The following is a 115,343-nucleotide window of genomic DNA, read 5'->3' on the forward strand; positions in this document are numbered from 1 at the left end:
GCGCCGAGGTTGGCGCGAAGCGGGCGCTCGAGGCGGCGGCGAAGTCGCTCCTCTTCCTCGCCGTCGACGGGCAGCACGTCGCCACGCTCGCCTACCGCGACGCGATCCGGGCCGAGAGCCGCGCGACCATCCGGAGCCTGCGCGAGCGCGGGATCGACGACATCGTCATGCTGACGGGCGACAGCCGCGAGGTGGCGCGGCAGGTCTCGCTCGAGCTCGGCATCACGCGGTACTTCGCGGAGATGCTGCCCGAGGACAAGGCGGAGATCACGCGCCGGCTGACGCAGGAGGGCCGCACGGTCGCGGTCGTGGGGGACGGCATCAACGACTCTCCGGCGCTCTCGTACGCCGACATCGGCATCAGCGTGTCCGCGGGCGCGGAGATCGCCCGGGAGACGGCGGGCGTGGTGCTCGTGGAGGACGACCTGTCGAAGCTCGTCGAGGCGATCGACATCTCGCGCGCCGCCATGCGCATCATCCACCAGAACTTCTCGATGATCCTCGCCGTGAACGCGGTCGCGTACGCGCTGTCGATCCCCGGGTTCCTCAACCCGGTCGCGGCGACGCTCATGAACAACGGCTCCGCGGTCCTCGCCTGCGTGAACGGCCTCCGTCCGCTCATGGCGGCGCCGCGCAGGAAGGCCCGCGCCGGCGGCGAGCGGCGGTGAGCCGGCGCGGCGCGCGGGTCCGACGGCGGCGGACGCGTTCCGCCCCGCGCCGCGCCGCGGCCCGGTATGCGCGCTGCACGACGGATGGAATGGCCGGGAAGGAGAGCGAGATGCGCGCCGGATCGAGGTCCTCCGCCGCCGCGCGGGCGCGCGCGGCGCACGCGGCGCGCTGGGCTGTGCGCGGGCTGCCGGGCGCGGCGGTGGCGGCGGTGATCGGCTGTGCGGCCTGTGCTCAGCCGCCTGCCTCGCCGCACGTGACGGCGGTGAGCCCGGAGGAGGCGGGCCGATACCTGATCCTCGTGGGCGGGTGCAACGACTGCCACACCCCGGGCTGGGACAGATCGAGCGGCAGGCTCCCGGCCTCGGAGTGGCTGACGGGCAACGACATCGGCTACCGCGGTCCGTGGGGGACGAGCTACGCGTCGAACCTCCGGCTCTCCGTCCAGGACCTCAGCGAGGACGCCTGGGTGAGGATGTTCCGCGCAGCGGCGGGCCGCCCGCCGATGCCCTGGCTCAACTACGCCACCATGCACGAGAGCGACCTCGTGGCGATGTACCGCTTCATCCGGAGCCTCGGCGCGAAGGGCGCCCGCGCGCCGACGGCGGTGCCGCCGGGGCAGGAGCCGGAGACGCCGTACATCCTCATGGTCCCCCAGCAGCCGGGGCGCAGGCCGTAGCGGCCCCTCGGGCCGGCGCGCGTCAGGGGCGCAGGCCGTCGAGCGACGCCGGCGCCGTCCGGCTCGCGGCCGGCGGCTCGCAGGGCAGCTCCACCGTGAACCGCGCCCCCTCGCCCGGGCGGCTGTCCACGCGCGCCGCGCCGCCGAGCGCCTCCACGATGCTCTTCACGACGTGGAGCCCGAGCCCGAGCCCCCCGAAGTGGCGGCTCGACACAGCGCGCTCGAACCGCTCGAACACGTAGGGCAGTCGCCCGGCCGGGATCCCGATGCCCTGATCCTGCACCACGAGCTCCGCCGTGCCGTCTTTCCGCGCCACCGTGATCTCGATCGGCTTGCCCGCGCCGAACTTGAGGGCGTTGTCGAGCAGGTTCGACACCACCTGCTCGAGCCGGCTCCGGTCCCACGACCCCACGACGGAGGGCTCGGCGCGCACGCTCACGAGCGAGCCCGATTGCGCGACCCGCTCGCCGAGCCGCTCCACGACCTCATCCACGACCTCCCCGAGGTCGACCGGCTCGACGTGCAGCTCCAGCCGGCCGGTGTGGAGCTGCGAGACGTCCAGGAGATCGTCGATCAGCCGGGTGAGCCGCTGCACCTGCCGATCCATCCGGTGCAGGGCGCGCCCGAGGCGATCCTCGGGCGCGTGGCCGCTCCGGCGGAGCAGCGCCTGGAGGCCGAGGCGCAGGGAGGTGACGGGCGTCCGGAGCTCGTGCGACGCGACGCTGAGAAAGTCGTCGCGGACGCAGACCGCGTGCTGCGCCTCGCGGTAGAGGCGGGCGTTCTCGAGGGCGATCGCGATCTGGTCCGAGAGGAGCTCCAGCACGCGGACGCGATCGCGCGTGAAGGCGCGCGTTGTGAGGTTGTTCTCGAGGTAGACCACCCCGAGCTGCGCCTCCTTCCGGTGGATGGGCAGGACCAGGACCGACCTCGACCCGCCCTCGGCGAAGCGAGGATCGCGGTCGCGCTCCGGCTCGCAGGCCGCGTCGTCGAGCACGAGGAGCTCCCGCGCTCCGTGCGCGTGCTCGACGACCCGCCGCGGGACCTCGCACGACCGGGAAAGCGGCGTGCGCTCGATGGAGACCGGGGCCGCGACCGACCCCACGGCCCGCACGAAGAGCTCCCCCTCTTCCTCGAGCACGAGCGCCCCGCGCTGCGCGCCGGCGGCCTCCAGGCAGACGCCGAGGAGCTTCTCGAGCAGCCGATCGAGCACGATCTCTCCGGAGAGGGTCTCGGCGGCCTTGAGCAGGCTGAGCGCGTCGAGGGCGACCGCCGGCAGCCGCTGCTCGACGAGCTCGGGCTCCTCGCAGGGCCCGTAGAGCCTGAACTCGTCCGTGAGCGCGCGGGCCTTCTCCGAAGCCCCCCAGCGGGCGAACCCCTGCCGCGCGGCGTGCAGGTACAGGGCCGCGATCCGCGCCCGCCCGAGCCCGTGGTAGAAGCGCCCGGCCAGCTCGTTGCCGAGCGCCGAGAGATTGAGGGATCCCCCGCGCGTCGCCGCGACGACGGCCTCGTCGTATCGCGCGCCGGCGAGCTCGAACTTGCGCTCGACGCGGGCGATCTCTGCGTCGACGAGGAGGCGCCGCGGGAGGAAGTTCTCCGCGCAGCCCGACTCCCACCTTTGCAGGACGCGCTGCAGGTCGGCCACGCGCGCGAGCAGCGCGGCCCGCTCTCGCGCGTCGGCCTCGTCGCACCGCCACAGCAGCGTGAGCGCGGTATACAGCGCGTGCTGGCACTCGGGGATGTATCCGCCGAGGAAGTGCATGTACGGGACCGCCGCGTCGGCGTGCGCGGCGGCCTGGGCCAGGTTCCGGTACGTGTAAGAGGCCTGGAGGCGCACGATGTGATACACACACATCGTCGACCCTTCCCTCTGCGCCGCCTCGAGGAAGGCCCGCTCGTCGAACTCAGCGTCATCGGCCAGGCTCCGGCTCCTCGTCAGCCCCTTGAGGCACCGGATGGTCTGCCGGTAGGCGAGCTGGTGGAGGAGCGTCGACTTGTTGCCAGTCTGCCGGCTGAACGCGAGCGCGTCGTTCAGATCGACCAGCACGCGATCGAGCTCCACCCCTGCGGCGAACGAGTGCTCCACGAGCCCCGTGCGCGCGTACGAGGCGAAGCGGAGCTCGCCGGACGACAGGCCCAGGGCGATGATCTCGCGGAACGGCCCCGCGCTCGAGGCGAGCGGCGCGATCCACGGTTGAACGAACTCGTTGTACATGTACCGGGCGATCGTCTCCTGGGCGCGATCCTCGAACCTCCGCGCGAGCTCCACGGCGAGCCGGCCGAAGCCCTGGGCGCTCTGGAGCTCGCCCTCGGCCGCCAGGAGCAGCGCGTGCCCTGCGTAGGAGAGGATCGCCTCGCTCGAGTTGCCGTGCTCCAGCGCGAAGCGGACGCCGAGGGCGGTGAGGAGCACCAGCTGCTTCCGGTCCGCGAACCAGGCGGGGGCCACCATCTCGGCGAGGAGCTTCATGTGGGCCCGGGCTTCTGGCCTGGTCACGCGGGGGAGGTCGACGAGCGACTCGGGCGAGCGCGCCGCGACGTGCTCGGCGATGGCCCACCGCTGCGCCGCGATCGCCCCGTCGAGATCCGCCGCGGGCAGCTCGACCCCGAAGTCCACGCGCAGCGCGTCGCGTCCCCAGCCGAGCGCCAGATCGTGCTCGCCGGTGATCGTCGCGCTCATGATCCGGAGCGCTTCCAGATCGACCTTCTCGGGGATCGACGTCGCGTGGCGGAGCCCCTCCTCCACGAGCGCGCGGGCCATGGCGTGCTGATCGGTCAGCGCGGCGCACTCCGCCGCGTCGCGGTGGAGGGAGAACCAGAGCTCGTAGCACGAGCGGGGGTCGCCCTCCGGCAGCAAGCGGAGGCCGCTGCGGAAGTATGCGAGCGCCGGTCCGTAGGCCGCGGCGCGGCGCGCCTTGAGTCCGGCGCGGTGGTTCAGCCGCGCGAGGTGGCCCCGCGGCTCCGCGTCGAGCGGCGTCGGGCCGAGGTTCAGCTGGTCCACGGCGTGGAACAGCGCGCTCTCCACCTCGTCGCCGCAGGAGGCGCCGCAGGAGGCCTCGAGGAAGCGGCCGATCTCCAGGTGCAGCTGCCTCCGCCGCTCCTCTGGCGCGAGCTCGTAGGCGGCCTGCTGGACGCGATCGTGGGCGAACCGGACCGCGAGCTCCCGGCCGCGCTCGCGCGCGCTGTTCGGCAGGATGAGGCCCTCCCGGAGCGGCTGGCCGAGCGACGCGATCGTCTCGTCGATGGACCGGCCCGACACGGCCGCGATGATCCCGAGCTCCGAGCGCCTGCCGATGCACGCGGCGATCTGCAGGAGCTCCTGCGCCTCCGCGGGCAGCTTGCGGACGGACTCCGCCATCAGCTGGACCACGTTGTCGGTGGCCCCGACCCGCTCGATCCGGCCGAGGTCCCACGTCCACGTCGAGCGGCTCGCGTCGAAGAGGAGCAGCCGTTTCCCCTGGAGCGATCGGAGGAGCTGGCGGACGAAGAAGGGATTGCCGGCGGTCTTGGCGAGGAGGAGCTCCGCGAGCGGCCGCGCCCGCTCCGGCTCGCAGCGGAGCGCGTCGGCGAGCAGCGCGACCATCGCCTGCGCGTCGAGCGGGCCGAGCGGCAGACGGGTGATCGGGACCTCGGCTTGCCGGAGCTCCTCCAGGGTCCCGTGGAGCCGGTGCATGAGGCCGACTTCCGTCGGCCGGTACGCGGCGATCAGCAGCACGTGCCGGCTGCCTGGATCCGCGGCCAGGGCGCGCAGGACGCGGAGCGACGCGGCGTCCGTCCACTGGAGATCGTCGAGGAAGATCGCGAGCGGCGGCCGCTGGCCGGCCACCGCGCGCACGAAGTCCTGGATCGCGAGCAGCAAGCGGCCCTCCGCGCGCATCGGATCCACGGCGGGCAGATCGGGCGTCCCCGCGAAAAGGTCGGCGAGCTCCGGGCAGAGCGCGGCGAGCACGCGGCCTGGCGCGCTCGCCGCGTCCCTGAGCTGCGCGCGGCTGTCCTCCGGCTCGGCGTGGAGCGCGGCCGCAAGGGCGCGGAGCGCCTCCGTCAGGGGGGCGTAGGGCGCGTTGGCGGCGCGCAGATCGAATTTCCCCTCGATGAACCGCCCGCCCCGCTCGGCGACCGCGCTTTGCAGCGCCTCGACGAGGACGGTCTTTCCGATGCCCGCCTCTCCGGTCACCAGCACGAGCTCTGTCCGGCCCTCCGACGCGCGGGCGAGCGCGCCGTGCAGCGTGGCGAGCTCGCGCTCGCGCCCGAACAGGCGCTCGGGCAGCGGGAGCCACCGCGCGAGGTCGAGGCGGCCGAGCTCGAACGGCTCGATGTCGCCGGTGGAGAGCCATCGCCTCCGCGCCTCGCGCAGGTCCTGGGCGAGGCTCTCGGCGCTCTGGTACCGCAGCTCCGGCATCTTCGCGAGGAGCCGCTGCATGAGCTCGGACAGCGTCGCGGGGACGTAGGCGCTCACCTCGTGCGCGGGCACGGGGCTCCTCGCCAGCTGGGCGTGCACGAGCGCGAGCGGATCGAGGTCCTGGAACGGCGGCGCGCCGATGAGCATGGCGTAGAAGGTCGCGCCCAGCGCGTACAGGTCCGAGCGCGCGTCGATGAACCGGCCTGTGCGCCCGAGCTGCTCGGGGGACAGGAAGGGGAGCGCCTTCAGCTTCTCGATCTCCACGGCGCCGGGCGCGCTCGTGAGCTCGGCCGCGTCCACGAAGTGGACGAGGGTGACCTGCCCGTCCGCGCCGAGGACCACGCGGCTGGGGGCGATCGCGCGGTGGACGACGCCGCCCGCGTGGATGCGCGCGCAGATGTCGGCGAGCGCGACGGCGATGTTGAAGAACGCATCGAGCGCGAGCGGCCCTCGGGCGAGCCGCCGCTCGAGGTCCTCGGGGCCCGCGTCCTCGAGGAGGAGCGCGGGCGCGCTCTCCGGGCCCTCCAGCGCGAGCGGCCGCGCGACCCCCGGCACGTCGAGCCGGCGCAGGAAGGCGTGCTCGCGCAGCAGGAGAGCCGCCGCGCCCGGGGCCGGGGGGCTCCCGCGGACGGTCTTCTGCACGACCGTCCTGCCGGCGACCGTGAACCTGCGGAGCAGAAAGCGGCCGCAGCGGTGGACCTGGGTCGCTTCCGCCCGAGTCATACGCGTTCCCCCTCGCGCAGTTCACGGGAATGTAAAGCAAAGTGCGCGTGCACGCGAGCGGGGAAATCCTCGGCCTCATGGTACGGCGGAAACGTCGGATTGCTCTTTGGCCGGGTGGGACCCTCGCGGCCTGCGCGGCACGTTGATCTCGCGCGGCCTCGCGCGGCCTCGCGCGGCGCGTCCGGCGGGCTCAGCGCTCGAGCCCGCGCCGAGACGGCGCTCGCCTGGCTTCCGTCTGACAATGCGCAGCGCGCGAGATCTCTCGCGCACCCGGCGCCGTCGGAGCGAACCTCGTGGAGCGGGGGCTCGAGCCTCCCGTCCGGTCCTCGTGGCCCGCTCCTGCTCGCGCTGCTCCTCGATCAATCCAGCGAGCGAAGGTGATAGGATGAGGCTGCGCATGTCCGGCGGGTGGGCGGCTGCCGGCGCCGGCGCGCACACCGGGGAGCTTCGATGAACGCACCTGTCGTTGCAGGGGACGTGATCGCCGAGAAGTACCGGGTCGACCGGGTCCTGGCCAGGAGCGGGAGGGGGATGGTGCTCGGCGCCAGCCACCTCGTCCATCCCGAGCGGGTCGCGATCAAGCTCCTGGTCGGCGACTCCAGCCCTGCGCTCGTGGAGCGGTTCCTGCGTGAGGCGCGCGCGGCGGTGCGGCTCAAGGGCGAGCACGTGGTGCGGGGGCTCGACGTCGGTCAGCTCGACTCGGGCGTCCCGTACCTGGTCATGGAGCACCTCGACGGCCGCGACCTCGCCGAGCTGCTCCGCGACCGCGGCCAGCTCGAGATCTCGGAGGCCGTCGATTGCGTGCTGCAGGCCTGCGTGGGGATGGCCGAGGCGCACGCCGCGGGGATCGTGCACGGCAATCTCAAGCCGGCGAACCTGTTCCTCACGACGACCCCCGGCGGCGCGACGCTCCTCAAGGTGCTCGACGTCGGCATCTCGACGGAGCCGTCCTTCGCGAGCGGGGGCGACGGCGGCGTGCCGGCGCAGGAGGGGCTCGACTGTCCCTTCTACATGGCGCCGGAGCAGCTGCGGCCGTCGAGCGCTTTCGATGCGCGCGCCGACATCTGGTCGCTCGGCGCGATCCTCTACCGGCTCCTGACGGGGCAGCCTCCCTTCGAGGCGAGCTCGCCCGCCGATCTCGCCCTGCGCGTCGCGAGCGCCGAGCCGGCGCTCCCGAGCGCGCTCCGGCCCGACATTCCCCCCACCGTCGAGCGCGTGCTCCTCGGCTGCCTCGAGAAGGACCCGGCGCGGCGGCCGGCGAACGTGGCCGAGCTGGCGATCGCGCTCGCCCCGCACGCGCCGGTGGGCAGCCAGGAGTACGCGCAGCGCGCCGCGCGGGTCCTCGGCGCGACGCTGCCGCCGCGCCCCCGCGCCTCGCTCCCGACGATCGGGCTCGGGCTCAACGCGAAGCCGCGCGCCGCGCCGCGCCTGCAGCAGGCCGCCGAGCCGGGCGCGCCGGCGCTCTCGCCGCCCTTCCCGCACGACGCGCCACACAAGGGGAGCCACAAGGTGCGCCTCGCGCTCATCGCGGCCCTCGCGTCGCTGCTCGCGATCCTCGGCGTGGCCGCGGCGCAGCTCAAGTGAGCCGGCGCCGATCGCTCGCGCCCCGCCTCGGGCGAGGGCGCCTCCGGTCCTCGCCGAGGGGGCGCAGCCGCCTGGGAGCAGGGGCAGGCATGGAGAAGCCGGAAGGCCATCGCGATCGCTCACGGGCGCAGGCGCCTTCACGCGCGCAGGTCCTCGCAGCGGCGCCGAGAAAACGTGACATCGGCGTAGACCGGCTGTCGTAGTATCCGCCGCATGCCGCATTCTCTCCCACATCCCTGGGGCGGTTCCGCTCCTCCCGCGCGCATAGGCAAGGTCGCATTCCTCGGGTATGGCCGCTTCGGCGCGGCGCTCGGGTCGCTGCTGGGCGACGCGGGGATCGCGGTGCGCGCGTTCGACCCTGGCGCCGAGATCCACGGCGCCGTGCGGGCCGCCTCGCTTGCGGAGCTCGTGGACGGCGCGGACCTCGTCCTCGTTGCCGTCCCGGTGCCGGCGATGCGCGAGGCTCTCGTCTCGCTGCGGCCGCACCTCGCGCCGTGGCAGGCGGTGGCCGACGTGGGCAGCGTGAAGACCGTGCCGGCGCGCGCCATGGCCGAGGTGCTCGGCGCCGACCGGCCCTGGGTGGCGACGCACCCCCTCTTCGGTCCGGCGAGCCTCGCCCGCGGCGAGCGCCCGCTGCGCGCCGTCGTCTGCCCGAACCCGCTCCATCCGGACGCGGTGCGCCGCGTCGTCGCGCTGTTCGAGCGGATCGGGTGTCAGGTGCTGGAGCAGGCCCCGGACGAGCACGACCGGGTGATGGCCTTCACGCACGCGCTCGCGTTCTTCATCGCGAAGGGCATGCTGGACGCGGGCGTGCCCGCCGGCGCGCCGTACGCGCCGCCCTCGTTCCAGGGCATCGCGCACACGATCGAGACGGTGCGCGTCGACGCGGGGCACCTGTTCGCTGCGCTGCACCGCGAGAACCCCTTCGCGAGCGAGGCGCGCCGCCGCCTCATCAACGCGCTCGTCGCCGTCGATCGCAGCCTCGATGTCCCGACCGAGGACGCCGCGCCCGAGGACCTCGCCGCGCTCTCGATCCCCGATCTCGGCTCGCTCTCCCCCGATCTCCGCGAGACGCGGGAGCTCATCGACGAGCTGGATCTGGAGCTCGTCGACCTGCTCGCGCGCCGGTCCGAGCTCGTCCAGCGCGCCGCGCGCGCCAAGGCCACGATCGGCGCTGCGGTCCGGGATCCCGTGCGCGAGGCGCGGCTCATGGAGTCGCGCCGCCGCCGCGCCGTCGAGCTCGGCCTCGACGCCGACGGGATCGCCGAGGTCTTCGAGGTGATCCTCCGGCACTCGCGCTCCCTGCAGGAGCGGCGCTCCTCCACCTAGCGTGGCGACGGCGCGCGGAGCGCGGGAGAAACTCCTCACCACGGAAACGCGACGGACACGGAGAGCGCCAACAACAACCGCGCTGCTTTACGCGCCTGTCGCGTCGGTTCTCGCGTCCGCTTTTGCATCGGTTGTTCATCGCGTTTCGTGTTTCGCATCGCGTTTCGCATCGATTTCCTCCGTGGCCTCTCTCTCGATTCGCGATCTCCCTCACGGCCTCTCCATGAGGTGGCGCTCGCCCCATGGCGCCGCGAAATCCCTTTCCACGCCGGCGCGCTTCGGTGTACGGTCGACCTTTCGGGGATCATGGAGCAGCATCGGGAGCTCCCTTATTGGCACTGCAGGCGACCCCAGGGTCGCGGGTAGGACGGCGCCTAGATTACGATACGGGCTCGTCAGTGCAGTTCAGGGAGGGCTGGAATGGATCAACGGGGCGGCCATGCCGAGGAGGCCGAGCGTTCTGGGGCCGGCGGCAGGAGCGGGGTCCGCGCGCGCTCGACCGCCGTCGGGGGTGCCTCCCAGCGCGCGGGCGCCGCTCGGTCGGGACGCAGCGCGGGCCCGTTCCTCGCCGCGAGGCGGCGCTGCGCCCATCAGGCGACATTGTCGCCATGAACCTCTTCGAGCCGAACCCTGAAGCAGGCGCGGCATTCGCCGCCCGAAAGCGGTGGACACAGAAGAGTTCCTGAGGATGCTGCGAGGTTGGCCGCGGCGCTGACGCCGGGCAGGAGGGCAAGGAGACGCGGGATGAGGGCAGAAGTAGGCAGGGTCAACATCCTGGTCGTTGACGACAGGCCTGAGCAGCTCCTCTCCCTGGAGGCTGTTCTCGCTCCGCTCGGCGAGAACATCGTCAAGGCGGCGTCCGGCAGGGAGGCGCTCCGCAGCCTTCTGCAGGAGGAGTTCGCGGTCATCCTCCTCGACATCAACATGCCGGAGATAGACGGGTTCGAGACGGCGACGCTCATCCGCAAGCGGAGGAGCACGCTGCACACGCCGATCATCTTCCTGACGGCGCACAACGATCGCGCCTATGTCGAGCGCAGCTATTCGCTCGGGGCGGTCGACTACATCATGACCCCGTTCGCCCCCGAGGTCCTCCGCACCAAGGTGTCTGTCTTCGTCGATCTCTCCAAGAAGACACAGAAGATCAGGCTCCAGGCGGAGTCGCTGCGCGCGCACGCGGAGCAGCTCCAGCGGCTCAACCGCGCCGCGCTCACGATCAACTCGGCCATGTCGCTCGACGCCATGGTCGCGGCGATCACCGAGGCGGCGCGCGACGTCGGCTGCGCCCATCATGCGATGACGCTCGTGAAGCTGGAGAAGCCCGGAGAGCGGGCGCGGACTGCGGTGTCGCTCTCGGAGCGGTACGCCACGTTCCAGCAGGAGGCGCCGCCCCCCATCGCCGGCAGGCTGTGCGCGTACGTGTGCGGCAGGAACAGGCCCCTCCGGATGACGCAGCGCGAGCTCTCGCAGCACCCGGAGTGGCTGGACGACGCCGGGCAGAGGCCGCCGCCGCGGGGGTACCTCGCCGTGCCGCTCACCGCGGCCGACGGTCAGAACATCGGGACCATCCAGCTCTCGGACCGGCACGACGGCGAGTTCTCGGACGACGACGAGACGGTCCTCGTGCAGCTCGCGCAGCTCGCTTCCATCGCCATCCAGAACTGCGTGCACGCCGAGGCGCGCGAGGCGAACCGCCTGAAGGACGAGTTCCTCGCCACGCTCTCCCACGAGCTGCGCAGCCCGCTCAACGCGATCCTCGGCTGGACGCAGCTCCTGCGCGGCGAGCCGTTCGACGAGCAGCGGGTGTCGCATGGCCTCGAGGTGATCGAGCGCAACGTGGCCGCGCAGACGAAGCTCATCGAGGATCTCCTCGACGTCTCCCGGGTCGCGACGGGCAAGCTGCGCATCTGCGCGGCGCCGATGGCGCTCGCGCCCGTCGTGGAGATCGCCATCGACGCGATCCGTCCAGCCGCCGAGGCGAAGGGGCTCACGATCGACGTCTCGCTCGACCCTGTGATCGAGGTGAACGGCGACGTGGATCGGCTCCAGCAGGTGGTCTCGAACCTCACGTCCAACGCGCTCAAGTTCACGCGTCCTGGGGACCACATCCTCGTCTCGCTCCGGCGGGCCGGCGCCTACGCGGAGCTCACGGTGCGCGACTCGGGCGAAGGGATCGCGCCCGATTTCCTGCCCTTCGTCTTCGAGCGTTTCCGCCAGGCCGACAGCACGAGCCGCAGGACGCACGCGGGGCTCGGCATCGGGCTGTCGCTCGTGCGTCACATCGTCGAGGCCCACAGCGGCTCGGTCGTGGCCGAGAGCCCCGGGCTGCAGAAGGGGTCGATGTTCGTGGTCCGGCTCCCGCTCTGCGGGGTCGAGCGCAGCTCGCTGGCGGCGTCGATGAAGGAGGTGCGCTCGCGCTCGCTCGCGTCGTCGGAGGCCGCGTTCGATCTCGGCGGGCTCCACGTCCTGCTCGTCGAGGACGACGCGGACGCCCGGGAGCTCCTCCAGGAGGTGCTCTCGCAGCACCACGCCGAGGTGACGGCCGTGGCCTCGGCCAGCGAGGCGCTCGCCGCGTTCTGCGCGGCCCGCCCGCACGTGCTCGTGAGCGACATCGCCATGCCGGGCGAGGACGGCTACGAGCTCATCCGCACCATCCGGCAGCGCCCCGCGCACGCCGGCGGCGATCTGCCCGCGCTGGCGCTGACGGCCTATGCTCGCAAGGAGGATCAGAAGCGCGCGCTCGACGCCGGCTTCCACATGCACGCAACGAAGCCGATCGAGCCCGCCGCCCTCGTGGCCGCCGTGGCGAGCCTTGCGGCCAGAGCCCGCGCCGGCGAGCTCACCTGCGCCCGGGAGCGAGGCCCCGGCGACGAGATCAACCCGTGAGGGTCGAGGGAGCGGAGGGCGCTCGGGCGCTCTCCCCCCGTCGGCCGGCCAGCGAGCGGCGGGTGTCCGGTGAGCGAGCGCCGTTTGCCTGGGGCGCCCCCTCTCGCTCGCACACCCCATCTGATCTCGAACGCTGCGCCCGAGCGAGCCCGAGCGGGATATCGAGTCTTGTCCGGGCGTGCCCGCGCCCCTGAGCAGGACAAGGGCTCTCCTGGGTCAGCCCTGCAATCTCCTCCCCGCGACGTGCCGGCCCATCGACCCGAGCGGCCTCATGCGTGCGGTCTTCGAGGGGGCGGGGAGAGCGTCACGACCCCTGCCGGGTCGGGCGCCTCATCTCGTGGGCCTCCGCGGGCTCATCCAGAGGACAGCGACCCTGGTGCGGAGCGCCCGGGGCGCGACGGGCGGTAGGCCTGGGACTTGCACTGCATTCCGCGCAACATGTCCTCATGGGCCAGACGGGAAGCCAACCCCACACGGGGGAGCCGGACGAAGCGCGCCCGCGCCGCGGCCGGGCCGTGGTTGCGTGCTGCGCGGCCCCGGCGGTGCTCCTCCACGTCGATCACGCGAGCACGCTTTGGCTCAAGGGGCTTCACCTCTGGAGGTTTATCCGTTATAGCGGATGCCGGGTCAAGCAAAGTCGCTTTTCATGCCTCACGTGCGCCTGGGCGCACGTCGGCGAATGTGCTTGACCGGCAGGTGCTCGCGGTGGGCCACCCACATGCAACGATGATGCAGTGAGACAAAAAGCTTGCGTAATCCAGTATGGTGGCCTATCATCCACAATAACGGAATCACCAACGAACCGACACCGGAACCATCGCATGGTGGAGCGCTCGTGTAGCTCGCGGGCGCACAATTTGCGCGATTTTGGCGTGAGTTGAGTCGCCGTGGCGGTGTGGAGCGGTAAACGGTGCGGGTCTGTACCGGCAATTCTTTTGGGGGGGAACAACCCAACGGAGAGAACGATATATGAAAGCTTCGATGAGCATCTTTGCAAGCGCGCTGCTGCTTGGCGCGACCCTGATGATTGGCGCCGGATGCGGCGATGATGAGGGTACCACCTCCGGGACGACGACCAGCTCGTCGGCGAGCGGCACGGGCGGCGCCGGCGGCGAGGGCGGCGCTGGTGAGGGCGGCGAGGGCGGCGCTGGTGAGGGCGGCGCCGGTGAAGGCGGCGAGGGCGGCGCTGGTGAGGGCGGCGCCGGTGAAGGCGGCGAGGGCGGCGCCGGTGAAGGCGGCGCTGGCGAGGGCGGCGCCGGTGAAGGCGGCGCTGGCGAGGGCGGCGCTGGCGAGGGCGGCGCCTGAGGCGAGCCCGTCGTTGATGCGCTTCCCTCGCCCGACCCGCAATGCGGGGGGCGGGGGAGCGGCCCCGCTTTAGCTCGAAGGGGATCACGGAAAGGTTGGGAGACGGAAGATGCTTTGCGTCTTCCCTCCTTCCCGTGAGATCCGGAGCACCTTACATCTCAGATCATGTGCCTTCCGGCACCGGTTTATCCGGTCTGGGGCGCTCTGCGCCAGGCGCCATCCGCGCTGTTGCCGCGCGATGCTGCCGCGCTGTCACGCGCGTTTCGCGCAGAAGCACGCCTCTTTCGCGCTGCTGCGCGTCTCTTTCGCGTTGCGGCGCCCTCTTCACGCTTCGGCGCGTCTCGGGCGGAGCTCCGGCGCGCAGCTCCCGGACTACGCATCATTTGCGGCCGCCCTGATTCCCGCGTCATGGCTCCGTGATGAGATCTCCGCCGCGCGGACCCGGCGCTGTGTTGTCCAGCGCGTCCCAGGTTCCATGGAGATTCCAGGCCGGAGGAATCCAGTTCACCGCGCGACGAGCAGCGTCTCCTCGGGTCGGACAGCTCGGCACGACCAGGGGCTGACCGTGCGCCACGGATCTACCGTGCGTCGCTGCAGCGCCTCAGCTCGCTCCAGGGGCTCTCCGCCTCGCGATTGCTGGCGCGGAGCTCCTCGGTGAGGCGAGCGACCTCTGACGTGAGCGCCTCGTTGCAGCGCCGGAGATCGCTCACGGCGCGCTGCGCCTCGCCGTAGCGCACCGCGTTGTTCACGGCGACCGCCGCCTGCGACGCGAGCAGGCCGCAGAGCTCGAGCTGCGCCGCGCGGAACGCCCCGGTGCCCGCGTCGCTCTCCGCGTAGAGCACGCCCGTGAGGCGGCCCTGGTGCGTCATGGCGAGGCACAGGATCGAGCGCGGACCGGCCTCGATCAGGTAGGGGTCCTGCGCGAACCGCTCGTCCGCCGCTGCGCTCGCGAGCACGACCGGCTGCTGCGTCTGCGCGACGTGCTGAACGACGCTCGCGGCGAGATCGGCGATGCGCTCGAGCGGCGTCCCCGCTCCGAAACGGACCCCCTCGGCCTCGCCGGCGAGCTCGGCCTCGACGGTCAGCGCGCCGTCGCGGGCGAGGAGCAGCACGGCGCGCCGCGCCCCGGTGCTCTCGCGCAGCAGCCGGAGGAGCCGCTCGAAGAGCCGCTCGATGGCGAGCTCCCCGTGGAGAGCGCGCGAGGCGCGGAGGACGGCGAGCGCATCGATCGAGCCAGGGCGCTGCGCGCTCGGCGGGGGCGCGGCCTCCGGCGGCCGGCTCGCCTGCCCGAAGAGCGTGGTGCGCGCCACGAGGTGTGGGTACTTCCGAGACAGCTGTCGCACTTTGGCCGTCGCGCCCCACCGCAGATAACCCTCGTGGGCGTCGGTCATGTAGACGTGAGCGATCCGCTCCCTCCCGCTCGCCAGGTGAAACTTCGCGCAGAGCTCGCTGGCGAGCGCCTCGTCGCGCACGAACCCGTTCACCTTCGCCGCCTCGATCGCCTGATCGTAGAGCTTCATCGCCGCGAGCTCCTCGCCGGCGGCGCGCGCGGACTCCGCGCGGACGAGGAGGTGCTTGTGACGGTAGTTGTCCGGGCACCGCTCCGCCCACGCCGCGAGCCGGTCCCTGTAGCTCGGCACGGAGATGGGGGTCAGCTGCCGGCCGCGCGACAGCGCGGGCGAGAGCAGCGTGAGGCATGTGTAGAAGACGACCTCGGTCGCGAGGTGATCGTCGACGCCGCCCGGCATCTTCGCCTCGGCGAGCGACCCCATTCGCAAAGCTCCCTCGTAGTCCTCGGCCAGGAAGCAGACCTGCTGCCGCAGCGCGCAGTGGATGAACGCGACGGCGCCATAGGCCGGCGCCGAGAGCTTCTCCTCGTACGCCGCCTCGTCGACCACGGGCTCCGGCGCGCGCGACGCGCCGACAGGCGCCGCGCTCATCAGGTCGTCGAGCGCGCGGCGCACCCCGGTCAGCGCCGCGACGGCGAGCTCCTCCCGGCCGCGCTGCACCTGCGCGAGGAACCCATCGACCTCGGCCCGCACCGCCTCGCACTCGTCGCCGAGCCCGAAGCGAACGAGGGCGGTATGGACGCACGTCTGCGCCACGTACGTGAGATCGCCGGCCCTGAGCCCGGCCTCGTGGGCTTCCTTGAAGAGGTCGAGGCTCGAGAGCAGGTGCTTGGTGAAGACGCTGATGTGCGCCCCGAGCACGAGGCGCAGCCGGCACGAGAGCTCGTCCTGTCCGGACCTCTCGTTCAGCTCGAGCGCGAGCTCGCCGAGCTCGTAGGCCTCGTCGTAGCGGCGGAGCACCCGCGCGGCCATCCATGCGTGGGCCATGTAGCCGTACGGGGAAGCGCCGCTGTGCCCGCGCTCCAGCGACAGGTTGACCTGCCTGGCCGCGATGAAGGTGCAGAGCGGCGGGCAGATCAGCGCGGCGGGCATCGTCAGCGTCATGAGGAGCCGGAGCGCCGCGCGGGTCCTCGGGTCCGACGTCTCGGGCTCGTCGAGCAGGTCCCTGAGCCGGCGCGTGCCGAGCGCGGCGCGCGCCGCCGCGAGCTCGGCTTCCGCGGCCGCCTTCCGCGCCGGCCCCTCTTCGGGGAGGGGGACGCCGAGCATCGCGAGCGCCGTCTTCCCGAGCGCCAGCGCCTCGTCGAGCCGGCCCTGCGTTGTGTACAGCGCGATGCGCAGCTCGTACGCCCGGGCGCGCTCGAGATCCGAGCGCGCCTCCGCGGCGAGCACGTCGAGCAGCGACTCCGCGCGCTCGATGTGGCCGCCGAGGTACGCGCACTCGGCCGCCTCCGCGTGCAGCGAGAACGCGAGCTCGTGGTCCTGCTTGAAGCTCCCGTCCGGCAGCGCCGAGATCCCGGCCTCGAAGAAGTCGGCCGCCGCGGGGGGCGCGCCCCGCTCCTTCGCCCTGCGGCCCGCCGTGAGGTTCATCGCGGCGAGCTCCGCGCGCTGGCGCGGCTCGACGGTCAGGGGCGCGCCGAGGCTCAGGTGCTGCGCGGAGCGCTCGTCAGCCGATTTGCAGAGGAGCTTCATCGCCATCTCCGAGGCGATCGCGGGGGGCGCTCGCAGCGAGGTCGGCGCCGGCGCGGGTGTCCGCGCGGTGGCCCCTTCGTTCGCTGGGAGCTCCGTCGTGATCGTAGATGGATAAGGGATCATGGAGGGGCCGTCGCCCGCATCAACGGGCTCCTCCAGCGGCGCGATGTCCACCGGAGCCGTGCGTAGCATTCTACCCCAAGTGGGCAGGGGTGCGCTACTGTGGCAGTGTGCCGGCCTTCCTGGGCTGCGCGCGCCACGCCCGGAGGAGCTCGGCCTCGCGGTCCGGCGAGAGCCCCGTTCGTAGCTTGGCTAACCGCTCCGGCGGGAGCGTCTTCGCCACGGCACGAAGCGGTGCTGACCGATCGCGCCTCGCCGTCCCAGATGAGCTCGCATGCAACGAGAAAGACTGAGGTTTTTGTACTTCCAAGAAGTCTGAAATGGAAGGGTCATGGTCCACAACCTGCAGTGTTTCCAGTCTGCCCGCGTCGAGGCGGGAGAGGAGAATGCGGTATGCGGTCTGTCTTGGGGGCGCTGGGCGCGCTCTGTGGCGTCATCTGCTGCGGAGCTGGTTGTGTCTCGGGGGCTGCGGGCGGCGTGGCGGAGGGCGAGCCGGGGCGCGACGGCGCCGCGCCGGTGGGGGCGAACGCGGAGCACAGATCGCCCTCTGGAATGTGCGGGACGGGGGCAGCTGACCCCGACGGCGTGTGTCAGGACGCCGCGGTCGAACGCGGCCGCAGCGTGTCCGGCGCGGGGGAGCCGAGCGCGGGCGCGCGGGCCGAGCCGGGTTGCCGGCGGCGCCCGTTCAGCCGGCAGTTTCCTGTCACGAGCGCGACCTTGCGCGGCTTCGCCATCGAGCCGACGGGCGGTGCGTTGCTGGCCGGCTCCTTCGAGGGCGAGCTCCGCTTCGGCGACACCCGGCTGGAGAGCGCGGGCGCGGCGGACGCCTTCGTGGCGAAGCTCGATGCGTGCGGCAATCCGCTCTGGGGCAAGCGGTTCGGCGACGCCGTGGCGCAGGGGGCCGTCGACGTCGCCGCGGGCAAGGGGGGCCACGCGCTCGTGCTCGGCGAGTTCTCCGGCACCCTCGATCTCGGGACGCGCCGGCTCACGGCGGCGTCGCCCTCGGGCGCCGATCTGTTCGTCGCGAAGCTCGGCCCGAACGGCGCGACCCGCTGGGCGGCGCAGATCACCGCGGAGGAGGACGCCATCCTGAGCGGCACGGCGCTCGCGGCCGACGGCGACGGCGGCGCGCTCGTGCTCGGCAGGCTCGAGGGGGCGGCGAAGGTCGCCGGCGTGCGGATCGAGCGGCGAGCGATCGGCGCCTTCGTCGTCCGGCTCGACGCCTCCGGCAGCGTCGCGTGGGTCAGCCTCCCGCCGAGCGGATCGGACAGCGAGGAGATCGGCATCGAGGTCGACGAGGACCGCAACGTGTTCCTCGCGAGCCAGGACGGGCGCGGCTCGGCGACGTTCGTGACGAAGCTCGACGACGGCGGGGATCTCGAGTGGCACCAGCGGTTCCGCGGCTCGTCGGATCAGCTCGAGATGGCGTTCGACCTCGCGGTGGCTCCGGACGGCGCCGCGTTGCTCTCCGGCAGCGGCGTCTTCGGCGATCCCGAGCTGCCGGGCGGTCCGCGGCCGTTCGTGGCCAAGCTCGACGACAACGGCGACGTGCTCTGGGTGAAGCGCTTCGACGCGCAGAGCCCCCGCCAGGTCACGGCGAGCGAGGAGGGCGTGGTGCTGGCCGGCGATGCGCTGTGCGAGGCGGCCGAGGATCCGGCGTCGTGCAGCGCGTGGGCGGCCGGGCTCAGCGCGAGCGGGGAGGAGGAGTGGACCCAGCGCATCGGCGCGGACGTCCGTGTCTCCGGGCTGGAGATGGACCGGTGGGAGCGGCCGGTGCTGGCCGGGTGGTTCCGGGGCACGATCGCGCTGGGGGGCGACGAGCTCTCCAGCGAGCAGGGCGCGCTCTTCCTGTCCCGCCTGTCCGAATCGCGCTGACCCGTGCGCAGGCGCTGCGGTCCCGCGCGGGCGCTGCGCGGCGGGCAAGGCTCACAGGCCGAGCGCGCGGCGGATGTCGGCGGCGATCTCCTCGGGGGTGCCGCCGATGTCGACGCGGATCGCGTCCTCCGGTGGCTCCAGCGCGGCGAGCTGCGTCGTCAGGAGGCCGGGCGGCATGAAGTGCTCCGTCCGCGTCGCGAGGCGCGCGGCGATCAGCGCGGGATCGCCGGTCAGGTGCACGAGGCGCATCCGCGCAGGATCGACGAGCAGCTGCGCGCGGTAGGCCGCCTTGAGCGCCGAGCAGGCGAGCACGGCGTCGCGCCCCTCGTCGAGGAGCCGGCGGATGCACGCCGAGAGCGCGGCGAGCCACGGCGCGCGATCGCGGTCGTCGAGCGGCTTGCCGGAGCGCATCTTCTCGACGTTGGCGGCGGGGTGGAGGTCGTCGGCGTCGATGAACTCCCATCCGAGCTCGCGCGCGAGGCGCACCCCGACCGTCGTCTTTCCGGCGCCGCTCACGCCCATCACGATCGCGATCACGGGCGCCGCGCCCGTCCGAGGGCTGTCTCTCGGGCTCTCCGCATGGCCGGGTCGCATCCTATCATGCGCGGCTCCGTCCCATGCATCGCCTGCCGGCGCTCGCGCCACGGTGGGCCGGCACGCCCCCTGCTGAGCCGGGCGCATGCGTAGGCCTCCGATCTCTGTGGTCCTGTTGCCCTTCTCCCTGATCTTCGCCGGTTGCGTCTCTGACGGCACCGGGCCGGCGCCGCAGCCCTCGCCGTCCGGTTGCAGCGATCCGGACACAGCGGGGTGCGTCGTCACCTCGGACAAGCAGCGGATCCGCGAGCCCGACGTGCCGGAGGCCGATGCCAAGGAGCTCGCCTCCGGCAACACGGACTTTGCGCTCGAGCTCTACCGTCAGGTCGGCGCCGGGCCGGGCAACCTCTTCTATTCACCGTACAGCGTGTCGAGCGCGCTGGCGATGACGTATGCCGGCGCGCGCGGAGAGACCGCGGAGCAGATGGCGCGCGCGCTGCGCTTCACCCTTCCGCAGGAGCGGCTTCATCCGGCGTTCAACGCGCTCGATCTGGCGCTCGCGAGCCGCGGCGAGGGCGCCGAGGGGCAGGACGGCGAGGGGTTCCGGCTCAACGTGGCCAATGCGATCTGGGGGCAGGTCGGCTTCTCGTTCGCGCCGTCGTTCCTCGACGTGCTCGCGGAGAGCTACGGGGCCGGACTGCACGTGGTCGACTTCGTCCAGGCGCCCGGAGAGGCGCGGGGGATCATCAACGGCTGGGTGGCCGAGCGCACCGAGGACCGGATCAAGGACATCCTGCCCGAAGGCGCCATCCAGCCCGGGACCCGGCTCGTGCTGACGAACGCCATCTATTTCAACGCAGCATGGCAGTTTCCGTTCGAGGAGGAGGAGACGGCCCCCGGCGATTTCACGCTGGCGGACGGCTCCACGGTCTCCGTGCCGATGATGACCGGCAACGCGCAGGTCCGTTATGGCGAGGGCGACGGCTACGAGGCGCTGGAGATGCCCTATGACGGCGGCGAGCTGTCGATGGTGCTCGTGCTCCCGTCGGAGCTCGGGGGCTTCGAGGCGGGGCTCGACCGGGAGCGGCTCGATGGCGTCCTTGCCTCGCTCGGGTCGCGGAGCGTCACGATGACGCTGCCGAGGTTCGAGATCGAGTCGAGCCTCGATCTCGTCCCGCCGCTCACCGAGCTGGGGATGCCCATCGCCTTCTCCGGCCTCGCGGATTTCTCGGGGATCAACGGGCAAGGCGGGCTCTACATCAGCGACGTGCTCCACAAGGCGTTCGTCACCGTGAACGAGGCGGGCACCGAGGCGGCGGCGGCGACGGCGGTGGTCATCGGCGAGACGTCGGCGCCCGAGCCCGCCACCATCCATTTCGACCGTCCGTTCCTCTTCCTCATCCGGGACCACGCGACCGGCGCGATCCTGTTCGTCGGCCGCGTGGTCAACCCGTCCGGTTGAACCGCCTCGAGGGCCTCGATGCGGCGCCCTTGTGACAGCGTGGCGCTTTGTCGCGCGGCGCCGCCGGGGGTGAAGGGCCGCGCGAGCGCCTCGTCAGTAGACGCGGGGGATGAGCCGCGCAGAGGTCCGGCGCGCGTAGTCGTCGTATTCGGGGAAGGTGTCGCGCAGCACGCGCTCCTCGTACCCCATGCGGATGATCTGCAAGACCACCTCGACCGCGTAGATCAGGAGCGCGGCGATGGACGGATAGAGCAAGATCAGCCCGGCGCCCTGGATCACCGTCGCGAGGTAGACCGGATGGCGCACCAGCCGGTACGGGCCGCCCGTGACGAGGCGGCGCGCCTCGGGCATGAGGCTGAACGACTTGCCCAGCCATCCGATGCTGGCCACGGCGAGCGCCAGACCGGCGATCATGAGCAGCGTACCCACGACCTGACGGCCGGGCGTCGGCGGGACCCTGGGCAGCCACGCCAGGCTCGCCGGCAGCAGCCCGGCGGCGAGCGCGGTGATGCGAGGCACGATGCCGCTCAGCTTGCGTACCGGGCGGAGGCGAACCAGCGTGAGCGCCGCGACGAGCAGCAGGTACGCTTCCGTGACGAGGAGCGCGGCCAGCGTCGTCCCGTACGTGAGCCCCGCAGGCTCGCGCCAGAGAAACAGGTGAACGTAGATATCCCGCCCGACGAACAGGGCATTATAGAGCATCAGGACAGCGAGCGGCAGCCGCATCGCGAGGTCGTAAAGCACCGCGCTATTCATTGTGTTCCCCCTTGCGTTAGATGGTGAGAGGGGGTGCGGGTGCGGTCAAGCCATCAGGGCCTTGTGCCGTGTCGGATCCATCATCCATCCACCGCGGGCGCAGCATGCCTCGCGGCGGGGAGCCGGGGACATACGGGGTCTCGCGCGGTCGCCGGGCTGGCGGGAAAAGGGCGGTTCAGCCGTATCGGAGCTTGAGGGCGAACACGGTGCCCGAGAGGACGAACGTGATCGCGTTCGCGACGATGATCGGGATGTCCCCGGTGAGCAGGCCGTAAACGAGCCACAGGCCGACGCCGGTGACGAAGGCCGCGTACATGCCGACCGAGATCGAGCTCGTGTCGCGCGTGCGCAGCGTGCGCAGCACCTGCGGAAGAAAGGAGATCGTGGTGAGGGTCGCCGCGACGAACCCGAGGGCGGTCACTACGTCTGGATTCATCTGGTGGTTCGTGTTCCTTCGGTTCGCCCCCGCTGCATAGGGTAAGCTCGCCAGAAAGGAGAGACAGAGGTTTTGTCGACGTGCCGCCATCGCCCGAGGGTGGGAGCTGCCCTCTCGACCGCGGACAGACAGGCGGAATCTCCTGTCCCTCTGCCGCGTTCGCTGCTTCCACGCGCGGGGCCGTGGCGGCGCTCTGTCGGGTCGCCCGCCTGGCCGCTCACAGCGCCTCGACCCTCTTCTCCACCGCCTCGCGGATCTCTCGCTCGTCCAGCGCTGCGAACCCGAGCCGCAGGAAGGGGCGCTTCTTGCCGTCGAACGCGAACCGCCGCCCCGCCGAGAACGCCACCGCCCGGGGGCGAGGATCTTGGACAGGGGTCCGCTCTCCGGGAAGCGGTGGCCCAGACGACCTCCGAGGTTACGGGATCGTCGAACACCCAGCGCGCCACGCAGGATTCGAACCTGCGGCCTTCGGCTCCGGAGGCCGACGCTCTATCCAGCTGAGCTAGTGGCGCACTCTCGCGGGGTTCGCGAGGGCCCCGAACCTACCCGGGGTCGGGCTTCCGCGCAACCACTTCCAGCAATGTCGTGCACCGCCGCTGCGCGGCGGCGCTCCCGGCCGCTGCACGGCGGCATCGGCGACGGCCAAAATTTGGCCACCGGCCCGTCTGTCCGGCATTCCCGGGGCATGGACGCCCGACAGCGAAGCTCCGCGATCCCGGCCCCCGCGCGCGGTTTCTTCCCGCCCGCCCTGGCAGTCGCCGCCCTCGCCCTGCCGGTCCTGCCGGCCTGCACCGGCGGGGAGAACGCCACGCCCGAGGGCATCATCAGCCTCTCCGCGGGCGCCGACCAGACGTCCGCCGAGAACGACCCCGCCACCCTCCCGCGCGCCGACGGGCCCCGCATCGGGGCCGTGCAGATGGTCGCGCCCATCTACGAGAAGGCGGACCGCCGCTCCGCCAAGCTCGGTTACCTCCGCGCGGGCGGGACGGCGCCCCGCGGGGAAAAGCCCGTCTCGTTCGACGACTGCCAGGGCGGCTACTACCGCGTGCTGCCCGCCGGGTACATGTGCGCCGACAGCGACGCCACGATCGACATGCAGCACCCGATCCTCCGGGCGCTCACGCGGCGGCCCGACCTGTCCAAGCCGATGCCGTACCCGTACGCCTTCGTCAGGGCCATCGCGCCGAACTACTACCGGATGCCGGCGATGAAGGAGCAGCTCCAGTACGAGATGAGCCTCGAGCGGCACCTCCGCAGCTACAAGAAGCTCAAGAAGAAGTGGGACGAGGTCAAGATCGGCGCCAACGACGTGCCGCTCGACGCGCAGGGCAACGCGACCGGCGACCCGTCCGCCGAGCCGCCCGAGCTCGGCGACAGCGAGCTCTTCGGCGGCAACGGCAGCGACGAGATCCCCTGGTTCTTCAAGGGCGGGCGGCAGCTCCCGAACATCTCGTCGTTCAAGGTCCCGGGCTACGCGATCATCACCAACCGGATCGCGCGCAAGGGGGGGCTCGCCCTCATCGACACCTTCATGGGCGACGGCGGGCGGCGCTTCGCGATGACCACCGACGCGCGGCTCGTGCCCACGTCGAAGCTCAAGCCCGCCCGCGGCTCCACGTTCCACGGCGTGGACATGACCAAGGGATGGGAGCTGCCCCTCGCGTTCGTGCACCGGCAGAAGGCGAAGCGCTACGACATCTCGGGCGGCCAGATGGAAAAGGCGGGCGAGCTTCCCTGGCACACCGCCGTGCAGCTCACGGGGCGCTCGAGGAAGGTCGGCGGCGCGCGCCTCGTCGAGGCGAAGGACGGGACGTGGGTGCGCGACTCCGACGTCGCCATCGCGGTGAAGCCCTCGGAGCTGCCGTCGTTCGCGCAGGGGGACGTGAAGTGGATCGACATCTCGATCCTCAGCCAGACGCTCATCCTTTACGAGGGCAAGAGGCCCGTCTATGCGACCGCGGCGGCGACGGGCCGCGACGGGCTCGGCGACCCCAGGAAGACCTTCTCGACCGTGCGCGGGACGTTCCGGATCCGCGACAAGCACGTCACGACGACGATGGACGCGCACGAGGTCGACAACAAGTTCGAGCTCCGCGACGTGCCGTGGGTGCAGTACTTCGAGGCCGGCTACGCGATCCACGCGGCGCCGTGGCACGACGACTACGGCAATCCGCGCAGCCACGGGTGCATCAACCTGTCGCCGGTCGACGCGCGCCGGGTGTTCCTCTGGACCGATCCGCCGGTGCCCGACGGATGGCACGGGGCCAGCGCGGCGCGGGCCACGGGGGAGGGGACCATCGTTCATATCCATCCGTAGGTCCTGAGGGCCTGCGGTTGAACTACCGGGTGGGGACGCGCGAGGTGCGCGGTCAGTCCTCGTCGGCCTCGACCTTGAAGCCGCTCTCCTTGATCACCTTCTCTTGCACCGCGGGCGGGCAGACCTCCATGTGCTCGACGCTCATCGTGAAGGTGCCCTTGCCCTGGGTCATGCTCTTCAACTTCGATTCGTACTCGAGCACCTCGGCGAGCGGGACGAACGCGTTCACGATCGTCTGATCCTCGAACGCGTCCGTGCCGATGATCCTCCCGCGGCGGCTGTTGATGTCGCCGATGATGTCGCCCATCGCCGCGCTCGGCACCGTCACCGAGAGCCGCACGATGGGCTCGAGCAGCACCGGCGCGCACTGCGCGGCGGCGGCCTTGAACGCCTTGCTGCCCGCCATCTGGAAGGCCGCGTCCGAGGAGTCGACGTCGTGGTACTTGCCGTCGAAGAGCCGCACCTTGACGTCGACCATCGGGTAGCCGGCCAGGACGCCCTTCGACATCGACTTGACGATGCCCTTCTCGACCGAGGGGATGAACTGCCGCGGCACGGCGCCTCCCACGACCGCGTCCTCGAAGACGAAGCCGCCGCCGCGAGGTAGAGGCTCCATGTCGATGTAGCAGACGCCGAACTGGCCATGACCGCCGGTCTGCTTCTTGTGTTTGCCCTCGACGCTCGTGACCTTCCTCGAGATCGTCTCCTTGTAGGCGATGTGCGGCGGGCCGAGCCGGCAGTCGATCCCGACGCGCCGCCGGATGCGCTCCACCGTGATCTCCAGGTGCAGGGCGCCCAGGCCCGAGACGACGAGCTCGCGGGTCGACGCGTCCTGGTGCACGCTGAGCCCCGGGTCCTCCTCGGTCAGCCGGTGGAGCGCGTTGCCGACCTTGTCCTCGCCGCCCTTCGCGTCGAACCTCACGCCGCGCGAGAAGAGGGCCGGCGGCAGCTCCGGCGCGCTGAACAGGAACGCGTGCCTCTCGTCGCAGAGCGTGTGCCCGCTCAGCGTGGTCTTCAGCTTGTGCAGCGCGACGATGTCGCCGGCGCGCGCCTCCTCCATCTGCTTGTGATCCTTGCCGACGACGCTGTGGATCTTGCCGAGGCGCTCCGCGCTGCCCGTGTTCGCGTTGAGCAGCGCGGCGTCGGGCCGGAGCACGCCGGAGAGCACGCGCGCGAACGAGGTGCGGCCGGCGTGCGGATCGATCGACGTCTTGAAGACGAACGCCGCCGCCGGCGCGTCCGCCGACGGCGGCCGCTCGGCGGCCTGCGGCGCGGCGCCCGGCTTGCCGCTCGGGACGACGCCGGCCCACGCCGGGTGCTCGGCCGGCGGGGGCACGAGCTCGACGATGCCGTCGAGCAGCGCGGCGGCGCCGCTCGGGCGGACCCCGGAGGCGAAGTAGACAGGGACCAGCGCCCCCCGGCGAACCGCGGCGCGGAGCCCCTGATCGAGCTCCTGCTGCGTGAGGTCGCCCTCGGTCAGGTACCGCTCGGTGAGCTCGTCGTCGCTGCCGGCGACGTCGTCGACGAGCTTGGCCCGGGCCTTCTCGACGGCCCCCGCGGCGTCGGCCGGCACGGGAGAGCCCGCGGCAGCGGCGGGCGCCTCGGGCTTGTCGAGCCAGGCCTTCTTCGTCCGGGTCGCGACGACCCCCCGGTACTGGAGCCCTTCGCCGATGCGCTCCTCCATCACCGCGAGCGGCGCCTTGAGGCGCGCGCGGACCTCGGCGAGCACCTCGTCAGGCCGCGCGTTCTCGGCGTCGACCTTCGTGACGACGATCATGCACGGCAGCTTCGCCTCCTTCACCCAGCCGAAGACGCGCTCGGTGATCGGCTGCACGCCGTCCTTGCCGCTCACGACGACGATGGCCGCGTCGACCGCCGCGAGGGCGAGCCGCGTCTCGGCGAGGAAGCTCCCCTCTCCCGGCGTGTCGACGAGGTTGATCTTCTTCCCGCCCCAGGAGAGGTGCGCGACGCTCGCCTCGAACGAGCAAACGTGCTCTTTTTCCTCGGCGGTGTCGTCGAGGACACTCGACTTGTCGTCCACCTTGCCGAGCTTGGCCGTTGCCTTGGCGACGTACAGCATGGCCTCGGCGAGCGATGTCTTCCCAGCCCCCTTATGTCCGATGATTGCAACGTTCCTGATGTCCCCTGCCTCAGTCGTTGTCATTCCTCGTTCGTATCAACCCCCATCGGGATCGAGAAGGCCGGCACGCGATTTTTGCGGTGCTTTCCTCGACGCAGGAGGACGGCGAAGACGGGCACCGAGTCGCTCACCCGAGCTCTGCCGCGACGCGCCGCGGCGTGCTCGATCGAACAGCGCTTGTCCGGCGCTGCCTGAGCGGATGGCGCGCCCGGGCTCCCGGAGCGCGACATGAGCACTCTCCGCCTCGCAATCCAGATGGTGCTCGGCATCGCGCTGCCGCTCGCGCTGCAGCGGTGGGATCGACGGCGGCTCACGCCCGAGCAGCGCGCTGCTTGCTGGAACGGGGCGACCTGGGGCGCGGCGCTCTACGCGTTCGGCCCGCTGTCCATGCTCGGGTGGTGCTGGGTCACGCGCGGCGTCCAGCACGGGCGGCCGGACGTCCGCGGGCCGCGGCGCTGGCGCGGGCTGAAGGCGCTCGGGCTCGGCGCGGCGTCCGCCGCGGCGCTCGTCCTGGTCCTGAGCGGCGTCGACACCCTGGTTGCGCTCGCGCTGGGGCTCCCGCCGTGAGCCGCGTGGACGGCTGAGGGGCGGGGTGGCGCGGCGGGCAGGGCGCGCGTGGCATGGACGGCGCATCGCTGGGCTGCATGGCTGGGAATGTCTGGACGGCGAAGCACGGTGGAGCGGCTGCATCGGCTGCAGCGATGGATGGATGCGGGCCGGCCGGCCGGCCAGCTGGCCGGCCAGCCGACGGCGCACAGAACGGACAGCCCCCTGTCGTCGTGGTCGGTAGACGACACGTCATGGACGCCTTGCTGCACTCTGGATCTGCTATTCAGAGCACAGGTTCTGACGCTGTTCGCGGAGCACGCGAACCCCACCGAGGCAGTGCGTTGACGTCGCTGAAGCCCAGAGGAGAGGATCGCGCGGCCGCACAGGAGCGGACCGACGCCGAGCGTGTGTCGCGGACGGCCGAGGCGGGTCCGGGGCAGCAGGAGGTCGTCGCCGGCAGGTACGCGGTGGAGACCCGGATCGGCGCCGGCGGGGTGGGCATCGTCCAGCTCGCGATCGATCGCGCGTCGGGCCGGCGCGTCGCGCTCAAGCGCGTCGATCCGGTGCTCGCCGAGAACAGGCATGCCGTCGAGCGGCTGCTCCGGGGCGCGCGCGCCGCGCGCTCGCTCTCGGGCAGGTACGTCGCGCGGATCCTGGACGTCGGTGTCGAGGACGGCGTGCCGTTCGTCGCCAGCGAGTACCTGGAGGGCTCCGACTTCTCGAGCTACCTGCAGCGCCGCGGGCCGCTGCGGGTCAGGGAGGCGGTGAAGTACCTCCTGCAGATCTGCGAGGCCGTCGCCGAGGCGCACGGCCTCGGGATCCTCCACCGCGACCTCAAGCCCGAGAACCTGTTCCTCAGCTTCGGCGACGGCGCGCCCAGCGTGAAGGTGCTCGATTTCGGCGTGTCGGCCGTGGCGTGTGGCGTCGAGAGCGAGGGCCCGAACGCCGTCTCGGGCGCCATGCGGACGTCGCTGCTCTACATGGCGCCGGAGCAGATGCGGTCGGCGGGCGGCATCGACGAGCGCGCCGACCTCTGGTCGATCGGCGCTGTGGCCTACGCGCTCCTCTGCGGGGCGAGCCCGTTCGAGGGGCGGACCGAGATCGAGATCTGCAACAAGGTCCTGCACGATCCGCCCGCGCCCTTCCCGCCGCGGTTCGAGCCCGTCGAGCTCAAGGAGCTGCTGCTGCGCTGCCTCGACAAGGACCCGGGGGCGCGCCCCCCGGACGTCGCGAAGCTCGCGTTCGCGCTCGCGCGCTTCGGGGGCGAGGGCGCGGAGGACGCGGCCGAGCGCGTGTGGGAGGCGCTCCGGGCGGACGAGACGCTCCGCATGGCGACGCCGGCCCCCGCGCCCGTCGAGGACGAATGGGAGCCCGACACGCTGGCCGATCTGCCGAGGATGTCGCCCGACGACCTCATGGGCGACCTCGAGACGACGGCCAAGTGGGACGCGCCCGGGGGTGGCCGTCAGTCCGACGTCACGCTGGTGTCGCACGCGGGCGCGTCGTGGGACGGCGGCGAGCAGCTGCGGGCGAGCCGCACGCCGCCCCCGCGGGTCGTGATGGTGAGCCCGCCGGCGCGCCCCTCGGACCCGCAGGCGGGCGCGACAGGGCATCGCCCGGCAGGTGAGACGCCCATTCCGCTCGGCCGCCATTTCGCGCATCGCGTCAGCACCGACCCGGCGCCGCGCGTCACACCGGCGGAGGCGCGCGCGCCGGCCGAGACGGAGCGGCTCACGCTGGTGCGCCGCGGGCCATCGCCGTGGCCGCGCCGGCTCGCGATCGGGCTCGCGGTGTTCGGGATGGTCGCGGGGCTCGGCGGCGTGTGGCTTGTGCAGACGGGCACGCTCGACGCCGGCGGGAGCGCCCTGCCTGCATCGAAGGGGGTGGCGAAGCGCGCGCTCCAGGCGGCGCGCTCCTCCGCCGTGGCGAGGCGACCGGACGTGGTCGTGCCTGCCGCGTCCGATCTCGCGCCCGAGCCCCCGCCGGCCGAGCCGGACGCCGAGAGCGCCGCCGGCCCGGCCAGCGAAGCGCCGCGGGTCGCGCCGCCGGGGGGGCTCCGGTACCAGCCGCAGCGCCCCGAGGTGATCTACGACGAGGTCGAGCGCGAGCGGCAGCGGCTCGAGAAGAGCGAGCGCGAGCGGCGATGGCGCGAGGGGACCGAGCGCGCGCGGCAGCAGCGCGACGCGATCGGGCGCGCGCCGCAGCCGCCGGAGGAGGGAGCGCGCGCGCCGCAGCCGCCGGAGGAGGGAGCGCGCGCGCCGCAGCAGCCCGAGCAGGGCGACGGCGCGCGGCGGCTCGAGGGCACCGACGGCGGGTGACGTCCGCAATACCGCGAGCCGCCTGCCTGGTATAAGGCGTCCCGTGCCAGCGATGAGTCGAGAAGTATGCGCGCTCGCCGGCGCCGCGGGCGCCGCGCTCGCCGTGTCGGCGGCGGCTGTCAGCTGTCCTTCGCGGCCTGCGAGCGCCGCATCGCGGATCGCGCCGGAGGCACCCCGGATCGCGGTGGAGGCGCCGCGGGCGCCGCGGATCGCAACGGAGCCGCCGCGGATCTCGCCGGAGCGCCTGCCGCACGGCGCGACGGGGTGGGCCGAGTCGGGCTGGGGCGGCGTGCGCGGCGTGACGATCGGGCCGATCGAGAACCTCCGGCACCCGGGACGCGGCTACGGCACCGCGGCGAGCGGGCGGGCGATGGACGAGGCGGTGGCGATGGGCGCGACCTGGGTCAGCCTGACGCCGTTCGGCCGCGTGTGGGACGGCAAGGGCACCGGCGTCGACCTCGTCTTCGAGGCGCCGTTCGAGGAGAACCGGCGCAACGTGCTCGCGGCGATCGCGCAGGCGCACGCGCGCGGGCTCAAGGTCCTGCTCGTCCCGCACCTCTGGGTCGAGAGCGGCGAGTGGCGGGCGCTGATCGATCCGGGGGATGACGCCGGCTGGGCCCGCTGGGCCGAGTCGTACCGCCGGTTCCTGCTCACGTGGGCCGCGGTCGCGCGCGAGGGCGGCGCCGAGATGCTCAGCGTGGGCGTCGAGCTGCGGAGCTGGGTGACGACGCCGCGGGCGGCGAGCTTTCTGCCGATCATCGAGGCGGTGCGCCGGGTGTACCCGGGGCTGCTCACCTACTCGGCGAACTGGGACGACGTCGAGCACACGCTGATCTTCGACGCGCTGGACCTCATCGGCATCAACGCCTTCTACCCGCTGGCCGAGCGCGAGGGCGCGTCGTTCGAGGAGCTCCTGCGCGGCGGGCGCAAGGTGGCGGCCGGGGTGGACGCGGTGGCGCGCGCGTGGGGCAAGCCGGTCCTGCTCACCGAGATCGGCTACACAACGCGGCGCGATCCCGCCGTGCGCCCGTGGGAGTGGCCCGATCGCATGAAGGACGTGGTCATCGATCAGCGCTCGCAGGCCGAGGCCTACGCCGCGGTGATGGCGCCGTTCCTCGACGCGCGCACCTGCGCCGGCTTCTTCGTCTGGCGGCTCTACGCCGACCCGGACGACGTCTCGCAGGAGGCCGAGTGGGGCTTCTCGCCGAGGGGCAAGCTGGCGGAGCTCGTGCTGCGCGACGCCTTCACCACCCGCTGGGCCGCCGACGGCCCCTGGCTGCCCGGCGAGGTGCTCGGCAGGCACCGCGCGCGCACTCCCGGCGTCTTCGGCTGGGAGCTCGACCCGGACGAGCTCTAGAACGGCAGGCGCAGGGTGAACGTCGAGCCCTCGCCGGCGGCGCTCGTCACGTCGATGCGTCCGCCGTGCGCCTCGACGATGCGGCGCGCGGCCCACAGGCCGAGGCCGACGCCCGGGGCCACGCGGCTCGACGACGGCGCGCGCCAGTAGCGCTCGAACAGCCGCCGCTGGTCCTCGGCCGCGATGCCGACGCCCTGGTCAGCGACAGCGATCGCGACCTCGGCGCCCTCGCGCGCGACGGCGACCTGCACGGCGCCGCCCTCCGGCGAGTACTTGATGGCGTTCGCGACCAGGTTGTTGAGCACCTGCTCGATCCTGGTCGGGTCGCAGCGGAGCGGGACGGGCTCCTCGGGCAGCGACAGCCGGAGCTCGTGCGCGGTCGCCGTCGGCCGGTAGAGCTCCACGACCTCGCGGGCGAGCTCGCACGCGTCCCGGGTCTCGTGGTGCAGCTCGATCTCGCCGCCCTCGATCCGCGCGACGTCCATGAGGTCCGTGAGCATGCGATCGCAGCGCGCGGCCTCCTTTCCGATGCGGGCGAGCATCGGCCTGAGCCGCTCCTCGGGCGGCAGGGGCCGATCCGGCCGGAGGCGGTCGACGGTGAGCTTCAGCGCGGCGAGCGGGTTGCGCAGGTCGTGCGCGACGCTCGCGAGGATCCCGAGCTGCTTCCGGCGCTGCTCGGCCAGCGCGGCGGCCATCTCGTTGAACGCGACGGCGATCTCGCGCAGCTCGTCGAGCCCGCCCTGCGGTGCGCGGGCGTCGACCGCGCCGGCCCCGTAGCGATCGATCGCGGCGCGGATCGCGAGGAGAGGGCGATAGGCACGCTTGCTCAGCTGCCAGAGCGCGAGCAGGACGCCGGCGAGCAGCATCGCGACGGCCCCGAGGCTCACGGCCTCCGAGAGCCTGTTCATCTCGTCGACGCGCTCCCGGGCGATCCGCGCCTCGTCAAGCTTCGCGGCGAGCAGGTGCTCGAGCGCGGCGAATGCGCGATCGGCCTCCTCGGGGAGCCCAGCCTCCGCTCCGGCGACGGGGAGCGCCGTCCCGTTCGCCTGCGCGCGCGCGGCGAGGTAGCGCTTGACCTCCCGCTCGGTCGCCTTGAAGGCGTCGGCGTTGTCCGCGGTAACAGGGTTCTCGCGGACGTCCGCGAGCCACCGCTCCAGCTCGCGCCCGGCGGCGTCGCGCGCGTGGGCGTGCTCGGGGAGCTGGGTCAGCGCGGCGCGGGCGCCTTCGCGCTCGTGAGAGAGGAGGTGGACCTCCAGCTCCATGATGGACCGCACCTCTCGCACCAAGTTGAAGAGGCACGCGACCTCGCGGTCCAGGTGTGCGGTGCTGAGCGTGAGGCCGCTCGCCGTCAGCAGCGCGAGGGCGGCGAGCCATGCGGTGCTCGCGGCCGCGAGCGTCTTCAGCTTCATCGTTGTCCCCCGATTCCGGCCCTGAGCGCGCCGAGAACGCGCAGAGCGTAGCGCCTCGGAGGCCCACGAACCGTCCGGCTGGGCGATTCGGAGCTCCCGAGGCCGCTCCGGCGAGGCGGCCGCGCCAGGGCTCTCCAGGATCGATGCCGGCACCCGGCGAGAGCGGCGCGCCTGCGCGCCGTCGCCGCGGCGTCTCCGGGATCAGGCGGGCGTTTTCTCCACGCCCTTCGGGATCGACAGCGCCGCTCTGGCGATGGCCATCTGGCGCTCCAGCTCCTCTGGCGACGCCGGCGTCTCCAGGATCAGCGCCGCGTCGCCCGGGACGCGGGCGGCGACCCGCTGAAATGCGTGCGCCGCGCTCTGGCTCAGGGCGTCGTGGCGGCTGCCCGCGTTCACCTCGCTCACGTGCAGCTGCTTCAGCCGTGTCCGGTGCGCCTTCACCAGGAAATGGGCCTCCGTCATCGTGCGATCGACCTGGTGCGCATGGCCGATATCGAAGCAGAACGACGCGTCCGGCAGCGCGTCGAAGAACGGCCCGAGCTCCTCCACCGTGCGGCCCGTCCGCTTTCGCTTGTCCATGTTCTCGAGCGCGAGCAGGCCGCCGAGCTGCCGGAAGGCGCCGAGATCATGGATGGTGTCCGGATGGAGGACGACCAGCCAGCCCAGCGCGGCCACCTCCGCCATGGCGTCGGCGACGGCGCGCTCCTCCGCCGCGTCGAAGCGGCTCGGGGCGTGGAACGAGACGTAGCGATACCGCGACAGATCCAGGGATCCGAGGCGCCGGAGCAGCGGCTTGAGCTCCGAGATGCGCAGCGCGGAGAGCTCCACCGCGGTCGCGGAGCTCCTCTCCAGCATCGAGAGCGCTCGCTCGACGTCGCTGAGCGCGAGCGCCCCTGTCGAGTAGCCGATGGATCGCATCAGAACACCCCGTACGTCTGGATGAGCTTGCGGAGCTCCGGGTCCTCCTCGAAGAAGAGCCGGTTGAGCCCGCCCTGGAACTCGCGCCCGATGTCGCGCACCCGCCTGAACGTCGGGTCGCTGCCGAGCTCGTCGAGCGGCAGCTGCTTCAGCCGGTCCCGCTCCTCCTCGTTCGACAGGAGCGCGAGGAACGCGTTGTAGCTGTCGAACAGCATGCGCGCCGTCTCCGCGGAGATCGAGGGCCGGAGCAGCACCTCGGCCAGGCTCTCCAGCGGGGTCACCCGGATGCGCTCTCTCAGGAAGCGCACGAACTCCGGCGTCGAGATCCGATCGCCGTCGTCGGTCCACGTCGCCCGGTCCTTGCCGAACAGCTCGAAGCCGAAGCAGGTGATGAGCCCGCTCACGAAGATGAGCTTGCGCGACATCCTGAGCTTCGCGTTGCGGAGCGCCCAGCCCGAGCTGCGCTCCCGCTGCTTGTAGACGAAATCGACGGCGACGGTGCGCCAGTACCGGACGATGTCGTTCAGGAGGAACATCGGGATGATCTCGCGCTTGCTGCCGTAGAGCAGCCCGCGGTCGTCCTCCACGTAGCGCGAGAGCACGAGCCTGAGCACGCGCTCGTGGGCGTCCGGCGTGCCGATCGCGAGCGACTCCAGGAGCAGCAGGATGCGCTGGGTCGTGTTCTTGTTCGTGTCCTCCTGCCCGCCGATCTGGTGGAGGATCGGGTGGCTGAAGGCCACGTTGCCGAACACGCCCGTCGGGCCCGGCTCATGGAACTTCGCCTCCCTCAGGATCTTCGTGATGGCCTGGACCTGGCTGAAGTGCCCCTCGTCGGCCTGGCCGTCGATGAGCAGCGTCCAGTCGAGATCGCTGCCGGTCGTGTACTCGCCCCGCGCCAGCGAGCCGAAGACGACCGCGCTCGTGTCGCACGGGATCTGCTCGCGGAGCAGCGCCGCGAGCCGCGCCCGGGTCTCCGCCGAGAGCCGCGCGGCCGCCTCGATGCTCGGCCATGACCGCCCCGCCTTCTCCCCGATCCGCTCGATGGCGCTCCGCGGCGCCCCGCCTTTGTCTCGTGTCATCGATCGCACCCTCGAACGCGCCCGCCGCGCCTCACGCCCCGCTGTCGCCCGGGAGCGAGAGCCCGAACCACCGATTCACGAGATCATGGTGCTCGGCGAGCTGCTCGCGGTAGCGGGGGGTGCCGTCGAGCGCGGCCCGCTCGAAATCGACCCAGTACAGGGCGCCCGTCTTCTCGCCGATGAGCACGTTGCCGAGCTTGACGTCGAGCGGCGCGACGCCGCGCGCGTTCATCGCCCGGACGATCTCCTCGATGCGGTCGCGGTGGGCCTCGCCGCCGCCGCTCGTGAACGCCTCGATCTCGCGCCGATCGCGCTCCGGATCGAAGAGCTGCCCGAGCGGCGCGAGGTCGATGTCGAGGACCTTCTGTCCGCGCTCGGCGACCTGATGTTGCAGCGTCTGGCCGCGCACGTAGTCGACGAACAGGGTGCGCGTGGTGAGGTGGAGATCGCGAATCCTCGGGATGCTGGGGAGGTCGCGCAGGCGGAGGAGCGCGGCCGCTTCGTTGTAGAAGAAGAGCCCGAGCAGGGCGGAGAGGTGCGCGCCGACGGGCGCGTTCCGCGGCTGGCCGATAAAGCGCTTGCGCACGCACACGTACCCGCGGCGCAAGACGACGTGCAGCCGGTAGCGCAGGCGCGGCATCTTCTCGGTCCGCCGGTTGAAGAAGGGCACGTCGGCCGGGTGGATCGCGAAGGCGAAGCCGTCCTGATCGAGCTCGGCGAGCACCCTGTCCCCCGGGCCGAGCTCGGCGACCGACGGGATGTCGCTCGGGGTCACGGCGTCGGACACGGGGAGCGGGTTCTCGTCGAGCCGGCGCGCGAGGAGCGCCTTGACGGTCTCGATCCGCACGGCGAGCAGCTTCGTCGCGGTGTTCATGCCTGGCACGCGGCGCAGGCCCTGGTCCAGGGCGCGCCGAAGTTCAGGGTTCATGCCCGTCTAGTAGCCGCTTCCGCTCGCCAAATCAAAAGGCGCGGTGACGGCGAGGCGAGGTGGTAGGATGAGCGAGCGACCTGCGGCACCATCGATCCGCGACGAGCAACGACGAGCAGCGACGAGATGCCACGAGCACGACTCGGCGCGACGGAGCGCCAAACGTCACGATCGCCGGCGTCCAGGTGAGGCGTGTTGTCAGCGTGGGTGACGGTGCACGGCGCGGTTTGCGCTTCAACAGGAGACCCGATTCGGGTAGCAACCCTCCATGGGGACTTCGACGCTGCGGATCGTCCATGTCGTGAGCAGCCTCAATGGCGGAGGCATGGAGCATTTCGTGCTGCGCCTCGCCGAGGCGCAGCGGCGCCACGGCCACGAGGCTTCCATCCTCGCGCTGCGCGGCGGGCCGCTCGCGGAGCTGGCGCGCCAGCGGGCGCTGCCGGTCACCGTGCTGGGCGGGCGCCTGCCCGCGCGGGTGGCGCACGCGGCGCTGGCCTTCGCGCGCTCGCGGCCGCAGGTCATCCATGCGCACAACCCCACTGCGCTCCACTACGCCACCGTCGGCAAGGTCCTCACGCGGGCGCGGCTCGTCTTCACCGATCACGCCCAGACGCGCGGGATCATCCGCGTTCCTTCGCGCTTCGAGTGGCGCGCGACGGACGCCGTCGTCGGCTGCTCGCAGGACACTGCCGACAAGAGCGGCGCTGTGGGCGTGGCCGGCAACATCTCTGTCATTCACAACGGGATCGACATCACCCCGGCGCGTCGCACACGCGAGGAGGTGCGCGCCGAGCTCGGCTTCGGCGCCGGGCCAGCGGCCCAGTCCGAGCCTGCGAGCCCGTCCGGCGGCGCGTTCCTCGGGATCATGCCGGCCGCGTTTCATCCGGTGAAGGCCCACGACGTGCTGCTCCGGGCGCTTTCGCGGCTGCGGGATCGCGGCGTCGCGGTCACGGTCCTCATCGTGGGCGATGGGGACGAGCGCGACCGCATCCACGGGCTCGCGAGGGAGCTCGGGATCCACGGCAAGGAGGCGCGCTTCCTCGGATTCCGCAAGGACGTGCCCGATCTGCTCCTCGCCGCCGACTTCTTCGTGCTGCCCTCACGCGATGAGGGGCTGCCGCTCGCGGTGCTCGAGGCCATGGCGCGCAGCCTGCCTGTCGTGGTGACGCCGGTCGGCGGCGTCCCGGAGGTGGTGCGGAACGAGGAGCACGGCCTGCTCGTGCCGGTGGACGACCCAGGCGCGCTCGCGGTCGCGATCGAGCGGCTCGCGCGGGATCCGGCGCTCGCGCGGCGGCTCGGCGAGGCAGGGCACGCGCGGGTCCGCGACGACTTCTCCTTCGAGAAGATGACGCGCAAATACGAGCAGCTCTATCTCGGCCTCAGGTGACAGGCGAGCGCGCGATGAAGGTACTCGTCTTCACCCATCATTACCCTTCCATGCGGCTGCCGACGATGGCGCCGTACAGCTATCACACGTACCGGGCGCTCTCGCGCCGCTGCGAGCTCAGGCTCGTGGGCCCGACGCCCTGGTGGACGCGCGCGCGCGGGGCGTCCGGGGAGCTCCTCGGCGGCGCGCGCGAGTCGCACACCGGCATCGACGCGCTGTTTCCCACCTACTGGTCGATCCCGGGGCTGCCGCGCCTCCACGCGCGGGCGATCCACGCGTCGCTCCGGGGCACGATGGCCGGGCTGCGGCGCGAGTTCCCCTACGACGTGATCCTGGCCGCGTGGGCCTACCCCGACACGGTCGCCGCGGCGGCGTTCGCGCGGGAGGCGGGGGTGCCGCTCGTCACCACGGTGCTCGGCAGCGACATCAACGAGCAGCCGAGGAACGCCGTGCTGCGGGCGCAGATCGCGCCGGCGCTCCAGCGCTGCGCCCGGGTGGTGGCGGTGAGCGGGGCGCTCGGCGAGCGCCTGGTGGAGCTCGGGGTGCCGCGCGAGCGCGTCGTGGTGCAGCTCAACGCGGTCGACGGCGCGCGGTTCTCGATCCGGGACCGGGCCGCCCCGCGGCAGCGCCTCGGCCTGCCGGCCGACGCGAAGGTGGTGCTCTACGCCGGCTATCATGTGCCCGAGAAGGGCGTGGACGTCCTCGTGGAGGCGATGGGGCGCCTCGCCGAGGGGGGCCGCCGCGACGTTCACCTGATGATGGTGGGCGGCGGCGATCTGCTCGAGCCGCTGCGCGCGCGGGTGCGCGCGCTCGGCCTCGGGGATCGCGCGCGGCTGTTCGGCTGGGCGCTGCCCGCGGAGATCCCGGAGTACATGGCGGCGTGCGACGTGTTCTGTCTGCCGAGCCGCCGCGAGGGCTGCCCGAACGTCGTCCTGGAGGCGCTCGCCTCGGGCCGCCCCGTCGTCGCGACCCGGGTGGGCGGCGTGCCGGAGCTCGTGCGCGAGGGGCAAGGCGGGAACGGCATCCTCGTCCCTGCCGGCGACCCCGGAGCGCTCGGGAGCGCCCTGGTCCGGGCGCTGGACACAGCGTGGGATCCGGAGGCGCTGCGGGGGAGCGTGGGGGCGCTCTCGTGGGACGTCGTGGGGGATCGCTATCACGCGCTCCTGGAGGAGGTCCTCGGCGAGCGGCGCGGGGTAGGCTGAGGCGCAGCCAGGCTGCCCGGCCCCTGGGCTTGCGGTGCTGTTTGGCGGGGAGCCCGGCGCGTCAGCCCGCGCAGGGGGGCGGCTTCAGCCGGTAGTCTCGGTAGTCGCCGGGATTGCCCGTCTTGCCATCGAGCGCCGCGATCGCGATGTTGTACATCTCGCGCGCGGTCACGTAGTGGAGCACCCACTCCTTACGATCGTTGTACCGGGTGGTGAGCTCCCGGTGCAGCGTGTGGCTCCCCGCGCCGAGCAGCGACTCCGCCTGATCCTCGGGCGCGCCGTGCGTGTAGACCTTGACGAACACCCACTCGGGCCTCCCCTCGATGTGAATGTTCTGATCCACCCATGTCTTCACCCGGTCGGGCGTCGGCGGATCGATCGCCTGGAGCGCGCCGTACTCCATCCGCACCCGCACCCGGCTCCCTCGGCGCGTCAGCGCGAGCGCGAGCGGACCCTCGATCATCAGGAGCCGGTCCTCCAGCACCTCGCCGACCTTGGCCCGGGCGCCCACGGTGTGGGCCTTCCGGCGCGCCAGGTTGCCGGTCGGCCAGTAGATCTGGTTCACGATGCCGTGCTGCGACTCGTCAGGGGCCGACGGGAACGTGTAGTCGGCATAGCAGCCCGTCTCGAAGAGGAGCGGGAGCTCCGAGTCGACTCCGCAATTCCGGGAGTCCCGCCCGGAGTTCGCCAGACACCAGTTGCCGTGGATGAACCCGTATCGCATGCGCCCGTCCGCGTCGCGCGAGAAGTGCCCGTGCTTCCCGAGGATCTCCAGGTATCTGAGGATGTCCGCGCGCAGGTTCTCCTCCGTGTCGTTGTGGTGGTGCAGGTGCAGCTCCACCTCGCCGAAGCCGCCGCGCGTGAGATCCGCCAGCGCGTCGAGCCACCCGGGCGTGTACTGCTCCCCCGGGAAGAAGAAGCTGTGGCGCGGGTGCCGGCCGTCCGCGTCGCGGTAGGCGCCGGCCATCTCGGGATATCGCTCGGACCACGCTTTCACCCGCGCGTCGCCGACCTCCGGTGAGGCGTTCTCCCACCCTGGCTCCCAGTGATCGCAGACCGCAAAGAGGAGGTGCCGCGGGCCGATCGGACGTGGACTGCGGGCGTTCTCGATCCTCTGTCGGGCGTAGCCGCCGAGCCAGTTGTGGAGGTTCTTGTTCCTGAGATACTGGAGCTTCGCCTGGAGTGTTCCGATCATGAGCTTTCTCGACCGCGGCGCGTTGGACCGGCGGCCGCCGCGGCGGACCGGATACTAACCCGGGCCCCCCGGGCACTGCTATAGCGGCTTCGGGGTCGACGCCGCGATCGAGACGGCCTCTCCGGTTGCACGCGGCTTCACGCGGCCTGCCCTCCACGGAGGTGCGCGATCGGCTGCCCGCCCCGGTCTGCAGGGCGCGAGCGGCGCAGAGGACCGCGCGAGGCGCTTCGGGCGCCCGAGTCAAGACCAAAGAGCGCTGAAACGGCGACCGAGGTGGCCGGAAGGGATCTGGACGAGGCGCGCAGCGGCCCCTCGACGGCGATGCCGGCGCAGCGGCCGGCGCCGGCGGCGGTCGTCGTGAGCGCTCACAACACGCCCGCTCGCCCGTTCGACGCGGCCTCACCGCCGAGGTGTGCGCAGGCGGTCTGAAGCCCAACCGTGTCCCAGCAGAGGTGACAAGGCCGTCCAGGGCAGCCACTGGCGCACGCTTGCCCCAGCGATGCGCAATGTGCTTGCAATTTTGCTATCTGGCTGTCCAATGGGCCGATTGACAGCTCTTGTGGGCGACAATTTGCCCCACATGTGGCGATTTTGTTCGATCCGGCTTCACCGCGTGACCCGTGGCTGTTGTGTCCGCGGTGAGCACCCCTACCGGAACCGCGCTGGCATGATGTCTGCTTTTCGTGGTAGCCGATTGTAGGCACCACTGATATCGAAGGAGCCAGGCATGATTTCAACCCCGATGACGCCGACCGAAGATCTGGTTTCCCTCCCCCAGCGGAGGGCCTCCCTCGAATCATCAGCTTCCATGGCTGAGGCGTGCGAGCTAGCCCGGCGGCTCGCCGACATGATCGAACGCCTCAGGTTCTGCACCCCGGAAGGGGACCAGGCCCAGACCCTCCGCATCGCCGAGGGCATGGCCCGCAGCGTGGCGGATGCCGTGAGCGACGTCATGCGCAGCCGCCGCACGCACGTGGCCTAGCCCAGCGCTCACACAGTCCATCTCAACAAGGCCGAAGACGGGGGGGCCCACTCCCGGCCTGGAGACGTGCATGAATCAGAAGCGCAAGCGATTGCGACCCGGGGATCCGTACCCGCTCGGCGCAACGTGGGACGGCGCTGGGACGCAGTTCGCGCTGTTCTCGGAGAACGCTGAAGCGGTCGAGCTGTGCCTCGTCGACGACGAGGGGAACGAGCAACGCCTGCCGGTGCGTCACCGCACCTCGATGGTCTGGCACGTCTACGTGCCGGACGTCGGACCCGGGCAGAAGTACGGCTATCGCGTGCACGGCCCGTGGGCGCCGGAGCGCGGGTTGCGCTTCAACCCGCGGGCGCGCCTGCTCGATCCCTACGCGAAGGCGCTCGCGTCGCGGGTCCGATGGGAGGCCAACGCGTTCGCCCACCGCAGCGGCGAGCCCGACGGAGACCTCGTGATGGCCGAGGACGAGGCGCTCGGCCCCCCGCTCGGCGTCGTCATCGACCCCTCCTTCGACTGGACCGGAGAGCAGCGCCCGTGCGTCCCGTTCCACCGCAGCGTCATCTACGAGGCGCATGTCCGCGGCCTGACGATGCTGCACCCGGAGGTCCCGGAAGAGCTCCGCGGGACCTACCTGGGCATCGCCCACCCGGCCATCCTCGGGTACCTGCAGTATCTCGGCATCACGGCCATCGAGGTGCTGCCCGTGCACGCCTTCGTGCACGAGAAGTTCCTGCTCGACAAGGGGCTACGGAACTACTGGGGCTATCACTCGATAGGCTTCTTCGCGCCGGACGTCGGGTACCGCGCGGGCGCCGAGGTGGCGTCCGAGGTCCGGCAGTTCAAGGAGATGGTGAAGGCGCTCCACGCCGCCGGAATCGAGGTCATCCTCGACGTCGTCTACAACCACACGGCCGAGGGCAACCACCTCGGCCCGACGCTGAGCCTGCGCGGCATCGACAACCCGACCTACTACCGGCTCGTCCCCGGCAACGAGCGCTACTACTTCGATTACACCGGAACGGGCAACACCCTCAACGTGCGCCACCCGCAGACGCTCCAGCTGATCATGGACTCGCTGCGGTACTGGGTCCTCGACATGCACGTGGACGGGTTCCGGTTCGACCTGGCGGCGGCGCTGGCGCGCGGCCTCCACGACGTCGACCAGCTCTCGAGCTTCTTCACGATCATCCACCAGGACCCGGTGCTCAGCCAGGTGAAGCTCATCGCCGAGCCCTGGGACGTGGGGCCCGGCGGCTATCAGGTGGGCAATTTCCCGGTGCGCTGGGCGGAGTGGAACGGCCGGTATCGGGATACGCTGCGCGACTTCTGGCGCGGCTCGGGCGGCGTCGCCTCCGATCTCGGGTTCCGGATCACCGGGAGCAGCGACCTCTACGAGAACAGCGGGCGCAGGCCGTACACGAGCATCAACTTCGTCACGGCCCACGACGGCTTCACCCTGGCCGACCTCGTCTCGTACGAAGGCAAGCACAACGAGGCGAACGGGGAGGGCAACTGCGACGGCGCGGACGACAACCGCTCGTGGAACTGCGGCGCCGAGGGGCCGACCGATGATCCCGAGATCCTCCGGCTGCGAACGCGCCAGATGCGGAACATCATGGCGTCGCTCCTCTTCTCGCAGGGCACGCCGATGCTCCTCCACGGCGACGAGCGGGGGCGCACGCAGGAGGGGAACAACAACGGGTACTGCCAGGACAGCCCGCTCACGTGGCAGCCGTGGACCTGGGACGAGCCGTCGCGCGCGCTCCTCGAGTTCACGCGCAAGTGCATCCGCGTCCGGCACGAGCACCCGGCGCTCAGGCGCTCGACCTTCTTCAAGGGGCGCCCGATCCGCGGCGGCAAGACCTACGATATCCAGTGGTATCGCCCGGACGGGGAGCTGATGACCGACGAGGACTGGTCGAACCCATGCACGCAATCCCTGGGGGTGTTCCTGTCCGGAGAGGGCCTGGACGATGTGGACGAGTCCGGCGATCGGCTGGTCGACGACGACTTCTTCCTGCTGCTCAACGCGTCCGCCTGCGATCTGCCCTTCCTCCTCCCCTTCGCCGATGATCCCAGGCCGTGGCAGCTCGTCGTGGACACCCAGGACGACGCCGCGGCCGAGACGCGGAAGGGCGGGGAAGAGACGGCGCTGCTCTCGCGCTCCCTCAAGCTCTTCCTGCGGAACCGGCGCGGCGCCTGAGCGGCCGGGCGCGGCGCGCCTCAGAAGCCGTTGAAGGCGCCGAGGAACAGGGGGGGCCCGGCGAACGCCGCGTCGAGGAGCGCGGCCGCCTTGGCGCTGCCCACCACGAAGCCCTGGCTCAGGAGATCGCGCGCCGACGTGGCGCCGAAATAGATCTGCGTGAGCCGCTCGATCGATAACGAGAGGCGATCGCCCGCCGTGCTGCCGGGCGCCGTCTGGACGCCGCGCGCCGCGAAGGTGACGTCGAAGGCGCGCGGCGCGTCCGTGAACACGGGGTCCTCGACGTCGAGGCCGATGGCGCCGCGGACGCCGTGCTTCCTCGGCGAGGGGTGCAGCGCGAGCGCGGCGGCGACGTCGATGATGCGCCCCATCGCCCCCGCCGCCGTCAGGCCGAGGACGTTGCGGCGGTGCGCGACGTGCACGGGAGGGCACAGGCCGGGGTGCCGGGCCGCCGTCTCGTACGCGATCGGCTCGTCGCGGATGCCCGGCTCGTCGAGCAGCGGCGCGCCGTAGCCGCGCGGGAGCACCAGCTCCACGACCTCATACTGGTCGCCGAGCGCGCCGAGGAAGCCGATGAGCCCGCGGTAAGCGCCCGGCGTCGGCGCGCGGAGCTCGCGGACGAGCAGCTGCTGGACGCCGTAGGCGCCGCCCTCCGGGACGTCGAAGAGCAGGTAGCCGGCGATCGCCTTGGAGCCCGGATCGACGTAGACCGCGCCGCTCTGGGAGCGCTTGAACACGCGCACGTCCCACCAGTACTCGCTCCGCTTCAGCTGGCCCGTCGTCTCGGTCCGCGCGAGATCGTAGGCCTGCTTGATGAGCGGCTCGTCCCGCGGGCGGGAGAAGGCCCGCACGTGGCGGCGCAGCACCGAGTCCGGGAGCCGGTCGGGCGAGGTGCGCACGACGTCCCGGAGCTCGCAGACGCCGAAGCCGAACCTGCGGTAGAACGAGAGCCGGAAGGGGTGGAGCAGCGCGAGGGCCTCGCCCCGGCGGCGCATGCGGCGGAGGCTCTCGCGGACGAGCCGATCCGCGATGCCCCGGCGGCGGAACTCCGGGAGCACCGCGACGGACGCGAGGCCCTGGAACGGCACGTCCGCGCCCGCGAAGCTCATCGTCAGGTCGAGCGAGGTGACGTGCCCGACGAGCTGGCCGTCGGTCTCCGCGACGATCACGTTGTCGAGGGCGAGGTGCGCGTGCTCGGTGAAATACCGCAGCCACGCCTCCGGATCGCCCGCCTGGAACGCGCGGCAGGCGGCCGTGGCGAGCGTGCCCTCCTCGCCCTTGCGGGCGCTGCGAAACACGAGCTCGTGGTTGGAACGGCTCGGGGTGCGGGCGCGCGCCATGACGGCTAGGCTAGCCCGCCTTGGAAGGCGCGCCTACAGGGCTCGGCGGTCCGGCGCCGGCCGCCTGGTGCAGCGCGTCCGCCATCTCCTCGGCCGTGCCGAAGCGGCCGGTCGGCTCGCGCGAGAGCGCCTTGACGAACCACGCGTCGAGGGCAGGCGTGATGTCGGCAGAGCGCTCGCTCGGGAGCGGGAAGATGCCGATACGGATGGCGTCCAGCAGGGCCTCGAGCCCCTTCTGCTCGAACGGCGGAGCGCCGGTGAGCGCCTGGTACGCCATGACGGCCACCGACCAGAGGTCCGAGCGGCCATCGACCCGCTTCGGGTTGAAGAACTGCTCCGGGCTCATGTAAACGAGGTTGCCGACGACCGCGCCCGTGGCCGTCAGCGTCGTCCCGTCGGGGTCGACATCTCCCCTGGCCACCCCGAAATCGAGCAGCTTGACGCAGGTGCTCCCGTCGGCGTCGGCGAGGAAGACGTGCTCGGGCGTGATGTCGCGGTGAATGATCCCGAGCCTGTGCGCCGCGGTGAGCCCCTTGCAGAGCTGCGAGACGATGGAGACCGTCTCCTGCTGGGAGAGGCGCGCGGCGCGCGCGAGCCGGTCGGATAGCTTCTCACCACACAGCAGCTCCATCACGATGTACTGGAGGCCGTCCTCGGAGACGCCGTGCTCGTAGACCTCGGCCACGTGAGGGCTCTTGATCCTCGCCATGAGCGCGCCCTCGCGGTGGAACCGGGCAACCGCGGTCGAGTCGGTCGCGAGCGACGCAGAGATGAACTTGACGGCGACGTCCTTGCCGAGCCCGAGGTGATGCGCCGTCCAGATACTGCCGACACCCCCCATCCTGAGGAGGCTGACGAGCGTAAGGTGCGGCGCGACGTGGGACCCAGGCTCAAGCCGCATCGACGTCAGTATGCATGATGGGTCCTTGCCTGGCCACCTGACGGGGGGCAGCGGCGCGGTTCGTCGCGCCGCCGTCGCGCCGCCGCCGCCGCCGCAGCCGCAGCCGCCGCCTCGCCGCGCGAGGGCGTCCCCCTGTCTCGATGGTGGCGGCGCGTCGCGTGCCGGCGCGCGAAGGGCGGATGAGCGCAGGGCGGCTCGCCTCGGCGCGCGCAGGGCCTCGCGCGGCTCAGTACAGCCCCTCGGGGGGCCGACCATCGGACATGAACTTCTTCGCGACGGCCGCGATCCGCCGCACGCCGAGCTCCCGCCGGACGGGCACAAGGTAGGTGAGCAGCGCCTCGAGGTAGGCGCCGTCGGGCTGGGGATCGGACGCCTCGAGCCGCTGCAGCGCCTCGAGCGTCTTCACGGCATGCGCCGTGAAGATCGGCCTCACCGCGGCGTCGAACGCGGCGAACGGGGCGAGCTCGGCGAAGGCGCGCCGGCGGCCGCCGGCGTCGAGCTCCCGCGCGATCGCGAGCGCCCCGCCGACGTCGCGCGCCTCGACCGCCTGGCGCAGCGTGCCGCCGGACGCTCGCGCCGCGGGCGGGGGCGCGGGCGGCGCGGCGGCGTCGCCGTTGCGGAGCTTGCCGACGAAGCCGGCGGCGAGCACGGCGAGCTGCGCGGCCTCGCGCGGGAGGGCCTCGCGGCCGAGCGCGGCCGCCGCCTCCGCGAAGGTGACGGCGTGGGTGACGTCGAGCACCCCGACCTCGGCGTCGAGGCGCTGTTCCCAGGCCGAATCGAAGCGCGCGAGGCGGACGGCCGCTGCGTGGCCGATCGCGCCGAGCAGCGCGAGCGGGCCGGCGCCGCGCGCGAGCCAGCGCACGGTCGCCTCCACGGCCGGCCGCTCCCCGGCGAGCACCTCCGCCTCGAAGGCGGCGCGCTCCGCAGGGTCGAGCGGCGCGGCGCTTGCGGCGCCCGAGCCTGCGGCGCTCGAGCCTGCGGCGCTCGAGCCTGCGGCGCTCGAGCCTGCGGCGCTCGAGTCTGCGGCGCTCGAGTCTGCGGCGCTCGCCCCCGCGGACCGGGCGCCGGCCTCGGAGCCGGGCAGTGGCAGCTCGGCGAGGCGCGCGAGCGCGGCGCGCGTGGCGGTGAAGGGGGGCAGGCTCGTGTCGGCGGTGGCCCAGGCGAGCTGCACCGTCGAGGCGGCGAGGACCTCGTCGGCCGCGGAGGAGAACCGCTCGGCCAGCTCGAGCGCCTTCGCGAGGAAGATCGCGCCGTGCCCGTAGTCGTAGAGGTGCTGCGCGACGAAGGGCAGGAGCGCCTGGCGCGCGCCGGCGGTGCCGCGGATCTCGACGAGCTCGCGCATCCGCGCCTCGGCCTCGTCGCGCCGCTCCGCCGCGAGCGCCTCGCTGACCTTCGCCGGCTCGTCGAGCTCGAAGTCGGCGATGCGCACGAGCGGCGAGCGGCCCGTCGCCTTGCCGGCGCCCTTGCCGCGCGGGCCGAGCCGGGCCGACGCCTCGCCGATCGCGTGGGCGGCGACCACGAACGCCTCCTCGGCGGGGACCCAGCCGCGCTCGACCCAGGCGCAGAGATCCGAGAGCAGCGCGAGGCCGTGATCGAAGCCGTGCTCGGCGCGCTCGGCCCCATCCTTGGCGAGCACCTCGAACGCGAGGTGCAGGCTGCCGAGGCCGGTCTCCATGCGGTGGAGCCCGAGCGCGCCCAGCCGGAGGCCCTCGCGCAGGGCGCGCGCCGGATCGTCGCGCAGGACCGCCTCGCGCAGGCCGGCGACGAGGCGCCGCACCTCGGCCGCGGTGTCGACGGCCCGGTTGAGCAGCACGCGATCGCCATCGATGCGCGTCGCGTAGCGCCGCACCGGCTCGCCGCCGAACGCGCAGGCGCCCGAGGCGATGTCGAACTTCCAGTTGTGCCACGCGCACGTCAGCACGCCGCCGCGCAGCGCGCCCTCCGAGAGCGGATAACCCTGGTGGGGGCACCGATCGTCGAGCGCGTGGACCTCGCCGCCCCGGAGGACACAGGCGAAGCGCCGCCCGGCGCCGTCCTTGCGCAGCACCGGCTCGTCCGCCGGAAACTCGGAGAGAGGGCCCAGATCGATCCAGTCCGACTTCATGGCTTTCCCGCGCGGCGGCGCACGGCACATCCGATCACTGCGTGCGTCGCGCCAGCGACGCCCAGGGTAGCCGAGAGCAGGGCGGGGAGGGACCGCGAATCCCGGGCGCGCGCGGAAAAGGCCCCGCCCGACCCGCGCCGCTCGATCACCCCTTCACGCACAGGACCTGCCGGAGCTCCGCGACGATCTCCACGAGATCGCGCTGGTCCTCCATGACGCGCTCGATCGACTTGTAGGCGGCGGGGATCTCGTCGAGGACGCCGCCGTCCTTGCGGCACTCGACGCCGGCTGTCTGCGCGGCCAGGTCCTTCGTGGTGAAGCGCCGCTTCGCCTCGCCGCGGCTCATCTTGCGGCCCGCGCCGTGCGACGCGCTCTCGAACGCCTCGGGGTTGCCGAGGCCCCGGACGATGTACGAGCGCGTGCCCATCGAGCCGGGGATGATGCCGAGCTCGCCCTTGCCGGCGCGGATCGCGCCCTTGCGCGTCACAAGCACCTCCTCGCCGAAATGGACCTCCTCGGCCACGTAGTTGTGATGGCAGTAGATGGCTTGCTGGAGTTCGAGCTGCGGAAAGTGCCGCCGGAGGACGCCCTCGGCGAGGTGGAACATGGCCTCGCGGTTCGCGCGGGCGTACCGCTGCGCCCAGAAGAGGTCGTGCCGGTAGGCCTTCATCTCCGGGGTGCCGGCGAGGAACACAGCGAGCTCGCGATCGGGCAGGTCGCGGTTGTGGGCGAGCTTCTTCGCCCTGGCGATGTGGATCTCGGCGAGCTCCTTGCCGATGTTGCGAGAGCCGGAGTGGAGCATCAGCCACACGCCGCCGTCCGTGTCGAGGCAGAGCTCGATGAAGTGGTTGCCGCCGCCGAGCGTGCCGAGCTGACAGCGCGCCCTCGTGAACAGCCCCTGGACCTTCGGGGTCAGGCTCGCGAACTCCTCCCAGAGCGGCAGGCCCGCGAACCCCGCGAGCGGCGCGTCGTGGGCGGCGAAGCCCACGGGGATCGCCCGCTCGAGGTCGCTCCGGATGCGCTTGAGGTCGTCGGGCAGGTCGACCGCGGTGAGGTTCGTGCGGAGCGCGCCCATCCCGCAGCCGATGTCGACGCCGACGGCGGCCGGCGCGACCGCGTCCCGCATCGCGATGACCGAGCCGACGGTCGCGCCCTTGCCGAAATGGACGTCGGGCATCGCGGCGACGTGGTGGAACACCCAGGGCAGGGCGCTGATGTTGCGCAGCTGGTCGAGCGCGACCCGCTCGACCTCCTCCGGCCGGGTCCACAGCTTGATATCCACGTTCTTGCCCTTGATCTGCGCGGGTCCCATCCGGGCAGATATAGCGCGCGGCGCTCGGCGGTGTAAGGCATGAGCGTCATCCAGCCGTCGACGGGCGTCTCCGAGATCACGTCGAACCCGGCCGAAGACGTCGTGTCGCTGGCCCTCAGGACAGCGAAGCGGCCGGACTCGTAACCATAGCTCCACCGCCAGTACGTCGGCCAGCGCCGTTCGCCGTACGTCAGGAGGGGCGGGGGCGCGTACCCCGTTCGGCCTTGCAGGGCCCCGGGGTTGCTGATACGCGTCGATATCGCTGCTTCCGGGGTACTTGTCCATGCCGTCTGCACGCGCTCTCACCCTCGCTACCCTGGCGGCCGTGGCCGCCGTGTCCTCCGCGCTCACGATCGGTTGCGACAGCCGCAAGCCCGCCGATGTGGCCCCGGCCGGCAAGCCCGACGCCGCCGCGCCGGCCGCGGCGACCGGTACCCCGGAGGTCCAGAAGGCCGCCGCGCCCGCCAGCGACGATCGCTTCGCGGCCCAGATCGCGGCGAATCTGCCCCGGGTGCCCGACCCGGCCATCCAGGTCCCGGAGGGCGGCGGCGCGGGCGCCGAGCTCGACAATGCCACCTTCCGCGATCGCACCATCGCCTTTGTCCGCCAGGTGGCCGCGGGCGGCGACAAGGTGACGTGCGATCTGTCCCTGTCGTCCAAACGCCCCTTCCGCGCCGTCGTGATGGGGTTCCAGGAAGGGAAGCAGATCGCCCGCGCCGAGGCGTCGGACGCGGGGCTCTGCGTCGCGCTGAAGGAGGCGACGCGCCGGGCCGTGGCCGCGGCGGGCGGCGCGCGCGAGGCGCTCGCCGGCGCGCGGCTCGTCGTGGAGCTGCCGGATCATCATGAGTCGATGGTCGAGAGCGCCGAGCGGAAGGGGAAGGGCGTCGAGCTCACCCAGGGGATCGTGCCGGTCCGCGCCCTCGACAAGGCTCTTCTCGCGAAGCGCATCGAGGAAGGCAAAGGCTATCTGTTACGCGTCATCGATCCGCTGCACAAGGGGGTTCACAAGTACTATCACGCCCCTCAGGACCGGTTCGAGAACGAGCTCCACACGATCTACACCGCCTCCACGGCGCTGACCTTGCTGAAGCTGCACGCGCACAAGCCCGACGAGCGCCTGCTCCGCCAGGTGACCGAGGCCGCCGGCTTCATGATGGGCATGCAGAGCCGAGAGGTGCGCGATCGGACGGCCGGCGCCTTCTTCTACGCGTTCGATCTGGAGCGCAAGCGGCCCGAGCGCCGGCTGGTCGTCGGCACGGCGTCGAAGTCGATCTTCACGCTGATCGAGCTCCACGGCGTCACGAAGGACAAGAAGTACCTCGAGTCCGCCGTGATCGCGGCCGACTGGCTGATCTCGATGCAGCGGCCCGACGGCAGCGTGCGCTCGGCCCTGGCCGGGCAAGAGGGCGGCACATGGAAGGTCCAGGGCAAGGAGTCGACGCTCTACACGGGGCAGGTCCTGTCCGCGCTGTCGCGCACCTACCGGGCCACGAACAACAAGAAATACCTCGACGCCGCGGCCCAGACAGCGGACCTCCTGCTCGCCAGGATCGCCAAGCAGGGCTGCTTCCTCGGCGACGATTACAGGAAGCCCAACCCGATCTCGAGCTCGTGGGCGATCATGTCTTTGCTCGACTTCGTCAGGGCGAGCGGAGACCAGCGCATCGAGCAGACCGTCTTCCGCTGCGCCGACGACCTCGTGAAGCGGCAGTGGCGCAGGCCCGAGGACGCCTACCGCTACGGCCGCTGGCAGAGGTCGCTGTCGAGCAGCGGGAGCGGGTGGCTCGCCGAGGTGATGTCGGAGGTCTATCACCACTGCCGCCAGAAGGGCATGGCGGGCTGCGACCGGTACAAGGACGCGGTGGTCGCGGCGATCCGGCAGATCTTGCAATATACCTATGGCCCCGAGAACTCCTTCATGGTGAAGAACCCGCAGGCGGCCGCCGGCGGGGTGTTCTGGAGCGTCAGGGATCGCTACGTGCGCACCGACTCGGTGTGCCACGCGATGAACGCATACCTCAACATGATCGGCGAGCTCGGCGACGGCCCGCTGCTCACGCTGCCCGAGCGGCCCCTCGCCGAGCGGATGGCGCTCGCGGCGGAGTCGGCGAGCGCGGGCGCTGCGGACGCCGGCCTCGCCGAGGAGGACGGCGAGGAGAGCGACGAGGCCGCAGCAGGTCAGTTCGGGCCGAAGGATGAGGCGCCGGACGACTGACGAACGCGCGCGCCGGCAGGGCGCGTGGGGCTCTGGACCACGCGACCGCGATCCCGCGTGCCTCTCCGGGCCGAGCGCTGGAGATCCCATGGATGAGCTCGCGGAGAGCTCCACTCCTGCGGTCGAAACCGGACAGGGCCGGCGCGGGGTGGTGTATATGGATCCGGCGTGATCGACCCGACCGGGGGGCACGGCAGGAGGTCAAGATGCCGATGAGCAACAGCGACGTGGACAGTGGGACCAGCGCTCTTCTCGGGGCGAAAGAGGCCGGCGCGAAAGAGGCCGGCGCGAATGAGGCTCCGCGGGTGGGCCGCGCGGGCGCTGAAGGGGCGGCGGAGCGCATGAAGATGGCCACCGCGTCCTCCACGGCGGGCTCGACCGAAGTCGCTTTTGCCGAGGCCATGTCCGCGCTCCGCGCGAGCCTCGGCACAGAGCCGGACCACCTTTTTCTGAGCTACACCGAGGGCCACGATCTCGGCGAGCTCGCGCGCGCCACGGCGGCACTTCCGCCCTCGGTGCGCGTCCACGGATCGAGCTCCTGTCTCTCGGTGATGACCGCCGCCGGGGTCCACGGCGCGCCGGGCCCCGGCCTGGCGCTGTTCGGCATCGCGGACGCGCAAGGGGCCTACGGCGCCGCGGCCGAGCCGATCGGCGAGTCGCCGCGCGCCGCCGCCACCCGCGCGGCGCGCCGCGCGATGGAGGACGCCGGCCGGGCGGGCAAGCCGCCGGCGCTGTTCTGGCTGACCGCGCCGCTCGGGGTGGAGGAGCAGATCCTCTGCGGGATCGAGGACGCCGTCGGGGCCGATGTGCCGGTGTTCGGCGGCACGTCTGCGGCGGACTCGCTCGACGGGGCGCTGTCGCAGCTCGGGCGCGGGCAGGCGCATCGCGACGCGGTGCTGCTGTCGGCGTTGTACCCTTCCGGCGAGGTCGCCCATGCGTTCGGCTCCGGCTACGCGCCGACCGAGCACCGGGGCTGGGTCACGCGCTCGGAGGGGCGGCGGGTGCCCGAGATCGACGGGCAGCCGGCGGCGGAGGTCTACAACCGCTGGACCGGCGGCATGTTCGCCGCGCAGCTCGGCGGCGGATCGATCGCTGCGGAGAGCGCCCTCTGCCCGCTCGGACGGCCTTCCGGCTGGGCCGGCAAGGCCCCCCAGTTCCTGCTCATCCATCCGAACGCGGTGGACAAGGACAACGCGCTGACGTTCGGCGTGCACATCAACGAGGGGGACGAGCTCGCGCTCATGAGGGGGTCGAGAGAGGGCGTGCTCGATCGCATCCAGTCCGTGGCGGTCGCCGCGCTGGAGGCCGCGCGGCCCTCGTTCCAGCCGCAGGGCGCGCTGGTGATCTTCTGCGCCGGGTGCATGCTCGCGGTGCGCGACGACATCGGCCGCGTCGTCCAGGGGATGACCGCCGCGCTGGGGACGACGCCGTTCCTCGGCACGTTCACGTTCGGGGAACAGGGGTGCTTCGTCCGCGGCAAGAACCAGCACGCGAACCTGTCGATCGCCGTCGTCCTGTTCGGGCAATCGACGCAGAACGAGCAGTAAAGGGCGACGGCTGCCGCGCTCTCCAGGAGAACCCCGATGTCTCAGGTGAAGGTCTACGGTATCAAGGACAGGCTCAACCCGGTGAAGGAGACCCTGTCGCGGGTGATCCACGCCTGCGTCATGGAGGCGCTTCAGCTCCCGCAGGACAAGAGGGCGCACCGCTTCTTCCCGATGGATCGCGAGGACATGCTGGCGCCGGGCGGGCGCACCGACGCCTACACGATCATCGAGATCTCGATGATGACCGGGCGCAGCGTGGAGACGAAGAAGAAGCTCGTGCGGCTCCTGTTCGACAGGATCCGGGACGAGGTCGGCATCGACCATCAGGACATCGAGATCTGCATCTCGGAGTCGCCGCCCCACGACTGGGGGTTCCGCGGCATGCACGGCGACGAGGTCAAGCTGAACTACAAGGTCAACCTGTAGTGTCCCGTCCCTCGATGTCGCGCCCGAGCCACGCGCGCGAGAGCTCGCCCACCCGCGCGTTCGCCGGCACCTGCTCGATGTAGCGGAGCCGCGCCGCCGCGTCGGGGATCTTCCGGGCGCGCTCCTCGACCGCGCACCGCGCCTGCTCGATCGCGGCCCGCGCGAGCGCCACGTCCCCGCCGGCGAGGTGCGCCTCGGCGATCGCGAGGCGCAGCGGGATCTCGCTGTACCCCAGCGAGCCGCCGAGCGATTCGAGGCAGCGCAGCCCCTCCTCCGAGGCCAGCCGGGCGGCCTCCACGCGCCCCTCCCGGAGCAGCACCTGGAGGATCGTCCGGTGGACCAGCGGCCGGTAAAACCGGTCTCGCTGCAGGACCGCGAGCGCCTTCTCGGCCTCCTCGCGCGCCTCCGGGAGGCGGCCCCGCGCCATCAGGACCCGCGCGAGCGCGCCATGGGCCGGCCCCACGGTCGCCTCCATGGCGCCGATCTTGATAAGCTGGTTCGCGAGCTCCGTGATCTCCTCCAGGTGCTCCGGCGCGCAGCACTCCGAGAGGAGGATCATCAGCCAGACACGGACGCTGGAGAGCGTGAAAGCATCGTTGATGCGCAGCGTGCGCTCCAGACATTCGCGCAGCTTGCGCTCGGCCTCGGCGCGCTCCCCGAGCTCCGCCATCGAGAGCGCGGTCAAGCTCGCCGCGAACTCGCGCCAGCGCGAGGGGTTCGCCTGGGCGAACACCTCCTCCGCGCGCCGCGCGTCCTCGTACGCCTGCCAGGGATCGTCCCCGAGGAGCCGCAGGAACGTGGAACGGCTGTAGCGCAGCTGCGCGTGCGCGAGCTGCTCGCGCTCGGGGACGCGCGTCGCGAGCTGCTCCAGGCGCGCCAGGAGGCGCAGCGAGAGATCGCGCATGCCCCAGTGGCTGAGGGCCGTGATCGCCGTGGCGACAGGCATGCAGCACGCCGCCTCGGCCCCGGGCTCGGGCTCGCTGCTCATGATCGCGTCCACGAGCGCCGCCATGTCGTCCGCCAGGCCGAGATGGCCGGTCATCACGACCAGCCGGCCCACCGCCCTGTTCCACGGGACGCTGCCCCGCGGCAGCACCGACAGGGCCTCTTTTCCGACCTCCAGACCCACCTGCCAGTCCTCGCGCAGGAAGCACACGTCGAGCTTCATCCCGAGGAGCCGGCCCAGGATGTCGCCGCGCGGCCCGCAGGCCATGCCGCGCTCGACGCGCGAGAGCATCCCGTCGTAATCGTTGCTCCGGTACGATTGCTCGGCCGCGCGCAGGTAATTCAGGGCGGCGCGCTCGAGCTCCCCGCCGAGGTGCGCGTGCTCGGCCAGCACCATGGGGTCCGCCTCCCCCGCCTGCTCCAGGTGCGCCCCGGCGAGCCGGTGGCCGAGGATCCGGTCCTGCGCCGCCAGGAGGCCGTACGCGGCGTCGCGCACAAGGACGTGGCGAAACCGGTACTCCGTATCTCCGGGGAACCGGCTGCTCCACTGCACCTCCACCATCTCGGAGCGGACCAGGCTCTCCAGCCAGCGGTCCGCCCCGTCGCCGCCGTCCGACGCGCGCTCAGGCCCGAGCATGGCGAGCACGCCGCCGCGCCAGAACGTCTGTCCGAACACGCTCGCGCTGCAAAGCACCTTGCGCGCCTGCGGCTCTAGGCACGATAGCCTGGCCTGGAGCATCGCCAGCACCGTGGCGGGCTGCCCCTCGGTCTTGCCCTCGACCACCGCGCGGATCAGCTCCTCCAGGAACAGCGCATTGCCCGCGGCCTGCTCGACGATGCGCGCCATGAGGCCGGCCGAGACCTCGACGCCGAGCACGGCGGTCACGAGCCGCTCGGCCGCCTTCCTGGTCAGACCGGCGAGCGGGACCCGGTGCACGACCCGCCCCTGCCACAGCTTCGGAAAGACGTCGTGCACCTCGCGGCGCGCGAAGGCCAGCACGAAGAACGCCCGCTCTCGCAGATCGAGCAGGGCGGCGTCCACGAGCTTGACCGTGGCCGCGTCGCCCCAGTGCAGATCCTCCAGCACCAGGAGGCAAGGCCGCGCCGCGGCCTCCGCGCGCAGCAGATCCAGGAAGGCGCGGCGGATCTGCTCGCTCATGATCTTGGGGTCGCTGCGCGCGGCGCTCAGCGAGACGCTCGGCCGCTCGACGGCGATGCCGCACAGGGCCGCGATGAACTCGCTCACCCGCTCGGCGTCGGCCGGCGGAACGTGCTGGCCGACGCGCTTCCGGAGCTTGGCCTCCTGCTCCGCGGGAGGATCCCCGACCTGCACGTCGCACAGGCGGCGGAGCGCCTCGCCGAGCAGGCCGTAAGGCGAGCCGGCGCTCATCGGCGCGCCGCTCGCGAACAGCACCTCGACGCCGGACGATCGGGCGCGGAGGCGCCGGAGCAGCTCGTGCCGCAGGCGCGATTTGCCCATGCCGGGCGCCGCGATCACGAGCGCGCCGGACGGCGTCGCCTCCTCGATGCACCCCTCGATCGCGCCGAGCAGCATCGAGAGCTCCTGCTCGCGGCCGACGCAGGGCGTCGGGCGGCCGAGCAGCGGGCGCGACTCGTCGACGCTCGCGCGCTCGCCGGTCAGCATCAGCTGCCCGCCCAGCGTCGTGACAAGGAAGCGCGACTCGATCAGCCTCGAGCTCAGCTCGTCCAGCCAGATCCCCGGCTCGAGCGCCGCGCTCTGGGGGTCGGGGTCGACCGCCACCGTCGGCTCCGCGCCGACGCGCAGCAACGCCACCGCCCGGTCGATGGCCTCTCCGGCGGGGACCCCGCCCTGGAGCAGCCCGCGGCCGGTGGTCAGCGCGATGCGGGCATCGGGCCAGTGCTGCTGCACCTCGAGGGCGCAGCGGGCGGCCGTCGAGACCTGATCCAGCGCGCTGCTGGACGGCGACACGATCACGATCAGCGAGCCGTCCGCCAGCCACTCGGCGCGGCCGCCGAGGCGCGCGAGCCGGAAGCGCAGGGCGTCGCGCGTCGGACGGGACCAGGTCTGTACCGTGGTGGGCGGCAGCGTCTCGCTGGGGTCGCCGGCGGCCCGCATGGCGAGGACGACGCTGAGCAGCTGCATCGCCTCGCCGGTGAGCACCCGGGGCGTGGGCACCGCCACGAGCGACGGCGCCGGCGCCTCGTCGTCCCCGTCCGGCAGCGCCAGGGCGGCGAGCTGCTCGCGGAGCGCCGCGGCGTCCGGGGGGCGCCGGTGCGGGTCCTTGTCCAGCATCCGCGCGAGCAGATCCGCCAGCGCGGGCGGCGTGTCGGGGCGGACCGAGGTGACCGTGGGGACGTCATCGAACAGGATCTTCGCGAGCACGCCCACCAGATCCCGGCCGGCGAACAGGTGCTCCCCGGTCAGGCACTCGAACAGGACGCACCCCAGGGCGAAGATGTCGGTGCTCGGCCCGATGTCGCGCTCGCCCCGCGCCTGCTCCGGCGCCATGTAGCCGGGCGTACCGACGAAGCGCCCGGTCCGCGTGAGCGTCATGCCGGCCACCGCCCAGCGCGCGATGCCGAAATCGAGCACCGTGACCCCGTCGACGCGCTCATCGCGCAAGAACAGGTTGCTCGGCTTGATGTCGCGGTGCACCACGCCCCGGCCGTGGGCGACGGCGAGCGCGTCGGCGACCCGCGCCAGCAGCGTCACGCACTCCGAGATGCGCAGCGGCCCGCGATCGAGGCGCTCGCCGAGGTCCTTCCCCGAGAGCCACTCCATCGCGAGAAAGGGCCGGCCGTCCTGGGCTCTTCCGTGCGCCAGGTACGCGACGATGGCGGGGTGCTCGAGATCGGACAGGAACCGCGCCTCCCGCAGGAAACGCTCGGTCTCGTCCGAGTGCGCGGCGTCCGCGTGCAGGACCTTGAGCGCCACCGGCGCGCCGGTGGTCACGTCCCGGGCGCGAAATACCTCGCCCATGCCGCCCCTTCTGGCCAGCGTCTCGATCAGGAACCGACCCGCAACCAGAGAACCTTCGAGGAACGACACGGATCGAGCCCTCCACCACCACGGCCGCGCCGGGCGCGCAGCGTGACCGCCCGGTGCGCAGGCGAGGATACCCAACTGGACCGCTGGGCGGATCGGCCTTTGCTTTGTTGGCTGGAGCGGCGCCGCGCTCCGGCGCGGCTCGCGTGAGGCGAGCGCCGCGGCCCGCGCGGCTCAGCTCTCGCTCGCCTCCTCGTCCGGCCCGGCGATGCCGTGGCGCTTCATGAGCCGGTAGAGGGCGAAGCGGTTCTTCAGCCCCAGGAGGCGCGCCGCGGTCGTCACGCTGCCCTGCGCCTCCACGAGCGCGGCCTCGATCTCGGTGCGCCCGAGCGAGCCGGAGTCGGACGGATTGGGCGAGTTCGACCTGCCTGGATCCGTCTTGGGGCCGGTCCGAGGCTCCGTCCTGGCGTCGCCCGGCTCCGGGCGGAGCACGGCGCAGAGATCGGGCGTGAGGGCGAGGAAGTTGTCGGGGCTCGACCCGAGGGCGATCCACATGTGCCGCTCCAGCTCGCGGAGGTGGTGCGTGTAGGGGTGGCGGAGGAGCGCCTCGATGAGCGCCGGTGCGATCCGCGGCTCGGCGAGCCTGTCGTCGCGGCGCTCGAAGAAGCGCTCGGTCAGGTCCGGGCTCTCCCGCGTGGCGGCGGCGAGCAGGTGCCGCAGGAGCAACGGGATGTCCTCGCGGCGCTCCGGGAGCCCGGGGACGCTCACGGTGATCAGGAAGCGCGCCACGAAGTCGTGCTTCAGCGACTCGACGGGGCGGTTCGTCGCCGCGATGACGCGCAGATCCGAGCGGCGCACGCGCGGCTCGCCGAGCCGCTGGTACTCGCCGTCGCGGTCGAGCACCCGCAGCAGGTGGGCCTGCAGGTGCGGCGGGAGCTCGCCGATCTCGTCGAGGAAGAGGGTGCCGCCGTCCGCCTCGCCGATGAGCCCGGAGCGCTCCGGGCTGCCGACGTTGGGGTAGCCCCTGGCCGTCCCGAACAGCTCGGCGTCGACAAGCCCCTCGGGGAACGTCGCCGCGTTGCGCGCGACGAACTCGCCCGCGCGGCGGCGGGAGAGCGCGTGAATGGCGCGCGCGGCGAGCTCTTTTCCAGCGCCGCTCTCGCCGCGCACGAGCACGTGGTTCCCGGACTGCGCGGCGAACGCGAGGGCGCCGCGCAGCGCCCACACGGGCGGGCTCTCCCCGACGATCCCGTGGGCGTCGGCGTCGCCGAACGAGAACCGCGGCGCTTCCCTGAGCGACTGGATCACCTCGAGGCTCCACCTCCGCCGCACCACGAACAGCACCAGGGCGTTGTGCAGCGTGAGCGTGTCGCCGGCCTTCACGAGGCCCTGAGCCGCGGGCATGCCGTTGATGCTGAGGGGGCAGCGCCCGATCGAGCGGACCGCGAGCTGCCCTTCCTCGGTGGGCGTGAGCTCGAGCTGGAGGCGCGAGATCCGCGGCCCCTCCAGCGGCGGCATCATGGCCCAGCCCATCGGGCGCTGCCGGTGGAAGGCGAGGCGCGGCGCGCCGTCCTGCGACTGCGGCCCGCCGCGGCCGAGCACGCAGCGCTCGTCGACGAGCGCCGCCTCCCCCACGCGGTTCGGCTCCTCGCGCGACCAGGCGATGACCAGATGGAAGAACTCCGGGGGCGGCTCCAGGTCGTTCCGGCCCCACAGGAGGCTTCGATCGGTCAATGTCGTGGAGGACGTCACGGAGCAGATTCCGGAACGTTATTTTAACACGGCGTGCGGACACCGACATCGGTAACCTTCCGGGACCGCGCCGGGGCTCGCGGGCAGCGGCTACGGATCGCGCTCGCCCTGGAGGACCTCACCCGCACCCGAGCCGCGTCGGCTCTGCTCTCGACGGCGCGCGCTCGCGCCCGGCGCGGGGGACCGCCGGCTCCTCGCGGCGGGCTCCGTTCCTCTCGTGGCGGAGCTTCGATATCGTCTCGTAGACCGCGCGCCGGGCGCGGTTCAGCCCGCCGAGCGGCCGGTGCGCCGGCAGCGCATGCCAGGGCGTGAACGAGAGGTTCTCCTCGAGCTCGGCCTGTCCCGGGAGGTCGAGGCGCTGCGCCGGGATGATCATCGTCGCGACCTTGTAGAACGGCGACAGCTCCTCGCTCCAGCGGATCGTCGGGTCCTCGATGGGCGTCCTCGTCGGGTGGGCCTGGAGCTGCACGAGGAAGTCGAACCTCCAGTCCCCCCGATTGAGCTGCCGCGCCACGGCCTGCTTGAGCGCGTCGTCGCCCGGCTCGACCTCGACCCGGGGTGAGCCGCAGGGCCGGGGGGCCACGGAGAACTTCATCGCCCGCTCGCCGAGCCGGAACGGCGTCTGGCTGAAGTAGCGGGTGTCCAGGGGGCTCTTCACCGGCTTGAGCAGGACGGAGAGGAAGTTCATGAGCTCGCGCAGGCGGAGGCGGGGCGGGCTGAGCGAGCAGAAGTACGAGAGGGGCTTGCCCGCGCTCGTGGCGGACATGAGCTCGACGTAGTCGGCGACGTTCCGCGCGAAGAACACGTCCGTGTTCCCCATCAGGAAATCCTGCGTCGTCGCGTCCTTCTCGCCGTCGAGGAGCTTCTCCCCCTCGACGCCGAGCAGCTTGATCGCCATGCAGCGGGAGTCCCGCTTCATGTCCGACTGGGCGCGCGAGGAGGTCGACGAGAAGCGGACCCACGCCCGGTAGACGCGCGGCTCCCGGAAGACGCCGTGCCGGAGCTCGCCGGGCAAGCCGTCGTCGACGATGAAGTGGGCCTTCACGCAGCCGTGCGACTTCGGGTGCACGCCGCGGAGCGCCGGCGAGACGCCCGCGCGGTACGCTCGCTCGTAATTGCGCTTCATGATCTCGCTGATCTGTCGAATGCTGTCTTCCTCGCCGGGCGGCGGGTACTCCTCGTGGAGCTTGAGTGTCGTGTTCATGACCAAGATCCTCGACGTCGTTGGGTGTTTCACGAAGGCCTGGCGACCGCGCGCTCACGCGCGGGGAGCGGCAGGGCGCTGCCGAGGTTCGCCTCGTCGAGGAGGGTCGCCCGCGCTCACGAACAGGCTCGCAGTGAGCATGACCATGGCGAATGCCAGTGCGGTTTCCAAGAGGGGGATCATCGAGCTGCTCCTTCTGGTCCGGTTCGGTCAAAGGGTCTTGAGGTGATCGAGGAGGGCCTCGCGGTCTTCCGGCGGGAGGTTCACGCCGTGCGTGTGCCCCTCGTTGCCGTTGCCCGGGATCGGCTCGTCGCTGTCGTCGACGGTGCGGTAGAGGAAGAGCGCGCGATCGCCCTCCATGGGCTCGGTCGACACCCAGCCGACGTTCCGCTCGTCGAAGCGGCGGCTGCCGCGGTAGAACTGCTTTGGCCGGAACCCTCGCGCCTTCTCCGGGGCGAGCTTGCCCGGCGGCGCGGGCGGCTTGAGCAGGTCGGCCAGCGTGGGTACGGAGCCGTTGTGGAGGTAGGGGGCGCGCGCCCAGATCCCGTCGAGCGGACCGGCGAGGTACTCGCCCGCCTCCCTGACCGGGCGGAACGCGTCTCTTTCCCAGATCTGGCGCCGCTCGCCGTACGCGTTGAGCGCGTCGGCGGCCGGCTTCATGAACGCCCTGGAGCGCTCCGCGTCGGTCCCCGTGTTGATGCGATCCATGTAATGGCTGCCCTCGACCTCGCGGACCGTCCGCTTCACCGGGTCGTAGATCCCGTGGCACGAGGCGCAGTGCTCGGCGAAGACCGCGAGGCCCCGCGCCGCCCGCTCGGGCGCGGGGGCCGTGAAGGGATAGCCCGGCACCGGGAGATCGCGATCGAGCCAGCGCCCGATCGCGTCGATGGTGTCCTTGTTGAGCGACATCGCGACGGCGCCGACGCCGATGGCCGAGCCGCGATTGCGGGCCTTGGAGCTCGCCGTGTTGCCGTCGACGTGGTGCCATTCGCGGACCTCGGCGCGCTGGTTCCACAGCGAGGGGAAGTCGATCTGGGCTGCTGTCCTGTCGTCGGGCGCCTTGAGGACCTCGAACTTGACCGCGTTGAAGGGGTCGATGCGCCCCGGGCCGTTGTCGGCCCGGAGGTCCATCCAGTCGGTCGTCCCTGAGCTGCCCCGGTTCTTCAGCTCGACGAGGAGGATCCGGTAGAGCGCCTGCTCGCGGGCGGTGAGCGGGGCGGCCCCTCCCTCGTCGAGCGCGGCGTCGATCTCCTGGATGAGCCGATCGCCGGTCACGCGCTCGTCCTGGAAGGCGCGCGCGAAGAAGCGCTTGAATCCCTGCAGGTCGGCGGTGTGGTTCGGCATCCCGTCGACATAGACAGGCTCGCCGTTCGCGTTCAGGTATTCGCCGCGGTGGCACCCCGAGCAGTTGATGGCGACGCGCTTCAGCGCGAAGCGGGTGCGTAGCAGCGGGATGTTGAGGGTGGAGTCGGCGAGGAAGAGCCCGCGGCCCACCGGGCGCGACTGGTAATAGGTTGTGTCGTCGGCGCCGAAGCCGAAGCGATCGTAGCCGCGCCCCTTGAACTCGTCGTCGAAGATCCTCGGCATGACGCGGAAGATCCAGTAGGGGACGCCGCCGCCGAACTCGGTGCCGGTGGCGCCGTACCGGAAGCGCCACACGATGTCCTGGGGGTCGATCTCCACGCCGGGCGCGGGCTGCTCCTTGGGAATGGCTCCTTCCGAAGGGAGGTGGAAATCGACAGCGACGGTCGCTGCGAGCTGCCCTGGCCGGAAGACAAGGACGGTGAACAGCACGACAAAGGTCACGGCGGGGACGCAGAAGGCGGCGCGGCTCGTGCTGAGCCAGCCTGCGGCGCCCATCACGATCTGCCGGATCCGGGCGCCGCTCTCGCCGGCGCCCCGGGGCGCGATCTCGATCTCTCCAGGCTGCGGGGGCGAGCTGTCGATCAGGGTGCGGGACACCTGTTCGAATTGCCGGAGGGTCATTGGAGACATGCTGCTCGGAATGCTGCCATCGTCGTCGGTGGGCATCGCGGTGCTCTCCTTGGCGGGCGCGGGGCGAGCGCGGCGTCAGTCCCTGCGGGACTGCGCCGGTCGATACGCCTCGGTCAGCAGGGGGCGTGGGCAGCGGGGGGCGCCACGCTGCGGGTCTGCATTGCCCCAAGCATACGGTGGGCCACCGTATCTGGCGGCGAAAATTGCGGCGTTCGGTGGGGAATACGGGAGGTGCGAACACACCGAGCGCACGTGCACGCACGCACGGGCGCGCACGCTCTGTTCGGAGAGCCGCTCCGGCTGGACGCTGCTCCAGGTTACCTCGACGTTGCCGATCGAGGTCGCCGAGCAACGTGAATCAGACTGCCTTCCTCGGCTTCCTCACCGCGCGGAGCTTGCCGGTCGCCGGATCGCCGCACCAGAGGCGGCCGCTCGCGTCCGCTCCGACGCCGGAGAGGCGCACGCCCTCCGGCAGCGCGAGCCGGTCCAGCACCTCGCCGCGCTGGGCGTCGACGCGGCGGAGCTCCGATGGGGCGCCGTCCTCGTCGCGCATCACGCCGTGCCAGAGATCGCCGTCCGTCCACGTGACCCCCGTGACGAACCTGTCGGAGACGAGCGTGCGGAGGACGGTCCCGCGCTCGGGATCGATCTTGAGGATCTGCTTCTGCCGGTAAATGCCCGCGTAGAGCGCGCCGTCGGCCCACGCGAGGCCGGTCACGGGCCTTGCGTCGAAGCCCGGGACCTCCCCCACCACGGCCCCCGTCCCGGGATCGATCTTGCGGATCTTGCCGCCCCCGACGACCCACAGATGCTGCCCGTCGAACGCCACCCCGGCATCGGCGGGGGCCTTCAGACGACACGTCACCCGTCCCGTCTCCGGCTCCGCGGACATGAGGTCTCCGCGATCTCCATGCGCGAACCACACGGCCTGCCCGTCGAACGTGACCCCATGAATCGAGTCCACCCCGTCGAACGTGCGCTCCGCGATGATCTCGGCCTGCCGTGCCGCCATGGTCCAGAATCTCCTTCCGCCGTGCGCTCTTATCCGGGGAGCGCGAGCCCGAGCAGCAACATCTGTGACGCGATCGACAGCGCCGCTCGCGGCCTCGCGTAGCGCCGCGAGGGGCCGCTGCCGGTGACCTCGACCGCGCGCGCGAGCGCCAGATCCGAGAGCGCGCGCTGCACCGTGCGCGTGCTCTTGCAGAGGGCGGCGCCGATCGCCGCGGCGCTCCACGCGGCGCCGTCGGAGAGGAGCGCGCAGATGGCGGAAGCGTTGCCCGGATCGAGCGGCGCGAGCACGAACAGCTCGACCCCTCTCCCGAGCTCCCAGCGGTACGCGTTCCCGAGCGCCTTCACGACCCCGACGTCGCCGAGCGCGGCGCGCAGCCGCCCCACCTCGACGCGCAGCCGCCGCCGGTGAGATTCGTTGGGCGTGCGCACGCCGAACGCCGCGCGCGCGAGATCGGCGCTCGCGACTGCGGCCGGGTGGGCGCGCGCGAGCGCCTCGATCATGGCGAACAGGACCGGCCGGCGCGAGAGGTCGGCGCGCGCGGCGCCGCCGTCGAGGACGCGGCGGCGGAGCGAGTCCACGACGACGCGCCCCGCGGCCGCGGCGACCAGGGCCTCGACGTCGGCGAGGCGCGCGAGCTCCTCGCGGCCGTCGCGGAGGATGCGCGCCACGGGCTCGTCGTGCGCGCGGAGGAAGCGCTCCGTCTCGGCGATGAGCTGCGGGTGTCCGCTCGTCCGCGCCCACGCCGCCGCCTGAGCTGCGGCGCGCCGCGCCGAGGACGCGCGCACGAGCCGCGCGTACAGCTCGGCGCGCGCCAGCGCCAGCGCGGCCCGGGTGACCACCGGCGCGTCGCCCGTGACCGTGGCCTCGGCGGCCGCGAGCGCCCGCTCCGCCTCGGCGACGCGGCCATCGAGGAGCGCGGCCCGCGCGGCGCCCAGGCGGGCCCAGGCGGCGTTCGTGAGATCACCGACGCGCTCGAGGGCGTCGCCGGCCTCGACGAGCTCTCGCTCTGCCTCGCCGAGCTCCCTCTGCGCGAGCGCGATCTCCCCGAGGGCCGCGCTCGCCCGCGCCCGCTCGCGCTCCGCTCCCGCCGCCGCGAACGTCCGCGCGGCGCGCCCGAGGGCGACCCTGGCCTCCGGATAGGCCCCCATCTGCGCGAGCGCGATCCCGCGGAGCGCGAGCGCGTGGGGACCTCCGAACCGGCCGACCACCTTCAGCGCGTCGAGCGCGTCCCCTGCCTCGAGCGCTCGGGCCGCCCGCGCGCGGAGCTCGGCGGGAGCTTCGACGACCGCGTCCATCGCCGCAGCATCTCACGTGAAGCGGCGCGCGCCAACCGATCGCGACATCGATGTTGCTGTCGCGCCCGCCGTCGACGTGGTCATTTCGAAGCGTCGGCGGCGGAGCGCTGCGCGCACCGCCGGCAGGAGGAGAAGAGTCCCATGTGTCCTGCGTGCCTCGCGTCCCTCGGATTGGTCCTCGCCAAGGCGGCATCGGCCGGCGCCGTGACCGCGATCGTCGTCAAGAAGCTCCGGAACATGAAGGTCACCGGCGCGCCCGCCTCGAAGGGAGGGAGCCGATGAGCCGCGCCAAGGTGGTTTCGAGGGAGGAGTGGCTGGCGGCGCGCCTCGCGCTGCTGGAGAGAGAGAAGGAGCACGACCGGCGGCGTGACGCGCTGAGCGCCGCGCGCCGCGAGCTGCCGTGGGTGAAGGTCGAGAAGGCGTATGTGTTCGACGGCCCTTCGGGCAAGGCGACGCTGCGCGAGCTCTTCGGCGCGCGCCGGCAGCTCATCGTCTACCATTTCATGTTCCACCCGAGCTGGGACGAGGGCTGCAAGAGCTGCTCGTACGTGGTCGACAACATCCAGGGTGGCCATGTCCACCTCGCGGCCCGCGACACGGCGTACTGCGTCGTCTCCCGCGCCCCGCTCGCCAAGATCGAGGCGTTCAAGGCGCGCATGGGCTGGACGTTCCCGTGGGTCTCGTCGAACGAGACGGATTTCAACTTCGACTATCGCGTCTCGTTCCGGGACGAGGAGCGCGCTCGGGGCGACATCGACTACAACTTCCAGAAGTCGAGCTTCCCCCAGCCCGAGGCTCCGGGGGTGAGCGTGTTCGCCCGCGAAGGCGACGAGGTCTTTCACACCTACTCGACCTATGCGCGCGGGCTCGATGTCCTGATCGGCACCTACAACTACCTCGATCTCACGCCGCTGGGCCGGGACGAGGCCGGGCTCCCTTTCACGATGTCGTGGGTCCGCCACCACGACAGGTACGACGCGACGTGAGACGTCGAGCCAGGCATGCCGGGTGTTCTCCCCCCGGCCCGCCCGAAGTCTCGAGCGGCCTGACCGGCCGCGCGGAGGCTCGACACCGCGTCGGCCACCCACCGCGTCAGCGCCCGATGGCCCTCATGCTCGGGGCGCCTCGACAGCAGCCTCCTCTCGTGTCGGCCCGTCCACGGTCAGCACGACGCTTCCCCGCTTGCGCCCGCTCTCGACATACCGATGCGCTTCGGCGGCGTCGGCCAATGGATAGGAGCGGTCGATCACCGCGGTGAGCTTTCCGGCCTCGATCAGCTCTCGGAGGTAGACGAGGTCGCCGGGCGTCCAGTGGAAGTTGGAGGCTCCGCCGATGATGCGCTTCCCTCCCACGAGGGACGTCCAGAGCATCTGCAGGAGCTCCCGGACGCCGAACACGGTCACAAGATAGCGGCCCTTGGGACGAAGGGAGCCCTCGACCTGGGCCATCGACGTCTTGCCGATCGTATCGAAGATGATGTCGTAGGCCTGGCCGCTCCCGGTGAAGTCTTGCTTCGTATAGTCGATGACCTCGTCGGCGCCCAGGGACGCGACGAGGGCCAGGTTGCGTCCGCTGCAGACCCCCGTGACCCGAGCGCCGAGGGCCTTGGCGAGCTGTACGGCCGCCGTACCTACCGCCCCGGAAGCACCATAGATGAGGACGCTCTCTCGGGGCTGGAGCTTCGCCATGTTCCTCAGGTACACCAGGGCGGTCAGCGCCCCATTGGGGATGGAGGCCGCCTGTTCGTGGCTCATATTTCTCGGCTTGGCGGCCATGACCGCATGCTCCGGGACGCATTTGTACTCGGCGTGGGCCCCGAGGCTCGTTCCGGTATAGCCAAAGACAGGATCCCCCTTGCGATAGCGGGTGACGCCTTTGCCCACCGCCTCGACCTCTCCCGCGAACTCCATGCCCAGGATCGTCTTTCTCGGTCGTCGAAACCCGAAGAGCAACCCGATCGGGAGCCAGAGCAGGGGCGGATGCTTGAACCCCCTCATCTTCGGATCCTCGGCGCTCACCGTGGTCGCGTGGATGCGGACGAGCACGTCACGGTTCCTGGGAGCGGGCTTGTCCACCTCCGCGAGCTGGAGGACGTCCGGAGGACCGTACGCGGTGAAGACGACTGCTTTCATCGGAGAGCCTTTCGGTCGGGGGCGCCGCTGGGCACGGATGCACCGCGGCCGAGCCGGCCGTGCGCCATGCCGGTGCGCCGATTCTCCCCATGATGGCGCCCGCTTTCGCATGCTGCCGCTCCAGGACGGAGCATCTCAGCTCCGAGCGGGCGGATTCGATGCGACAGCGCCGGCAGCGACGACAGCTCCGGCGCGACGGAGGCTCGAGACCTCTGTCGAGCAGCGCTACGTGACGTGCGACGGAGGGACGCCGAACCGCTCGCGAAACGCGGCCGCGAACTTGCTCGGATTGACGTAGCCCACCCGCGCGGCCACCTCGCTCACGCTGTACCGACGCTGCCGCAGGAGGCGATGGGCTTCGTCCAGACGCCGGTCGCGAAGGTAACCGTAGACGGTGTCTCCGAAGAGCGCGCGGAACCCGGCCTTGAGCTTGGCTTCGTTCAGCCCCGCCAGGCGGGCCAGATCGGGCAGCCGCGGCGGGTCGTCCATGCGGGCGAGCACGATCTGTCGGGCTCGCTCCAGGCGGTCCATGTCGTGCGCCGAGAGCACCGGCGACGCCGCGCGCTCGCCCTCCTCGAGGCGGTCCACCATCACGGCCAGCAGCTCGAGCCCCTTCGCTTCGAGGTAGAGCTGGCGCGAGGGGCCCCGGGCATCACAGTGGACGATCTCGTCGATCAGCTGGAACAACGCCGGCATGACGGGCTGGGCATCGGTGGGATAGGCGCGCGGGCTGGACAGCACGCGCTCCACCGCGGCGGGCAAGATCTGCGTACCGAGCAGCTCGCTCAGCCGCAGGCGATCGATCTCGAGCGAGAGTTGCTCGTGATCCCTGTCGACCCCGCGCTCATCGAAATCGAACTGCAGGCGCACCGGTCGCCTGATCTGGCTGACGTGGAACGAGCCCCCCTCGAGGTGATGGCGTTCCCCGTCGCTGGTCGTGAGCCAAGGCCCAGGTCCCCGCGTCACGATGAACTTGAGCCGCGAGGCCCCATGGTCGAAGGCCATGGACCACGGGCGCTCCCACCGGAGCTTCGTGACCGTCAGCCCGATGCCCGAGCGCAGCGCGGCGGACCTGGTGAACCCCGAGCGGTCCAGCATGTTCCAGCCCATCTGCCGCTCGACGGGGCTCAGCGTCTCGACCGCCGTGGCGCCGTTCAAGACCCGATCCGCGATCCGATCGAGATCCGCTTGGCTGCCGTCGAGGGTCACCGCGCCCATGTCCTGTAGCCTACCACGAGCCTCCGGCGGTCAGCGGCTCCGGCGGGACGCCCGCCGCTTGTCGCCGGCGCGCGTCGCGCTCGTGGGCGCTTCGGCTCGCGGCGTCCCCTCAAGCTCCGCTTTCAGTCCCTTGAGGAGGAGCTGAAGCCCGTACCGAAACCGCGCCTCGTGATCGGTGCTCACGAGGTGCGGGAGCGCCGCCGCGAGGTGCGGGTAGGCGCCTCGCTCCACCGTCTCGCGGAAGCGCGCTGGATCGGCCTTCTCGGGGTCCGTTCCCGGGCGCACCATCAGGGCCTGCTCCTCGAGGGTGAAGCCGATCACGTAATAGACGATCGACCAGCACCCCCACGCGGCGGAGCGCGGGGAGAGCCCGCCGTCCCTCAGCGCGCCGACCAGCGTGTCAGAGACCCGCAGCGTGTTGTCGTGCGCGACGTACGTTCCCGCGAAGACCCGCGCCCCATCGCGGTGCGCGAGGAGCGCCCCGCGGAGCCGCTCGGCCACGTCGGCCGCGCGCTCCATCCCCGAGAGCTCCTCCGGCACGCCGGCCGCGCAGCCCGCCAGCATGGCCTCCGCCATCGCATCGAGCAGCTCCTCCTTGTTCTTGATGTGCCAGTAGAGCGTCGCGGCCTGAACGTTCAGCTCCTGCCCGAGCCGGCGCATCGTCAGCGCATCGAGCCCGACGTCGCTCAAGAGCCGCAGCGCCGTCGCGACGACCTGCTCACGTCGTAGTCGCATCGTCGGTTCTTCCCTTGTTCGCGCCCGGAAGGCGAACCACGGCCTTGACTCTAACATCGTTAGATTTACTCTAACGTTGTTAGATTCTGGGGTGCGGAGGTTTTGATGACATTGGAAAATGATGTTGTGGTGGTCGGTGGGGGGCCGGTCGGGATGTTGCTGGCATCGGAGCTCGCGCTCGCGAAGGTCCGGGTCCGCGTGCTGGAGCAGCGGCGGACGCGCACGGAGCAGTCGCGCGCGCTCACGGTGCACCCGAGGAGCCTGGAGGTCCTCGATCAGCGCGGGATCCTGGACCGCTTCCAGCGCCGGGGAGTGCCGATCCCGGCGGCGCATTTCGCGTGGCTCGACACCCCGCTCGACTTCTCGCGCCTCGACACGCGGCACCCGTACACGCTGTGGCTGGCCCAGACCCAGACCGAGGCGATCCTCGAGGAGCGGGCCCGCGAGCTGGGCGTCGAGATCCAGCGAGGTCGGTCGGTCCTCGAGGTCGCCGAGCGGGACGGCGAGGTCGCGCTGCGGGTCGAAGGTCCCGAGGGGCAGGTCGAGGAGCGCGCGCGTTACGTGGTGGGATGCGACGGAGCGAAGAGCGTCGTGCGACGCTCGATCGGCATCGGATTTCCGGGCACGGACACGACGGTGACGGCCATCCTGGGCGATGTGGAGCTCGACGACCCTGCCGCCAGGCCGTTCAGGCACACGTGCTCGCGCGGCGCCGTGATGGCGGCCCCGCTTCCACCTGGCGATCATGAGGGCGTCTATCGCTTCGTCGTGTTCGACCCGCAGCGGGCGCACGTGAGCACGTCCGAGCCGGTCACGCTCGAAGAGCTGCAAAGCGGCGTCGCGCGCATCGTCGGGAGGGACCTCCGGATGCGCAATCCGCGCTGGCTGTCGCGCTTCGGCAATGCGACCCGGGTCGCCGAGCGGTACCGGCGCGGGCGGGTCCTGCTCGCGGGCGACGCGGCGCACATCCACTTTCCTGCCGGCGGCCAGGGGCTCAACGTCGGGCTGCAAGACGCGATGAACCTCGGCTGGAAGCTCGCGGCCGAGGTGAACGGCTGGGCGCCACCCGGCCTCCTGGACAGCTATCATGACGAGCGCCACCCCGTGGGCGGAGCCGTGGCGCGCAACACGGAGGCTCAAACCCAGCTCGGCGACGTCTCGGAGGCAGGGATGGCGCTCCGCCACCTGATGAGCGAGCTGCTCGCCATCGAGCCCGTCAATCGGCGGATCTCCGAGCTGATCAGCGCGCTCGACGTCGCGTATGCGACCGGCAAGACCGCGGAGGCGCACCCCTGGGTCGGCAGGCGGGCGCCCGATCGCGCGCTGGTGACGGACCGCGGCGCTGCGCGACTGTACGAGTTGCTCCACACGGCCCGATTCGTCCTGATCGACCTCGCCGGCGCGGTCGATCTGCGGGAGGCAGGCGCGGCGTGGAGCGATCGCGTCGACGTCGTCCGCGCGACGGCCGCCCCCGAGAGCGACCTCGCCGCCCTCGATGCGCTCCTGGTGAGGCCGGACGGGCACATCGCGTGGGCGAGCGACGCTGCGCGACGGGCAACGCGCCTCGCCGATCCGAGGAGCGCGCTCGAGGCCTGGTGTGGGCCTGCGTGAGGCCGCGATGGACGGCGTGAGCGGCCGATGCCGAGGACGAAGCCGTGGCTCAGCCCGAGCGCGTGCGCAGCGCCGCGAGCGCCGCGTCGAGGGCCTCGGTCTCGCGCTCGACGAGCTCGACGTCCAGCTCCGGGGGCGCGGTCTTGCGGGCGCGCTTCTCGGCCTCGGCCATGCGCCTCGCGTCGTCGGGCGCCTCGACCCAGGGGCGGGTGAGGCGCTCCGGGCGCACCAGCGGCATGGAGGGCCGCGGCTCCGCGGTCGCCTGGCGCCCCTCCTCGGCCGCGATCTCCAGCAGGCTCTCGCGGCTGATGCTCACCAGCTCGAAGCGCAGCGCCTCGGGCATCGAGCCGGCGCGCGCCGGCTGCCGCAGCTCGGCCTCGATCGCCGCCAGGGTCTCGTGGCCCACCGACGCCATGCCCAGCCGGATCTCGGGCAGCGACGGCTGGATGCCGATGTCCGGCAGCGGCGCGGAGGGCTGGGGTGAGGCCGCGGGCGGCGGGGGCGCATCGCGGAGCATCACCGGGCGCGCCAGCGAGCGGGGCGGCCCGCCGTTGGCGAGGAGGGCCAGGCCCGCGACGGCGCTGCGCCTGCCGGCCGGCGGCGGCGACGGCGCGGCGCGCTTGGAAGGCGGCGGCGGCGCGGCGCGCCTGGAGGGCGACGGCGGCCGCTCGCAGGAGGCCGCGACCGCGCAGGGGGACGGCGGCGGCTCGCGGACCTCGGCGACCGGGCGGCGCGCCGAGGGAGGCGCCGCCTCGATGCGCGGGCGCAAGGCCGAGGAGGGCGCCGCCTCGGTGCGCGGGCGCGAGGCCGAGGAGGGCGCCGCCTCCCCGCGCGGGCGCGAGCGGGTGCGCCGGTGCCCCTTGCGGACCGGCTGCGGCTCCGCCGGGGTGCCCTCGTCGATGGCGCGCAGGCCGCGCTCGATCGCGGGCAGCACGCCCTCCCGCTCCGCCCACGTGGGCATGACCACGCAGAGGATCACCTCCGCGGCCACACCGAAGTACAGGTCGACGGGCGCCGCGCCGCCGTACGGGACCAGGTCCTCGCGCGACAGCTCCACATGCCCGAGCCGGCCCCGGTCTCCGAGGCTCAGCGCAGCCTCGACGATCCGGCTGCGGCCCTCCTTGGACATGTCGCACGGCGCTCGTCGGGTGACGAGCTGTCCCCGCCGGGTGATCACGAAGGCGAAGTCTGCTCCCGCAGCGACGTAGGTTCGGTCCGAGATCGCGTCGAGATCCACCACACTCGCACCCTACACGATCCAGGGCGGCAGCGTCCGATGATCGTGTTTATCCGGGGCAATCAGGCCCCGCACGCGCGAGAAATTGCCGGCGCTGGTTGGAAGATTGCCAGTAGGGTGCAATGCGCCGCGCTGCCTGCGGAGTCTCCACGGCGAACGCCGCTCGTGCCTGGCGAATCCCCTCGTTTTGTGTCCGTATACAGCGGGAAATTGAACAGGGAGGCGGGGAGGCGGGGAGTTTTTCTGAGATTTTACTCCCCGCCTCCCCGCCTCCCTGTGAATTTTCCGAAAAATTTTAGGGGATTCCTCAGCGCTCGTGCATCTCCTGCGGAGCGCCTTGAAGGTCGGCCCGCAACCGCCATGAGCGGGCTCGCACATGCGTTGATGCCGGGCGCTCGATACCGGGTGTGAGCCCAGGCCGCGCGAGCGTGGGGCGGGTGATCGCAGGCCGTGAGTGGAGGCTCCGACATCTCGTCCGGTCCCCGGAATCCCACCTGGGCTATGCTCCCGCCGTGCTCGCCATCGAAGCCGCCGCGCTCCGCAAGACCTACGCGGGTCTCTTCCGGCGGGAGGGCCAACAGGCCCTGGCCGGCCTCGATCTCGTCGTCCCCCGCGGCGCCGCGTTCGGCCTGCTCGGCCCCAACGGCGCCGGCAAGACCACCTTCATCAAGACCCTCCTCGGCGTCGTCCGTCCCACCTCCGGCGTCGTCCGCGTCCTCGGCGGCGCCCCCGAGGACCGCGCCGTCCGCGCCCGTATCGGGTACCTCCCCGAGCGCCTTCACCTCCCGCACGCCTGGACGCCGGTCGCCTTTCTCGCGAGCGTCGCCCGGCTCAAGCGCCTCTCGATGACCGAGGCCGCGCTCCTTCGGGACCTCGCCCGCGTCGGGCTCGGCGACAGCGCCCAGCGCCGCATCGGCGGCTTCTCCAAGGGCATGAAGCAGCGCCTCGGCCTCGCCGCGGCGCTCCTCGGCGCGCCCGACCTCCTCGTGCTCGATGAGCCCACCGACGGCATCGACCCCCTCGGCCGCGCCGAGATCCGCCGCCTCCTCACCGAGGAGCGCGCCCGCGGCGCCACCCTCTTCCTCAACTCGCACCTGCTCTCCGAGACCGAGCGCGTCTGCGACCGCATCGGCATCCTCGCCGGCGGCCGCCTCATCCGCGAAGGCGCCCTGGAGGCCCTCTGCGGCAGCGCCACGCGCTTCCGCGTCCGCTTCGCGCCCGGCTGCGATCCGGCCGCGCTCCTCCCGCTCGGCTTCGTCGCCCGCGACGCCGAGGGCGCCTTCACCTGCGACGCCGCGAGCCCCGAGGACCTCAACGCCCTGCTCGACCGCGCCCGCGCCCGGGGCGCCCTGCTCGTCGAGCTCGCCCGGGACATGCGCGACCTCGAGGACGTCCTCGCCGAGGCCCTCGGCGCGCGGGGAGGACCCGAGGCCGCCGCCGCGGGCGGGGATGGGCCCGGCGACGGACCGAGCGACGACCCCGGCGGCGGTGCCGGCCGCGCGCGCGCTCCCGCCCGCTCCGCCGGAGCTTCGCCGTGACGACCGTCCTCGCCGTCGCGCTCGACCTCATCCGCGAGGCGGCCTCGCGCAGGTGGTTCCTCGCCCTCGGCGCGGGCATCACCCTCCTGCTCGGCGTCGCCGGTTTCACCCTCCGCATGGACGTCGTCGACGGCGCCCTCGCCGCGACGCGCCTCTTCGGCCAGGTCGTCCCCACCGATATCCGCTCGGTCGACGTCGCCCTCCGGCCCATCTTCCGGGCGGCGGCGTATGTCATCTTCTACGGCGGCCTCGGCTTTGGCGTCCTCGCCTGCGCCGACTTCGCCCCGAGCCTGCTCGCGCCCGGCCGCATCGAGCACCTCCTCGCGCTCCCCGTCCAGCGCTGGGAGCTGCTCGCCGGCACCTTCCTCGGCGTGCTCGGCCTCGCCATGGCCGGCGCGCTCTACGGCGCGGGCGGCCTCACGCTCCTGCTCGCCGTGAAGACAGGCGTCTGGACCTTGCGCCCGGTCCTCGCCGCCCTGCTCGCGAGCGTCACCTTCGCCGCCCTCTACGGCGGCATGCTCGCGGCCTCCGTGTTCGCGCGCAGCGCCGCGCTCTCCGCGGCGACGGGCGGCGCCCTCTTCCTCGCGGGCATCGTCGCCGGCTACCGCGAGCGCCTCGCGACCTTCTTCGAGCCCGGCGCCCCCCGCGCGCTCTTCCGCGCCGTCACCTCGCTCCTGCCGCGCGTCTCCACGCTGGCCGACACCTCCGCCGATCTCGCCGCCTCGGCGCCCGTCGAGGCGCTCGACCTCGCGAGTCAGCTCGCCGGGATCGCCGTCTTCGGTCTCGCCGCCGTCGCCTTCGGCATCTGGCGATTCGAGCAGAAGGATTTTTGAGCTCCATGCGTCATCGAGCCTGGCTCCTCGCTGCGGTCCTCCTCCTCGGCCTCGCTGCGTGGCTCATGGCGCGCGGCGACGAGAAGACAACGTCCGCGAAGAAGCCGCGCGTGGAGTTCCCGCGGGGCCCGCGCGGCCCGGAGCACGAGCGCAGCCAGCGCCGCCGCACGCTGCCGCCATCGCGGGAGGTGGACCCGAGCCAGGAGCAAAAGCCCAGGCGCGACCCGCTGCTGACGGCGCTGCCCACGGACAAGGCCACGTCGGTGGTCGTCTTCGAGGCGAGCGCCCTCAAGGAGTCGCCGGCGGGCAAGCTCTGGCTCGATTGCATGCTCGCCAGGATGGAGATGAATGGCTTCGAGGAGCTCGGGGGTGAGTTCGGGATCGACGTGCTCGAGGACATCGACCGGATCGCGGCGTCGTCGGGGGGCCTCCTGGTGGTATCGGGACGACAGTCCCCGTCGGAGCGCCTGGACTCCCGGCGGGGGAGCGGCCGCGCGTACGGCGCGAAAGGGACGCTGTTCGAGGAGGAGGGCTTGCTTGTGTCCGGCAGCTGGGGTGACGGCCTCACGTTCGTCGGCACGGACGTGCAGGCGATCGAGGCCGCGATCGACAGGCTCGAGGACAAGGTCGCGCCTGCGCCGCCGGTGATCCCGGAGTGGGCGAGCTACGGGGATGCGTACGGGGTGCTCTCGGCCGACCACGTGGCGGAGCTCCTCGAGGGGAGCGCGCCGGACATTGCCGAGCGTTTGCGCGGCGCGGTGGGCCAGGTGGAGCTGCATGTCGACGCGTCGGAGGACGTCGCGATCGTGGCCGAGGTGACGGGACCCGTGGCGGCCGACGTGGACGATCTCGGCAAGACGCTCGGGACCGCGCTCTCGCTGGGCCGGCTGAAGGCGCAGGCGGACGGCGCGGAGCAGCTCGCCGAGCTGCTGGATCTGGCGAGCGTGAGCCCGCGCAACGGCCGCTTCTCGCTGGATCTCGCGCTGCCGCTGCCGATGATCCAGAAAGTGTTGGGCCGCTGCCGGGAGCGCCGGAGGGACGGTGGGGCGCCGGGCGAGGAGGGGGCGGGAAGAGAGGCGCCGGGCGAGGAGGCGCCGGGAGGGGAGGGGGGAGCGGCGAGGTGAGGGCACCCTGACGCCTGGGTCGCGATCCGGCGAGCCGGCGTTGTTCAGCTAGCGCGAGCGACCCGACCCAGGTTGGGGCTGCCGGTGGAGGAGGCTCCGAGGCTCCGACCCGGGGCGGAGTCCGCCCTGCTGTCCGCCACGGAAATCACCGGCCCGCAGGAGCTGGCGCTCCCGTCGGCCCGCCGGTGCCAGCGCTGCCGCCGGCCGAGCTCGATGCCGAAAATCGGGCCACTCGTCCGCTCCGCCCGTTCGATGCCCTGCAACGGGATCGTCGACTTTCTCGAGAGCTGCGGGGATGGCATCCTGCCGGACATGACCGTCGACCAGATCGTCGCCGCTATCCGCGCCCTACCTGTCCCCGACCGGCTCCGCGTGATCGAGCTCGTCGCGCACGAGGCGGCGAGCGACGTCCCTGGCGCAGAGGAGCCAGCTCGCCGCGGGGGCGTGACCTTGACCGAGCGGCATGGTCTTCTGCTGGTCGACACCGACGCCACCGTGCCCGCCGATGCGTTCGATCATCGCCCCGATCGCGATGCACGGGCCGGGCGCATCCAGGGCGGCTCGTGAAGATCGCCTTCGATACGAGCGCGCTCGTCGCCGGACTGCACCGGGCGCATCCGCTTCATGGTCGCGCCGTCGTCTGGCTCGATGCGGTGGCCGAGGGACGGGTGACCGGCCTCGTCACCTGGCACGCCCTCGCGGAGCTCTGGTCCGTGCTGACGCGCCTGCCGAACCCGGCGCGAGCCACCCCGGAGCAGGCCTTGCAAATCGTGGGTCGGGTTCGGAGCGTGTTCGACGTCCGCCCTCTGGATCCGGCCGTATACGACGAGGCGATGAAGCGGTGCACCGAGCGCCAGTTCTCCTCCGGCGTCCTCTTCGATGCCCTGCACCTCGTGGCTGCCGAGCAGGCCGGCGCGGATGCGCTCGTGACGTTCAACGGCTCGGACTTCCTCCGGCTGGCCGCTGCGAGCTCACCGCGTGTCGTGATTCCTCCAGACCCGCCCGAGCTCACTCTTTGACCTATGACAGTGCGAGCCGACTCCTCGCCGACGAGGATGACGCCACCCTGCATGCCGTCGACCTCGACTCCAGCGCCGTGCTCGCGCGCTCCCCGCTCGCGGCCGGCGCGCCCATGTGCTCGGGCTCGCAGTCTGGATGCTGCCAGCGGCGCCTGCGCCCGCCTCCTTCGGTCGCGACGCGCCAATTTCCGAGGAGCGCCCGGCGAAGCGGAGCGACCAGGCCCGCGTAGCCCACAGTCGACGCCCCTTCGCAAAGCCGCTATCTGTAGAGGTGCAATGTGGTCGACCGAGGAACCCTCACGCCGTGCCGCCGAGGGGAGCGCCGAGGCTCCCCTGCCAGCGGTCCCTGATCGCGCCTTCTCGGCCGACCCGTCTAACGCGCGCCCTTTCAGGGGGAAGCTCTGGAATCTTACGTTCGGGCCGTTTCTTGTGCTCAGCATCATCGGCCTGATCGAGTTTATATACGCCGCACTTGGCTGGAATGTCCCAAATCCGCCGGCGATCCTTTCGATGATCGTCGTCTTCGTGGCCTTCAGCACCGGACTCTGGGGCGGAATCATCACCGCGCTCATCTCCTGCGTCTACTTCGCGCTCTACTTCTCTGACCACGGGATTCCGTTCCACTACACAGAGAACAACCTGCTTCGTGTGATCGTCTTCGCGGTGACTACCCCGACGGTGGCGATCATGACGAGCATCGCGAAGCACCGCGCATCTCGAGGGGCGCAGGCGCGGCTCGTGATGGATCGCGAGGGGCTCCTCCTGTGCTTCAGCACCCGGCTGAGCGCCCTCGACAAGCTGCTCGTCGAGGGGATGATCGTTGGCGTGCTAGGTCGCGAAACGGACTGCTATGTGGCCGAGTACCGTGTACAGGGCGATACCGCCATCGTGCGTCTGTGCGGTTCGTGTCGTGCTGATCTGGAGCGCGTCGCCGAAGCGCTTTACCTCCGTGTATGGGAGCAGGTGCATATCCACCAGATGGCCCTCGTGCGCATCGCGGAGGCGCTTCAGCCCAGTACGCTCAAAGCTGGCCTTGGCGATCTGTTCGGCCAGCGCCTCGCGCGCATGGAGCTCCGCGAGCCCGCTCCAACCGTCGCAGATTCTGGCCCATCCGCACGAGCGTTAGTCGGCGCGTGGACTCCTCAGGCGCAACGCCCCGCCCCGCCCCGCTTCGCTGGGCCTGGCATCGACCAGGGCTTCCTGGTGAGGACCGCATCGTCACAGCGGCTCGCCCGCGTCGGATCTTCCTCTGCCATGCGCCCGACGACCTCAAGCATGCGAGAGCGCTGTGCACACACCTGAGCGTGCTCCACCGACAGGGGCTAATAGAGACCTTCCGCGCCGAAGACCTGCTCCCCGGCAGCGCGATTGCGGATGCGCTCGCCGAACGCCTGGACCAGTCCGATATCGTCCTTTGCCTGATAAGCGCCTCGTTCCTCGCCCACGAAGGCTGCATCGACCAAATGGATCGTGCCTTGCGGCGGATGAGCCAAAGCAGCGCACCGATCGTCGTGCCGGTGCTCGTACGCCCATCGGACTGGCGTGAGTCTCCGCTCGGAATGCTCCAGTCACTCCCAGAAAATGAGCACCCCATCACTGCCTGGGCCAGCGAGGACGAAGCGTGGTCGAACGTGACCAGCGGCCTGCGCCGTCTGCTCCTCGCGAGATGAGGGGCGACCCGAGCCGCGACCGCCGTTGTCGGCAGCGGCTACGGCAGACTCCCGGTCCGCGAGACGATCGCGTTTCCACGATGATAGCGCCGTCCTCGCCGACGTTCAGCCAGGGCGATGCGCGCCGCGCGCGGGTGGAGGGAGGATGGGGTGGAGTCCAGGGTAGCGGCGCCAGGAACAGCTACTCCACGGTGGGCTCCAGCAGGGGCTCGCCGCCCGGCGCGCCAGGCTCCGTGCTCGCGCCGTCGTCGTCGCCACCACCCGCGTTGTTCTTCCCCGCCCCCGGCTTGCGCCCGCCGCCCCGCGCGAACAGCGACGGCGCGATCGCGTCGGCGTCGCCCTCCTTCCAGCGCAGGTACGACACCGCGCGTCGGCATGCATCGTAGGCGTTCACGAGCAGCGTGAACGCCCGCGCGCGCCGCTCGGCCGCGTCGCCTGCCTTCGGCGCCGGCAGGCCCGGCTGCTGGCGGGCCCCCAGCGCGACGAGCAGCTCCGGCCCGAGCTGGGAGGCGCGCTCCACGTCTCTCCACTCGACCGTGGTCCTGTTCTTCACGGCGTCCCAGACCTCGCTGAAGAGCGCCGCGAGCGCGACGAGGTCGTTGGCGGTGTCGAGGTGCCCCTGACCTCTGCGGATCTCGGCCACCCGCGGCGCGTCCACGATCCCCTTGTGCGCCAGCGCCTCCGCCGCGACGAGCAGGTCCTCGCGCAGCGGCGCCGCCTCGTCGACGAGCCGCTTGAGCGCGTCCTGCCCGACCGAGGCGGGCAGCGCGAGCAGGTGCGCATACCAGGCGGCGAGCGCGTACGTCTGGAGCTTGTCGAGCTGGCTCAGAGGGTGCCTGGGGAGCTCCTCCACGAACCGCGGGCGCAGCGCGTGAAGGTGCGGGACAGCCCCGACGGCCACGGAGACGGCGCGCGGAATATCGACGTTGATCGGCACCACCTCGCCGACGTCGTCGAGCTCGGGCTCGACGAGCGCGAACGCCTTGGCCGCTTCGCTCGGCGCGCCAGGCCTGGCGGGTACAGATTTCTTCGTGCTCGGCTTGGATCTCGGCATCAGCTTCTCCCTCGCAAGGTGAGCGGGCACCCGTCGATGCAGTGATGAACCACAGCGGACGGGTGGTATCGCGATCGCCCTCAGACGATGCCTCAGGAGGAATCAACAGCCATGCCAGCGCGACGAGGTCTGCTGTCGATGTCCGGCAGCGGATGAGGCTGGAACAGCTCGGCATCGCCGAGACGTACGCGGGCGGAGGGGGGCGCGGGACGCGACGCGCCTTGCGCTGCTGCGCAAGCGCTTGCGCGCAACGGCTTGCGGTCGCACCGAGCCGCGCGCGCGCCTGCGATGACGGTGGTGGAGGGCGGTAGAGCCGTCTCCGGACCATCGACTGGGGCCTGGAGGGGCGATTGAACCGCCATCGGAGCACCGATCTCGGCGCCGGAGGGGCGGTTGAACCGCCCCCTGGGCACCGATCTCGGCGCCGGAGGGGCGGTTGAACCGCCTCCGGAGCACCGATCGGGGTCTTGGATGAGCGGTCGAACCGCCATCGGAGCACCGATCTCGGCGCCGGAGAGGCGACCTAACCGCCATCGGAGCACCGATCTCGGCGCCGGAGAGGCGGCCGAACCGCCTTCGGAGCGCCGTCACCGCATGCGCACGCGCGGCTCGGTGCGAGCGTGAGCCCCCGCGCCTTCCGCCTGGCGCGCCCCGACGCGGAGCGCTAGCCTGCTTACCTGGGTGCGCAGGGGCGCCCTCCCCGCCGGAAAGAAGCCTTTCACCCTGCACGCGACGAACGCGGGTCACCTCGCACCGTCATGACCACGTCGACATCCTCGGGCCGAGGGAGCGGGTAGCGGCCGATTCGAGAGGAGACGTCCATGATGGATCCCGTTCGTGAGCTGAAGACCCGCGCCGAGCTGCTGCACAAGCGGCTCGCATCGAACGACGCCGGGGCGCTGGCGCGCCTGCGCGCGCTGCCCGAGCTCCGGCGCGCCGACGAGGCCGCGCTCGCCGCGGCCGTTCCCGGGTTGCGCCGGAAGCACTGCCTCGCTGTGGTCGCACGCGAGTGCGGCTTCTCGAGCTGGGAGCGCGCCCGCCTCGCCCTCGCCGGAGAGCCCGGCGCGCCCGAGCTCGGGACATTGCTCTACGGAGGGCATGGCGGCGTGCTGCACCACTGGTTCGCGACCCACGTCGAGGCGCGCGCCCACGTCGAGGCGCTCCCCGAGGCGCCGCGCAGCTATCTTCTCACGTACAAGCACCACTTCTTCGTCGCCGATCGCGCGTTCGTCGCGTCGCTCGGGCTCGACCCCGACGACCCGGACTGGCAGGCGATCGGATGGGACTGGGCACAGCCCGCCGACCTCGCCGCGCGGAGCCGTCTCTACGCGAAGCGGCTCGCCTCGACGCGGGGGACGGCATGAGCGCCCCGGAGATGCACCCGGACCTCACCGCCGCGCTCGAGGCCGCGTTCCCCGGGCGCCCAGTCGAGGATGTGACCTCGCTCTCGGGCGGGTTCTCCGGCGCCGCGCTGCTCGCGTTCGTCGTCGACGGCGCGCCGTACGTCGCGAAGCGCTTCCCGCTCGATCCGAGCGATCCGGAGCGGGTCGCGCGCGAGATCGCGTGCATGCGCGTCGCGTCCGAGCGCGGCGTCGCCCCGCGCCTGCACCACGCGGACGCGCGGACGGGCGTGACGATCATGGACCGCATCGCGGGGACGCCGCTCCGCCCGACGGGCGACCCGACGCTGCTCGAGCGGGTCGCGACGACGTTGCGGCGGCTCCACGACGGTCCGCCGTTCCCGCGCAGCCCGTCGCGCATGGACTTCCTGCGCTCCCTCGACGCGCAGTGCGCCGCGCTCGCAGGCGTGGGCCTCCCGGCGGAGCTCGTCCGCACCGTCGACGAGCTCGAGCGGGTGAGCGCGCCCCACGCGCACGCGGCCCCGTGTCACCGCGACCTCAACCCGAACAACGTGCTCGTGACGGCCGACCGCGTGTACCTCGTCGACTGGACCACCGCAGGCGCGGGCGACCCGTTCGTCGATCTCGCGCAGCTCGGCATCTTCGCGTACCCGCGGCCCGAGCAGCGCGAGGCCCTGCTCGAGGCGTACCTCGGAAGGCCCGCGGGCGACGACGAGCGCGCGCGGTCGCGCATCGCGCGCGCCATCGCCCTGGCCTTCTACGCCGCGGGCTTCTTCTTCGGGGGAGCCCGCCTCGGCGGGCCGCCTCCCGCGGACGAGGAGCCCCGCCCGCTCGCGGAGGTCCTCGCCGCGTTCGGCGCCGCGCCGGAGCGCACACACCCCGGCACCGTCGCCGCCGCCCTCCTGCGCGAGGTGCGCCGGGAAGCACAGGACGTCTTGCGCGGTCGGCCATCGCGCCCATGAGCTACATCGACGGCTTCGTTGCTCCGGTACCCACGGGCAAGAAGGCAGCCTATCGCGAGCTCTGCGTGAAAGCCGGCCAGATCTTCAAAAGGAGGCGGAGGAAGGCGCGCCGCGTCTCCGACGCGATGCTGAAGAGAGTGAAGCTGGACGTCGCCGGTCTCAAGACCGCACACGAAGCACGCTGGGCGCCGGCGCAGGGCACGCCGCCGAGCAGATCGGCCTGACCAGGACTACCCAGCTGGCCGAGCGAGGCGTGCTTGCGGTCCATCCCGGCACCGAGCACGTTCCGGCGAGGGTGCGCGCCTTTGTCTAGCTCGGTCGTGCTTTCCACAACCAGCGCCGATGTGGGCGACCGAGGTGAATCACGGAAACCTGGGGTGAAGGAACATCGCTACGCAGGTTGCGACCAAGAGTGCGCCGAAGGGGCGTCGCGCGCGAGGCGCGGCAAGCGGCGAACGCCCCCGCCGCCGGCGCACGCGCTGCGCTGCTTCGATCGCCACGGGCCCTGCTTCTTTGATATACAGTCCCGGACAGAACCGAGGGACTGGATGAGCCGTGATACAGATTACAAGGGTGTCGCTGAGGAGCATGAGCGCCTGAGGCAGCGTATCCGGGAGCTGGAGCAGGCCGAGGCGGAGCGGGATCACCTCCGGGAGGCGCTCCGCCGGAGCGAGGAGCATGTGCGCCTCTTTGTCACCTACACACCGGCCGCGTTTGCCATGTTCGATCGGGAGATGCGCTACGTCATGGCCAGTCACCGCTACCGGGCGGAGTTCGGCCTGAGCGATCAAGAGATCATCGGCCGGTGCCATTATGAGGTCTTTCCCGACGTCCCCGAGCACTGGAAGGCGATCCATCAGCGCTGCCTCGCAGGGGCCTCGGAAGGGAATGATGAGGAGCCTTTCCCGCGGGCTGACGGACACGTCGAATGGGGGATGTGGAAGATCTTCCCGTGGTACACCTCGACCGGCGAGATCGGCGGGATCATGCTGTTCACGGAGGTGATCACCAAGCGAAAGCAGCTCGAGGATACGCTCCGGATGCAGGCGAAGACGCTCATGGAGCTGTCGGCGCCCATCGTGCCCATCAGCCAGGGCGTCCTCGTGCTGCCGCTGGTGGGCGTGCTCGACGCGGGGCGGGCGCAGCAGATGATGGAGAACCTGCTGGGCAAGGTGGTCGAGCGGCAAGCGCGGGTGGCGATCATCGACGTCACGGGCGTGCCGCACATCGACACGGGCTCGGCGAACGCCCTGCTGCAAGTGGCGCGGGCGGTCCGGCTGCTCGGGGCGCAGGTCGTCCTGACCGGCATCCGGCCCGAGGTGTCCCAGGCCATCGTCGGCCTCGACATCGACCTCGCCGGCATCGTGACCCGCCGCGATCTGCAGAGCGGGATCGCGTTCGCGGCCACGGCGAACCTGTCAGCATCGTCGCCGCGATGAGACGCACCGGCCTCGCCGCAGCGGCGGAGGCCGGCGCGGCTCAGGAGCGCGACGCGGGGGTCGGCCGGGGGCGAGCCGGCGTGCGGGGGCGAGCCCTCGCGGCCCGGGTCTTCGTCCCGAGGGCCTCGCGCACCGTCGTGGCCGTGGCGGCCTGCGCGATCCACCGGTCGAGCTTCGCCGCGTCGGCGCAGGCCCGGATACGCGCTTCGTCGTCCTGCGAGGGCGAGAGCCCGCGCGCCCGCAACAGCGTCAGCAGCGCGTTTTGCCGGCCCTTGGCCTCGCCCTCGACCCGGCCCTCGGCCCGGCCCTTGGCCTCGCCCTCGGCCCGGCCCTTCTTCCGCCCCTGCGCTTCGAGGAAGAGACGCAGCTTCCTGGCAGCGGGTGTTTCCGGGATCTTGTCGGGGTTCATCGAGGCCTCCCTGAGGAGCTCCAGCATCCTCTCGCTGAGCACGGAAAGGATCGCACGCTGCTGGGCCCGTCGCAATCCGCGCGGCAGCCGCTCGGTCAGCTCGAACGCCCGCTCGACGACGGCGCGCGCCCCGGGCCCATGGCGGTGCTGCATGGCCCAGGCCGCGAAGAGCGCGAGCTCCGGGTGACGCTCGTCGAGCAGCGCTCTGCCCTCGGCGTCGCCGAGGTGAAGCACGACCGGCTTGAGCTGGAGCACGGTCCCGAGGCGCGTCCGCACGCACGCCACGCGCTCGGCCCAGCGGGCGACAGCGCGGCGCGCGGTGATGACGATCACGTCGCCGAGCGCGCCGGTCTGGCTGAAGAGCAGGCTGGCCGCGAGGGGCCACCGGCGGCGCTTGGCCGGGTCGACGCTGCGCTGCAGCTCGACGAGGACCCAGCGGCGCCGGCCACCCTGGAGAACGAGATCGAGCCGCAGCTCTGCGGGCTTCACGAAGCGAAGCGTGGTGTCGGCCGGCTTGAGGCGCCGCGGCAGCTGCACGCCGGTGAGCTTGGAGACGAGCGCGCCGAGCAACCCCGGCTGCTCTCGCAATGCGACGATCAGGACCTCGTGCGGTGTGCTCGGCACGACGCCTGACTACGCCGAGAGGGGGGTGACCGGCCAAGTTCCGCTCGTCGCCCAAGCCCACATCCCTGCAGCGTATCGGGGCCCTGCAGAAACCGAAATGGGCGCATCGAGCGGCGCGGAATCAATCAATCCTTCCCCGTTGCGCCTGCCTCACAGCAACCCGGTTGATCGAGCCGTAGCGGCCGCAAGGATAGATAGCCATGCTCCTCTTCCGTGACGTCGCCGCCTTGACGTCGCCGCACGCCGCGGCACTGCGAAGATCTTGGGGCGGCGCCTGCCTTCGCCACCTGGGGCTTTACACTCGGCGATCGGGCTCCAGAGGGACACCATGAAACCCAAGAAAGAGCACGCAGGACCGAGCAACCAGGTTGAGCAGCAGGTGGGCGGCGAGCAGCAGGAGCCGGGAGCGCCGACGCGGCATCTGGACCACGACCAGACGACGCAGGGATCGAGCGATATCGAGGAGATCGCTCGCCAGCAGGGCGCCTCGCAGCGGGGATACACGGCGGACGGACCGCACGAAGACCGGCCAGCGCAGTTCGATCCGGCGCACCCGGGTGGGCGGCCCGAGGGCGATCCGCGCCGCTGACGCGGAGGGCAGGGGCTGCGGCACCCGCGCGCGGCGCGATGGCTGCGGTGAGGGGGCGCGCCGTGCGATGGCCGCGACGCCGGCGATTTGAGCGAGCGGGTTACCGCGGCGGGGCTTCACAGGCCCGCCGCGTCACCTCGTGGCGGTAGTCGAACATCCGCTCCAGCTTGCGCCGGACGAAGCGAGCTCCGCCAAGCCGGCCAATGAGTCCGAGCGGGAGCTCGTACTCCACGCGATCGGTGAGAGTGCAGCCGCCCGAGCCGTCGGGCTCCATGCGGTGGGTGTGGACCCAGCGCTTGAAGGGCCCGCTGCGCTGCGTGTCCTGGAACATCCGGCCCTGCTCGTACTGCGTATGCTCCGCGACCCAGCGCACCGGGACGGGGCCGATGCGCGCCTCCAGGACCACGCGCGCGCCGACCAGGATGCCGCCGGTCTTCTCCAGGACGCGCGCCCGCTCCCAGGGGGGCGTGAGCCGCTCCAGGGCGTCGGGCTCCTCGTGGAAGGCGAAGACCCGCTCGGGGGGCGCGGCGATGCGCGTGCGCTTCTCGAAGAGGGGCATGGCGCGAGCATGGATCGCGGCCTGCCGGCGCGCCCGCGCCCCGCGCCCCGCCGCCTCAGGCGACAACGCGCCGCTCGAGCGGGTCCTCGGGATCGGCCGCGCGAGCGACGCGGCCTGCTCGCGGTGGTCTGCGCGCTCGGGTGCCCGGCGCGTTCACGCGGCCCGCCGCCCTCGAGCGCTCGCTGCGCTCTCGAGAGTCGACGACACGTGGGGGAGGGATGTCGCCTCGTTGTTTCGCACAAGACACATGCGCACGCGAACATGCGAGATAACGTCCCGACTTCAATCTACCCAGAGGGGAGTGTACCATGAACAAGAAGAGCGCCAGAATCAGCACCGCCTTGGCGCTTATCGCGTTGCCTGTCGCTGCGACGAGCGCTTGCTCCGGCGGCGACGAGTCGGTGGAGCCCGCGACCCCGCCGGCCCCTCCGCCCGAGGAGGAGGCCGCGCAGTACAGCGTGCAGCTCGGCCCGCGGCCGTACTACCTCGTCGAGGACATGGATGAGGGAGAGCTGAAGGAGGCGCTCCTGGCGTGCTCCGAGGGGTCCTTCGAGCGCACCGATTTCTCGATCGGCCATCGCGGCGCGTGCATGCAGTTCCCCGAGCATACGAGGGAGTCCTACGAGGCGGCCGCCCGCATGGGCGCCGGCATCGTGGAGTGCGACGTGGCCTTCACCAAGGACCGCCAGCTGGTGTGCCGTCATGCCCAGTGCGATCTCCACACGACGACGAATATCCTCGCCATCCCGGAGCTCGCCGAAAAGTGCTCGGAGCCGTTCGTTCCGGCCGACGCCGAGGCCGGCACGCCTGCGTCGGTGAAGTGCTGCACGAGCGACATCACGCTCGCCGAGTTCAAGCAGCTCTGCGGTAAGATGGACTCCGCGAACCCGGACGCCACCACGGTCGAGGAGTACATGGTCTCGACGCCCGCGTTCCGCACGGACCTCTACGCCACCTGCGGCACGCTGCTCACGCACGCCGACAGCATCGAGCTCTTCTCCAGCCTGGGGCTCAAGTTCACGCCCGAGCTCAAGGCCCCGGAGGTGGAGATGCCGTACGAGGGCGACTACGCGCAAGAGGACTACGCACAGCAGATGATCGACGAGTACAAGGCGGCCGGCGTCGACCCGAAGAGCGTGTTCGCGCAATCGTTCAGCCTCGACGACGTGCTCTACTGGATCGAGAAAGAACCGGAGTTCGGCGCGCAGGCCGTGTACCTCGACGACCGTGTCGACACGCCCGAGGGGTACGAGACGGCGGTGTCCGGGATGCAGAGCCTCGCGGATCAGGGCGTGAAGATCATCGCGCCGCCCCTGTTCGCGCTCGTGACGCTCGACAAGAATGAGAAGATCGTGCCCTCGGAGTACGCCGAGGCCGCCAAGGCCGCGGGCCTCGACATCATCACGTGGACGCTCGAGCGCTCGGGGCCGCTGGCGAGCGGCGGTGGCTACTACTACCAGTCGGTCGTGGATGGCATCGACAACGACGGCGACACGATGGTGATGCTCGACGTGCTCGCGCGCGACGTGGGCGTTCGCGGCGTCTTCTCCGACTGGCCAGCCACCGTGACGTATTACGCGAACTGCATGGGCCTCTGAGCGGAGCGGCCGGGGCTCGGCGGCGCCTCATCGACGAGATCAGAACGTCCACGACCAGGTGACCGTGGCGGGCTCCGGCGTCGGACCGGGCAGCGCGCCTGCGGCATACAGCGCCTCGCTCGGCGCGATCGGGTGGATGGCCGCGATCGCGAAGCCCGTCACGTGGCCCAGGATCATGCCGGCGCCGACGTCCTGCCACGAGTGCGCGCCCGAGCCGATCCGCAGCGCCATCGTCACCACGGTGGCCGCCTCGGCGATGGCGAGCGCGCCGAGGCGCGGCGCGGCGTCGCCGGTCGTGCGCAGCGCGAGGTTGAGGCGCGCGCCCGCGATGGCCGCGACAGGGGTCGTGTGACCCGACGGGAAGGCGTCGAAATCGAGGTCGGTGTCCCCGCATCGATCCGTCCGCCACGAGCGCGGACGGCACCGGCCCGACAGGCGCTTGATCATGCTCGAGAGGCCGGTCGCCAGCGCCGCCGCCTCGACCTCGATCAGCGACGTCCTGAGCGCCCGCGAGAAGGGGTGGGGGACGCCGGCGCCCGCGAGGTAGCCGCCCTCGAGGGCGTACCCGCTGCCGAGGACGAGCAGCGTGCCGACCGCGGCGCCGGTGATGTCGCTGGCGAGGCCGAGGGTCTCGTCGCGCTCCACGCTGGAGGCGGCGCCCCACGCCGAGCGGCGCTGGGGGAGCAGGTACGTCGCGAGCGAGGCGGTGCAGGCGGCGGCGACGGCCACCTCGCCGGCCGGCGTCCCGAACGCCCAGTCCGGCGCCGCCGGGCCCACCTGCGCGGCGGCTGGCGTGCTCCACGCCAGCGCGCCCACGCAGGCGAGCGGCACCGCGGTTCTCACGGCTTCTTCGCTGCAGGGGGAGCCGCCGGCGGCGCCGCGGGCTTGCCGGCCTGGGGCGCCGCGGGCGCGGCGGACTTGCCGGCCTGGGGCGCCGCGGGCGCGGCGGGCTTGCCGACCTGGGGCGCCGCGGGCTTGCCGGCCGCCGGCTGTCCGGCCTTCACGCCCGGCGCCTTCTGGACGGTGACCTCACCGAGCTGCAACGCCGGGAGCTGCTCTCCGAGGGCGCCGGCGTCGCCCACCAGGACGACCCGGAGCTGCTCGGGCACGAGGTACTTCTGCGCGACCCGCTGCACGTCCGCGGGCGTGATCCGCTGGATCCTCGCCGGCCGCGTTCCGAACTCGTCGAGCGGCAGATCGTAGACCGCGAGGCTCGCGACCGTCGACGCGGTCGCGCCTGCCGTCTCGAAGCGGGCCGGCAGCTGGCGGATGAGGTTCGCCTTGGCGTCCGCGAGCTCCTCGATCGTGACCGGCTCCCTCCGCATCCGCTCGAGCTCGGCGAGGATCTCCTTCACGGCGGGGCCGGTGTTCTCCCGCACGATGGCGCCGCCCGCGGAGAACGGGCCCGCGCCGTGGCGCATGTCGAAGCCGGAGCGCGCGCCGTAGGTGTAGGCGTGCTTCTCGCGCAGGTTCAGGTTGAGCCGGCTCGAGAACTGCCCGCCGAGGAGGGTGTTCATCACGAGGAGCGCGTCATAGTCCTTCGTCGCGCGCGGCACGCCCGGCAGCGTCACCGTCACGGTCGACTGGGTGAGCCCGGGCCGGTCGACGAGCACGATGCGCGGCGCGCCCGCCGCGACCGCCGGCGGCTCGGCGGGGAGCTCGGCCTTCGCCGGGACGGGCGGCGCGCCGTTCGGGCCCTTCCAGGCGCCGAAGACCCGCTCCACCTCCTTCACCGCGTCGGCCTTGGTGATGTTCCCGGCGATGGCGACGGTCGTCAGCTCCGGCCGGAACTGCGCGGCGTGGAACTTCGCGAGGACGCCCGCCGTGATCTTCTTCAGCGCCGCCTCGGTGCCGAGCAGCGGCGTGCTGTACGGGTGGCCCTCGGGGTAGAGGACCAGGCCCTGGGTGATGGAGAGGAGCGACGCGGGCCGGTCGTTCATCTCGGCGAGCTGGGTGATGCGGCGCGACCGCTCGCGCTCGATCTCGGCCGGCGCGAACGACGGGTTCATGTACGCGTCGCCGAGCAGCGTGAGCAGCTCGCCGAACCGCGGCGTCACGCTCTGGCCCTGCACGCCGCCGCCGTCGAAGTTGACCCCGGACGAGACGTTCGCGCCGAGCTTGCCGAGCGCGTCGCTGAACTGGAGCGCGGTGCGGGTCCGGGTGCCCTGCGTGAGCATCGCGCCCGCGAACGCGCCGACGCCCGGATCGGCCTGGTCGGCGCCGCGGACGGTGGTCACGTCCACCGCGACGATCGGCAGCTCATGCCGCTCCACGACGAGGACGCGGATCCCGTTCGCGAGCTTCGCCTCCTCGATCCGCGGCGGCACGAAGACCACCTCCGGCCCGGGGGGCGGCGACGATTTCCGGAAAGCGTCCGCCGGCGCGGGCGGCTGCGCCGCGGCGGGGGGCGGCGCGGACGGCGCCTTGCCGGTCGCGGCGGGCGGCGCCGGCGGGTTCGAGGCGCAGGCGGCGAGCGCCGCGGCGGCGAGCGAGACGGAGAGGATTCGTTTCATGCGCATGGCTCAACCCCCCTTCGGCGCGGCCGTGCCGGCCGCGGGCTTGTCGACGGCGGGCTTGTCGCCCGCAGGCTTCTTGATGGCCGGCGCGACCGCGGGCCTGTCGGCCGCCGGTGCTGCCGGCGCCGCGGGCGCCGCCGCGGCGGGCTTCGCGCCGGCCGGCGCCGCGGCCTCGGTCTGCTTCACGAGGCGCCCGGCCTTCGGGGCGCCCGGCTTCGGCGTGACGAGGGCGATCACGCGCCTGCCCCGGGGCAGGAGATCCGCGGTCGCCTTCTGCAGGTCGGCGGCCGTGACCCCCTCGTACCTGGCCACGTCCTTCGGGAAGTACCCCGGATCGCCGGCGAGCTGGTTGTAGTTGTTGATGGCGTTCGCGCGGGCGGTCACCTGCTCCATGCTGAAGATCAGATCCGAGAGCAGCTTCGCCCGGGCCCGCTCGTGCTCGTCCTGGGTCGGCGGCGCCTTGCGCAGCTTCTCGAGCTCGGCGTCGATCAGCTTCAGCGCCTGCTCGGGCGACTTGCCCTTCTTCAGCGTGGCCGTGATCTGGAAGGTGCTGGCGAGCTGGCTCGACTGCTGGCCCGCGAACACGTCCTGCGCGATCTGGAGATCGTAGACGAGCTTCTTGTAGAGCCGGCTCGTCTTGCCCGAGGCAAGGACGTTGGCGACGAGGTCGAGCTCCGCGTCGCCGGGCGCGAAGCCCGGCGGCGTCACCCAGCTGATCGTCACGCGGGGCAGCTCCACGTCCGCCTCGATCTCGAGGCGCTTCTCGGTCGCGAGGTCGCCGGGGTCGGGCTTCGACACGACGGGCGGCGGGGCGCCCTTCGCGATGGGGCCGAAGTACTTCTGGATGAGCTCCTTCGCGCTGTCCCGCGCGATGTCGCCCGCCACGACGAGGGTCGCGTTGTTCGGCACGTAGAACGTCCGGAAGAAGGCCTGGACGTCCTGCATCCGCGCGGCGTCGAGGTCCTCGGGCGTGCCGATGGTCAGCAGGTGGTAGGGGTGGCTCTCCGGGAACTGGGCCGCGCGGAGGAACTGCGGCACGAGGCCGTAGGGCGCGTTCTCGTAGTTCTGGCGGCGCTCGTTCTTCACGACGTTGCGCTGGCTCGCGAACGTCTCCTCGTTCGCGTGGTCGAGCAGCCACCCCATCCGGTCGCTCTCCAGCCAGAGCGCGAGCGCGAGCTCGTTGGCCGGGACGGTCTCGAAGTAGTTCGTGCGGTCGGTGTTGGTGGTCCCGTTGCGTTCGCTCGCGCCGGCCCGCTCCAGGTACTTGAAGAACATGTCCTCGCCGACATGCTTCGAGCCCTGGAACATGATGTGCTCGAAGAGGTGCGCGAAGCCGTTCTTGCCTCTCGGCTCGTCCTTGGAACCGACGTGGTACCAGACGTTGACGGCCACGACGGGCGTGCGGCGATCCTCGTGCAGGATCACCTCGAGCCCGTTCTGGAGCGTGTACTTCTCGACCGGGATCATGACGCTCACGCTGGTCGCGGCCGGCGCTGACGCGGCCGGGGGCGCCGCGGCCGGGGGCGCCGCGGCCGGGGGCGCCGCGGCCGGGGGCGCGGCGTAGGCGGGCAACGTCAGGCCGAGCGCGGCGACGAGCGCGCTCGACAGGGACGAGAGCGCCCGGAGGCGCCTCCGTTCGGACGGATGGTTGGCTCGCATGGCGCGGTTCTACCGCAGATCGCCCGCGGTCGAGCGCAAACTTCGCTCGTGGAAAGGGCGGAGCCCCGCCGCGGGGGTCACGCCTGGCGGCGCGCTCCCTCAGCGGAACTGCGTGACGAAGAGCTGGTACGGCCCGAAATCCACCGGCGTGCGTCCACTCACGGTGATGGAGCCGAGGCCCCCTCCCGATCGCATCCCGAAGATCGAGGCGTTTGCGCCCTCCGGCGCGCCCGCGCACGCGTTGTGCGTGCCGGAGCACTGGGCGTTGACCGGGTTGCAGGCATCCTCCGCGGTCTTCAGCGTCATCGGGAAGTCCGTTAGGCCGCACGAGGACACAAGGAGGGGGACCCCCGGGCACACGGGGACATAGAACGGCTGCTCGGGGCTGCTCGGGCCGCACGCGGCCGCGGGAGGGATCGGCGCCCCGGTGGTGTCGCCGCCGACGAGGCCGCTGCCCGCGATGACCCCGGCCCTCTCCCCGAGGCACGACGGGCGCTGGAACCGGAGGCGCACCCTGCCGCGATCCCCGGGCCTCACGGCCTTGACCACCACCGTGTAGGTCCCGGCCGGGAGCTTGGCCGCGTAGTGCGCGCCCGGCGCGATGCCGCCGCAGCTGCGGGCCGCGCAGCCGACGGGGGCGCCGCCGCACCCGTCGCCCTCGAGCACCGCGAGCACCGTGTCGAGCTCCGATTCCAGGGTCCCGAGGTACACGACCTGCTCGGACGGCAGCGTGAACCGGAAGAACACCTCGCCGCCCTCGCCGCCGCACGAGAGCGCCACGTCCGACGTGTTCTCCGCGGTGATCTCCGCCGTGTAATCCGCCGAGTCCGAGAGCTCCCCCGGCGTCTCGCAGCTTTCGGCGCCCGGGGTCGGCGCGCATCCGTCGTCCGGGACCCCGTTGCAGTCCTCGTCGAGCCCGTTGCCGCACACCTCGGGCAACGGGAGGCTGCACGTGCTGCCCCCGCATCCGTTGTCGGGGATCTCATCGCAGTCCTGGTCCACGAAGTCCCCGCAGATCTCCGGCTCGGGGACGCAGGTCGTGAACGCCGGGACATGGACGGGCACCTCGACCACGTTGTTCTCGATCGACTGCTCGGCGACCGCGCCGGTCGGGTTGACGGCGACACGGAGGATGTATTCCCCCTCGGGCACGTCCGTCACGTCGACCCACTGGCACGGCGTGCCGACGCTGTAGATGTCGGCCCACCCCGCGCTCAGGAAGTTGCACCCCGTGCCCCCCGAGGTCGGCAAGCCCGGTGTCGCCGGGGACTCGAAATCGAGAGGCTCCATGTCCGTCAGGCAGAACGCCTGTTTGTGGCCCTGCGAGACGACCTCGCCGTCCGCGTCGAGCAGCCGGTAATCGGTGAACTCCCTGAAATGGAAGTGCCCGTGGCATTGCGCGTACTCGAAGAGCGGGTTGTCGAACTCGGGGCCCGGGTCGAGGGGGCCGGGCCCTGCGTTCTCGATGCGCCCCTCGAAGTGGAGGAGGTGCCGCCTGCCGGGGCCGCCGATGCACCCTTCCATGATCTCGCAGGCGTCCGCGGGGAACGTCTGGTACGCGAACTGGACCGTGTCGACGATGCGCTCCCTGTCCGGGCGCAGGTCGGGCACCATGCAGACGCCGTCCGTGCACGCGTGGCCGTGCGGACAGCACGCGCCGCCGCACATCGCGCCGTCGCAGGCGGGGTAGTCGACGGGCAGGACGAGGGTGTTGTTGTCGAAGCTCGCCTCCGCGAGGGTCCGGTTCGGGTTGACGGTGATCTCGAGCTCGTAGAGCCCGGCCGCCACGCCGGTCACGTCGAGGGCGTTGCAGGCGACGGTGCCGGGCTGCTCGACGTGCTCTCCGGGGCCGAGGCCCTGCGCATTGCAGCTGTACTGGCCGCCCCGCATCGCGACGCAGCGCGCGTCGAGCTCGGCCTCGGCGACCGCCGCCTCGCCCTGCTTGAGGCGCGCGCGGAAGAAGCGCGGGACGACGTAGCTGTCCTCGCAAAAATTCGGCTCGAACACGGCGCTCTCCGAGGGCACGCCGAGGTCGAGCGGCACGTCGCCGGCGTTCCTGAGCGAGACGTTGAAGCGCAGGAGCGCCCGCCGGCCGCTCGCGCCGACGCAGCCCTGCATCAGCTCGCACGCGTCCTCGCCCACGCTGATCGAGGCGAACGTGACGGGCTCTCCGCGCTGCGCGGGCTCGAGCACGAGGTCCGCCGCCGCGCAGGCGCCGTCCACGCACGCGGCGCCGGGGCTGCAGCACCCCGTGTCACCGCAGGCGCGCGCCTCCTCGCACGCGGCGGCGCAGCCCGACGGCTTGCCCTCCGTGTCGATCTGGCACCGCGTGCCCTCGGGGCACACGAGGTCCGAGCCAGGGCAACGGATGCCCTCGGGCGCGCCGCCGCCGCCGCCGTTGCCACCGTCACTGCCGTCGCCGCCGGCTCCGCCGCTCCCGCCGTCGCCCGAGCTGCCGCCCCCTCCCGTGGCCGAGGGCGGCTCGGGCGGCCCGTCGTCGCCGCACGCGGCGGCCGCCAGGAGCCATGATCCCATCAACAGCGCTTCGACAACTTTCTTCATGCGCACCCTGGTCAGGAGGAGCCGACGCGCAGCGCGCGCCGGGCGGCACCTGCCGCTGCGGCAGGCCGTCAAGCAAGCCGCGTATCGTAGGGGTGCGAAGGGAAAAAATCAGTACGGTCGAAGGGGTGCGCAGGATTCCGACCGGTCAGGGGCTCGGGAGCGGCCACGGGAGGACCTCGGGCACGGCGCCGAAGCTCCTCATGAACACGATCTGCGCGGAGTTCGCAGGGTCGGATGAGGCCCAATCTCCCAGGAGGACGGCCGTGTACCAGGACGGTTGCACGATTGCCGAGACGCTCCGGATGGCGTCGGCCGAGCCGGCCGGTCGAACGCCCAACCAGTGCTGGCCGGCGGCGCTCGGCGCATCGAAATCGACGCCTGTGCTGGCGCTGGCCGATGCGTACGCGACGTCCGTGAGCACGGGTGTAAACGCATCACCTCGGGTCCCGTCTGCATTGACCGACCAGTGGCCGAGATCCACTGCGGGCGCTGTCGCCGAGGCGTTGATCAACATGACGCGCGGGGTGGTGAACGTCCCGGGCAGGTTCGGCTGAACCTTCCACAGCTTGAGCTGCAGCGCCTTGTCGCCCGTCTCTCCGGTGATGCCGAGGAGACCTCCCAGGTAGATCGCGCCGGGCTCCAGCGGACCCGTCGGCTGAGCGCCGACCACCAAGGTGTCACCCGAGCCCCCGTCGCCACCGGAGCCGGGCGCGACGAGTGAGAGCGTCGACTCACCCGGCGGCAGATCGGTGTACGTCGGCGCCTGCGCATACCTCAGGTTGATGGCGATCCTCTCCGTGCCCGAGTACACCTCGAGGGGCGACGGCGTGGGCGGCGGCGATGCGTGGAAGAGATAGACGAGCGGATCCCGCCTGACGACCACGGCAGGCGAGTCGTCCCCCGCCGGGACGACGAGCAGCCCGTGTGCGCGCGCGTCGTCGACGACGCGGCTCGGCTGCCCGGTCTCGATGACGAAGTACGATCGCCCACCGACGAGCGATGCCGCAGAGAGCGAGAACGGCGCCTGACCCGTCGGACCGAAGTTCCTCGACGCGGTGACCGTGATCGACCGGGTCGACAGGGGCACGAGCACGCCTTCTGGAGCGCTGGCGGTGAACCAGCCGAGCGCCGCGGCGGCCGTGGCGCTTCGGTCGATGTAGAACGATTTCGGATTCCCCGAGCTGGAGTCGGCGCTCACGAAGCGCAGGGCGACCTCGCTGCATGAAGGCGTCGTGAACCTCTCTTCTACGATGAGAAGCCGCGGCGTAGTCTGGATGGGCGTCGTGCCCAGGATCCCGGCGGCCACGATCGTGTAGCGCGCCCCAGGGGCGACCGTCAGCGGATCCGCCGAGATCGTGAGCGCGTCGCCTGCGCCACCGCTGGTTCCGTCATCACTTCGTGCCGAGAAGGTGATCGCGCCCGCCGTGACTTTGGCGTACCTCGTGACGGACGCGGCGACCCTGCTGGGCGACACTGCCTCTATGTCGGGTACCGGCGCCCCGTTCACGTAGAGGCGGAGCGCAGGCGGGTCGCCGACCCCCACTGGGGAGTTCGTGCGATTCGGCAGAAGGGCATTGATGAACCGGACCTTGGGTTCAGGGTCGGTGTCCGGCGGCAGGCCACACTCCTCCGGAGCGCCGCCACCCGTGCCGCCAGCGCCACCCGTGCCGCCAGCGCCGCCCGTGCCGCCGGCGCCGCCCGCGTCGCCACCGCCCGTGCCGCTGGCGCCGCCCGCGTCGCCGCTGCCGCCCGTGCCGCCCGTGCCACCGGCGCCGCCCGTGCCACCAGCGCCGCCCATGCCGTCGCTGCCGCCCGTGCCACCAGCGCCGCCCGTGCCGTCGCTGCCGCCCGTGCCGCCCGTGCCGCCCGAGCCGCCCGAGCCGCCCGAGCCGCCAGCGCCGCCCGTGCCGTCCATGCCGCCGCCGCCGTCAGAGCCACCGCTCGACGACGTGCTGGCGCTGGCGCTCGTGGTCCCCCCTGCACCTTGCCCCGACGGTGATGAGGTATCGTCGTCCCCGCAAGCGCTCGTGAAGATCGAAAGCCCGGCCAGCGCACCCACTATGATCAGCCATCGTTGATGCATGTTCATCGTAACACATCTCCGTGTAGCGCGTCGCACGCGCCAGAACGATTCACTACCTCGGGAACTTCAGCTCGCAGGCGTCACGCGGAACCGCGATGACTCCATTCGTCAGCTCATCACGCATGTAGATGTAGGCCATCACGCCGGCGTTGAAGACAGCTCTCCGGAGCCATGCATCGACCTCCGGCGAGCTCCCGTCCGCGGCGCGGAGCTCCTCCGTGAGAGGGTTCCTGAGCGTGCACATGTCCCTCCACATGGGCACGCCGAACTCCGGAGCCACGCCGCTGCCCAGGATGAAATTCCAATCTCCGCTCGCGGCCGCGGCGTCGTAAGCGGCTCCGAACCGATGAGCATCGGTGCGGATCTCATCGCAGGCGGCGCGCGCAACGCCGAGCATGTTCGCCTTCGATCTTTTGAATGCGGCCTTCGCAGTCTCCGGATCGAGCGGGATCGGCACCGCGGCCACGATCCGATTGTTGACGAAGACGTTGAAGAAGGTCCTCTCCTCCTCCAAGGTACGGCCGAACGAGACCGTCGTGCCCCCCGTCGCCATCCAGACGAGGTACTTCGCCGCCCCGTCGGGGCCGAGGTCGTCCTCCCCTGCGTCGGGGCCATGGAACGTCGCGAAGTTCTCGTTGGGTGCCCAGCGCGGGCCGAAGAGCCCGTCCACGAAGCTCGCCACCCTCGCCCCGGAGGTCGCGCGGAGCGCTCTGGCCGCGCCGGTCTGGGCGTCTCCGTAAATCCCATGGCAATTCGCGCAGATACCGGCGTAGATATGCTCCCCCGGGTTCGACCAGTAGATCGCGCTCCACGGCTGGCGCGGCCTCCCGGTCCCTGGATTGATCATCCACTGCTCCACCGTATCGGGCTCTGGCGCGTCCCCCGGGAACGCGCAGCGTGGGGTGAAGTACCCCTGAGCGTAGACCTTCTTCGCCAGCGCCTCGTGCTCGCTCGTCACCTCCTCCGCGCGGATCCAGTCGTCGAGCTTCGTCTTCCAGTCGATGTTGCGCGGGACGTACGGATAGCGCTCGGTCGTGTCCTCGAGCACCCACCCGATATCGCGATGCTGCTTGCAGTCGTGAAGGGCGCGCGCCTCCGCGGCGTCCGCCGCGCGCATGGCGAGCTCGATCGCCTCCGGATCCTCCGGCGCCTCCCGTCCCCCGTGCTCGTAATCGCGCGGCACGGACGCCCACCAGCGCGCCACGAGGACCGGCAGGCGGCAGTCCACCGACGCCGTGTGCATCGGCATGTGGAGGCTGAAGAATGCGCTTGCCTCCTCGTTGTCCACGGGCAGGCCGAACGCGCGGGGAGTCCACGCTCCCGTGGGCAGGACGACGCGACGGTAGATCCCTCCGACCGGGATGGAGTTCTGGATGACGAGCTCATCGAAGGACGCGGGCACACCAGGAAAGTAGGACAGCCCGTCCGAGCCCACGGTATCCATGCGAAACCCGAAGACGCTCCCGCCAGGCGACATGTCCAGGCCTCGCAGCGTCGCCTTGCTCGCCACCGCATAGCCGCGCGGGTTATGGCAATGGGCGCAGTTGCCCGCCATGTAGGCCTGCATGTTCAGCTCGTCGTCGTTGCGCGACTGGCGGGGCAGCGCAGACTCCTCCAGCTTGGGGAAGTCGTCGGGCGTGAGGGTCGTCGACGTGCCGCGCACGACACCGTACGCGAGGAGACGCTCGAGCTGATTGAGCTCGTCGGCGAGCACGTCCGGCGCGTAGACGCCGCCTTCCCCTTTGGGTCGCTTGTGGAGCTGAAAGGGCGTGATGCCAAGGATGAAGCTCTCGCTCTCCGAGCCCGAGTGGCACGCCACGCATCGCGTCGCGCCGGGCACGGCGTAGCTCTGCACCGCCCCGGTGGTCTCGTCGGCCGTGTAAGGGCGGACGTGGTCGGGGAACGGCTCTCCGTTCAGGTAGAGCTCCCTGCTGTCCGGTGACGCCGGATCAAGCCCGGTCCCGAGGAGCTTCGCGCCCGTCTCCTCCGCGTTCCACACGTACGTGCCGAAGATCGCGTCCTCGGCCCGCTCGCGCGTCACGATGATGCGCGTCTCCATCTTGCGGTATCGCGTGACGCCGTCGGGCTCGACCACGGCCCTGAGGAACGTCTTGTAGAAGCGGGTGTTCGGCGGGATGCGGAGGCTCTTCGTCTCCGGGTCGTACGTGATGGCCTGTCCCGCCGGGACGTGCATGAAGCGCAGCTTCGCCGCGTCGTCCGACCAGAGAGGGTAGGTCGGTGCGTAGGCGAAGGTCCCCCTGCGCGCGAGCACCTCGGCGTCCAGCGAGACGAAGTCGGTCTCCGGCAGCTTGACCGGGAGGTCCTCGAACGATCGCATCGCGGCGAAGCGCTCGTCGAGTTCCTCGTCCCGGCCGGCGATCTCGGCGTCGGGGATGCAGTTCCCGAGCTCGGTCAGCGCGTCGCCGACCTCGCGCGGCGTCACGATGTCTCCGCCCGGATCGACCTCCATGTCGCCCTTCGGGAGGACGTACGTGCCGGCGGGGCACCCCTGCTCGATCCACGCCTGCAGCCGCCGGCCGAGCGCCTCTTGCCCGCCGATCATGTAGGGCATCTCCCCGCTGAGCATGACGTCGACGGGCGTCTTGCCGCTCTTGCCGCGCGCGTCGCACAGGTTCTCCGGGGTGCCCGTGTAGGAGAAATCTCCTTGCTCTGCTGGGGCCTTGTGGCAATTGCCACATTGAATCTCGATCTCCCCCGAAAGGTTGCCGAAGGTATCGAGGGCATCTTCGACCGTCGCCGAGTGGCGCTGAGGGATCTGTTCGTGCGATCGGGCCGGGGCGCATAGACGCGGCTGCGTGCCCCCCCCATCACCGCCGCTACCGCCGCTACCGCCGCTACCGCCGGTGCCGCCGCTGCCGCCGCTGCCGCCGCTACCGCCGCTACCGCCGCTGCCGCCGCTGCCGCCGCTGCCGCCGCTGCCGCCGCTGCCGCCGGTACCGTCGCTGCCGCCGCTGCCGCCGGTACCGTCGCTGCCGCCGCTGCCGCCGCCGCTGGTAGCGCCGCCGCCGCTCGTGCCCTCTGGGGGCGAGATTTCACCGGTGTCGTCACCTCCGCAGCTGTACCCGGCCACGGACACGACCCCGAGCAACAGCACCATCGACCTCATCGTTCCCCAACGCCGAGCTTGACGCATCTGCCCACTCCCCGGGTTCGCAGCGGCGAACCCCTACCGCCACGGCGGCCGAAATGACACCGGTGAGCTCCTGGAACAACCGTGAATGCCGGCTGTCACGGACCCGTGACGCCATCGCGGTGACGTCGACGTAGATGATAGCTCTGTCATTGATTCACGCGCCGCAAGCTCGCCTCTCCCGCCGGCCGTGATGTGGAGTAAGCGTTCACCGCCCAGACCTCCCAAGGATCCGGTCCCTGTCTCCAGTCCTCCCGGAGCATGAGGCTGCGGCTCAAGGGAGTGTCACCGCGGCTCCCGGTCAGAAGTGTTACCAGGGCTCCGCTCGCACACCGGCCTCTGCCCACCCGGATGCGCCCCCCGGCCATCCGGACACACCGCCCCGCCATCCGGACACGCCGCCCCGCCATCCGGACACACCGCCCCGCCATCCGGACACACCGCCCCGCCATCCGGACACGCCACCCCGCCATCCGGACACACTCCCCCGGCCATCCGGACGCGCGCCCCCGCGCTCCGTGCAACGGGGGCGTGCCTGAGCGCGCCGCGCTGGCCATGTGCGTCGAACGGAGCGCGCCTGCCGCAATGGATCGCGCGGCGCGCTCCGTCCTTCGTCATCAGCCTATCAGCTCACAGGCTGCTGTTGCGGGGGCACGTGGTGCCGGTGCTACCGCAAGCGAGCGGGGTGAGGGACGAGCCGGTGCACGAGATGAAGCCGGCGTCCGTCAGCGCGTCCTCGAAGTTCAGCTTGTTCGCGATGATCCAGTCCAGGAAGTCCTGCTCGGCGGCATCCCGAGTTCCATTGCCCTCGTTGAGGTACAGGAAGCGAGAGTACGGGTACGCGTTGCTCGGGTCCGTGATGAGTTTGCGGATGTTGGTCACGCTCGGCTCGATGCTGTTGACCCGGAGGTACTTGTTTTCGTAGGAGCCCGAGGCGACCTTCGCGTCGCCGCCCGCATAGCCGATCGCATTGACGTTCGCGCCCACGAGCTTGCCGATGCAATCGGTGGCCGAGTCGGTCGCCGCGCAGGGCACTGGCACGAGCGAAGAGGTCCCCGGCGTGTCGGTCGAGAGCCGCGGCCCGGCGATTTCGTCGTCCACCACGATCTGCACGTTCGAGCAGAAAACCGTGCAGCCGGTGAGGGCCTTGAAGATGTCGGTCGTGCCCGAAAGGTCGTCGCGGCGATAGACCACGAGCGAGTTCGAGGGGCTCGTCGACCCCGAGGTGAACTCGCCCCACGTGTCGAAGGCGGCGCAGCTGGTGGCGTCCCCGTCGCCGTCGCCGCAGAACGCGCCCTTGACGCTCGCCGTGGTCGCGCCGGTCGCGGTCTGGTCCGCAAGCTTATCCGACCAGATATAGACGGCGTCGAGCGCGACGCGATTGCTCTTCTGACCACTGTCACAAGTGCCGTTCAGGTCCCGGGACATCGGAGCGATCGTCTGCGCCTTCGTGTTGCAGGGGGCGGAGCCGGTGCCTTCGAGGCACTGCTCGCCTCTGCCCGTCCCGGTACCGAGGTAGGTGATGGGGAGAGACGGAATAGACCGATTGAGCGCGTCCGTGATCGCGTTGAACAGCGTGTCCGACCCATAGAAGCCCCCGTTGAGGCCGATCAGCGCCTCCTGCGACTCGCCGAGGACTTCCTCGTCCGTGCTGCTCACGGCGCACGCCGCGAGGCCGAGGACCGACAGTGCCGAAAGAACAACCTTGCTCATCGTGTTCATGATCATCTCCGTTGTTCAGAGTGCCGGTGCGCCGGTGCACCTCGATCGTCTCGGTGCACCGGCGCACATCTATCAAGCCAACAATCCAAGGAAATCCGCCTGGCCGCCGAAGCGCTCGCCGTCAGACGGTCAAGTCTCTATCTCTCGCGACGTGGGCCGCTCAGGGGGTGGTCACCGTGCGGATCTTGCCGAGGCGCTTCCCCGCCCGCTCGGTGAACCAGAGGTCGAGGATGCCGCACCCCCGGAGCGACGGGAGCAGCGTGATCCCGAGCGGACGAGAGTTGGCGATCGGGAGGCCGAACTCGGTGATGACGCCGCTCGTGGTGATGCGTCCGATCTTGTTCCCGACCGACTCCGTGAACCAGAGATTGCCGTCCACCCCGAGGGTGATGGACGTGGGGCCGCTGCCCAGCGTGGGGAGCGCGAACTCCGTCACGGTCCCGCTGGTGTCGATCTTCGCGATCGCGTTCGCGGTGGTGAACCAGATTTTGAGGTCGGGACCGAGCGCCATCGCGCTGGGGATCGAGACCGAGGGCGGCAGCGGGTACTCGGTCACGGTCCCGGACGTGCTGATCCGCGCGATCTTGTTCGTGAACGACTCCGCGACCCAGAGATTTCCATCGATTCCAGCCGCGATCCCGCGCGGTTGGCTCCTGGGGGTCGGCAGCGCGAACTCGGTGATCACCCCGTCCGGCGTGATGCGTCCGACCTTGTTGCCGAGGACCTCGGTGAACCACAGATTCCCGTCGAATCCCAGCGTGATCGCGGACGGGCTCGAGTTGCTCGTCGGGATATCGTACTCGGTCACGACGCCGTGCTTCGTGATCGCCCCGATCCGGTTGCTCGCCGCCTCGGTGAACCAGATCCGGCCATCCGGACCGAGGGTGATGCCGAGCGGGTTCGATAAAGCCGCGAGCGGGTACTCGGTCACGTTGCCGCTGGAATCCGCGGCCGCAATCTTGTCGGCGGAGGGCTCGGTGAACCAGAGGCGGCCGTCAGGGCCAAAGGTGATGTTCCCCGGCGAGGCGTTCGAAGGAATGGCGTACTCCGTGATGTCTCCCGCGGACGCCGCCGGGCAATGCCCGGCGCTCGCGGGCTCCGCCTGCGCCATCAATGCGGCGCCGACCATCATCGACAAGGCAACAATCGACTTTTTCTTCATCTCATTCTCTATCTGGGTTTGAGGTTGACGGCGTCTCGCGAGATCTCCTGCCATGGACGTATGGATACCGCGGCTGCGCCGCGCGCAAGCGTTGCTCGGCGAGAGCGTCGCTCCGCGCGCTCTCGATCGCTGCCTCTTCGCGCTCACGCTCGTCAGCGGCCCGTCACGATCCCGCTCGGCGCTCTGTTCGGAACTGCGTCGGCAAACTGCGTGCACACACGGTGCATCCCCGATCCCCTCCCCCGGATACAGATTCCGTCCTATATCGATTCGCGCCTGTTTGCTCGTAAAACGAGCCATGTAGCCGCGGAGCGAGCCACGTTCCGCGCGTCGGTGGGGTGTCGGCGCCAGGCGCGCGTGATGAGAACGCAACGCCGAGACCGCGCGCCGGCCGGACCCGCCAAACAGGTTGTATGAACGGCCATGGCTGCATGGAGCTGATGGCCGGACCCACTCGGGTCACCCCCACGATCGCGAACTGCCACCGCGGCGCTGCCAGCCGGCGGAGCGAGGACGAGCCGCGCTTCTGCCTCTGCTGGTCACCCCGCGTCAGAATGCACGGGTGACGCGCTCGAACGCTCAAGCATCTGCGCGGTTCGGGCGGGTCGATGCACTCGAGACCCTCACGTCATAGCTCGCTATGCGGGGAGACGGCAGACGGCAGCCATTGCCCCCCGGCGGCTTCGTGTGGGGCGGACTATAGTCGGCGCGAGGACGAAGTGCGCGAAGATTGTGTTACGTAATACCAACGCTTCGCCGGGGGTTATGGCGAAACTGTGTTGTCCTCGATCGGCGCGACATGTGGCATTCAAGGGCGGATTGGCTGGCAGGTCTGCGACGGTCTTTTGCCGGATCGGCATCACGTCCACACGAGATTCCGCAGCGTCGGTGAGAGCGACCGCCGCGCCTCCGGGGGAGCTGCGTCCGAGATCGGAGAGGCAGGAGCACGGCCGCCGGTTGCCCGCTCCTGATCCTGCCCGCGCGCACGGCGGCAGCAAGTTTCACCTCGCCATCCGCAGGGCGTATACACTCGCCGACATGGCCCTCGTCGTCGTCATCACCGGTGCATCCAGCGGAATCGGTCGGTCGCTCGCGTTCTCCTGGGCGAAGCGCGGGGCGAGCGTGGTGCTGAGCGCGCGCGGGCACGAGGCGCTCGAGCGGGTCGCCGCCGAGGTGCGCGCGGCGGGCGGCGACGCCCTCGCCGTGGCCGGCGACGTGACCGTCGAGGAGGACCGCAAGGCGCTCTGCGAGCGGACGCTCGGCGCGTACGGCCGGCTGGACGTGCTGGTCAACAACGCCGGGCGCGGCTACTACGCGCCCTCGCTGGAGATCGACCCCGCCGAGCTCGAGGCGATCTACCGGCTCAACGTCGTCGCGCCCGTGCGCCTCGCGCAGCTCGCGATCGAGCCCCTCTCGGCCGCGAAGGGCACGATCGTCATGGTCTCGTCGATCGCGGGGATCGTCGCCGCGCCGCGGATGGGCGCGTACGCCTCGTCGAAGTTCGCGCTGGAGGCGCTCGCGATGTCGCTCCGCGCGGAGCTCGCGTCGCGCGGCGTGCGGGTGCTCGTGGTGCGCCCCGGCCCGGTCGCGACGCCGTTCCACGCGAACGCCGTGGTGACCGACGACAACGTCGGCTACCGCCCGCCGGGCCACAAGCCGCAGAGCCCCGAGGCGGTCGCCGAGGGGATCGTGCGCGCCGTCGAGGCGGGCCGGGACGTCCTGGAGACGAGCCTCTTCGTGAAGACGGCGAGCCTCGCTGCCCGCGTGGCGCCCGGCCCCATGCGCTGGTTCACGAAGCGGATGGCGCGCCGCTCGGGGCTCTGAGCGAGGCGCGCCCCGTCCGCACCCGGAGCGCCGCGCGGGGCGAGCCGCCAGGAAGGCGGGAGGCGGGCGCTCAGAGCGAGCGCAGGAAGGCGACGACCGCGTCGCGGTCTTCGCTGGGGAGCGCCATGAAGCGCTGCTTCGGGGCCTCCGCCTCGCCGCCGTGCCACAGGATCGCCTCGACGAGATCCCGCGCGCGGCCGTCGTGCAGGAGCTGGGTGTGGCCATTCACGGCCTCGAGCAGCCCGATGCCCCACAGCGGCGGCGTGCGCCACTCGCGCGGCCCTGCCAGGTGATCGCTCGTCGACGTGTCCGCGAGCTCCTCTCCCATGTCGTGCAGGAGCAGATCGCTGTACGGATGGATGATCTGATCGCGCAGCTCGACGAACGGGTGATGGCTGCCCGTCTTCATCGAGGGGACATGGCAGCTCGCGCACCCTGCCTGGCTGAACAGCACCTCGCCGCGCTGGACCGCCGGGTCCGCCGTGTCGCGGCGCGGCGGCACGCCGAGCGCGCGCATGTAGGCCGCCATCCTGTCGAGATCCTCGTCGGAGAGCTCCGGATCCCCGCTCGTGCCGGCCCGGCAGCCGGCCTGAAGCTCGCCGCACTCCTCGACCGGGAACAGGCTCGTCGTCACGCCCATGTCGGCGACAAGCGCATCGGCGACCTGGTGGGGCACGCTCACCTTGCCCGCCTTCCAGCCGAAGCGCCCTAGCCGCAACACCCCCGAGACCGGATCCGGGATCAGGTTCGGACGGCCCGAGATGCCGTCCTGGTTGCAGTCCATCCCGTCCGCGCGCTCGAGCACCGCTTCCTCTGCGATCGCCTCGAGGAGGCCCATGCCCACGACCGGTCGGGCGACGCGGACCGAGTAGCTCGTGATCTGCCCCGCGGAGAGCCCGCTGAAGCGGAACGCGGGCCGGCGCAGGACATACGGCGTGCCATCGGGGAACTGCCCGGGCTCCTCGGTGTAGGCCACGGTGGCCGCGCCCTCGCCGGGGCTGCCGCCCTGCGCCTTGTCCTGCAGCTGCCGGCCGTAGCTCGGATCGGTCGCCGGCTTGCCGTCCGCGCTCGCCCCGGCGCCAAACAGCTTCACCACGGCGGTCGCCATCGCCTCGCCGGGCTCGGGCGGGGCGCCGCGACCGTTGTTGATGTGACAGCCCGCGCACGTGGTCTGGTTCGAGAGCGGCCCCGCCTTGCCAGCGTGCTCGTCGAAGACGGGATTGCCGCCCTCGCTGTGCTCGCCGGTGACGAAATCCGTATGGAACAGGCGGCGCCCCTCGAGGAAAGGCTGGATCGAGCTCTCCTGGATGTTCAGCGCCATCTGCTCGTAATAGAGGTGGGGCTCCTCGTAGATGTACGGGATCGTCCCGCCGCCGCCCGACAGGGCAGCCTCGTTCGGCTCGTCGAACGGCGTCAGCTCGCCGCTGCCGACGCGGTAGCGGAACGTGTCGCTGTAATAGCTGGTCCTCCCCTCGACCGTCTCCGGATCCAGGAACACCCCGAACTCGAACTCGAGCAGATCGCCCTCGCGGATCTCCCTGCCTTCCCTGGCGTTGCGGTCCACGACGAACTCCCAGTGCGCGCTCGTGATGCGGTCCATGCCGTTGTTCGAGTCGAACACGTTGCCTTCGCCCGAGTACCAGCAACGAAAATTGATGGTCTGGCTATTCGACGCGTTCGCGTTCGGGAGCCAGGTGAACTTGACCGTGCTGCCGCCCGCCGGGATCGCGTCCTCGACGATGAACTTGTAGCTGCGGTTCTCGAAATAGAGCGGCTGGAACGGGCTGAACTCTCCCTCTTTCTCGTGGCGGCCGCGCACGCGCCCTGCCGCCTCGAGCGTGATCGTCCCGTCCGCGGCCGTCGCGGTGATCGCCTTGCCTCCCGTGACCGCGGGGAACAGGGGGGAGATGTCGCCGCTCACGCCGGAGCATTCGCCGGGAGTGACCTCGCCGCCGTCGCAGGTCGCGGCGGGCGGCGCTCCCGACGAGAAGTAGGCGTGGATGGACTCGATATCGGCCGTGTCGATCTTCTGCTCGTCGAAGGGCGGCATGCGGCCCTTGCCGGTGCGCACCTGCGCCGTGAACTCCTCCAGGGAGCCGCCGAAGGCGAACAGATCGGGAAACCCGCCGGTCGGCTTGCCGTGGGCGGTATGGCATCCGCCGCAGTTGAGCGCGAACGCCTGCGGCAGCGCCGGCCCGTCGCTCGCCTCCTCGCAGGGCGCGCCGGGTTGCCCGCCCCCGTCGCCCGGCGTATCCCCCGGCGGCGTATCTCCCGCCGGCGTATCTCCCGCCGGCGACAGGTCGCCCGTGCACCCGAGCCCTGCTGCGCCGGTCGCGAGCAGCCCGAGCACGAGGTTGAGACCCCCAAACACCCATCGACGTGAGCGGCGTTCGATCATCACGCTCGACCTCCGACGTGATCCCATCCATCGAGACCGTGAGTCACCCGGCTACCGCAAGATCTCCTCGAGCAACGCGTTCGGCTCGCCGCGGCGATCTTCGCCGAACGACGAGATGCCCAGGCCGTAGTACTGGTTCATGATGGTGAACCACAGATCGCGGAGCTGGCGATCGTTGCCGAGGGCGTCGTAGGCGACGTGCGCGTCGTTCAGGAAGACGCCGTCGCCGCCGAGGAGCACGATGGGCAGGTCGTACCCGTCGTGATCGTGCGAGCGCATCTCGCTCATGTACACCATGACGGAGTGATCGAGCACCGTGCCGTCGCCCTCGCGGAGCGCGTCGAGCCGCTGCGCGAGCTGCGCGGTCTTCTGGCCGAGCCAGCAGTTGATCGCCGCGTAGTCGAGGTTGCTCTGCTGGACGATCTTGTACTGGCCGTCCTGGGTCGCGCGGTCCATGTTGCCGGCGCCGTGCTGGGAGGAGTGGAAGTGCAGGCTGCTCTCTCTCCTGTACGCGAGTCCCACCTGGGCGCGGACGTCCTCCGGGATGCACCGATACTCGAACTCGGAGCGCGCGTCGTCGAGCATGTGGCTGACCACGCGCGTCACGTCGCATTGAATGGCCATGACGATGAGGTCGATCATGACGTTCGCGTGATCGTCGTGCTTGTACTCGCCGGCTTCCGTGTTGTCGTTCTCGTTGAGCCCCTCCGCCTGGCCCGGCGGCTCGGGGACCGCGCCGGGCTTGTCGATCGGGCTGCAGCCCAGGCCCGCCGGCGGGGTCATCGTCGACTGCACGCGGGTCGCGTTCTTCTCGATCTCGCGCAGCGAGTCCAGGTATTGCTGGACGATCTTGCGATCCCCGGAGCCGACCCGGTTGATGAGCGAGTTCGCGTCGGCGAGCACGCCGTCGATGACGCTCTTCTCGGTCGCCGCGCGGCGCTCCGCCTCGATCCTGGTCTGCTCGTCGCTCTGCCCTGGCACGGACCCCCCTTGCGCCGCGCCCGCGCCGACGAGCGCGTCGAACACCGCTTTCGGGTTGACCGAGCGCTTCAGCGGCTCGCGCGGGCTCTTCCAGGAGACGGCCTGGTTGTAGGCGTAGCTGCGCTGGTCGAAGAAGCCGGGCTTGACCCCGAGCCCCGTCTGCAGCGACGGGATGCGGGTCGCCTGCTCCGGGCCTGCCTTCTGGACGATGAGCTGGTCGACCGAGATGCCGTTGCCCACCCACTCGCCGAGGTCCTGGCGCGCCTCCCTCCCCAGCTGATCGGCGTCCACGCAGGTCGAGAGCGCCGCGTTGAGGCGCGAGTGGGAAGGCTCGATGTAGGGGTGCTGCTCCGTGCTCCACGTGTAGTTGCCAAGGCGGCTTATCATGAGCATCTTCGACTTCACCGGCGCGAAGTGCTCGAGCACCCTCGGCAGCTTGAAGTCGGCGCCCTTCAGCGTCTTTCCGAACGCGGGGGCCGTCTCCCACCAGTGATGGGGCGCCCCGTTCGGGAAGGTGCAGAGCAGGAAGCGCTTCGGGGTGCCGGGCTCCCCAGCGCTCGCCCCGCGCGGCGCGAGGCTCTCGAGCCACGGCAGCGCCAGGCAGACGCCCGCGCCGCGCAACAAGTTTCTGCGTGTCATCAAGCGTTTCATGTGCGCATCGCTCCTTCGTGCCTCGTCTTGTGCAGAATCAACCCGCGCGGCCTCACGGCGCCTTGTCCTTCGCTCGAAGGCGGAACGCCTCGCTGGTCACCACCTGCTTCACCAGATCCGCGACCGTCCCGCCGCCCCAACGCTCGGCGATCTCCTTGAGCCTGGTCCTGTCCCCACCGCTCGGGCGCCGGCGCAGGGCGTAGCTGAAGACCTGCTCGGTGGGGCACCTCCCCGACCGGGCGGACTCCACGAGCACCGGCACGAGGCCGGAGATGTCCTCGAACGTCGCGCCCTCGTACACCCCCGTCGCGTCGACCGGGTCGCCGTTCGGGTACTCGGTCCGGTAGGCGCCGATCGGGTCGAAGTGCTCCAGGCTCAGCCCGATCGGGTCGAGCACGTCGTGGCAGCTCGCGCAGTCGGGCGACGCGCGGTGCTTCTCGAGCTCCTGGCGCACGTTTTCGATGGGGCCCTCGTCCCCGCCCGCGGCGCCGAGCTCCGGGATGTCCACGTTGGCGGGCGGTATCATGGGCACGCAGAAGAGCTGCTCCAGGATCGTCTTCGCGCGGGACGTGGGAGAGGTCCGGTCCGCGCGGGACGACAGCGTCAGGAACGCTGGGAGCGTGAGGAACCCCTCGCGCACGCCCTCGGGGTCGTTCGCGTAGAGCGGCTCGAGCAGCCGGCTCTCCGGGTGGGGCGCCGTGAGGAACTCGGACCAAGGCTGCTCGCCGGTCGTGAAGCTCGCGAAGTAGGCGTTGACCTGGTCGAGCATCGCGCCCTTCACCTCGTCGTTCCAGATCGGGAACCGGGTCGCGTCGGCGTTGTGGCTGGGGAGCGTGCGCGTGCCGAGCCACTGCCCGAAGAAGTTCTGGAAGAAGGCGGCGCTCTTCGGGTCGGCCAGCATGCGGTCCACCTGCTGCCTGAGCTCGCCCTCGGTGGCCAGCTGATCGCCCTCCGCCGCGTCGAAGAGCGCCTCGTCCGGCAGCGAGCTCCAGAGCAGGTACGAGAGGCGCGACGCGATCTCGTGGCCGTTGAGGGCGCCCGGCGATCTCTCGGAGTCGGGTCCCTCCTCGATCCTCAGGAGGAAATTCGGCGACGTCAGCAGGGTCCGGACGACGTGCTGCACCGCCTCGACGGGAGACATCTCGAGGGTGGTCTGCGCGTCGGTGTACTGCGCCGCGTACCGGTCGACCTCCGCCGCCTCGAGCGGGCGGCGGAAGGCGCGCAGCCCGAAGCGCTCGATGATCTCGCGCGCGCACCCGTCGCCCGCGCCCTCCGCCGGGTCGCACACGAGGATCTCGGCGCGCTGCGCCTCGTTCGAGAAGGCGTCCGCGGCGAGCACCTTGGCGGCGTCGTAATACCCCTGGACCAGGACCTGCGAGAGGTTCGAGAGCGCGCTGACGTTCGCGTCGAAGCCCTTCGCGCCGAAGGCGGGGAAGCCATCTGCGGGCCTCAGGCGCGTTCCCAGGAGGTGGGCGACGGTGTTGTTGTACTCCGACGCTGTCATGTGGTGCAGGGGCATCCCGTCTGGCGAGACGGAGGCGTCTTGCTCCGGATCGTCCTGGCTTCCATCGTCCTGGCTTCCGAGGATGCCAGTGCACGAGATGCCCAGGAGACATCCCCCGGCGGCGAGCCACGGACTCGCGAACACTCGGTCAAGTCTGAACGTCATCGTCGTCTCCCACGTGTGGATTCGGCAGTTCTCCCCTCGTGACCGGAGCGCGCCGATTTCGTGATCAAATCGACCACGCGGCCGCGCTAAGATCAGGCCGTGCCCTGTGCGCAGAAAACTACGGTGATGGTGTTGCTCCTCGGGCTGTCCGGGTGCGGGGCGGACGTGGAGATCGCGGTGGGCCGTATGAATCCGGCGTCAGCGGCGAGCGTCAGCGGCGGTGAGGCGGGCAGCGGCGGTGAGGCGGGCAGCGGCGGTGAGGCGGGCAGCGGCGGTGAGGCGGGCAGCGGCGGTGAGGCGGGCAGCGGCGGTGGAGGGGGTAATGGTACGATCTCCTGTGATGTATTGCCGTCGCCGACACATCGGTACACATTCGACGGTGTGGGAGATGTCGTCGCCGATCTCATCGGAGGTGCTGACGGCGCGATCCTCGGCGGCGCGAGCCTCGACGGCGGAGGGGGGCTCACCCTCGATGGCGTGGACGATTACGTCGATTTGCCCGCGGGGCTCCTGGCGGGATTGCGCGATGTCACCGTCATGGTCTGGGTCGCCCGCGACGGCGGAGGCGCCTACCTGCGCATCATCGATTTCGGCGTCGCCAGCGGAGGCGAAGATCCCGTCGAAGGCGAGGGGGGGGTGGGAACGTCCTACCTGGTGATCACCCCCTCGACGGGCTTCGAGGTGCGGGGTGTCTCCGCGCTCGCGAGCGACAGCGGCGTCGTGGGCGAGGTGGCGATCCACGCCGAGCCGACGCTCGATGACGGCGAGGTCCATCAGGTCGCCGTCGTCTTCGACGGCGCGGCGGCGACCCTGGCCCTCTACCTGGATGGTGCGCTCCTCGGCAGCGAGCCTGTCGGCTTTGCGCTCTCGGCGATCCAGGACGTGAACAACTGGCTCGGGCGGTCCCAGTTCGATGCGGACCCGTACTTCGGTGGGCGCTACGACGAGCTGCGCATCTACGGCGAGGCGCTGGCCGGCTGCGCGGTCGAGGCCGCGTGGAATGCCGGCCCGGATCGGCCCTGAGGCTCAGAAGGCCAGCGCGAGGCCGAGGCGGGCGCTGAGACCTGCGGCCGGAGGGCGATAGACGGTCCCCTCGAGGTTCTCGACGACGAAGCGGGGCCGCTGCAGCGGGACGACGGCGTGCAGCGCTCCCTCGACCTTCAGGGGACCGGCGATGCGCCACTCGAGCAGCGTCCCGAGCCCGGCCGCGAGGATCGGCGCCGTGCGGGTGAAGGCCTCGTCGACCTCGCGCCCCCGGGCGAGGAGCCAGTGCTGGCGGCCGAGCGCGCAGACGTACACGCCGATGGGGCGCCCGAGGGCGCGCGCGCACGCGTCGACCTCGACGAACCAGAGCCGGAACTCGGCGCCGGCAGCCATCCCGGCGATGCGGCTCGAGCTCGACGGCACCACGCCGGCCGCCCCGTCGGCGCGGAACCAGCCGCTGCGGATCCCGCCGCCCGCGGCGAGCCCGAGGCCGATCGCCGGCACGAGCGCCTGCTCGACCTGCGCGCTCAGCCAGAGCGCCCCCTCCAGGTCGCGCTCGGCTGCCGCCGGAGGCCGGGCCGCCGTGGGGGGCGGGCGGCCCGGCGCGGGAGGCGGCGGACGCGGCGCGCCGGCGACGGGGGCGGCGACCGCCTGGGCGGGCGCGGGCTGCGCGGCGGGGGGCGCGGCGGCGTTCCGCGCGACCGCGTCGGGATCGATCGACATCGCGACGATCAGCGCCGCCGCCCGCGACATGGACGCGCAGTCGTCGCCGCGGATCACGCGCTCGCCGGGCGACGGCGCGTGGATGCGCAGATCGAGCCGGAGGCGCGCGCCGCCTTCGCGGGCGACGGCGATCCCGACCTCGATCGGCTGGCGCTGCTCCGACGCTCCCAGGAGCCGGGCGATCTCGCTCCGGACCTCGTCGATCGGCGGGCACCCGTCCGGCGCTTCCCAGCGGAGGTCGATGGCGCGGGGCTCGGCGGGCGCCGCGAGCGCGCGCGCGGGCAGGAGCCCCGCCGCGACGAACAGCGCCTGCAGGGCCGACGGGGCCCTGGCCCACCTTGAGACGTGCACCCGCGCACTCTACTCCTCCTGCCCGCACGCGGCGCGCACGCGCGTCGCGAGCGGCGAGCCCGGGCTCTTCGCGAGCAGCCTCGCCGCGATCGCCCTGCCGGACGCCGCGCGGCCGGAGCGGCAGAGCGCGATCGCGCGCGACGCCTCGCGCTCGGTCGAGAGCACGCCTTTCGGGTACCGGCTGGCGTGCTCGTTCAGCTTCGAGAGCGCTTGCGCGAACTGGCCCGCCTGCAGCGCCTGCTGCGCGTCGCGCAGCAGCGCGATCTCCGCATCGAGCCCGTCGGAGCCCGGCCTCGCGGCGGCGGCCGCCGCCGGCGGGGGCGGGCGCGGTGCCGGCGCGCGCGTCGTGCTGGCCGCCGCGGGCGTGGCGCCGGGCTCGGCGGGGTCGCTGGCCTCGGCGGGGTCGCTGGCCTCGGCGGGGGCGCTGGCCTCGGCGGGGGCGCTGGCCTCGGCCGGAGGAGGCGCCTCGTCGCTCGACGCGCCGGAGGGGGCGGCGGCGTGCGGCGTTCGGGGCATCGGGTCCGCGATCCTCGCCGCTTCCAGCGCGCGCGGCGCCTCGGGCGCCCCGCCTGACGTCGGGACGTAGAGCGCTGCGCCGGTCGCGAGGCTCACGACCAGCGTCGCGAGCCCGATCTTCAGCGGGGCGCCGAGCAGCGTGAAGGCCGTCCCTTTCGCGACCGCCGTGCTCGCGTTCGCGGCCATGCTCGCGGCGGCGGGGCCGACCGTCTGCGCAGCCGCCGCGGCGCTCGCGGAGCCGGCGGCCCCGCCGCCCGCGGAGCCGGCGCTCGCGGCGCTCTTGGCGCTCACGGCCACGGCGGTGGCCGCCGTCCCGGCCAGGCCGAGCCTCGCCCACACGGCTGCGCGCATCCGCCGCCGATCGTCGTCGGTCGGCTCGTCCGCGTCATGAAGGGCGTCCAGGAACGCCCGCTCGCCAGCCCCCAGCTCATCCATTGCGGCCTCCTCGGATCCTGGCGTGGTGGCGTTGCACCGCGTCGGAAAATGCCTGTCGAGCGGCCCTCAGCCGCGCATACACGGTGTTGATGTTCACCCCGATACCCTGCGCGATCTCCGTCACCGACATCTCTTCCAGCTCGGCGAGGAGGAGCACCACGCGCTTCTCCTCGTCGAGCGATGCCAGGAGGTCGTGCGCCACGCGCGCGGCCTCCGCCCTTGTCATGGCCTCGTAGGGGCTGAGGTTGCTCGGCCCTGCGAGCAGCTCCGGATCCACGGTCTCTCCCGTCCCGCGGTGGGCCGGGCTCTTGCGGCGCAGCGACCTCCGGTGCGCCTGCACGACGTTGACCACGATCCCGAAGATCCACGTCTTCAGCGACGAGCGGCCCTGGAACTCCGGGAGCCGCCGGTGCACGACGACGAACACCTCCTGGCACACGTCCTCGTGCGCGGAGGCATCCACGCCGAGGCGGCGCACGGTTCGCCAGACGAAGGGAAAGATCTCCTCGTAGACCTCGGCGAAGTCGCGCGGCGCCTCCTGGAGGCCGGTCGCGGGGAGGGCGGCGACCGCGCCGGCGGGTGGGGGCGTCGACGGAGCGACCGCCGCGCGGGCGGTCACGGGCTGCACCTCTCCGCGTGGGGCAGCGAGACGTAGAGCTCGCCGAGCGCGGTGAGCTCTCCGCTCGCGCCGAGCAGGTCCACGTTGGGGATCGCCTCGGTGCGCCCGGAGAACCAGGCGTAGCGGAAGACGTCGGGGTCCGATTCGAGGAGGGGCACCGCTTCTCGCATGTAGGCTGCCTGCGCTTCGGGCGACCGATCCGCGCCGTCTCCGCACGAGAACTCGGTCAGCCAGATCGGGCGCCGGTAGCGTCTGAGCTCGCCGAGGTACCACTCGAGCGCCGGCCTGTCGCAAGCATACCAATGCGCCGCGATGAAATCGACGCGGCAGCCTTCGCAGGCGGCGAAGAAGGCGTCGAGGTAGGCGAATGGATCGGTCTCGTGGCAGCCGCCGCCGCAGAAGTTCACGGCCGGCGAGACGAGCTGGAGCCCCTTCTCGTCGGCGATCTCCTCGATCTGCGGCCACAGCGCGGCGGCCTCCGCGGCGGAGAGGTTGGCTTGAGCGAAGAAGTTCGGCTCGTTGAACGCGAGCAGGTACTTCGCCCCGCTCGGGATGGCCGCCTTGACCTTGTCGGCGTCGAAGCGGCCGCCCCAGACCATCGGGACGAACTCGACGCCCAGCTTGACGTAGTCGCCTCCCCGGAGCTCCTCGTCGGGGACGTCCGCCCAGTTGTACCACCAGCCGACGCTGGCCGAGAGGGCCGAGAGGTCGGCGACCGAGTGGTGGCCGTACGCGATGCCGCGCTTGCACGGGCGCCCCGCGGCTGCGCCGCCGCTGCCGCTGCCGCTGCCGCCGTCGCCGTCGCTGCCGCCGTCGCCGTCGTCGTCGCCGCCGCTGCCGCCGTCTGCCGTGCCGGCGCCATGCCCTGCCTCGCCGCCGGTGCCGCCTGGGGCCATGAGGCCCGAGCCCCCATCGCCCGCGCTGGTCGTCCCTTGGACATTTCCACCACCGCCGTCCGCGATCGCATCCTGGTCGAAGCCTTCCCCCACGCAGGCGACGGACAGGAGGATCCCGAGCAGGGGGCTGATGCCGCAGAGAAGGGCTTTGGGGTCTCGACGCATGGCTCGAGGGGTCTGGTGACCGGAGCCACCTCGTTCCGTGAAAGAAAGTGGAGGGACGGGGATGCGGGGCTCCTCGGGGGTCACCGGTGGGCTGGCATTCCGCGGCTTGCGGGCGGATCATCTGCTGCTGCGCACCACGGCCGACAGCTCGCACTTTCGCGCGCTTGACGGCCGCGAGGAGCGCGTTGAGAAAAAACGGATGACACCCCTTCGCTGGCTTGCCGCGCTTGCGGCGTTCACCGTTCCGTTTGCGATCTCGGCGACGGCCCTGACCCAGGACGGCTCTCCTCTCCCGCCGCCCGCTCCGGAGCCGCTTCCCTCTGCCTCCGTGCAGCCAGCGCCGCCGACGCCGACGCCGCCGCCGTCCCCGGCGCCGACGCCGCCGCCGCCGTCCCCGACGCCGCCCGCGCCCGCGCCGCCGCCTGCACCCGCGCCGCCGCCGATCCCGCCGCCATCCCCGACGCCGGTGCCGCCCGCACCCGCGCCGCCGCCCGCGCTGCCGCCGCCGCCCGTTGCGCCCGCGCTGCCGCCGCCCGTTGCGCCCGCGCTGCCGCCGCCTGTCGCGCCCGCGCCGCCGGTTGGGCCGGCGCCGCCGTATGCGCCCGCGCCGCCGTATGCGCCCGCGCCGCCGTATGCGCCCGCGCCGCCGGTTGGGCCGGCGCCGCCGTATGCGCCCGCGCCCCCGCCTCCGGTGGCGCCCGCGCCGCCTCGTCCCGTCGCGCCTGCGCCGCCGCGTCCACCGCGGAGCCAGCCGCCGGCGCGGCCGAGCGCTGCGCCGCCCCCGGTTGCGACCCCGGTGGCCGTGGAGCCGGCGCCTTCACCGGCCGAGCCCGAGGAGAAGGACAAGGACAAGGAGCCCGAGGACAAGGAGCCCGAGGACAAGGAGCGGGACGGCGTCCGGCTCCGGTATGGCAGCACCCTGGGCGGCGGGATCATCAAGGCGCCGACGGGCACCGGCGGCGTCTTCGCGTGGACGGGCCGGGTCGGCATCCAGATCAACCACCAGTTCGGGATCTACTACCAGAACACGCCCATGCTGACGCTCACCCCCGAGAGCACCGAAAACAGCGCGGGGTTCGACGCGGGGTTCATCGATTACAACTCGCTCCTTGCGAGCTTCACGGTGTTTCATGTCCTCGACTTCGGCGCAGGACCGTCCATGGACTACGTGGCCGTCGCGAGCTGCGACGCGACGCTCGCGGGCCTCGAGTCGGGCGCCGGCTGCGCCAGCACCTCGGACTGGTACTTCGGCGCGCACGCGCGGGGCGCCCTCCTCCTCGGCGGCCTGTCCGGCGATGGACCGCGGCGCAGCGGGTTCGCGCTCGCCGCCGAGCTCCACCCGGTGTTCATGCCGGAGGGCACGACCTTCACCTTCACGCTGGGGCTCGGCGGAGAGTGGTACTGACGAGCGCGAGCCTCGCGCGCTAGCACCCGTCTCTCAGGTTCGTCCCTGGTCCCGTGATGGGAGAGAACGTGAACCACAAGGCACAGAGGACACAGAGGACAGCGCGTTGCTGGCTCTCTCCTCTGTGCGCCTGTGGTTCCTTTGCCCCGGAGTGAATCCTATGAAGGCGGGAAGGCAGGAAGATCATTGATCTTTTCTTCCCGCCCTCCCGCCTTCATGTTCAAATCCGGCCACCACCCGAAGGGGAGACCTCATGCCACCGACCCGACCCACCCTGGTTGACTCCACCCCGCGCTTCAGACGCTCCGCCTCGTCCAGGAGCGCCGCCGCAGGCCCGCAGCAGGGCTGGCTCATGCCCCGGACGACAGCGCCTCTCGCGACGGTGATGGCCGCGGCGCTCGCCCTGGTGTGCGGGAGCGCGGCATGCAACGCGATCTCGGGGGTCGACGAGCTCGACTTCGCGGGCGCCGCCGGCACGACGGGCGGCGGCGCAGCCGGCAGCGGCGGTGGTACGGCCGGCGGCGACGCGGGCAGCGGCGGCACGGGCGGCGCTGGCGGCACGGATGGCACGGGCGGCGCTGGCGGCACGGGCGGCGCCGGCGGCACGGGCGGCGCCGGCGGCACGGGCGGCGCCGGCGGCACGGGCGGCGCCGGCGGCACGGGCGGCGCTGGCGGCACGGCCGTCGACATCTCTTACGAGATCCCCTGTGGGAGCGGCAACGTGGCTGTCGGCGTCCACGGCCGGAGCGGCGGCTCGATTGACCGTATTGGCCTGATCTGCGCGCCGCTCGCCGGCGACGGCACCCTGGGCACCGCCTTCCAGACCGTGACCGCCGGCGGCGACGGCGGCTCGCCGGGCAGCGTGATCTGCCCTGCGAGCCAGGTCCTGGTCGGGATCAACATCTGGGTCGACTCCCTGGTCTACCGGATCGAGCTGCTGTGCCAGACGATCGACGAGTGGAAGCTGAGCGACAGCAACCTCAATGTCGTCCCTGGCATCGGCAACGTCCATGGCACAGGTTACGGGGTCAAGTGCCCGGTGGGGAGCGCCATCGCTCAGATCCACGGCGACGCCGACCAGCTTGTGCGCTCCGTCCATCCACAGTGTCGCATGCTGTGACGGGCCGTTCTCATCCCGGGCTGCGGCTCTCGTGAGAGCGCCTCTGCTGTCGGAGCGCGCCCGACGGACGAATCAAAAAAGGCCGCCTCCGAGGACGGTCGCCTCGAACGAGCCCGTCACCGGCGCTCCGGGCTCCATCGAGGCCTGGTCGAAGTGGATCTTGCCTTCGCCGAGGAAGCCCGTGAACACGGGCTCCGACTCCGTATAATCAAGCGCGAGCGCGAAGACCGATTGCCAGTCGTACGGGCCCTCCCCCCCGTCGGTGAAGACCTCCGGGTCCACATAAAACACGAGGACGCGCACCGTCCCGTCGGGGAAGCTCCCGACGAACGAAACCTGGGCGCGCTCGCCCATGATGACCTCGGACCCGGGCTCGGAGCCCTCATAGCCCGCCGCGGCGCCCACGGTCCCGGCCGATTGCGGGTTATCCACGGGGATCGCGGCGTCGAACGTCCCCGTCCCCGCGGCGAAGGTGTCCGCCTGGGCGAGCGACCCCCACGTCGTCGAGAACGTGCCCGTCATTGTCCCCACCGTCGTCATGCACCCCGTGGCGGGGGGCGGGAACATCCACGCGAGCGGCGTGGGCGCGATCTCGGCGGTGATCGTGGCGCGGCGCCCGCTCACGAAGCCCCGTATCGCGTCGGTCGCCCTCTCCACGGCCTCCGCGTTCGCGCGGACATACGGCGAAAGGAGCTTCTCCATCCGGTCGATCTCGAGGAGCAGCGCGTCCTCCTTCCAGGCCGTCTCGAGGAGGTCCTTCATTGCCTCGGCATAGGCAGCGCGGAGCTCTGGCGTCTGGTAGAGCCGGTTCGCGATGGCCCCCCTCGCCGAGACCGACTGCGGCCGCCCTGACGGGCCGACCGGGTCGACCGGGTCGAACGACATATCGGGGCCCCACGGCAAGAAGGACATCTTCCCGGACGCCGGGTCGAAATACACGTGGTGGTTGTTCGTGTTGCCCGCGTAGCCGTCCCACGCGGCAATCAGCGTTTCGGTGGCCCAGTACCTCCGGAAGGTCCCGATATCGAGGACCGCGCCGAGCGTCGCGTCGAGCTCGGCGTCGCTGGCCAGGAGCGCGGCCGCGACGGCGTCGAGCTCACTTCGGTCGGCGTCGTCCTTGTTGGTCTTCTGTTCGTACGTGGCGGTCCAGCCGTCGCGGAAGTCGCTGATCTGGCCCTCGTAGAGGTCGCCGCTCGCGTCCGGGAAATGGCGCTCCAGAAGGCGCTTCCCGACCGGCTCCACGTGCGCGTAGACGC

Annotated in this window: 84 protein-coding genes and 1 tRNA gene (2 of these 85 only partly in view); 39 read left to right on the plus strand and 46 right to left on the minus strand. The window is 71.7% G+C overall.

Annotated elements, in window-relative coordinates:
• Both WMF36_RS06800 and WMF36_RS06805 read left to right on the plus strand, forming a co-directional pair.
• Positions 1-668 carry the 3' end of a heavy metal translocating P-type ATPase gene (locus WMF36_RS06800; RefSeq protein ID WP_437578784.1) on the plus strand. The gene continues 1,492 nt to the left of window position 1, outside the view, so only the last 668 of its 2,160 coding nucleotides appear in the window; its start codon lies off the left edge, out of view; the stop codon is at positions 666-668.
• A gap of 110 nt (positions 669-778) precedes the next feature.
• Positions 779-1,345: a cytochrome C gene (locus tag WMF36_RS06805; protein WP_437578785.1), complete on the plus strand. Its 567-nt coding sequence runs from the start codon at positions 779-781 to the stop codon at positions 1,343-1,345.
• Between the two features lie 22 nt (positions 1,346-1,367).
• Here the strand turns inward: WMF36_RS06805 and WMF36_RS06810 are convergent, their stop codons facing one another.
• The gene (locus WMF36_RS06810; RefSeq protein WP_437578786.1) at positions 1,368-6,461 is read right to left on the minus strand and encodes a sensor histidine kinase; all 5,094 of its coding nucleotides are present in this window, start codon (positions 6,459-6,461) and stop codon (positions 1,368-1,370) included.
• Between the two features lie 450 nt (positions 6,462-6,911).
• On the opposite strand from WMF36_RS06810, the gene WMF36_RS06815 reads away from it, so the two are divergent.
• From WMF36_RS06815 to WMF36_RS06830, 4 genes are all read left to right on the plus strand, one after another.
• Complete coding sequence (locus WMF36_RS06815; protein WP_437578787.1) at positions 6,912-8,045, plus strand: serine/threonine-protein kinase; 1,134 nt, start codon at positions 6,912-6,914, stop codon at positions 8,043-8,045.
• 213 nt (positions 8,046-8,258) lie between these two features.
• Positions 8,259-9,374 carry a prephenate dehydrogenase/arogenate dehydrogenase family protein gene (locus WMF36_RS06820; RefSeq protein ID WP_437578788.1) on the plus strand — a complete coding sequence of 372 codons (1,116 nt, stop codon included), beginning with the start codon at positions 8,259-8,261 and terminating at the stop codon, positions 9,372-9,374.
• A 744-nt stretch (positions 9,375-10,118) separates the two neighbouring features.
• Positions 10,119-12,260: a response regulator gene (locus tag WMF36_RS06825; RefSeq protein WP_437578789.1), complete on the plus strand. Its 2,142-nt coding sequence runs from the start codon at positions 10,119-10,121 to the stop codon at positions 12,258-12,260.
• Between the two features lie 981 nt (positions 12,261-13,241).
• A complete protein-coding gene (locus WMF36_RS06830) occupies positions 13,242-13,565 on the plus strand; it encodes a hypothetical protein (protein ID WP_437578790.1) in 324 nt (107 codons plus the stop codon).
• 578 nt (positions 13,566-14,143) lie between these two features.
• Here the strand turns inward: WMF36_RS06830 and WMF36_RS06835 are convergent.
• Entirely contained in the window at positions 14,144-16,795 is a 2,652-nt protein-coding gene (locus tag WMF36_RS06835; protein WP_437578791.1) for a GAF domain-containing protein, read from the minus strand.
• A gap of 321 nt (positions 16,796-17,116) precedes the next feature.
• Between WMF36_RS06835 and WMF36_RS06840 the strand changes: the two genes are divergently transcribed.
• Positions 17,117-18,598 carry a hypothetical protein gene (locus tag WMF36_RS06840; protein WP_437578792.1) on the plus strand — a complete coding sequence of 494 codons (1,482 nt, stop codon included), beginning with the start codon at positions 17,117-17,119 and terminating at the stop codon, positions 18,596-18,598.
• Between the two features lie 51 nt (positions 18,599-18,649).
• Here WMF36_RS06840 and WMF36_RS06845 read toward each other — a convergent pair whose 3' ends face one another.
• Positions 18,650-19,135 carry a gluconokinase gene (locus WMF36_RS06845; RefSeq protein WP_437581862.1) on the minus strand — a complete coding sequence of 162 codons (486 nt, stop codon included), beginning with the start codon at positions 19,133-19,135 and terminating at the stop codon, positions 18,650-18,652.
• A gap of 163 nt (positions 19,136-19,298) precedes the next feature.
• Between WMF36_RS06845 and WMF36_RS06850 the strand changes: the two genes are divergently transcribed.
• Complete coding sequence (locus WMF36_RS06850; RefSeq protein ID WP_437578793.1) at positions 19,299-20,594, plus strand: serpin family protein; 1,296 nt, start codon at positions 19,299-19,301, stop codon at positions 20,592-20,594.
• Positions 20,595-20,687: 93 nt separating this feature from the next.
• Here WMF36_RS06850 and WMF36_RS06855 read toward each other — a convergent pair whose 3' ends face one another.
• From WMF36_RS06855 to WMF36_RS06870, 4 genes are all read right to left on the minus strand, one after another.
• A complete protein-coding gene (locus tag WMF36_RS06855) occupies positions 20,688-21,350 on the minus strand; it encodes a methyltransferase family protein (RefSeq protein ID WP_437578794.1) in 663 nt (220 codons plus the stop codon).
• 175 nt (positions 21,351-21,525) lie between these two features.
• Complete coding sequence (locus tag WMF36_RS06860) at positions 21,526-21,786, minus strand: SemiSWEET transporter (protein WP_437578795.1); 261 nt, start codon at positions 21,784-21,786, stop codon at positions 21,526-21,528.
• A gap of 217 nt (positions 21,787-22,003) precedes the next feature.
• Positions 22,004-22,132 carry a hypothetical protein gene (locus WMF36_RS06865; RefSeq protein WP_437578796.1) on the minus strand — a complete coding sequence of 43 codons (129 nt, stop codon included), beginning with the start codon at positions 22,130-22,132 and terminating at the stop codon, positions 22,004-22,006.
• A gap of 92 nt (positions 22,133-22,224) precedes the next feature.
• A tRNA-Arg gene (locus WMF36_RS06870) sits at positions 22,225-22,298 on the minus strand.
• 173 nt (positions 22,299-22,471) lie between these two features.
• Between WMF36_RS06870 and WMF36_RS06875 the strand changes: the two genes are divergently transcribed.
• Positions 22,472-24,103, plus strand: coding sequence for a L,D-transpeptidase (locus WMF36_RS06875; protein ID WP_437578797.1), 1,632 nt, complete (start codon positions 22,472-22,474; stop codon positions 24,101-24,103).
• Between the two features lie 52 nt (positions 24,104-24,155).
• On the opposite strand, the gene fusA is transcribed toward WMF36_RS06875, so the two are convergent.
• Positions 24,156-26,267 (minus strand): elongation factor G, encoded by a 2,112-nt coding sequence (fusA, locus tag WMF36_RS06880; RefSeq protein WP_437578798.1) that lies wholly within the window; start codon positions 26,265-26,267, stop codon positions 24,156-24,158.
• Between the two features lie 204 nt (positions 26,268-26,471).
• Between fusA and WMF36_RS06885 the strand changes: the two genes are divergently transcribed.
• From WMF36_RS06885 to WMF36_RS06895, 3 genes are all read left to right on the plus strand, one after another.
• The gene (locus tag WMF36_RS06885; RefSeq protein ID WP_437578799.1) at positions 26,472-26,810 is read left to right on the plus strand and encodes a transcriptional regulator; all 339 of its coding nucleotides are present in this window, start codon (positions 26,472-26,474) and stop codon (positions 26,808-26,810) included.
• A 323-nt stretch (positions 26,811-27,133) separates the two neighbouring features.
• A complete protein-coding gene (locus tag WMF36_RS06890) occupies positions 27,134-29,110 on the plus strand; it encodes a protein kinase domain-containing protein (protein ID WP_437578800.1) in 1,977 nt (658 codons plus the stop codon).
• Positions 29,111-29,162: 52 nt separating this feature from the next.
• On the plus strand, positions 29,163-30,467 hold the full coding sequence (locus WMF36_RS06895) for a glycoside hydrolase family 113 (protein WP_437578801.1): 1,305 nt from the start codon (positions 29,163-29,165) through the stop codon (positions 30,465-30,467).
• Here the strand turns inward: WMF36_RS06895 and WMF36_RS06900 are convergent.
• The 4 genes from WMF36_RS06900 to WMF36_RS06915 all read right to left on the minus strand — a co-directional run bounded on the left by WMF36_RS06900 (position 30,464) and on the right by WMF36_RS06915 (position 34,801).
• Entirely contained in the window at positions 30,464-31,876 is a 1,413-nt protein-coding gene (locus tag WMF36_RS06900) for an ATP-binding protein (protein ID WP_437578802.1), read from the minus strand. The genes WMF36_RS06895 and WMF36_RS06900 overlap by 4 nt on opposite strands.
• Positions 31,877-32,077: 201 nt before the next feature.
• Complete coding sequence (locus tag WMF36_RS06905; RefSeq protein WP_437578803.1) at positions 32,078-32,794, minus strand: hypothetical protein; 717 nt, start codon at positions 32,792-32,794, stop codon at positions 32,078-32,080.
• Positions 32,794-33,873 carry a nucleotidyltransferase domain-containing protein gene (locus tag WMF36_RS06910; protein WP_437578804.1) on the minus strand — a complete coding sequence of 360 codons (1,080 nt, stop codon included), beginning with the start codon at positions 33,871-33,873 and terminating at the stop codon, positions 32,794-32,796. Before WMF36_RS06910 ends, WMF36_RS06905 begins: the two co-directional genes overlap by 1 nt.
• 31 nt (positions 33,874-33,904) lie before the next feature.
• Complete coding sequence (locus WMF36_RS06915) at positions 33,905-34,801, minus strand: hypothetical protein (RefSeq protein ID WP_437578805.1); 897 nt, start codon at positions 34,799-34,801, stop codon at positions 33,905-33,907.
• A 268-nt stretch (positions 34,802-35,069) separates the two neighbouring features.
• Here WMF36_RS06915 and WMF36_RS06920 point away from each other — a divergent pair, with 268 nt between their 5' ends.
• Together WMF36_RS06920 and WMF36_RS06925 are read left to right on the plus strand one after the other, a co-directional pair.
• Entirely contained in the window at positions 35,070-36,188 is a 1,119-nt protein-coding gene (locus WMF36_RS06920; RefSeq protein WP_437578806.1) for a glycosyltransferase family 4 protein, read from the plus strand.
• 14 nt (positions 36,189-36,202) lie between these two features.
• Complete coding sequence (locus WMF36_RS06925) at positions 36,203-37,390, plus strand: glycosyltransferase family 4 protein (protein WP_437578807.1); 1,188 nt, start codon at positions 36,203-36,205, stop codon at positions 37,388-37,390.
• 61 nt (positions 37,391-37,451) lie between these two features.
• Here WMF36_RS06925 and WMF36_RS06930 read toward each other — a convergent pair whose 3' ends face one another.
• The gene (locus WMF36_RS06930; RefSeq protein ID WP_437578808.1) at positions 37,452-38,585 is read right to left on the minus strand and encodes a hypothetical protein; all 1,134 of its coding nucleotides are present in this window, start codon (positions 38,583-38,585) and stop codon (positions 37,452-37,454) included.
• 727 nt (positions 38,586-39,312) lie between these two features.
• Here WMF36_RS06930 and WMF36_RS06935 point away from each other — a divergent pair.
• Together WMF36_RS06935 and glgX are read left to right on the plus strand one after the other, a co-directional pair.
• Positions 39,313-39,567 carry a hypothetical protein gene (locus tag WMF36_RS06935; RefSeq protein WP_437578809.1) on the plus strand — a complete coding sequence of 85 codons (255 nt, stop codon included), beginning with the start codon at positions 39,313-39,315 and terminating at the stop codon, positions 39,565-39,567.
• A 70-nt stretch (positions 39,568-39,637) separates the two neighbouring features.
• The gene (gene glgX / locus WMF36_RS06940) at positions 39,638-41,767 is read left to right on the plus strand and encodes a glycogen debranching protein GlgX (protein WP_437578810.1); all 2,130 of its coding nucleotides are present in this window, start codon (positions 39,638-39,640) and stop codon (positions 41,765-41,767) included.
• 20 nt (positions 41,768-41,787) lie between these two features.
• Here the strand turns inward: glgX and WMF36_RS06945 are convergent, their stop codons facing one another.
• The 4 genes from WMF36_RS06945 to WMF36_RS06960 form a co-directional block, all read right to left on the minus strand.
• Complete coding sequence (locus tag WMF36_RS06945; protein ID WP_437578811.1) at positions 41,788-43,107, minus strand: GNAT family N-acetyltransferase; 1,320 nt, start codon at positions 43,105-43,107, stop codon at positions 41,788-41,790.
• A 10-nt stretch (positions 43,108-43,117) separates the two neighbouring features.
• Entirely contained in the window at positions 43,118-44,008 is an 891-nt protein-coding gene (locus WMF36_RS06950) for a serine/threonine-protein kinase (RefSeq protein WP_437578812.1), read from the minus strand.
• A 226-nt stretch (positions 44,009-44,234) separates the two neighbouring features.
• On the minus strand, positions 44,235-46,112 hold the full coding sequence (locus WMF36_RS06955; protein ID WP_437578813.1) for a Rieske 2Fe-2S domain-containing protein: 1,878 nt from the start codon (positions 46,110-46,112) through the stop codon (positions 44,235-44,237).
• A 145-nt stretch (positions 46,113-46,257) separates the two neighbouring features.
• A complete protein-coding gene (locus tag WMF36_RS06960) occupies positions 46,258-47,424 on the minus strand; it encodes an RtcB family protein (protein WP_437578814.1) in 1,167 nt (388 codons plus the stop codon).
• Between the two features lie 325 nt (positions 47,425-47,749).
• Between WMF36_RS06960 and WMF36_RS06965 the strand changes: the two genes are divergently transcribed.
• The 3 genes from WMF36_RS06965 (at position 47,750) to WMF36_RS06975 (ending at position 51,612) form a co-directional block, all read left to right on the plus strand.
• Positions 47,750-49,639 (plus strand): D-glucuronyl C5-epimerase family protein, encoded by a 1,890-nt coding sequence (locus tag WMF36_RS06965; RefSeq protein ID WP_437578815.1) that lies wholly within the window; start codon positions 47,750-47,752, stop codon positions 49,637-49,639.
• Between the two features lie 341 nt (positions 49,640-49,980).
• Positions 49,981-51,186 (plus strand): FIST signal transduction protein, encoded by a 1,206-nt coding sequence (locus tag WMF36_RS06970; RefSeq protein ID WP_437578816.1) that lies wholly within the window; start codon positions 49,981-49,983, stop codon positions 51,184-51,186.
• Positions 51,187-51,222: 36 nt separating this feature from the next.
• The gene (locus tag WMF36_RS06975; protein ID WP_437578817.1) at positions 51,223-51,612 is read left to right on the plus strand and encodes a tautomerase family protein; all 390 of its coding nucleotides are present in this window, start codon (positions 51,223-51,225) and stop codon (positions 51,610-51,612) included.
• On the opposite strand, the gene WMF36_RS06980 is transcribed toward WMF36_RS06975, so the two are convergent.
• The 6 genes from WMF36_RS06980 to WMF36_RS07005 all read right to left on the minus strand — a co-directional run bounded on the left by WMF36_RS06980 (position 51,602) and on the right by WMF36_RS07005 (position 62,783).
• Entirely contained in the window at positions 51,602-55,588 is a 3,987-nt protein-coding gene (locus WMF36_RS06980) for a serine/threonine-protein kinase (protein WP_437578818.1), read from the minus strand. The two genes, WMF36_RS06975 and WMF36_RS06980, sit on opposite strands and share 11 nt — an antisense overlap.
• A gap of 171 nt (positions 55,589-55,759) precedes the next feature.
• The gene (locus WMF36_RS06985; protein WP_437578819.1) at positions 55,760-57,259 is read right to left on the minus strand and encodes a sigma 54-interacting transcriptional regulator; all 1,500 of its coding nucleotides are present in this window, start codon (positions 57,257-57,259) and stop codon (positions 55,760-55,762) included.
• A 136-nt stretch (positions 57,260-57,395) separates the two neighbouring features.
• Positions 57,396-58,481, minus strand: a complete 1,086-nt coding sequence (locus WMF36_RS06990; protein ID WP_437578820.1) for a catalase family protein — start codon at positions 58,479-58,481, stop codon at positions 57,396-57,398.
• A gap of 210 nt (positions 58,482-58,691) precedes the next feature.
• Positions 58,692-60,467: a hypothetical protein gene (locus WMF36_RS06995; RefSeq protein WP_437578821.1), complete on the minus strand. Its 1,776-nt coding sequence runs from the start codon at positions 60,465-60,467 to the stop codon at positions 58,692-58,694.
• A 367-nt stretch (positions 60,468-60,834) separates the two neighbouring features.
• The gene (locus WMF36_RS07000; protein ID WP_437578822.1) at positions 60,835-61,488 is read right to left on the minus strand and encodes a Vgb family protein; all 654 of its coding nucleotides are present in this window, start codon (positions 61,486-61,488) and stop codon (positions 60,835-60,837) included.
• Between the two features lie 29 nt (positions 61,489-61,517).
• Positions 61,518-62,783, minus strand: coding sequence for a helix-turn-helix domain-containing protein (locus WMF36_RS07005; protein WP_437578823.1), 1,266 nt, complete (start codon positions 62,781-62,783; stop codon positions 61,518-61,520).
• 141 nt (positions 62,784-62,924) lie between these two features.
• Here WMF36_RS07005 and WMF36_RS07010 point away from each other — a divergent pair, with 141 nt between their 5' ends.
• Together WMF36_RS07010 and WMF36_RS07015 are read left to right on the plus strand one after the other, a co-directional pair.
• On the plus strand, positions 62,925-63,065 hold the full coding sequence (locus WMF36_RS07010) for a hypothetical protein (RefSeq protein ID WP_437578824.1): 141 nt from the start codon (positions 62,925-62,927) through the stop codon (positions 63,063-63,065).
• A complete protein-coding gene (locus WMF36_RS07015) occupies positions 63,062-63,769 on the plus strand; it encodes a DUF899 domain-containing protein (RefSeq protein ID WP_437578825.1) in 708 nt (235 codons plus the stop codon). Before WMF36_RS07010 ends, WMF36_RS07015 begins: the two co-directional genes overlap by 4 nt.
• Positions 63,770-63,892: 123 nt before the next feature.
• Here the strand turns inward: WMF36_RS07015 and WMF36_RS07020 are convergent, their stop codons facing one another.
• The 3 genes from WMF36_RS07020 to WMF36_RS07030 form a co-directional block, all read right to left on the minus strand.
• Positions 63,893-64,915, minus strand: a complete 1,023-nt coding sequence (locus tag WMF36_RS07020) for an NAD(P)-dependent alcohol dehydrogenase (RefSeq protein ID WP_437578826.1) — start codon at positions 64,913-64,915, stop codon at positions 63,893-63,895.
• Positions 64,916-65,140: 225 nt separating this feature from the next.
• On the minus strand, positions 65,141-66,133 hold the full coding sequence (locus WMF36_RS07025; protein ID WP_437578827.1) for a helix-turn-helix transcriptional regulator: 993 nt from the start codon (positions 66,131-66,133) through the stop codon (positions 65,141-65,143).
• 30 nt (positions 66,134-66,163) lie between these two features.
• On the minus strand, positions 66,164-66,868 hold the full coding sequence (locus tag WMF36_RS07030) for a TetR/AcrR family transcriptional regulator C-terminal domain-containing protein (RefSeq protein ID WP_437578828.1): 705 nt from the start codon (positions 66,866-66,868) through the stop codon (positions 66,164-66,166).
• A 105-nt stretch (positions 66,869-66,973) separates the two neighbouring features.
• Between WMF36_RS07030 and WMF36_RS07035 the strand changes: the two genes are divergently transcribed.
• Positions 66,974-68,479 (plus strand): FAD-dependent monooxygenase, encoded by a 1,506-nt coding sequence (locus tag WMF36_RS07035; protein ID WP_437578829.1) that lies wholly within the window; start codon positions 66,974-66,976, stop codon positions 68,477-68,479.
• 49 nt (positions 68,480-68,528) lie between these two features.
• On the opposite strand, the gene WMF36_RS07040 is transcribed toward WMF36_RS07035, so the two are convergent.
• On the minus strand, positions 68,529-69,719 hold the full coding sequence (locus tag WMF36_RS07040) for a hypothetical protein (protein ID WP_437578830.1): 1,191 nt from the start codon (positions 69,717-69,719) through the stop codon (positions 68,529-68,531).
• Positions 69,720-70,228: 509 nt separating this feature from the next.
• Between WMF36_RS07040 and WMF36_RS07045 the strand changes: the two genes are divergently transcribed.
• The 7 genes from WMF36_RS07045 to WMF36_RS07075 all read left to right on the plus strand — a co-directional run bounded on the left by WMF36_RS07045 (position 70,229) and on the right by WMF36_RS07075 (position 75,900).
• Complete coding sequence (locus WMF36_RS07045; RefSeq protein WP_437578831.1) at positions 70,229-71,254, plus strand: ABC transporter ATP-binding protein; 1,026 nt, start codon at positions 70,229-70,231, stop codon at positions 71,252-71,254.
• A complete protein-coding gene (locus tag WMF36_RS07050; RefSeq protein WP_437487642.1) occupies positions 71,251-72,087 on the plus strand; it encodes an ABC transporter permease subunit in 837 nt (278 codons plus the stop codon). Before WMF36_RS07045 ends, WMF36_RS07050 begins: the two co-directional genes overlap by 4 nt.
• 5 nt (positions 72,088-72,092) lie before the next feature.
• Complete coding sequence (locus WMF36_RS07055) at positions 72,093-73,211, plus strand: hypothetical protein (protein WP_437578832.1); 1,119 nt, start codon at positions 72,093-72,095, stop codon at positions 73,209-73,211.
• Between the two features lie 252 nt (positions 73,212-73,463).
• Positions 73,464-73,778, plus strand: coding sequence for a hypothetical protein (locus tag WMF36_RS07060; RefSeq protein ID WP_437578833.1), 315 nt, complete (start codon positions 73,464-73,466; stop codon positions 73,776-73,778).
• Complete coding sequence (locus WMF36_RS07065) at positions 73,775-74,230, plus strand: type II toxin-antitoxin system VapC family toxin (protein WP_437578834.1); 456 nt, start codon at positions 73,775-73,777, stop codon at positions 74,228-74,230. The genes WMF36_RS07060 and WMF36_RS07065 overlap by 4 nt, the downstream gene beginning before the upstream one ends.
• Before the next feature lie 276 nt (positions 74,231-74,506).
• Positions 74,507-75,532, plus strand: coding sequence for a DUF4118 domain-containing protein (locus WMF36_RS07070; protein WP_437578835.1), 1,026 nt, complete (start codon positions 74,507-74,509; stop codon positions 75,530-75,532).
• Positions 75,529-75,900 (plus strand): toll/interleukin-1 receptor domain-containing protein, encoded by a 372-nt coding sequence (locus tag WMF36_RS07075; RefSeq protein ID WP_437581863.1) that lies wholly within the window; start codon positions 75,529-75,531, stop codon positions 75,898-75,900. The genes WMF36_RS07070 and WMF36_RS07075 overlap by 4 nt, the downstream gene beginning before the upstream one ends.
• 181 nt (positions 75,901-76,081) lie before the next feature.
• Here WMF36_RS07075 and WMF36_RS07080 read toward each other — a convergent pair whose 3' ends face one another.
• Positions 76,082-76,954 carry a hypothetical protein gene (locus WMF36_RS07080; protein ID WP_437578836.1) on the minus strand — a complete coding sequence of 291 codons (873 nt, stop codon included), beginning with the start codon at positions 76,952-76,954 and terminating at the stop codon, positions 76,082-76,084.
• A gap of 821 nt (positions 76,955-77,775) precedes the next feature.
• Here WMF36_RS07080 and WMF36_RS07085 point away from each other — a divergent pair.
• From WMF36_RS07085 to WMF36_RS07100, 4 genes are all read left to right on the plus strand, one after another.
• Positions 77,776-78,318 carry a hypothetical protein gene (locus WMF36_RS07085; RefSeq protein WP_437578837.1) on the plus strand — a complete coding sequence of 181 codons (543 nt, stop codon included), beginning with the start codon at positions 77,776-77,778 and terminating at the stop codon, positions 78,316-78,318.
• Complete coding sequence (locus tag WMF36_RS07090; protein WP_437578838.1) at positions 78,315-79,277, plus strand: phosphotransferase; 963 nt, start codon at positions 78,315-78,317, stop codon at positions 79,275-79,277. Before WMF36_RS07085 ends, WMF36_RS07090 begins: the two co-directional genes overlap by 4 nt.
• Complete coding sequence (locus WMF36_RS07095) at positions 79,274-79,501, plus strand: DUF1428 family protein (protein ID WP_437578839.1); 228 nt, start codon at positions 79,274-79,276, stop codon at positions 79,499-79,501. The genes WMF36_RS07090 and WMF36_RS07095 overlap by 4 nt, the downstream gene beginning before the upstream one ends.
• A 153-nt stretch (positions 79,502-79,654) precedes the next feature.
• Entirely contained in the window at positions 79,655-80,716 is a 1,062-nt protein-coding gene (locus WMF36_RS07100) for an STAS domain-containing protein (protein ID WP_437578840.1), read from the plus strand.
• A gap of 40 nt (positions 80,717-80,756) precedes the next feature.
• On the opposite strand, the gene WMF36_RS07105 is transcribed toward WMF36_RS07100, so the two are convergent.
• Entirely contained in the window at positions 80,757-81,749 is a 993-nt protein-coding gene (locus WMF36_RS07105) for a hypothetical protein (protein ID WP_437578841.1), read from the minus strand.
• A gap of 328 nt (positions 81,750-82,077) precedes the next feature.
• On the opposite strand from WMF36_RS07105, the gene WMF36_RS07110 reads away from it, so the two are divergent.
• The gene (locus WMF36_RS07110) at positions 82,078-82,338 is read left to right on the plus strand and encodes a hypothetical protein (protein ID WP_437578842.1); all 261 of its coding nucleotides are present in this window, start codon (positions 82,078-82,080) and stop codon (positions 82,336-82,338) included.
• 100 nt (positions 82,339-82,438) lie between these two features.
• On the opposite strand, the gene WMF36_RS07115 is transcribed toward WMF36_RS07110, so the two are convergent.
• Complete coding sequence (locus WMF36_RS07115; protein ID WP_437578843.1) at positions 82,439-82,897, minus strand: SRPBCC family protein; 459 nt, start codon at positions 82,895-82,897, stop codon at positions 82,439-82,441.
• A gap of 308 nt (positions 82,898-83,205) precedes the next feature.
• Here WMF36_RS07115 and WMF36_RS07120 point away from each other — a divergent pair, with 308 nt between their 5' ends.
• Positions 83,206-84,495 (plus strand): glycerophosphodiester phosphodiesterase family protein, encoded by a 1,290-nt coding sequence (locus WMF36_RS07120; RefSeq protein WP_437578844.1) that lies wholly within the window; start codon positions 83,206-83,208, stop codon positions 84,493-84,495.
• 39 nt (positions 84,496-84,534) lie between these two features.
• On the opposite strand, the gene WMF36_RS07125 is transcribed toward WMF36_RS07120, so the two are convergent.
• The 8 genes from WMF36_RS07125 to WMF36_RS07160 form a co-directional block, all read right to left on the minus strand.
• A complete protein-coding gene (locus WMF36_RS07125) occupies positions 84,535-85,338 on the minus strand; it encodes a phosphatase PAP2 family protein (RefSeq protein WP_437578845.1) in 804 nt (267 codons plus the stop codon).
• Positions 85,335-87,014: a M16 family metallopeptidase gene (locus WMF36_RS07130; RefSeq protein WP_437578846.1), complete on the minus strand. Its 1,680-nt coding sequence runs from the start codon at positions 87,012-87,014 to the stop codon at positions 85,335-85,337. Before WMF36_RS07130 ends, WMF36_RS07125 begins: the two co-directional genes overlap by 4 nt.
• A gap of 3 nt (positions 87,015-87,017) precedes the next feature.
• A complete protein-coding gene (locus WMF36_RS07135) occupies positions 87,018-88,670 on the minus strand; it encodes a M16 family metallopeptidase (protein ID WP_437578847.1) in 1,653 nt (550 codons plus the stop codon).
• Between the two features lie 99 nt (positions 88,671-88,769).
• Entirely contained in the window at positions 88,770-91,232 is a 2,463-nt protein-coding gene (locus WMF36_RS07140; protein ID WP_437578848.1) for a lysyl oxidase family protein, read from the minus strand.
• 145 nt (positions 91,233-91,377) lie between these two features.
• A complete protein-coding gene (locus tag WMF36_RS07145) occupies positions 91,378-93,315 on the minus strand; it encodes a DUF4397 domain-containing protein (RefSeq protein ID WP_437578849.1) in 1,938 nt (645 codons plus the stop codon).
• A 52-nt stretch (positions 93,316-93,367) separates the two neighbouring features.
• A complete protein-coding gene (locus WMF36_RS07150) occupies positions 93,368-96,433 on the minus strand; it encodes a hypothetical protein (RefSeq protein ID WP_437578850.1) in 3,066 nt (1,021 codons plus the stop codon).
• Between the two features lie 663 nt (positions 96,434-97,096).
• A complete protein-coding gene (locus tag WMF36_RS07155; RefSeq protein WP_437578851.1) occupies positions 97,097-98,179 on the minus strand; it encodes a PstS family phosphate ABC transporter substrate-binding protein in 1,083 nt (360 codons plus the stop codon).
• Positions 98,180-98,348: 169 nt separating this feature from the next.
• Positions 98,349-99,350 carry a Vgb family protein gene (locus WMF36_RS07160; RefSeq protein WP_437578852.1) on the minus strand — a complete coding sequence of 334 codons (1,002 nt, stop codon included), beginning with the start codon at positions 99,348-99,350 and terminating at the stop codon, positions 98,349-98,351.
• A gap of 1,038 nt (positions 99,351-100,388) precedes the next feature.
• Here WMF36_RS07160 and WMF36_RS07165 point away from each other — a divergent pair.
• A complete protein-coding gene (locus WMF36_RS07165) occupies positions 100,389-101,174 on the plus strand; it encodes an SDR family NAD(P)-dependent oxidoreductase (RefSeq protein WP_437578853.1) in 786 nt (261 codons plus the stop codon).
• A gap of 70 nt (positions 101,175-101,244) precedes the next feature.
• Here the strand turns inward: WMF36_RS07165 and WMF36_RS07170 are convergent, their stop codons facing one another.
• The 3 genes from WMF36_RS07170 to WMF36_RS07180 all read right to left on the minus strand — a co-directional run bounded on the left by WMF36_RS07170 (position 101,245) and on the right by WMF36_RS07180 (position 106,873).
• The gene (locus tag WMF36_RS07170; RefSeq protein WP_437578854.1) at positions 101,245-103,572 is read right to left on the minus strand and encodes a di-heme oxidoredictase family protein; all 2,328 of its coding nucleotides are present in this window, start codon (positions 103,570-103,572) and stop codon (positions 101,245-101,247) included.
• 51 nt (positions 103,573-103,623) lie between these two features.
• Positions 103,624-105,192 carry a DUF1552 domain-containing protein gene (locus tag WMF36_RS07175; protein ID WP_437578855.1) on the minus strand — a complete coding sequence of 523 codons (1,569 nt, stop codon included), beginning with the start codon at positions 105,190-105,192 and terminating at the stop codon, positions 103,624-103,626.
• A 64-nt stretch (positions 105,193-105,256) separates the two neighbouring features.
• Positions 105,257-106,873, minus strand: a complete 1,617-nt coding sequence (locus tag WMF36_RS07180; protein ID WP_437578856.1) for a DUF1592 domain-containing protein — start codon at positions 106,871-106,873, stop codon at positions 105,257-105,259.
• 99 nt (positions 106,874-106,972) lie between these two features.
• Here WMF36_RS07180 and WMF36_RS07185 point away from each other — a divergent pair, with 99 nt between their 5' ends.
• Positions 106,973-107,896: a LamG domain-containing protein gene (locus WMF36_RS07185; protein ID WP_437578857.1), complete on the plus strand. Its 924-nt coding sequence runs from the start codon at positions 106,973-106,975 to the stop codon at positions 107,894-107,896.
• Between the two features lie 3 nt (positions 107,897-107,899).
• On the opposite strand, the gene WMF36_RS07190 is transcribed toward WMF36_RS07185, so the two are convergent.
• Genes WMF36_RS07190 through WMF36_RS07205 form a run of 4 tightly spaced genes read right to left on the minus strand, consistent with a single transcriptional unit; the run spans position 107,900 to position 111,562 of the window.
• Positions 107,900-108,931, minus strand: coding sequence for a hypothetical protein (locus WMF36_RS07190; RefSeq protein ID WP_437578858.1), 1,032 nt, complete (start codon positions 108,929-108,931; stop codon positions 107,900-107,902).
• Between the two features lie 9 nt (positions 108,932-108,940).
• On the minus strand, positions 108,941-109,882 hold the full coding sequence (locus WMF36_RS07195) for a hypothetical protein (protein ID WP_437578859.1): 942 nt from the start codon (positions 109,880-109,882) through the stop codon (positions 108,941-108,943).
• Positions 109,875-110,501: an RNA polymerase sigma factor gene (locus WMF36_RS07200; RefSeq protein WP_437578860.1), complete on the minus strand. Its 627-nt coding sequence runs from the start codon at positions 110,499-110,501 to the stop codon at positions 109,875-109,877. Before WMF36_RS07200 ends, WMF36_RS07195 begins: the two co-directional genes overlap by 8 nt.
• Positions 110,498-111,562, minus strand: coding sequence for a glycoside hydrolase family protein (locus WMF36_RS07205; protein WP_437578861.1), 1,065 nt, complete (start codon positions 111,560-111,562; stop codon positions 110,498-110,500). The genes WMF36_RS07200 and WMF36_RS07205 overlap by 4 nt, the downstream gene beginning before the upstream one ends.
• Positions 111,563-111,761: 199 nt before the next feature.
• Here WMF36_RS07205 and WMF36_RS07210 point away from each other — a divergent pair, with 199 nt between their 5' ends.
• Together WMF36_RS07210 and WMF36_RS07215 are read left to right on the plus strand one after the other, a co-directional pair.
• Positions 111,762-112,967 (plus strand): hypothetical protein, encoded by a 1,206-nt coding sequence (locus WMF36_RS07210; RefSeq protein WP_437578862.1) that lies wholly within the window; start codon positions 111,762-111,764, stop codon positions 112,965-112,967.
• Positions 112,968-113,319: 352 nt separating this feature from the next.
• Entirely contained in the window at positions 113,320-114,087 is a 768-nt protein-coding gene (locus WMF36_RS07215; RefSeq protein ID WP_437578863.1) for a hypothetical protein, read from the plus strand.
• A gap of 72 nt (positions 114,088-114,159) precedes the next feature.
• Here the strand turns inward: WMF36_RS07215 and WMF36_RS07220 are convergent, their stop codons facing one another.
• On the minus strand, positions 114,160-115,343 hold the 3' portion of the coding sequence (locus WMF36_RS07220) for a CotH kinase family protein (RefSeq protein WP_437578864.1). 658 nt of this gene lie beyond the right edge of the window; only the last 1,184 of its 1,842 coding nucleotides appear in the window; its start codon lies off the right edge, out of view; the stop codon is at positions 114,160-114,162.

It is taken from the genome of Sorangium sp. So ce887 (genome assembly GCF_051521455.1).
GTDB lineage: Bacteria > Myxococcota_A > Polyangia > Polyangiales > Polyangiaceae > Sorangium.

What these genes read in the sequence shown, in the direction of transcription:
- WMF36_RS06805 (WP_437578785.1), top strand. Translation starts at nt 779, where the DNA reads ATGCGCGCCGGATCGAGGTCCTCCGCCGCCGCGCGGGCGCGCGCGGCG.
- WMF36_RS06810 (WP_437578786.1), bottom strand. Translation starts at nt 6,461, where the DNA reads ATGACTCGGGCGGAAGCGACCCAGGTCCACCGCTGCGGCCGCTTTCTG.
- WMF36_RS06815 (WP_437578787.1), top strand. Translation starts at nt 6,912, where the DNA reads ATGAACGCACCTGTCGTTGCAGGGGACGTGATCGCCGAGAAGTACCGG.
- WMF36_RS06820 (WP_437578788.1), top strand. Translation starts at nt 8,259, where the DNA reads ATGCCGCATTCTCTCCCACATCCCTGGGGCGGTTCCGCTCCTCCCGCG.
- WMF36_RS06825 (WP_437578789.1), top strand. Translation starts at nt 10,119, where the DNA reads ATGAGGGCAGAAGTAGGCAGGGTCAACATCCTGGTCGTTGACGACAGG.
- WMF36_RS06830 (WP_437578790.1), top strand. Translation starts at nt 13,242, where the DNA reads ATGAGCATCTTTGCAAGCGCGCTGCTGCTTGGCGCGACCCTGATGATT.
- WMF36_RS06835 (WP_437578791.1), bottom strand. Translation starts at nt 16,795, where the DNA reads ATGCTACGCACGGCTCCGGTGGACATCGCGCCGCTGGAGGAGCCCGTT.
- WMF36_RS06840 (WP_437578792.1), top strand. Translation starts at nt 17,117, where the DNA reads ATGCGGTCTGTCTTGGGGGCGCTGGGCGCGCTCTGTGGCGTCATCTGC.
- WMF36_RS06855 (WP_437578794.1), bottom strand. Translation starts at nt 21,350, where the DNA reads ATGAATAGCGCGGTGCTTTACGACCTCGCGATGCGGCTGCCGCTCGCT.
- WMF36_RS06860 (WP_437578795.1), bottom strand. Translation starts at nt 21,786, where the DNA reads ATGAATCCAGACGTAGTGACCGCCCTCGGGTTCGTCGCGGCGACCCTC.
- WMF36_RS06875 (WP_437578797.1), top strand. Translation starts at nt 22,472, where the DNA reads ATGGACGCCCGACAGCGAAGCTCCGCGATCCCGGCCCCCGCGCGCGGT.
- fusA (WP_437578798.1), bottom strand. Translation starts at nt 26,267, where the DNA reads ATGACAACGACTGAGGCAGGGGACATCAGGAACGTTGCAATCATCGGA.
- WMF36_RS06885 (WP_437578799.1), top strand. Translation starts at nt 26,472, where the DNA reads ATGAGCACTCTCCGCCTCGCAATCCAGATGGTGCTCGGCATCGCGCTG.
- WMF36_RS06895 (WP_437578801.1), top strand. Translation starts at nt 29,163, where the DNA reads ATGAGTCGAGAAGTATGCGCGCTCGCCGGCGCCGCGGGCGCCGCGCTC.
- WMF36_RS06900 (WP_437578802.1), bottom strand. Translation starts at nt 31,876, where the DNA reads ATGAAGCTGAAGACGCTCGCGGCCGCGAGCACCGCATGGCTCGCCGCC.
- WMF36_RS06905 (WP_437578803.1), bottom strand. Translation starts at nt 32,794, where the DNA reads ATGCGATCCATCGGCTACTCGACAGGGGCGCTCGCGCTCAGCGACGTC.
- WMF36_RS06910 (WP_437578804.1), bottom strand. Translation starts at nt 33,873, where the DNA reads ATGACACGAGACAAAGGCGGGGCGCCGCGGAGCGCCATCGAGCGGATC.
- WMF36_RS06915 (WP_437578805.1), bottom strand. Translation starts at nt 34,801, where the DNA reads ATGAACCCTGAACTTCGGCGCGCCCTGGACCAGGGCCTGCGCCGCGTG.
- WMF36_RS06920 (WP_437578806.1), top strand. Translation starts at nt 35,070, where the DNA reads ATGGGGACTTCGACGCTGCGGATCGTCCATGTCGTGAGCAGCCTCAAT.
- WMF36_RS06925 (WP_437578807.1), top strand. Translation starts at nt 36,203, where the DNA reads ATGAAGGTACTCGTCTTCACCCATCATTACCCTTCCATGCGGCTGCCG.
- WMF36_RS06930 (WP_437578808.1), bottom strand. Translation starts at nt 38,585, where the DNA reads ATGATCGGAACACTCCAGGCGAAGCTCCAGTATCTCAGGAACAAGAAC.
- WMF36_RS06935 (WP_437578809.1), top strand. Translation starts at nt 39,313, where the DNA reads ATGATTTCAACCCCGATGACGCCGACCGAAGATCTGGTTTCCCTCCCC.
- glgX (WP_437578810.1), top strand. Translation starts at nt 39,638, where the DNA reads ATGAATCAGAAGCGCAAGCGATTGCGACCCGGGGATCCGTACCCGCTC.
- WMF36_RS06945 (WP_437578811.1), bottom strand. Translation starts at nt 43,107, where the DNA reads ATGGCGCGCGCCCGCACCCCGAGCCGTTCCAACCACGAGCTCGTGTTT.
- WMF36_RS06950 (WP_437578812.1), bottom strand. Translation starts at nt 44,008, where the DNA reads ATGCGGCTTGAGCCTGGGTCCCACGTCGCGCCGCACCTTACGCTCGTC.
- WMF36_RS06955 (WP_437578813.1), bottom strand. Translation starts at nt 46,112, where the DNA reads ATGAAGTCGGACTGGATCGATCTGGGCCCTCTCTCCGAGTTTCCGGCG.
- WMF36_RS06960 (WP_437578814.1), bottom strand. Translation starts at nt 47,424, where the DNA reads ATGGGACCCGCGCAGATCAAGGGCAAGAACGTGGATATCAAGCTGTGG.
- WMF36_RS06970 (WP_437578816.1), top strand. Translation starts at nt 49,981, where the DNA reads ATGAAGATGGCCACCGCGTCCTCCACGGCGGGCTCGACCGAAGTCGCT.
- WMF36_RS06975 (WP_437578817.1), top strand. Translation starts at nt 51,223, where the DNA reads ATGTCTCAGGTGAAGGTCTACGGTATCAAGGACAGGCTCAACCCGGTG.
- WMF36_RS06990 (WP_437578820.1), bottom strand. Translation starts at nt 58,481, where the DNA reads ATGAACACGACACTCAAGCTCCACGAGGAGTACCCGCCGCCCGGCGAG.
- WMF36_RS06995 (WP_437578821.1), bottom strand. Translation starts at nt 60,467, where the DNA reads ATGACCCTCCGGCAATTCGAACAGGTGTCCCGCACCCTGATCGACAGC.
- WMF36_RS07000 (WP_437578822.1), bottom strand. Translation starts at nt 61,488, where the DNA reads ATGGCGGCACGGCAGGCCGAGATCATCGCGGAGCGCACGTTCGACGGG.
- WMF36_RS07005 (WP_437578823.1), bottom strand. Translation starts at nt 62,783, where the DNA reads ATGGACGCGGTCGTCGAAGCTCCCGCCGAGCTCCGCGCGCGGGCGGCC.
- WMF36_RS07010 (WP_437578824.1), top strand. Translation starts at nt 62,925, where the DNA reads ATGTGTCCTGCGTGCCTCGCGTCCCTCGGATTGGTCCTCGCCAAGGCG.
- WMF36_RS07015 (WP_437578825.1), top strand. Translation starts at nt 63,062, where the DNA reads ATGAGCCGCGCCAAGGTGGTTTCGAGGGAGGAGTGGCTGGCGGCGCGC.
- WMF36_RS07020 (WP_437578826.1), bottom strand. Translation starts at nt 64,915, where the DNA reads ATGAAAGCAGTCGTCTTCACCGCGTACGGTCCTCCGGACGTCCTCCAG.
- WMF36_RS07025 (WP_437578827.1), bottom strand. Translation starts at nt 66,133, where the DNA reads ATGGGCGCGGTGACCCTCGACGGCAGCCAAGCGGATCTCGATCGGATC.
- WMF36_RS07030 (WP_437578828.1), bottom strand. Translation starts at nt 66,868, where the DNA reads ATGCGACTACGACGTGAGCAGGTCGTCGCGACGGCGCTGCGGCTCTTG.
- WMF36_RS07035 (WP_437578829.1), top strand. Translation starts at nt 66,974, where the DNA reads ATGACATTGGAAAATGATGTTGTGGTGGTCGGTGGGGGGCCGGTCGGG.
- WMF36_RS07055 (WP_437578832.1), top strand. Translation starts at nt 72,093, where the DNA reads ATGCGTCATCGAGCCTGGCTCCTCGCTGCGGTCCTCCTCCTCGGCCTC.
- WMF36_RS07060 (WP_437578833.1), top strand. Translation starts at nt 73,464, where the DNA reads ATGCCCTGCAACGGGATCGTCGACTTTCTCGAGAGCTGCGGGGATGGC.
- WMF36_RS07070 (WP_437578835.1), top strand. Translation starts at nt 74,507, where the DNA reads ATGTGGTCGACCGAGGAACCCTCACGCCGTGCCGCCGAGGGGAGCGCC.
- WMF36_RS07080 (WP_437578836.1), bottom strand. Translation starts at nt 76,954, where the DNA reads ATGCCGAGATCCAAGCCGAGCACGAAGAAATCTGTACCCGCCAGGCCT.
- WMF36_RS07085 (WP_437578837.1), top strand. Translation starts at nt 77,776, where the DNA reads ATGATGGATCCCGTTCGTGAGCTGAAGACCCGCGCCGAGCTGCTGCAC.
- WMF36_RS07090 (WP_437578838.1), top strand. Translation starts at nt 78,315, where the DNA reads ATGAGCGCCCCGGAGATGCACCCGGACCTCACCGCCGCGCTCGAGGCC.
- WMF36_RS07095 (WP_437578839.1), top strand. Translation starts at nt 79,274, where the DNA reads ATGAGCTACATCGACGGCTTCGTTGCTCCGGTACCCACGGGCAAGAAG.
- WMF36_RS07110 (WP_437578842.1), top strand. Translation starts at nt 82,078, where the DNA reads ATGAAACCCAAGAAAGAGCACGCAGGACCGAGCAACCAGGTTGAGCAG.
- WMF36_RS07115 (WP_437578843.1), bottom strand. Translation starts at nt 82,897, where the DNA reads ATGCCCCTCTTCGAGAAGCGCACGCGCATCGCCGCGCCCCCCGAGCGG.
- WMF36_RS07120 (WP_437578844.1), top strand. Translation starts at nt 83,206, where the DNA reads ATGAACAAGAAGAGCGCCAGAATCAGCACCGCCTTGGCGCTTATCGCG.
- WMF36_RS07130 (WP_437578846.1), bottom strand. Translation starts at nt 87,014, where the DNA reads ATGCGCATGAAACGAATCCTCTCCGTCTCGCTCGCCGCCGCGGCGCTC.
- WMF36_RS07135 (WP_437578847.1), bottom strand. Translation starts at nt 88,670, where the DNA reads ATGCGAGCCAACCATCCGTCCGAACGGAGGCGCCTCCGGGCGCTCTCG.
- WMF36_RS07140 (WP_437578848.1), bottom strand. Translation starts at nt 91,232, where the DNA reads ATGAAGAAAGTTGTCGAAGCGCTGTTGATGGGATCATGGCTCCTGGCG.
- WMF36_RS07145 (WP_437578849.1), bottom strand. Translation starts at nt 93,315, where the DNA reads ATGCATCAACGATGGCTGATCATAGTGGGTGCGCTGGCCGGGCTTTCG.
- WMF36_RS07150 (WP_437578850.1), bottom strand. Translation starts at nt 96,433, where the DNA reads ATGGTGCTGTTGCTCGGGGTCGTGTCCGTGGCCGGGTACAGCTGCGGA.
- WMF36_RS07155 (WP_437578851.1), bottom strand. Translation starts at nt 98,179, where the DNA reads ATGAGCAAGGTTGTTCTTTCGGCACTGTCGGTCCTCGGCCTCGCGGCG.
- WMF36_RS07160 (WP_437578852.1), bottom strand. Translation starts at nt 99,350, where the DNA reads ATGAAGAAAAAGTCGATTGTTGCCTTGTCGATGATGGTCGGCGCCGCA.
- WMF36_RS07165 (WP_437578853.1), top strand. Translation starts at nt 100,389, where the DNA reads ATGGCCCTCGTCGTCGTCATCACCGGTGCATCCAGCGGAATCGGTCGG.
- WMF36_RS07170 (WP_437578854.1), bottom strand. Translation starts at nt 103,572, where the DNA reads ATGATCGAACGCCGCTCACGTCGATGGGTGTTTGGGGGTCTCAACCTC.
- WMF36_RS07175 (WP_437578855.1), bottom strand. Translation starts at nt 105,192, where the DNA reads ATGACACGCAGAAACTTGTTGCGCGGCGCGGGCGTCTGCCTGGCGCTG.
- WMF36_RS07180 (WP_437578856.1), bottom strand. Translation starts at nt 106,873, where the DNA reads ATGACGTTCAGACTTGACCGAGTGTTCGCGAGTCCGTGGCTCGCCGCC.
- WMF36_RS07195 (WP_437578859.1), bottom strand. Translation starts at nt 109,882, where the DNA reads ATGGATGAGCTGGGGGCTGGCGAGCGGGCGTTCCTGGACGCCCTTCAT.
- WMF36_RS07205 (WP_437578861.1), bottom strand. Translation starts at nt 111,562, where the DNA reads ATGCGTCGAGACCCCAAAGCCCTTCTCTGCGGCATCAGCCCCCTGCTC.
- WMF36_RS07210 (WP_437578862.1), top strand. Translation starts at nt 111,762, where the DNA reads ATGACACCCCTTCGCTGGCTTGCCGCGCTTGCGGCGTTCACCGTTCCG.
- WMF36_RS07215 (WP_437578863.1), top strand. Translation starts at nt 113,320, where the DNA reads ATGCCCCGGACGACAGCGCCTCTCGCGACGGTGATGGCCGCGGCGCTC.